The sequence below is a fragment of the Arthrobacter sp. OAP107 genome (assembly GCF_040546765.1).
GTDB lineage: Bacteria > Actinomycetota > Actinomycetes > Actinomycetales > Micrococcaceae > Arthrobacter.
Genome location: NZ_JBEPOK010000001.1, coordinates 626,605 through 739,333, shown reverse-complemented (window position 1 = coordinate 739,333; position 112,729 = coordinate 626,605). Strand labels below are relative to the sequence as shown.

Sequence of the window (112,729 nt, the reverse complement as noted above, 5' to 3'; positions counted from 1 at the left end):
CGCGGAGGTACGCCTGGTAAAGCTGCTGGACGCTCGCGGCACGAAGGTCCTTTACGGTTTGCCCGGCCGCGGCGTTCCCGGCCGCCGGCTCCGGGGCAGCGAGCACGAACTCTTCGCGGCCCGCGGAGCCGGCCGCGTTGAGTGCATCCACAGCCTTGGCCAGGGCGGGGCCGGTACCTGAAACCACGATCCTGCCGCCGTGCAGCCCAATTCCGTCGAAGCCAGCGACCTTGCGGAGTGTGTCCAGGGCCGCTGCCGCACGCTTGCCCTGCTCCCCTGCGGCGTTGAACTCCTGGAGAGTCATGCCCAGATCGCGCGCAACGGCCTCGGCAAGGCCCGCCGCCGATGCGCCGGCGGCCGCTGTGCCAGACGCCGCCGTGCCAGACGCCGCTGTGCCGGCCGCCGCTGTGCCAGACGCCCCTGTGCCCGTCGCCGATGTGCCCGTGGCCGGCTCTGCCGGATCCGCAGCCGGGGACGGCACCGCCGGCGAGGCGACAGCATCGCCGGCCTCCGCCGTCGTCGTGCTTTCCAAGGCAGCGTAAGCGGGCCCTGACGCGAGCGGGACGCCCAGCGCCACCGCGGCCGACAGGGCGAGTGCGCGCCGGAGTGCCCGGACGGGTGCCGGAGAAGTCACAGGGCAACCCTGGCGCCGAGCGCGGCCAGCACCGCTTCCAGCTCCGGCTCGGTGACGCCGTTGCGCAGCAGGAATTCGTGGGTGTTGAGCTCCCGCACGAAGTCCAGGACCTTGGCGCCGCGGGTCTCCAGGAGCGGGGCAAGGGTTTCTTCGTCGAGGTAGCGTTCGTGCGGATGGGGCGGCCACATGGTCCGGTGGCGTTCGTTGATGCTGCGCATGGCGGCCTGGTAGCTTGCCACGATCTCGGCATCGCTGGCCCCGGCGAGGTCCTGGAGCATGGCCGCGATCATGCCGCTGCGGTCCCTGCCGGCCGAGCAGTGGATCACCACGCCGCCCGGCGCGGCGGCGATGGCCTTGAACACGGCGGCGAGCCTGTCAGGAAAGAGTCGTGCGTTGGCGGCATAGTGTGCGGGATCGTTCAGGTAGGGGTCGCACAGGGCCTTGAACTCAGGGTGCTCCGGATCCTCGGTGGGTGCCAGGACGACGTCGAACACGTCGAGTGCCGCGCCCACGTCCGGATCGCTAGGCCGGCGCTGCCGTTCGCCGGGGTTCCGGAGGTCAATGATCGTGCGGATGCCGTCGCGGTAGGCTTCCTTCCAGCCTGCCTCGGTGAGCCATTCCCGCCGACCCATCCGGTACACGGAGCCAGCCACGAGCCAGGCATTCACCGCCCCGTCCCAGCTGATCTGTCCCCTCGCGTTCACGGAGCCAGCTAACCACACCTGCCCCGGCAGCCGCACGGGTTTCGTCTCAAGTTGCGGCGGATAGCGGACTCCCGGGCGCCTGGACTGCCGGACTCCTGCCTGCCGGGCCCGATTGCCGGGTTGGCATTGACGGGTTGGCATTGACGGCGGGCGTACCCTTGGACAATACCTTTGGACACCAGGGGCGCCGCTCCACGGCCTGAGCGAATATGGGGATTCAGATGACAGCCAAAAAGCCTTTGCCACGGCGGATTGCCCGCCTCACCGGCGTCCTCGCGGCGCTGGCCATCGCCGGCCTGACCGCCGCGCCGGCATCTGCGGACCGGTTCGATTCCTATGTGGCGCTGGGCGACTCCTACGCCGCCGGCCAGGGCGCCGGGCCGTACACGGACGCTTGCCTGCGGAGCAACCATAGCTATCCGGTGCTGCTGGACGCGGCGCGCAAGATCGGCCTGACCGGGAATGCGGCGTGCAGCGGAGCCACCACCGGCACCGTCCGGGCAACCCAGATCCCCTCGCTGAACAGGAAGGTGGACCTGGTGACCGTCACCGCCGGCGGCAACGACCTGGACTCCATCGGCGCGCTGGTGATCTGTTCCAAGGACTCCGGTGCGGCGTGCACCGCCGCCCTGGCACAGCGGGCGTCGGTGCTGCAGACCGCCCTGACCAACCCGGCGGGGAGCCCGTTCTTCCAGGATCTTCTGGCCATGCTGAACGACGTCAAGGCCAAGGCACCGCGTGCCGACATCTATGTGACCGGATACCCGCTGCTGTTCGAGCCGGGCGCCGGCCCCGCTGCCGATCCGATCAACGGACTGACGCAGCAGCTGAACGCGGTCATTGCCAAGGCGGCCCGCCAGGCGGACGGCGGCCGCGCGAAGGTTGAATACGTGGATGTGGCGCGCGCGTTCTCCGGGCACGGAATCGGATCCGAGCAGCCGTGGATCGTGGGGCTGCCGCCACTCTGCACCGCCTCTTCCACCTGCGGCAGCCAGACCGCCGATATCTTCCATCCGACTGCTGACGGCTATGCCAAGGGGTACGCCACCTCCATCCGGGCGGCGGTCGACTAGGCGCCTGCCCAACACCGTGTGCCCGGCGCCGCGCGTGGCTAGGCTGGTGTCATGATCACCGTCTCGGGCACTGTCGCTTCGTCCCTGCCGGCACGGACTGCGTTCGCCTACCTGTCCGCCTTCGAGCACACCAGCGACTGGGACCCCGGCACAGCGGTCATGGACAAGCTGACCGAGGGACCCGTCGCCGTCGGCCACCGCTACCATGCCGAGGCCGTGTTCCGCGGCAAGCGCCAGCCCATCGAGTACGAGGTCATCGAACTGTTCGACAACCACATCAAGCTCCGGGGTGAACACCGGAACCTCGTCGCATTCGATTCGATCGACGTGCGGTCGCTCAGCTCCGGTTCCGAGATCCTGTACACGGCCCAGTTCAGCATCAACTGGCCCTACAAGCTGCTGCAGCCGTTCCTCAGGCCGCAGTTCATGAAGCTGCGCGACCCAGCCTTGAACGGGCTGCGCCAGAAACTCGAGTCGCTGTAGCCGGCCGGCCGCAAATCCAGCAAAGGAGGACCCCATGAGCAGCCAGAACCCCGACCCCCTGGAAGACCACCTCACCGGGCTGGAACCAGGCGGCGGAGTGCCGCCCGGGGAAACGCCGCCCGCTGAAAGCTCCACCGGAGGGCCGCAGGGGCACGACGAGGGAGGACCACCGCGTGGAACGCAGGTGGCGGTGCTGGTCCTCATCGGGCTCGTGGTGCTGCTGTGCCTGCTGTTCTTCGTCGGCTACATCGTCGGCCTGCTGTAAGGCGCCGGTCAGTCAGCCCAGTCGAAGAACCCCTTGCCGGTCTTGCGTCCCAGTTCGCCGCGAGCCACCTTGTCCCGCAGGATCTGCGGCGGCGCGAAGCGCTCCCCCAGCGTCGAGTGCAGGTATTCGGCGATGCCCAGGCGGACGTCCAGGCCCACAATGTCGGTGGTCTTCAGCGGACCGGTGGGGTGCTTGTAACCCAGCACCATGGCGGCATCGATGTCCTCAGCGGAGGCCACTCCCTCCTCCACCATGCGCATCGCCTCCAGCGCAATCGCCACGCCCAGCCGCGAGGACGCGAACCCCGGGGCATCATTGACGACGACGGCGGTCTTGCCGAGCGCTTCCGTCCAGCCTTTCGCCCGGGCCGCCAGCCCGGGCGACGTCTCCTTGGCCACCACCACCTCGATCAGGGTGGAAGCGGGCACGGGGTTGAAGAAGTGCAGCCCCACGAAGCTGCCCGGCCGCTGCAGCTGGGCGGCGAGGTCGGTGACCGAGAGCGAGGACGTGTTCGAGGCCAGGAACGCGTCAGGCGCCAGCTGTTCCTCGACCGCCTTCAGGGCACTGACCTTCAGCTCGAAGTCCTCCGGGACCGCCTCCACTACGAGGCCGCAGCCGGCGAAGGCCGAGTAGTCGGTGGACGTGCTGAACCGGGCCAGGACTTCCTCCGGGGTTCCGTCCAGGGCGCCGCGGGATGCGGACTTGGCCACGGCGTCGGTGACCCGGGTGCGGGCGCCGGCGGCAGCATCGTCGTCGCGCTCCACTACCACCACGGTGGCGCCCTTGATGAGGAAGGCGTGGGCGATTCCTGCGCCCATCCGGCCGCCGCCGAGGACTCCGACGTGCTGGGGAATGGCGGTCATGGCTTGGTCCCGTCTGTGTTCGTTGTGGTGTTCTTCTTGTCTGAGTTCTTTCTGTCCAGGAAGGCCTGCATCCGGTCGAACTTGGCCTGCGACTCGAACAGGATTCCCTGCGCCAGCTGGTCGATCAGCGGGTGCGCCTCCGCCGGGGCGTGGAACACCGACTTGGTGATCCGGACGGCCAGCGGGTCCTGCCGGGCGATGCGGTCGGCCAGCCTGTGGGCGGCGTCCATGAGCTCTGCAGGCTCGTGGAGTTCGGTGACCAGATTGACGGCGAGGGCCTCCTCGGCCTTCAGCACCCGGCCGGCCAGCAGGATTTCCTTGGCCACGGGCTCCCCCACGAGTTCCTTCAGCCGCCAGCTGGCACCGGCAGCGGCGAGGATGCCGAGGCCGGTTTCCGGGTTGCCGATCCGAATGGCCGGGGTGCCGATCCGAAAATCAGCAGCGTACGCCAGCTCGGCGCCCCCGCCCAGGCAGTAGCCGTCCAGCGCGGCGATCACCGGCATGGGCAGCTTGGCGATCCGGACAAAGATGGTGGAGTTGATGCCCTGCAGTGCGTCGTCGCGGCGCCGTTCCCGGAGCTGGGTGATGTCCGCGCCCGAAGCAAAAACTCCCTCCGTGCCGGCAATGATCAGGACCTTCGGGTTCTTCTCCAGCTCGGCGCAAACGGCATGGAGCTCGTCCACCATCTGCTGGTCGATCGCGTTCCGGACGTCCGGGCGGTTGAGCAGCACCACCACCCTGTCCCCGCGCTCCTCGACCAGGAGGGTGCTGAACTCCAGGGTGCCCAAGTGTCCGTTCGCACTGTCCTGGCCCGCGATGTCCTGCTTCGTACTGTCCTGGTTCGCGTTGTCCTGGCCCGGCACTAGACGCGCTCCAGCAGCATGGCCGTGCCCTGGCCCACGCCGATGCACATGGTGGCCAGGCCGATCCGGGCGTCTTCGCGCTCCATCCGGCCCAGCAGGGTGATGGCAATCCGGGAGCCGCTGGAACCCAGCGGATGCCCCAAAGCGATGGCACCGCCGTCGTTGTTCACAATGTCCGGGTCCAGCCCGAGGCGCCGAACGCTCGCCAGGGATTGGGTGGCAAACGCCTCATTAAGTTCGACGGCGCCGAGGTCACCGACGCTGAGCCCGCTCCGTTTGAGGACCTTCTGGGTTGCCGGAACCGGGCCGATGCCCATGATTTCGGGCTCACAGCCGGCGGAGGCGCCGTCGATGATGCGGGCACGCGGCGTCAGGCCCAGCCGCTGGATTGCGGCCTCGGAGGCCACGATGACGGCGGAAGCGCCGTCGTTGAGGGAGGACGAGTTACCGGCTGTGACCACCGAGCCGCCGGGGACGACGGGGCGGAGGCCCGCCAGCACGTCCATGGACGTTCCCGCGCGGGGCCCCTCATCGGTGTCCACCACGGTCTCGGATTTGCGGGTCTTGACCGTCACCGGGACGATCTCGTCCTTGAAGCGGCCTGCCTCGATGGCTGCGAGGGCCCGTTCGTGGGAGCGGACGGCGAAGGCGTCGGCGTCCTCGCGGGAGATGTTGTCCACGCGGCCTACTTCCTCGGCGGTTTCCGGCATGGAGAACGTCATTTTGCCGCCGCGGGACAGCTCTCCCTTCGTGAACAGCGGGTTCACGAAGCGCCAGCCGATGGAGGTGTCGAAGATGTCGCCGGGCTTAGCGAAAACTGCCTGCGGCTTCTCCTGGACCCAGGGCGCGCGGCTCATCGACTCCACACCGCCGGCCACCACGATGTCCGCGGCACCGGACTTGATCATCTGGCTGGCCATGATGATGGCGCTCAGGCCCGAGGAGCAAAGCCGGTTCACGGTAATACCCGGGATGTGCAGCGGGAGGCCGGCGAGGATGGTGGCCATGCGCGCCACATTGCGGTTCTCCTCACCGGCGCCGTTGGCGTTGCCCAGGATGACCTCGTCGATCGCGTCCGGATCCACGCCGGCCCGGGCCACGGCCTCGCGGACCACCAGCGCGGCCAGATCATCGGGCCGGACCGCCGAGAGCGCTCCGCCGTATCGTCCTACCGGGGTGCGGGCACCGCCGACCAGAAAAGCCTCGACCATGAGAACATCCTTTTCGCAGAAGCAGGGCGGTCGGAAGCGAATAAATTACCGACCGTTCGTTCTATAAAGATTACACGGTGCGGGCAACCGGTCAACGGGACGGGAGTTTTTGTCCGTGTGCCGCGAGTTAGCGAGCCGCGAAGTCGCGACACGTGGACAAAACTCCAGGCCTCCAAATCTCAGGCGACGACTACACCCAGGTGGGCGGCCAGCAGCGGGGCCAGGAGCCCCAGTTGGTACTCGTCGATCACCACGCCGGCCAGGCTGCCCAGGCCGCTGATGCTCCGGAAGTCCGTGCCGCGCAGGTCGAAGTCCTTCAGCTTGGCGCCGGCGAGGTCCAGGCTGCCGATGGTGCAGTTTTTCAGTGCCACGCGCGCCGCGGTGGCCGAGCCGAGGTCCAGTTCGCTGATGATGCAGTCGCTGATCTGCACGTCTGCCAACCGCGATCCCCGCAGGTTCAGGTAGTCGATTTTGCCGCCATCGATCCGGACCGACTGCCAGCCGCCCTCGTACAGCTCCGCCGACCCCCACCGCGGGTTGCTGAAGACGACGTCATGCATGGTGGACCGGGCCGCGTTCAGGACGGGGGCAAAGGCCTCCGCCACAACGCAGTCCCGGAACGTGGCCCCGCGCAGCTGGGCGTCATGGAAGGAGACGCCGTCGAATTCACACTCGGCGAAGGTGATGCCGCTGAGCTCCAGCCCGTCGGCGTCCGCGCGGCTGTACCGCATTCCGTCATACCGGTCGGCACGCCTGAAGTCCGGCGCGTCGTCATCCCGGAGTCCTTCCAGGGTGACCGGCGCCAGCCTCGGCGGCGTGACCTTCGATGCCGCACCCTGCCGGGGCCGGCCCGCAAACCGCCCCGCCACTAGAGCTGCTCCGCTTTCGCGGCGATATCGGCGAGGTCCTTGGCCAGGGCCTTCCGCGTCATGCTCATGCCCAACCGCCCGAACACGGCGAGCATCAGCCGGCTGAGTACGGTCGGCCTGAGGACCTCCGCACCGAAGGTCAGGGTCAGGTCGGTCCCGCCGCCCCGCTCCTCCAGCGTGAACCGGGACGTGTAGTCGGCCCCGCCCTGCAGCGCCTTGACCGTGGTGCTGCGCGGCGGATCCGCCTGGGACACCCACATTTCCACGGTTTCGCGCCGGCCCATCATGGACCGCGTTTCCTTCCAGCGGGTGCCCTCGCCATACGGTCCCTCGCTGACCATCTGGATGGACTCGACCCCGGACAGCGTGGCGGCGGACCCCGGAACATCCGAGATCACCTGCCAGACTTTCTCCGGGCTGGCGTTGACATGCTGACTCAGGGTGAGGCTGTGATTCATCCTTCGAGCCTAGCCGCGGCACCGACATTTTGGGCCAGCAGAGAACCCGCCCCAAGCCCGGGGGCATTCCCGCCGGTAACCGCGGGCCGCTACACGAAATATCCACATCCGGCTTGAAATAGTAAGCATGCTTCGTGTTAGCCTGAAATGGCTTTGTCAGATCAACCGGCAACGGAAGGTGGTGCCCCTCATGGGTATCGGAGACAAAATCCAGAACGCTGCAGAGGACTTCGGCGGCAAGGCCAAGGAAGCCGCAGGCAACGCAACGGACAATGACCGCCTGAAGGCAGAGGGCCAGAAGGACCAGGTGGTCGCCGACGCCAAGAAGGTCGGCGAAGACGTCAAGGACGGATTCAAGCGGGATTAGTACACCACCGCCAAACGGCGACGCCGGACTCCCTTGGGGGGAGCCCGGCGTCGCCGTTTTTGTGGGCCGGAACTGCCGCCCCGCAAAGACGGCGGCCCATCCAAGGCCACAAAGCAGGCCGTGCGAGACTGGGGCCATGACGCACGTAGACCTGGGCGGGACAGGCGCAGACGCCGGCGGATCCAGGAACCTTCGGGGCTACCTCGCCGCACCGGCGGGAACGGGCCCCTTTCCCGGTGTCGTGATGATCCACGAGGCGTTCGGCCTCAACGACCAGATCCGCCGCCACGCCGACAGGCTGGCCGCTGCCGGCTACCTCACCCTCGCCGTGGATCTCTACAGCGACGGCGGCCCCCGCCGCTGCCTGGTCGGTACCATGCAGTCCATGATCACCGGCGAAGGGCGCGTCTTCGCCGACATCGCCGCGGCGCGGAGCTGGCTGAAGGCATCGCCCCTCTGCACAGGCCGGACGGGCGTCATCGGCTTCTGCATGGGCGGAGGGTTCGCGCTGCTGGCGGCCCGCGACGGCTTCGACGCGGCGTCCGTGAACTACGGCAGGCTCCCCCGCGACCTCGAGCCGACGCTCCGCGGCTCCTGCCCGCTGGTCGCGAACTACGGCGCCCGGGACCGTACCCTGCGGGGCACCGCCGCGAGGCTGGAATCCGCGCTGGACGCCGTGGGCGTCGAACACGACGTCAAGGAGTTCCCGACGGCGGGGCACTCCTTCCTGAACGACCAGGAGGAAGGCCCGCGGGCGCTGCGCCCGCTGACGCGCGTGTTGGGCATAGGCCCGGATCCGGCCGCCGCCCCGGAAGCGTGGCGCCGGATCGAGGACCACTTCGCGCGGCATCTCAAGGACTAGCGTTCCCCTGGAAACGCCGACGGCGGGCGCCTCCGGAAAGGAGGCGCCCGCCGTCGTGATCAAAACAGGAAGCTAGCTGAAAAGTTCGCTCTTCGGCTCGTTGTTCTTGACCTTCTGCCAGCCCAGCCACAGCACCAGCGCGAAGAACGGGATGCTGGCCAGGGTCCAGAGGCCGAGCAGGAACACCTCGCCCGTGGCCTTGTCCGTCATGGTGTCGAAGCCGATCAGCACCGTGATGGCCAGCAGCGCCACGAGCCCGGCCCAGCTGGTCCAGGGCGAACCCGGCATCGGCAGGCTGGAGACACCGCCCTTCTTCTTGCGCAGCGCGATCTGGCTGGCAAAGATGGAGCCCCAGGTGAAGATGACGCCGATTGAGGCGGTGTTTAGCGCGAGGTCGAACGCGTGCGAGCCGCCCAGCCAGATGTTCAGCAGGATGCCCACGAGGTACACGGCCGCGATGGCCAGGATGGCGGCATACGGCACGTGGCGGCTGGACATCTTCGTCAGCCACTGCGGCGCATGCCCGTTGTTGGCCATGGTGCGGAAGATCCGGCCGATCGAGTACAGGCCGGAGTTAGAGGAGGACAGCGCGGCGGTGATCACGATCATGTTCATGACGTCGCCCATCCACGGCAGCCCCATCTGGCCGAAGACGGTGACGAAGGGCGAGGTGCCGGCCTTGTACTGGTCCGAAGGCAACAGCATGGCCAGCAGGGTCACGGAACCGACGTAGAAGACAACGATGCGGATTACGACGGCGCGGATCGCCTTGGGCACTTCGCGTTCCGGATTTTCCATCTCGCCGGCCGTGATGCCCACGAGTTCGATGGCGTTGTAAGCGAAGATGACGGCGTTGAGCACCAGGATCATCACCAGCGCGCCCTTGGGGAACATGCCGCCGTCGCCGGCGAAGAGGTTGGCTGCAGATGCATGGCCGGCGCCCACCTTGGCGTTGGTGACCACCATGAAGGTGCCCACGGCCAGGAAGATCACGATGGCGCCGACCTTGAGGCAGGACGCCCAGAATTCGAATTCGCCGAACGCCTTGACGCTGAGCAGGTTCACGGCCACCAGCAGCACCAGCGCTGCGATGGCGGAGAGCTCCACGGGGACGTTGGGGAAGAAGAACTGGAAGTAGAGGCCGATCGCGATCAGTTCAGCGATGCCGGTCATGGCCCAGTTGATGAAGTACATCCAGCCGGACAGGTAGGCGCCCTTCTTTCCGAACAGCTCACCCGCGTAGCTCACAAAGGAGCCGGAGGTCTGGCGGTACATGATGAGCTCGCCGAGCGCGCGCATCAGCAGGTAAGCGATGACGCCGGCGATGGCGTAGGAGAAGATCAGCGCGGGACCGGTGGAGGCCAGCCGGCCGCCGGCTCCCATGAACAGGCCCACGCCAATGGCGCCGCCCATCGCGATCATGGTGACGTGGCGCCGGCTCAGGGTCTTCTTGTAGCCCTCGGCGCTGAGGGTCGGGTCGACGGCGGCGGATGGAGCCGTCGGGCTCATAAGTTCTGTGGGGGTACTTTGAGGCACAACTGTTCCTTGTAGGTCGGGGGTTGCCTTGGGTAGGGCACTGCCGGTTCCGGAACCTGGAGTTCTTGTACAGATAATTCGACTTCAGGCCCCTCCTGAGGACCTATGTGCACAAAAACTCGTGGAGCATCGAAGGTTCGCACGGCCCATCCATCGTACAAGATTTCCGGACTGCCCGTGACGCGGGCAACATTCCGCAGGCCAGGGCCGGTTTTGGACACCCTCCGGCGTCGCGTTGCAAAACAGTAACTCGAATGGAGAAAAGGCTCCCTCTGGTGCCCTGATTGCGGCTACTCTGAGCACCATGGCCGGGGATTCGTTCCCGTCCATGGCATCCGCACCGTCTCATGCGGAGGCCGGCACTCGCGCCATTTTTCAGGGGGGACTATGAGAAAGAGAGCACTACTGCTGCCGGCGGCCCTGCTGCTGGCAGCCTCGGGGTGTTCCGGCGGGGGCCCAGCCCCTTCCGGATCCGGCACCAGCGCCCCACCATCGGCAGCCAGTACGACGGCGGTGTCCCAGCCGCCGTCGGAATCCTCACCACCCACTACGGCACCTTCCCTGCCCACCGATGTGTCCACATCGCTGAACGCGATCGACGCCCTGCAGGAGCACACCTGCACGGCCGGGGCGGACGGCCAGTGGACGTTCAAGGGCACCCTCGTCAACTCATCGGACAAAGCCAAGAAGTACACGGTGGCCATCGCGGTCACCGTCGGCGCGGCGGTCCAGGGCCACACCCTGATCACGGAAACGGTCCAGGCAGGGAAATCGGCTGTAGTTTCTGCCGAGAACTTCGCCAAAACCACGGGCCAGGCCGGCACGTGCGAACCGGTCGTGTCGGTGGAGGATGCTTCGTGAAAAAACCAATACTTGCGGCTGCCCTGCTCCTGAGCCTGGCGGCCGGACCACTCGCGTCCTCCCCCGCCCTCGCGGTCGGTTCCGGGACACCGCCCAGCCAGGCGACTGACTCTTCCACCCCCGCTGCCGACACCACGGTCGCCACAGCGGCGACCACCGACCCGGCCGCTCCCCCCGCAACCGACCCGGTTCCCGACCCGGCCACGGACCCGGCGACTGACCCGGCGGCCGATCCGGCCACGGACCCGGCGGTCCCGGAGACGCCGTCGGACCCGTCTGTAACTGGACCGGCAGCGGACCCTGCCATCACAGATCCGGCCATCACAGATCCGGCACCGGCCCCCGACCCCGAATTTGCCACCGCCGGCGGCATCGGTGCCAAGTGGCGAAGCCTTGGCGGAGCGGGCGGCGCGCTCGGCGAGCCGACGTCGAACGAGCAATGTTCGGCCGGGCTCTGCGTGCAGAACTTCACCGGCGGTTCGATCTACTGGACGTCCAGGTCCGGCGCCCATCCGGTCCTGCTGTCCTCCGGGCGCACCGGTCCGCAGTGGACAGCGGGCGGCGGCCTCGCGGCCTTCGGCTATCCCATCGGCGACGAAATCGTCCTGGGATCACGGTCCCTGCAGAAGTTCTCCACCGGCAAGGTGATCATCTGGACCGGAACCCGGTTCCTCAATTTCTCCACCGGGACGGGGATCGGCAGCCGCTGGGCAGCCGCAGGCGCCGAGACGGTGCTTGGCCTGCCGTCGGCCAGTGAAACCTGCGGCCTGAAAAACGGGGGCTGCTCCCAGGTCTTCGACAACGGCACCATCTACTGGTCGCCGCAGACCGGAGGCCAGGTGATCCGGGGCGGCATCGGCTCGCGCTGGCGCGCAGCCGGCGCGCAGAACGGCGTCCTGGGCTACCCCACCACCACGGAAGCCTGCGGCCAGGTGGCGGGCGGCTGCCTCCAGCGGTTCCAGGGCGGCAGCATCTACTGGTCGCCCGCCACCGGCGCCTGGATCACACGCGGCGGCATCGGCACCCGCTACATCCTCACCGGCGGTAACCGGAGCTCCCTGGGCTACCCACTGGCCAACGAGGCCTGCGGACAGGTCGCCGGCGGGTGCATCCAGCGGTTCCAGGGCGGCACCATCTACTGGTCTCCGCTGACCCCGGCCTGGATCGTCCGGGCCGGCATCGCCCAGCGGTTTGCCACCAACGGCGGAGCGGGCGGCTGGCTGGGCTACCCGACGTCGAACGAACGGTGCGCCGGCGACCAGTGCATCCAGTCGTTCCAGCGCGGCTTCATCGGCTACACCAAGGCCGGCGGAACCCGGGCATACGGCATCACCGAGTGCCAGAAGCTGAATAACGGGCGGTCCCGGTACTCCACCTATGGCGCCAACCGGGTGCTGCTCACGTTCACCCAGGGCTACGGCCAGTCGTACGCCACCAACGTCTACTGCGTCCGGATGGCCGGAACATACGTGCAGGACTGGCGGACCGACGGCTACGTGGGCGCCTCCGGGTTCAAGGCGCCGGGCGTCCCCTCGGGCCCGACCCGGTACCTGTACTCGCCCACAGGTTCGTACTCGGTGACGGAGGCCTTCGGGCTGGGAAACCCGGGAACGGCGCTCCCCTACCGGACACTGAACCCCGGGTCACGTTGGGGCGGCAACCCGTGGACCGCGACGTACAACAAGTACTTCGAGTCCTCGTCGTGGGTGGGCTGGGACGAGAACATGTGGTACTTCGCCACCCGCGCCACGCATGACTACCGGCAGGGCGTGGTGATCAATTACAACCGGCCCAACATCATTCAGGACGCCGGCTTCGCCATCTTCCTGCACATGAACAAGGTCCCGACGGCGGGCTGCATTTCGCTGGACGACTGGGCCGTGGTGGATTACATCAGGAAGTCCAGGCCCGGCGACCGGATCATCATGGGAACGTACAGCGCCCTGTTCCGGTAGCTTTCCAAATCGAAAATCCCGGGCCCGGCAAACCGCCGGGCCCGGGATTTCTCGTTTCCCGGACGGGCTGGGGCACTTCGCCGGCTCAGGCCGGCTGCGCCACCTTCTCGAGCATGCCCTCCGCCATGGTGTACCTGACCCATCTCCCGGAAGCACCTTCGCCGGCCCGGCCACGGGACCGGCCCGCGCACGCATCGAACCACTCACCAAGCGCCCGGTCGTGGCTGACCATCACCACCGTTCCGTCGAACTCCGCGAGCGCCGATTCCAGCTCCTCCACGAGCGCGGGGGCCAGATGGTTGCTGGGTTCGTCGAGGAGCATGATGTCCTTGTGGCCGAGCAGCAGCCGTGCGAGTGCCAGCCTGCGCTGCTGTCCTGCCGAGAGTGCACCCACCGGAACATGGAATTCGCTGGTGCGGAAGAGGCCCAGCCGCAGCAGCGCCTCGGCATGGTCGTCGATGTTCCCGCCGAGCCCGGCGGCGAAGGCCGGCAGCAGCCGCAGATTTGGATACGGGGGCAACTCCAGCTCCTGCTGCAGATAGCCGATCCGGCCGTTTCGCACCACCTGGCCCGCAGCCGGCTCGAGCGTTCCCGCCAGGACCGAGAGCAGTGTGGACTTCCCGGCCCCGTTGGGACCGGTGATGAGGATTTTCTGCCCGTGGTCCACGCGGAACTCCGGGACGGCCAGCCGGCCAGGCACCCGGGTGTTGCGGGCGCACAGGACCCCATCGAACGCTTCCTGGTGTCCGTTCCCGGAAGGTCCGCCGGCACTGCCGGCAGCGCTACCGCGGGAACCAGCGGCCGACCCCGGCCCGCGGTCGAGCCCGGCCTCGAGCTTCAGGCGTTCCGGCGGGCGCTCCACCGGGTTGTCCTCCAGGCGGCGCAGCCGCTCCTGCGCGTTGCGGATCTTGCTTGCGGCGGCGCGCTCCCAGGTCCCGGTCTTGAAGTCGAAGGCCGCCTTGTCGTTGTCCCGCCGGCGGGCATAACCCATCCGGCCGGCCACGGTGTCTGCCTGCCGCCGCTCGGCCGCCATGGCATCGAGCCAGCCGTGATACTGCTGAACCCAGCGCTGGCGTTCTGCCCGCTTCTCCTTCAGGTAGCCGTCGTAGCCGTTGCCATAGCGGTTCACCGAGCGGCGCTCGGCGTCAACCTCGATAACGGTGGCAGCGACCTTCCGCAGCAGCACGCGGTCGTGCGAGACCACCACCACGGCTCCCCGGTGCGCTGCGAGGCGGCCTTCGAGCCAGGCAGTGCCGCTGGCGTCCAGGTGGTTCGTGGGCTCGTCCAGCAGCAGGATGTCCGCGGGATCGGCCAGCAGGCAGGCAAGCGCGACGCGCTCCTGCTCCCCGCCGGACAGCGATCCCAGCGTCCGGCCGCGGTCCACGCCGCCCAGGCCCAGCCGGTCCAGCGCCGCCTCGACACGGGATTCCGCGGCATAGCCCTCGCGGAGCTGGTATTCGGTCTGCAGGTTCCCGTAGGTCTCTAGCTCGGCCGGCCCGGCCGATGCCAGGCCGGCCTCCAGCCGCTCCAGCCCGGCTTCCATCTCCCGGAGTGTGCGAAGCGCATCGTCGATGGCGTCGGCCACGGTCAGCCGGGCGGAGAGTCCGGAGGTCTGCGCCAGGTAGCCCACCCGGCCATGCCGCCGGGCCGTGCCTTCCACGGGTGCCTCGATGCCCGCCAGGATCCGGAGCAGGGTGGATTTGCCGGCACCGTTCTCACCCACGACGGCGGCGTGTTCCCCCGCGCCGATCACCAGTTCGACGCCGTTGAAGAGTTCGCGGTCTCCGTAACCGTGGGTAACGCCGGACAGGTGCAGCTGTTCGGTGCGGAAATGTGGTTCAGTCATGGGAAGTCCTCGCAGTCCAGTTGGCGGCCCCGGAGCCCGATACATAACTCTCGGTGCATACGCTCAACGGGCCCTTGGTCGACAGATCCAGGTGATTGGATACAGGCCGGAACATGGTCGACGCCGGTCGATGCCGGCGTCGTGGTTAGGACTTCATGGGTCAAGCCTGCCCGCCGACGGGCGGCCCCGTCAAGGTTCGCACCCCTGTCGGGCAAGCGCGAACGGACAGTTACGGCCCCAATTGACCCCTCCTGCGGGGCCACAAGTGTCCGTTCGCGCGGGGCTTGGCGCACTACGCTGGAGGCATGGTGAATACCAGACGCATGCTCCCTGCTCCGCGGCCGGATCTCTACCGGTTTTCGCCGCTGGACCTCACCGCCGTGGGGCTTTACGTGGCCGTCGCCGCCTTCTTCGCGCTGGCCGGGGAACTGATCCTGCCGCTGCTCCGGGCACTGGCCCCGACGCCGGCCGTCGCCTCCTACGGCGTGAACCTCCTGTTCTACGGCTGCGTCGGCGCCCTGGCCCTGTTTGCCGCCCGCCGCGTGGTGGCCCGGGACCTCAAAGTCCTTGCTACGCGGCCCTGGTTCACGCTCGCGATGGTGCCGCTGGCCGTCGTCGCGATGATGATTGTCACCGCCATCCTGGTGGTCGTGGGCGGGACCACCGAGACGTCCGCCAACCAGGCCGGGCTGCAGGCGCTCATGCGGCAGGTGCCGGCCTGGCTGATGGTGCCGCTGATTGTCGTGGTGGGCCCGTTCGTGGAGGAGTATGTGTTCCGGCACCTCCTGATCGGCAAGCTGAGCCGGCGTGTCAACATCTGGATCTGCTGCGGACTGTCCGTGGTCCTCTTCGCTGCGCTGCACATCGTGGGCCAGGAAGCCCTCACCGTCCCCGCGCTCATGCCATACCTGGCCATGGGCGGCACCCTGGTGTTTGTGTACGTGTGGACGGGGCGGAACCTGATGTTCTCCTACTTCGTCCATGCCACCAAGAACCTGGTGGCCGCGGTCTTCCTGTACACCATCCCGCCGGAGTTGCTGGACCAGTTGCAAGGGGCCCAGACCTAGAGTCACGCTCCCGGCCCTATCCGAGGCGGCGCCGGCGTCGTAGCTTGGTGCCATGGGACTCAACATTCAGATCGCCATCGATTGCCACCACCCGCACGACCTCGCCGACTGGTGGGCCGAAACGCTGGACTGGTCCGTGGAGCCGCAGGACGAGGGCTTCATCCGGTCCATGATCAGCCAGGGCTTCGCCACCGAAGACCAGACCATGACGCACAACGGCAGGCTCGTGTGGAAGGACGGTGCGGCGATCCGGCCCACTGAGGAAATCGACGCCAAGGCACCCGCCCGGCGTCTGCTGTTCCAGACCGTGCCGGAGCAGAAGACCATCAAGAACCGGGTGCATTGGGACGTCCGGCTGGATGGCCGGGACAAGGATGACGTCCGCGCCGAACTGGAAGCCCGCGGCGCCACCTTTCTCTGGACGGCCAGCCAGGGCCCGCACGAATGGCACACCATGGCGGACCCCGAGGGCAATGAGTTCTGCATCAGCTGAGCCGATTACTAGACTTGGACGGTGAGCAACGATTTCCCCGCCAAGGTTTCCGACGTCTTTGACCCCTCCCGCTGGCGCACCGTGTCCGGCTTCGACGACTTCCAGGACCTGACGTACCACCGGCAGGTGGAGCGGTCCGACGACGGTACCGTGACCCGGGACCTGCCCACCGTCCGCATCGCGTTCAACCGTCCGGAGGTCCGCAACGCCTTCCGCCCGGGGACCGTGGACGAGCTCTACCGCGCCATGGACCACGCCCGGATGACGCCGGACGTGGCCACCGTGCTGCTGACCGGCAACGGCCCCTCCCCCAAGGACGGCGGCCATTCGTTCTGCTCCGGCGGGGACCAGCGGATCCGCGGCCGGGACGGGTACCGCTACGCTGATGGCGAGACGCAGGAGACCATCGACCCCGCCCGTGCCGGCCGGCTCCACATTTTGGAGGTCCAGCGGCTCATGCGGACCATGCCCAAGGTGGTCATCGCCGTCGTCAACGGCTGGGCGGCCGGCGGCGGGCACTCCCTGCACGTGGTCTCCGACCTGACCATCGCCTCGCGCCAGTTCGGAAAGTTCAAGCAGACGGACGCCACTGTTGGCAGTTTCGACGCCGGCTACGGCTCAGCGCTGCTGGCCCGGCAGATCGGCCAGAAGGCCGCCCGGGAGATCTTCTTCCTCGCACGCGAATATTCCGCGGAGGACATGGTTCGGATGGGAGCCGTGAACGAGGCCGTGGACCACGAGCGCCTCGAGGAAGTGGCGCTGGAATACGCCGCGGACATTGCCCGGCAGTCCCCGCAGGCCGTCAGGATGCTCAAGTTCGCGTTCAACCTCGCCGACGACGGGCTGGCCGGCCAGCAGGTGTTCGCCGGCGAAGCGACCCGTTTGGCATATATGACCGACGAGGCCGTGGAGGGCAAGGAGGCCTTCCTGCAGAAACGCGACCCCGACTGGTCGAAGTTCCCGTACTACTTCTAAGCCCGCACTCGTCGGAAGGCACCCCATGCTCCCCAGGTCCGCACCCCTTACGTCCGCACAACGCAGGCGCACGCAGTGAATATCGAGCCGGCACTCAAGGCGTTGGCGGCCGCCCTCCACGGCGAGGGTTCGGCCGTCGAACTTTCCGCCGGCCCCGACGGCGATCCGGTGGTGACGCCGGTTCCGACTCCCGGGTTCGAAGATGCCGTCGTGGTGGTCCGCACGTCCGGGTCCACCGGGACGCCCAAGGCGACGGTCCTGACGGTGGACGCCCTGGCGGCGTCGTCGATGGCCACCGCCTTCGCGCTCAAGGGTGAGGGCCAATGGCTGCTGGCCCTGCCGCTGCAGTACGTGGCGGGTGTCCAGGTCCTGATCCGCTCGCTGTTCGCCGGCACCCGGCCCTGGGCGATGGACCTGTCCGGGGGCTTCACCGCCGATGCCTTCACCGCGGCCGCGCTGGAGCTGACGGACAAGATCCGCTTCACGTCGCTGGTGCCCGCGCAGCTGCAGCGCCTGCTCGCTGAACCGTCGGCGGACACACTCGCCGTGCTGCGCCGCTTCAACGGCATCCTGCTCGGCGGCGCCCCGGCCTCTGCCGAGCTCCTCGGGTCCGCGCGCGACGCCGGCCTACGGGTGGTTACTACCTACGGCGCGGCGGAAACCTGCGGCGGCTGCGTGTACGACGGCTATCCGCTCGAGGGCGTGGCCCTGCGGCTCGCCGACGACGGCCGGATCCACCTGGGCGGTTCCACGCTCGCCGCCGGCTACCTGGGGGCACCGCGGCAGACCGCCGAGGCCTTCGTCGAAGAGGATGGCAGCCGCTGGTACCGGACCAACGACCTCGGCACCCTCGACGCCGACGGCCGGCTCACCGTGCTGGGCCGCGCCGACGACGTCATCATCACCGGCGGCGTCAAAGTCTCCGCCGCGCACGTGCAGGCTGAGCTGGAAAAGTCCGACGGCGTGACCGCAGCTTTCGTGGCCGGTGTCGAGTCCGCGAAATGGGGCCAGGCCGTGGCCGCCTATGTGGCAGTGGCCGGGACCGCTTCCGGACCCGACGGCGCTGCACGGGACGGGGCCGCGTGGGCCGAGGAATGGCACCGGACGCTGGGGCTGCTGGCCCCCAAGACCGTCCTTCCGGCCGGTGAGCTGATCATGCTGCCTAACGGCAAGCCGGACCGCCTGGCCATGATTGAACGGCTCAACGCGCTCCATCAGGGAAAATAGAGTAGTCCTGCCGCGCTGCTGCGGCGCGTGCCCAGCGCACGCCAAGGTTTTTGAACGTATCACCGACCCAACACGAGGTACTTACCGTGGCAACAGCCGCTCAATGGATCCAAGGCGCCCGGCTCCGCACCCTGCCGGCCGCGATCGCCCCTGTCCTGATCGGCTCGGCAGCGGCCTACGAGATGGGTTCCTTCCTCCCGCTCAATGCGGTCCTGGCAGCCCTCGTGGCGCTGCTGCTGCAGGTCGGCGTCAACTACGCCAACGACTACTCGGACGGGATCCGCGGGACGGACGAGAACCGGGTCGGGCCGCTGCGGCTGGTCGGTTCCGGTGCAGCCCGCCCCGCACACGTGAAGTATGCCGCGTTCGGTGCCTTCGGCCTGGCCATGCTCGTGGGGCTGGTCCTGGTCCTCATCACCCAGACGTGGTGGCTGCTGCTGGTGGGCGTGGGCTGCGTGATGGCGGCCTGGGGTTACACCGGTGGAAAGAACCCGTACGGCTACATGGGCCTGGGAGACGTTTTCGTGTTCGTGTTCTTCGGGCTGGTGGCCACGCTCGGCACCACGTATACCCAAGCGGGGCAGATCGGCCTGCCTGCCGTGATCGGCGCCATCGGTACCGGCCTGATCGCGTGCGCCCTGCTGATGGCCAACAACGTCCGGGACATCCCGTCGGACATTCAGGCCGGAAAGAAAACCCTGGCGGTGCGGCTGGGCGACAAGCACGCCCGCGAGAGCTACGTGCTGATGCTGGCGGTGGCCATTCTGCTCGTGGTGATTTTGGCCCCCACGCGGCCGTGGATGCTGATCGTGCTGCTGCTGATCCCGGCCTGTCTGATGCCGGCCTGGCTCATGATCAACGGACGGAAGCGCAAGAGCCTCATCCCGGTGCTAAAGCAGACGGGCCTGATCAACCTAGGCTATGCCGTGCTGTTCTCGCTGGGGCTGGTGCTGAGCACCGGGCTGTAAGCCTAAGCTTCCCCGCCGCGGGGTTCGCGCTTCTTGACGTCGTTGCGGATGGTGATGTCCGGGTTCGTGTCGACGAGGTGGTCCTCGGCCTCGGCATCATCGATCTCCCCGGCGGTGCGGATGGGCTTGGCGCGGCCGGAGAAGCGGGCATGCAGTGACGCCGTCGCGGCATCACGCTGCTTCTGGAAGAAGAGGTAGCTGATGGCGAAGGAAATCAGCCCCGCACAGATGACGGCCAGGAACCACCCCAGCTGCAGGAAGACGAACAGCACAAACAGGGGCAGGAAGATCGCAAACCGGATCAGGGAGTATTTCAGAAAAGCCACTATCCAAGTTTAGCCGTCCTGCCTGAACGTATCCTGCGACATCTGCGGCTCCCGTTCGGCGTTTTGCTGGCGCATGACTGTGGGCATACTGTAATCTCCGCCGGGGCGCGCGACGGCTAGACTGATTGCATGCCTCGTGTTGTACTCGCAGTCGCCATTCTCGCCATCTACGTCTACGGACTGGTGGACGTTATCCGGACCGACAAGCGTTCCACCCGCGGCTTTTCCAAAACAACGTGGCTCATCATGGTGATCCTCCTGCCGCTCATCGGCGCCGCACTGTGGTTCCTGATCGGCCGCCCCCGCGCCACGGTTGTGGCCCAGCCCGTTTACCCGCAGCACCCTACGGCCCCCGACGACGACCCCGACTTCCTGCGCAACCTCGAGCAGCGCCGCCGCCAGGCCGAGGCGGAGCGCCTCCGCAAGCTGCGGGACGACGCGGCACGGAAGAACCAGGCCGACGGCGGCACCCGCCGCACGGGCACAACGGGCACAGGCAACACGGGCGCAGCACCGGGCACCAACAGCGGCAGTTCAAATGCCAGCGGCCCGGCCGCGGGTGAGCCTGGTCCACGCAAGCCGGGAGCCTCAGGCGAGGCCAACGCCGAAGGCAACCCCGAGGCAAAGTAGCCTTCACGGCCATCCGATTTACCCGCCACCCCGCGCCGATTTACCAAAAACGGCGCAGCAGGACTATGCCTACACGGCGGAGCGGTCACCCGCCCACTATTCCTCCACACCGGCCCTGAACTGTGGATAACGGCATGCAGACCCACTTCGGGCAGCAGAATGCTCGTATGCCGCGCCCACGCTCTCTTCCTCCCGCCCTGCAGGGACAGCCGTTCACCATCCGCCAGGCCAGGGCTGCCGGCCTAACGCGCAGGCGTGCCCGAGCTCTCGATCTGGCCAGCCCCTGCCACGAAAAAGGCCGCCCAGCAAGCAAGCTGAACGGCCCTTTTGGGTAAATCGGCAGGCGCCCGAGTGAAGCCCCCGGAACCCCTACAGCCCCGAGTACGAGTGCAGGCCGTTGAAGAACTGGTTAACGATGGTGAAGTTGAAGACCACGCACAGGTAGCCCACGATCGACAGCCAGGCCGCGCGGGTTCCCGTCCAGCCGCGCGTGGCGCGGGCGTGCAGGTAGCCGGCGTAGACCACCCAGATGACGAAGGTCCACACTTCCTTGGTGTCCCAGCCCCAGAACCGGCCCCAGGCCTTCTCCGCCCAGATCGCACCGAACATGAGGGTGAAGGTCCAGCCGATGAAGGCGATCGCGTTGATCCGGTAGGACAGGTTCTCCAGGCTCAGCGCGGACGGCACCAGGCGCATGAACCCCAGCTTGTCCGCACCGCCGGCCGCAATGGTCTTCTGCCGGTGCGACTGCACCAGCTGCAGCGCGGACATGGCGAACGTCAGCGTGAACAGCGCCGAGGACAGGACCGCGATGGAGACGTGGATGATCAGCCAGTAGCTCTGCAGCGCGGGCACCAGGTGGCCGACGGGCGTCCAGAACGCCACGGACGCGGCCACCAGCATGATGATCACCAGGCCCACCACGAACGTGCCGAGGAAGCGCAGGTCGCGGCGGACCAGCGCAACGAGGAACACAGCCGCCACCAGGAACGCGCCGGTGGTGAGGAACTCGTACATGTTGCCCCACGGCACACGGCCGGCGCCCACCGCGCGGGTCAGCACGGCGGCGGCGTGGATCGCCGCGCCCAGTACGGTCAGTGCCACGGCGACGCGTGCCGGTGCACGGCGTTCGCCGTAGCGCATGCTGTCGTCCGCGGTCTGGCCGGCGGCGCCGTCCGCGGTGCCGGAGGAGTACGACGACGGCCGCTCTGCACGGTCTGCCGGTCCGGCCAGGCGGTCGTCACCGCTGCCCGCGGTCCGCGGCGAGGCGGACCCCACCGATGCGCCGGCGCCCACCGGAACCTTGGCGGACGTACCCGCGGACGTGTCTGCGGCTGCGGCCTTGAGGTCAATCGACTTCAGGGCCTTGCTGCTCCTGGCCAGGTCCCACGCGAACGCGATGAAGGCGATGGTGTAGGTGCCGGCGGCAAGCAGCATGAAGAGCTCGCTGTACTGGCCCATGGTCTCGTTGATGGGAAACATTACTGGTCCTTCTTCGGCTCGGGCGAGCCTGCTGGTGAGGAGTTGGAAGGTGCTGTTTCGGGGTTGTCGGCGTCGAGCTCCCACTTGCGGAGCAGGAGGCCGCGCAGCGTGGCCGCCTCGCCGGCCAGGCGGTGGTCCTCGCCGCGGGCCAGGAGGCCGTACTCCACCATGGTCCGGCCGTCTTCGTGGGTGCCTGTGCGGACCCAGACGCGGCGCCGGTTCACGTACAGCGAGACGATCAGCCCGGCCACCGCCAGCAGCGCGAAGATCAGTGCGGAGAGCTGCCCGGGGTTGTGGTGGATGTCCACACCCACGTACTTCTTCACGCCGTCGAACGTGATGGAGCCCTTGCCCTCGGGCAGCGTGTAGGTGTTGCCCGGCGCGAGCGTGATGCCGCCCGCTTTGAGGTTCCGGCTGTTGAGTTCCTTGAGGTTCTTCACGTCGAGCTCAAAGACATTCTGCGGAGTGCCCTTGTCCAGGCCGAGATCGCCGTAGAAGGAGTTCAGGCTCAGCTGCGGGTTGATGAGGTCAGGGTCGCCGCTGAAGGAGATGCCCTTGTCGGTTACCAGCGCCGTGGGCAGGAAGAAGCCGACGAACCCCAGCTGGTCGGGCTTCGCGTCGGGCACCTTGATCACGACGGAGGAGTAGTAGTTCTGCCCCTGCAGTTTGGCCACCACAGGACCCTGCATGGCAATGTTGCCTTTCCCGTCGCGGACCGTGACCACCGGGGCGTAGCCGTTGCCCGTCAGGTAGATGCTGGTGCCGCCGAGGTTGACGGGGTCGTTGACCTTGAGGACTTCCTTCTTGGCCGGCGCCCCGGGGTTTTCCCTGGTGGTGACGTCCGCCGTGAAGTCGATGGGCTGGCCGTACTTGCCCTGGGATTCACGGTCGAAGGTGGCCTGGAACTTGTCCAGCTGGATCGAGTAGGGCTGCAGCTGGCTGCTCTGGAAGTTGGTGCCGGGGTTGAACTGGTCGTAGCCCACGAGGGTGTTCACGAACGTGTCGCCCTCCACCAGGATCCGCTGGCCGCTGTACCCGAACAGGCCGCCGATGGCCACGGACACCAGCACGCCGATCAGCGACGTGTGGAAGACAAGGTTTCCCACTTCCTTCAGGAAGCCGCGTTCGGCACCCAAAGACGGCCGCGCGCCGTCGTCGTGCCTTACCTCAACGCGGTACCCGCGTTTCTTCAGCAGCGCCGCAGCGTCCTCAATAGCGTCCGACGCCGAGATGCCGGCGTCCGCGGGCACCACCAGGGTGCCGTATTCGGGCAGGCGGGACAGCCGCTTCGGGGTGCGCGGCGGCTGCGAACGCATGGCCTTGTAGTGGGCGATGGCGCGGGGCACCACGCAGCCGATCAGGGAGATGAACAGAAGGATGTAGATGGCCGAGAACCAGGCCGAGGAGTAGACGTCGTACAACTGCAGCGAATCCAGCAGCTTGCCGTAATCCGGGTGGTCCTTGATGTACTGCGTGACCACGGAAGGGTTGGCCGGCCGCTGCGGGAACAGCGATCCGGGCACCGCGGCCACCGCCAGGAGCAGCAGGAGGAACAGTGCCGTGCGCATGCTGGTCAGCTGGGTCCAGGCCCAGCGGAGCATGCCCACGAAGCCCAGGGACGGGAGTGCGGCCCCGGACTTGGCGGCTTTCATGGCGTCGTTGGCTTTCCGGGCCTCGGGCGCAGCGGCGTCATGCTGGGCGGACCCGGGCTGCGGGGCGTCCTCGGCCGGGGTTTTCTCGGTTGACTTCACACGCTCGCTCATCAGATCGGCAACTTCACGTCGGTTTGGAACCAGTACTGCAATTCGGTGACCCAGGTTCCCCACAGACCCGTGGCCATCAGGATGCCCAGGGCAATCAGGACTCCGCCGCCGGTGCGCTGGATGGCCAGCCGGTGTTTGCGGAAGAAGGACATCACTCCCGCGCCGCGCCGAACTGCCAGGGCGATCAGCAGGAACGGGATGCCCAGCCCCAGGCTGTAGACGAAGGCCAGGAACGCGCCCTTCGCTGCGGACGAGCCGCCTGAGAGGCTCAGGAGCTGGACGGCGGAGTAGGTGGGGCCGATGCAGGGCGCCCAGCCAAGGCCGAACGTGATGCCCAGCAGCGGCGCGCCCCAGAGGCCCGCCGGCGGTTTCGCGTGGATCTTGGCGTCCCGCTGGAACCAGGAGAACCCGCCCATGAACACCACGCCCATCAGGATCACCAGGACACCCAGGACCTGTGTGATCCAGGCGTTCTGGCCGCCCGAAATCAGCGACCCGAGCTGCCCGAACGCGCCGCCGAGCAGCACGAAGATCACGGAGAAGCCGAGCACAAACAGGCCAATGCCCGCCAGCATGCGGCCGCGCTTCTGCTTCTGCAGGTCCACGCCCGTGAGCCCCGTGACGTAGCCCAGGTATCCGGGCACCAGCGGGAGCACGCAGGGCGAGAGGAAGGATACGAGTCCGGCCAGCAGCGCCACCGGGATGGCGAGCAGCAGCGAACCGTTCAGGATGGCTTCGGCGAAGGGGCTGTTCACGGGAGGTTACTCTGCCACGGCAGACTGAATGAGAGCTTTGAGTGTGCCCTTCTCGATTTCACCCAGCACACGCGATGCAACCCGGCCCTGCTTGTCCATGACGAGCGTCGTGGGGACGGCGCCCGGGGGCACCAGGCCGGAGACGGCCAGCAGTACGCTGCCGTCCTTGTCGTCGAAGCTCTGGTACGTGAGGCCGAAGGTCTTGTCGAAGGCGTCAGCCGTGGCCTTCTCATCGCGCAGGTTCACACCGAAGAACTGCACGCCCTTGGTCTTGAACTCCTGGTGCAGTGCTTCGAGGGACGGCGCCTCCACCCGGCAGGGTGCGCAGGCGGCGAACCAGAAGTTCAGCACGGTGACCTTGCCCAGGAAGTCCTTGGGCGTCACGGCGGTCCCGTCAAACAGGGTGCCCTGGATCTGGATGGCGGACTTGCGCTCAGCCGCGGCGAATTCGGTGACCGAACCGTCGCCGGCCACGTAGTTTTTGTTGTCCCCGGCCTTGGCCTGCTTGGCCAGGGCGTCCTCCTGGGCACAGGCGGACAGGCCCAGCGTGATCGCCGTAAGGGCCAGGCCGCCGGCGGCAAGGACGCTGCGGCGGGAACTCTTGGGTGTTTCAGTCATGACTTAGGCTCCGGGGGTGCTCGAGGCACCGGGAAGAAGGGCGGCGGCGGGCTCGCTGTACTCCACGCGCAGCAGGGTGCCGTCGTCGCCGAAAACCAGGGAGGTGAGGGAGGTCAGGGTGCACTCGCGTTTCCGCGGATCGTGCCACAGCGGCTTGCCCTCGGCACTGAGCCGGGTGGCCCAGATGGGCAGCTGGTGGCAGACCAGGACGGCCTCGGCGCCGTCGCCGCCCAGTTCGATGGCCTTCGCGCGGGCTTCCTGGACGGCCTCGGTCACGCGGGCTGCCTGCTGCTTGTAGGGCTCGCCCCAGGAGGGTCGGAACGGATTGATCAGGTGCGGCCAGTGCTTGGGTTTGCGCAGCTCGGCCTTGGTGACCTTCAGCCCTTCGAAGTGGTTTTCCGCCTCGATGATGCGGCTGTCGGTGTGGATGTCCAGGCCCAGCGCTTCCGCGGTGGGCTGCGCGGTTTCCTGGGCACGGGTGAGCGGCGACGCCACCAGGTAGACGATCTTGGCGCCCTGGGCTGCGCGGTCGCGGAAGTGCTCGGCGAGCGTCTGCGCCATCTGCCGGCCAAGTTCGGAGAGGTGGAATTCAGGCAGCCTGCCGTACAGGACACCTTCGGGGTTGTGGACCTCGCCGTGGCGGAGCAAATGGACAGTGGCTTGGGGCATGTCTACCAGTTTCTCAAAGGGCAGGGGTAATGACGAAATCTTCTACATCAAGTAGAACTCAAAAATTTTTTGAAAAGTTCCCGGCCGGTGGAATAAAAGATGCAAATGCATGTTTATACTGGATGCAGCAGTTAGTTGAGACTTCAACAAAAGCTTCAACGATCCCGAATTGACCTACTGATACAAGGAGAACCACCATGGCACTTTCCACCGAGCTCACCCGCGGCACCTGGACCCTCGACAACTCCCACAGCGAAATCGCGTTCACCGTCCGCCACGCCGGCATCAGCAAGGTCCGCGGCCAGTTCAAGGAGGCCGCCGCCACTCTGGACCTCGCCGACGACGTGACGGCCACCAAGGTCGAGGCCACTATCCAGACCGCCAGCTTCGACTCCGGCGACGCCAACCGCGACGGCCACGTCCGCGGCGAGGACTTCTTCGATGTGGAGAAGTTCCCTGAGATCTCCTTCGTCTCCAACGGCCTCGTGGCCAGCGGCGACAGCTACGAGCTCAAGGGCGACCTGACCATCAAGGGTGTCACCCGCCCCGTCTCGCTCGAGACCGAGTTCAACGGCGTGGCAGTTGACCCCTTCGGCAACACCCGCGCCGGTGTTTCCGCCGAGACCACCATCAGCCGCAAGGACTTCGGCCTCACCTGGAACGCCGTGCTGGAAGCCGGCGGCGTGCTGGTCAGCGACAAGGTGGCCATCAACCTGGAACTGGCCTTCATCGCACCTGCAGCCTAGGTTTCACGGCTGGTTTCCCAGCCACCGTTGCTCACACCGAAACGCCCCGTCAGCGGACTCTCCGCGGACGGGGCGTTTCGGCGTTTCCGGCTTCTGGAATTGGCAAAATCCCGGGTTTAAGGTGATTGCCATGAGCACCCCCAGCGATGAACCGGAGCCGCGCGATCCCGGGGACGTGCCGTCCGGCAGCGAACGTCCGACGCCGGGACAGCCCTCCCGGGGGCAGGAACCGGGACAGCCGTTCCCGGCCCACCCGCCCGCCGGTGGTTCCCGGTTCGCCTTCGGAATGCCGGCAGACCGGCCCCGGAACTTCAGCGAGGCCCTGCCGCGTGGCGGCTTCTCCGGCATCTTCGACGTAACGGGCCTGCCGACGGAGCTCAAGGTGTCCTACTGGATCTGGGTGGTCGGCGGCCTCTTGGGGCTGCTGGGCGGCGTGATCGGCCTTTTTGGGGTGCTGGTCCTACTCGCGATCATTCCCGGCGTGGCCATCCTGGTGTTCCTGCTCGTTCTGGTGGCTCTGGCCCTGGCCGCCGCAGAGATTGTGCTGGCCATGAAGCTGAAGGAGGGCAAGGAATGGGCACGGCTGGCCCTGAGCATTGCAGCCGGGGTGTCGCTGCTGCTGGCCATCGCCAGCTCGGGTTTCCGCCCAGGCCAGGACGGGAACTGGCTGGGCTTCCTGCTCAGTCTCGTGGCCACGGTACTGATGCGGGTGCCCAGCTCGCAGAACTGGCTCGCTGCGGCACGTGGCCGCCCCTGACCACGGGGTCCGGTAACTCTGATTTCTTAGCCGGGCAGTTCCCTGCTGGCAGCGTTTCCGCAGGTTGGCCCGGCTTTGGAATACCTCTCCGGAATGATCCACCGCACACCCGCTGAGGGGTACGGTGGGAAGTGAACCATGCTGGGGAGGGCAGGCGTCTGAACCGGTAGCCGATCCAGACGTCACTACGCAAAGGACCGCTCATGAGCAATCCTCCAGTCCCGCATTCCAATGACCCCGGCCCCGACGAGCCGGACAACGGTTCCCAGCCGAGCAATGGGCAGCCCCAGTATGGACAGAACGCCCCCCAGTACGGGCAGAACGCACCCCAGTACGGCCAGGGCGCACCCCAGTACGGGCAGGGCGAACAGGGCACCCCGCAGTACGGCCAGGGCGCACCCCAGTATGGCCAGAACCCACCGCAGTACGGACAGCCCCCGTACGGTCAGAACGCACCCCAGTATGGGCAGGCACAGTCCGGGCAGCCGCAGTATGGTCAATCCCAGCCCGGCCATCCGCCCTACGGCCAGAGCCCGTATGGCCAATCGCCCTACGGGCAGTACCCGTCCGAACAGGTCCAGGCAACAACGGGCGGCGGCGTTCCGAAGCTCGTGAACTATTCCTTCTGGATGATCATCGCCGCAGGCGTCCTGTCCATCCTGGCCGTCCTGATCGCCATTCCCACGCTCGACGACCCGGCCATGCGGAGCACGTTCGAGGAGCAGCTGCGCGGCAGCGGCCAGAACATCGCGTTCGAGGACGTGAAGGGCTTCATCATCGGAACCATGGTGGTCTTTGCGCTGATCGGCGCCGGCCTCTACGCGCTGGTGGCCTTCAACGTCCGGAAGGGCAAGAACTGGGCCCGCATCCTGGGCACCGTCTTCGCAGCGCTTTCCGTGTTCAGCCTCTTCCCGCTGGGCCTGAACACCCTGGTGGGCCTGCTCGGCATCGCCGCGATCGTGATGCTGTACCTGCCGGGATCGGCGCAGTACTTCCAGAAGCCGCAGCCGTTCGCCAACCCGTACTCGCAGCCGGGCCCGTACGGCCGCTAGCAGGAAGTCCTAAACCGCCAGCGGGCGTGGATTCCCGGAAACGCCGGAGTTATTCCGGCTGACCGGGGGTCTGCGCCCGTTGCGCGTGGTACGCGAGGATCTGCAGCTCGGTGGCCATGTCCACCTTCCTCAGCGTGACGCCGTCGGGCACCTGGAGCATCACCGGAGCAAAACTGAGGATGCTGCGCACTCCGGCGCTCACCACCCGGTCACAGACGCTTTGGGCCACGGCGGCCGGCAGCGCCAGAACCACCATGTTGGTGCCGGTCCGCTCCAGGACCGTCTCCAGGTCCGCAACGTCGCTGACCCGCAGCCACCCCACCTCGTTGCCCACCACCATCTGGTCGGCGTCGAAGATGGCCACCACGTCAAAGCCCCTGGATTCGAAGCCCCCGTAGCGGGCCAGCGCCTTGCCCAGGTTGCCGGCGCCGACAATTGCGACTTTCCAGTCGTGCGTCAGCCCCAGCGCGGCGGCGATGTGGCGGCTCAGGTACTGCACCTCGTAGCCCACCCCGCGCGTGCCATACGAGCCCACGTGGGACAGGTCCTTGCGGAGGGTTGAGGAGCTGACCCCGGAAAGTTCAGCCAGTGATTCGGAGGAGACCCGCTCGGTGCCTTCGGCCAGCAGGGAGTTCAGGGCGCGCAGGTAGATCGTCAGCCGGGCCACGGCCGCGGGCGGGATCTGCTTGCCGGCAGCCCCGGTGGGTCCGGGCAGGGCCTGGGGTGGTGAATCGAGCGAAGTCACTATCTGCTCCGTTGTGTCGCGGTGTGAGTCCACTCTAGATCCCCATCAGTTATGCCAACAAAGCCAATGCCGTTGTTCGAAATCGCCTAGGCCCCCGCGATGGCACGGCGAAGCACGCGCTCCAGGCGTGCCTCGTCGATCTTCCAGAAGTCGCGCTGGATGCCGTCCACCAGCACGACCGGGATCTCCTCGGCATAGCGGTCGCAGCAGCTCGTCGTCGGCGTCCAGCTGCCGCTCCGACCACGAAAGTCCCAGCCCGGCAGTAACCCGCGCGACGGCGTCGCGCGCCGCGGCGCAGAGGTGACAGTCAGCTTTGGTGAGGAGAACGACGTCGGGGTTTGCCATGCTTCAACCGTATCGCCGTTCCCGGCGCCGGGCGACGCGGCGGCCGTCAGGTGAGGCGTACTGCATTGACTAGACTCAGTGGCATGCCCGAGGAGAAGTACGTCGCTGTGGCCCACCGTCCGGTTGCAAAACAGCAACACGGCGAGGCAGCCTTCTTCGACGTCGACAACACTCTCATGCGCGGCGCGAGCCTGTTCCATGTGGCCAGGAAAATGCACCAGCGCGGAGCCTTCACGATTGGGCAGGCGGCGGGCATGGCGTGGAAGCAGCTCAAGTTCGTGCTCCGGGGCGAGAACCTCAACGACGTCCACGCCGTCCGGGATTCGGCGCTGAGGCTCGCGGCCGGCATCACGGAGGAGGACATCAAGGCGCTGGGCGAAGAGGTCTACGACGAGATGATCGCCTCGCGGATCTGGCCCGGCGCGAAAGCCCTGGCCGAGCAGCACCTGCGCGTGGGCCGGAAGGTCTGGCTCGTCACGGCGACGCCGATCGAGGTGGCCACGGTGATTTCCACGCGGCTGGGGCTCACCGGCGCCCTCGGCACGGTGGGCGAGACCAGGGACGGTTTCTACACCGGCAGGCTCGTCGGGGACATCCTGCACGGCGCCGCCAAGGCCGTGGCGGTCCAGGGCATCGCGGACCAGCACGGGCTGGACCTGAAGCGCTGCTGGGCGTACAGCGACTCCTACAACGACATCCCCCTGCTGACGATGGTGGGCCACCCGGTGGCGATCAACCCGGACGCCCGCCTGCGCAAGCACGCCCGCGAACACAACTGGCCGGTCTACGACTTCCGCTCAGGACGGCGGGCCGCCACTCTGGGCCTCAAGGCAGCCACGGCGGGCGGCGCAGTCTACGGCCTCTGGCGGGGCTACACCCGTTTCCGCGGCCCCCGCGCCTGACGCGCTGCTTTCCCCGCGGGCGGTTTTCCTGTCGAGGACGCAAAAATGCCCGCACCCTCGAAAGGGAACGGGCATTGAAGCGTAGAGCGGACTCTACTTCTTATTGCGGCGCTGGTGGCGGGTCTTACGAAGCAACTTGCGGTGCTTCTTCTTGGCCATACGCTTGCGACGCTTCTTAATAACTGAACCCACGAAAGTTCCTTACAAACTAGATGCAGTACCTGTCTGATGGAGAAGGTCCGTGGACTGAGCAACAGACTGACAACTGACAGATTCTTACAATGACGTAAAACGTTCCTTAACAGGGTACCGCTTATCCGGGGCGTCCCCTGACCAGCACAGCCCCGTGGCGTGCAACGGCCCCCAAGGCGGCTGCAGCAACCACGGGATCGGTGCGGTCAATGTTGTCCCGTTATGCGGTGCCCGTATGACCGTCAACGACAGCACCCTTGAGGTACTGTTCGACGGCGGTCTCCGGGACGCGGTAGGAGCGGCCGAACCTGACGGCGGGCATCTCCCCCGAATGGACAAGGCGGTATACGGTCATTTTGGAGACACGCATTACCTCAGCCACCTCGGCCACGGTCAAGAACTTGGCGTTCGAGAAGTTCGACTCTGCGGACATTACCCATATTCCTTTGCTCTCAGCAACGACGCCGGTCTTTCTGCGGTGCGCCGATGCTGAGCCATCGAACAACCGTGTTCTAGTTACTCTAGATGCTCACGTGGCCATTGTGAAAGCCCGCCGCTTCCGGGAGGATGCGGCCAACTGCTCGAGGACCGACGCCGTCACATCCCACTCCATGCAGGCATCTGTGACGCTCTGTCCGTAGACCAGCTCGGAGCGGCCGGCGGCGTGTTCGGCCACGTCGAGGTTCTGCGCGCCGCCCACCAGGAAGCTCTCCAGCATGACGCCGGCGATCGCTCCGGCGGCCGTTCCCGCGTCCTCGAGCTGGGCGCCGATTTCCAGCGCCACCTCGGCCTGGCGGTGGTGGCTCTTGCCGCTGTTGGCGTGGCTGGCGTCCACGATCAGACGCGGGTTGAGGTTCTTGGCGGCGAGCTTGGCGGAGGCCGCCTCGACGTCGGCGGCGGAGTAGTTGGGGCCCTTGCGGCCGCCGCGCAGGATTACGTGGGTGTCGGGGTTGCCTGCAGTGGACACCAGCGCGGCCCGGCCGTCGCTGTCGATCCCGAGGAAAGCCTGGGCTGCTGCCGCGGCGCCGCAGGCGTCGACCGCCACCTGGAGGTCGCCGTCGGTCCCGTTCTTGAAGCCGATGGGCATGGAGAGGCCGGAGGCAAGCTGGCGGTGAATCTGGCTTTCGGTGGTCCGCGCCCCAATGGCTCCCCAGGAAATGAGGTCCGCCATGTACTGCGGACTGATGGGCTCAAGGAATTCCGTGGCGGTGGGGAGCCCCAGGGCGGTGACCTGCTGCAGGAAGCTACGGGCCGCACGCAGGCCGCCGGCGATGTCGTGGCTGCCGTCCAGGTGCGGATCGTTGATGAGGCCCTTCCAGCCCACGGTGGTCCGCGGCTTTTCGAAGTAGGCCCGCAGCACGATGAGCAGGTCTTCCTTGTGCTTCTCGGCCTGGCTGACCAGCCGGCGGGCGTACTCCAGGCCTGCCTTGGGGTCATGGATGGAGCACGGTCCCACGATCACCAGCAGGCGGTCGTCCACGCCGTCCATGATGGCCCGGACTTCGTCCCGGCCGCGTTCGACGACGTCGGCCGCCTTGGCGTCCAGCGGCAGTTCCGCCATCATCTCCTGCGGCGTGGGAAGGGCGGTGATCTCGCTGACCCGCAGGTCCGACGTGGACTGGCGTTTCGACGCCGGCTGCTGGGTTTCGGTGGCTGTTGCGCTCATGTTCGGGGTCCTGTTCCGGGTGGGAGCGGGCCCCTGATCAGAACCCGCCGTGGAAATGGCGAAGGGCAGAGAATGATCTCTGCCCTGTTGGCTCTGAAGGAAAGTTGGATGCGTGTCAGTTAGACGCGGGCCCCTCCAGAGCCAACGAAAAATACGCATACCAACGGTTAGTCATGGGAACGACCATAAACCCGCGCCGGCGGATCGCCAAATCGGCAGCGTCACAGTCGGCCCGCGCGGCACCGCAGCCCCGCGGAAGCGCGAACGTACAGTTGTGGCCCCCGGAAAGCGTTTCCCAAGGGCCACAAGTGTACGTTCGCGCTGGTCGGGGCGGCCTAGGCTATGGGCTGCTCCACCGGCTGCTTGGCCGGCCCGCCGTAGCGTTCCTGCTCAATCTGTTCCAGGCTCTTGCCCCGGGTGTCCGGCGCCCAGACGATCCCAATGACCATTGCGGCCACCAGCGCCCCGATCATGATGGCGCCGACAAAGGGCACGCCGTGCTCGGCCAGCAGCGTCGGAAACCAATAGCTCAGCAGGCCGACGACGATGCGGGCCACGAAGAAGAGCACACCCTGCGCGCTGGCCCGGTAGCGCGTGGCGAACATTTCGGCTGCCCACAGGGCGTAGAAGGCCTGGGCGCCGATGCCGGCCGAGATGCCCCAGAGTGCCGCGAAGAGAATCAGCACCGGCATGGTCACATGGACAAAGACCAGCAGGACCCAGGCGGCAAGTCCCAGCACGGCGCCGATACCGTAGAGCAGGCGGCGGTCAACGCGGTCGCCGTACTTCATGAAGCCGAAGTAGGTGGCAACCACGGTCAGCGTCCACAGCAGCACCTGCAGCAGGTTCTGCTCAGCGGACGATTCGACCCCGGAGGACTCGTAGACCCGCGGCATGAAGATGCCCATCTGCCCGGCAACGAGGTTCCACAGCGCGTAAACGCCCACGAGGAAAAGGATGGCTTTGAGGTTGGTGGCGCTGGTCAGCAACTCGCGGTAGTTGCGCCGCTTGACGCCGGATGCTTCCTCCAGCAGGCGCGCTTCGTTCGACTTCTTCCAGGTGTGGGACTCGGACAGCCGGCGGCGGATCCACCAGGTGACGAAGGCGATGACGAACAGATGCGCGAAGACCAGGCGGCTTCCCAGCAGCCCCAGCGGAACGACCACGGTGGCAAGGAGGAAGACCAGCGCCGGAGCGAGTGACCACGCAAACTGCGCGGTGCCCACATGCCGGGCCCGCTGTTCGGAGGGTGCCTCCTCCGCGATGTAGGTCCAGGCGACGGGCACGCCGGCTCCGACGGCAATCCCCGTAAGGATCACGCCCACGACGAGCATCCACGGAGCCACGGCAAAGATCACCAGGGCCGTGCCGATCATGTACAGGATGAGGTCGTAGGTGTAGATGAACTTGCGGCCGTAGCGGTCCCCCAGCGGCCCGCCGATCATCGCACCGACCGCGGCGCCGAACGCGTTGGCGCTGAGGGCGGCGATGAGGCCGACGACGAGGTTGCTGAAGCCGAAATACTCCTGCCACAGCGTCAGGCTCGTTGCCAGGGCGATGATGGATCCGGCTTCGATGTAGTTGGACATGGACACAGCGACAGTGGCCTTCCAGCCGCCGATCTGCGGGGTGTTGGTCATACTGATTCCTTCTCTGGCGACGCCGTCGGCGCCGGGCAGGCCGGTAGCCGCCCTGCTTTGATACGTTTCAAGAACTCCGGAGCGCCGTCACTTCGACGGGGCCTTCACGGTGAGGGGTTCGTAGCGGCTCAGATGCGTTCCGGCACCGACGATCCTCCGGAGTTCCGCCAGGCCGCCTGTGGCCACGCCGGCTGCCCGTGCCTGGACAAGCACGTTGCCGAGGGCTGTCGCCTCGACCGGGCCGGCGATGACGCTTTTGCCGGTGGCCTGCGCGGTGAGCTGGCACAGCAGCGCGTTCTGCGAGCCGCCGCCGACGATGTGCACCACGTCGGCGGAAACACCGGCGAGTCGTTCGGCGTCGGCGATGGTGCGCGCATAGCCGGCGGCGAGACTGTCCAGGATGCAGCGGACAATCGCTGCCGGATCGTCGGGAAGGACGGTTCCGGTGTTCCGCACTGCTGCGCGGATGCGGTCCGGCATGTTGTCCGGGGCGATGAAGGCGGGATCGTCCGGGTTGATCAGGGGCCCGCCGGGCGGAAGCGCCGCGGCCGCGTCGAGGAGTTCGCCGATCGCCGGACGGTAGCCGCCTTCGGCCCAGGTGCGCTGGCATTCGCTGAGCAGCCAGAGGCCGCCGACGTTGCGCAGGTACCGGGTAGTGCAGTCCACGCCGCGCTCGTTGGTGAAGTTCGCCGCGCGGCTGGCTTCGGTGAGCACCGGGTGGTGCAGTTCCAGCCCCACGAGGGACCAGGTGCCGGAGGAAATGTAGGCGAAGTTCTCCTGCTCCGCGGGAACGGCGGCGACGGCGGACGCAGTGTCGTGCGAGCCTACGGCCACCACCTTGGTGTCCTGGGGCAGCCCGGTCCGCTCGGCGATTCCGGGCAGCAGGGTGCCCAGGGTTTCGCCGGGCTGGATCAGGCGCGGGAACAGATCCCTGGGAAGACCCAGGGGGCCGAACAGCTCACTGGCCCACTCCCCCGCGACTGCGTCGAACAGTCCCGTGGTGGAGGCGTTGGTGGCCTCGGTCCGGCGGACCCCGGTGAGGAGGAACGCGATCAGGTCCGGGATCAGCAGGGCCTGCAGCCCGTCCAGGTCCTTTTCGGTGGCGAGCTGGTAGAGCGTGTTGAACTGCAGGAACTGCAGCCCGGTGGTGGCGTAGAGCCGTGCCGGGTCCAGCTTCCCGTGCACCAGTGCGACGGCGGCGCGGCTGCGTTCGTCCCGGTAGCTGTAAGGCTGCGCGGTGAGCTCGCCTGCTTTGTTGACCAGGCCGTAGTCCACCGCCCAGGTGTCGATGCCTATGCTGGTGATCGTTTCCCCCCGCTCGGCTGCCTCTTTGCCGGCGGCAGCGAGGCCGGTGAGCACCTCGGCGAAGAGGGCGTCGAAGTCCCAGCGGAGGCCGCCGTCGGACTGCACCACGGCGTTGGGGAACCGGTGCACGACGTCGAGCCGTACGGCACCCTCAGCGACCCGTCCCAGAATGACCCGGCCCGAGGAGGCGCCGATGTCGACGGCGGCGAACAGGCCGCCGTCGACATTGCGGGTGGATGCGGTGCTCACCGGAGGAAGGCTGCCGCGACGCCGGCGTCGACGGGGATGTGGAGGCCGGTGGTGTGCGAGAGTTCGTTGCTGGTGAGCACGGCCGCGGCGTTGGCGACGTGTTCGGGCAGGACCTCGCGTTTGAGCAGGGTGCGCTGGGCGTAGTACTCGCCCAGTTTTTCCTCGTCCACGCCGTAGACCGCGGCGCGCTTGGCGCCCCAGCCGCCGGCGAAGATCCCGGAGCCGCGGACCACGCCGTCGGGGTTGATGCCGTTGACGCGGATCCCGTACTCGCCCAGTTCCGCCGCGAGGAGCCGGACCTGGTGGGCCTGGTCGGCCTTGGTGGCGGAGTAGGCGATGTTGTTCGGGCCGGCGAACACGGAGTTCTTCGAGGAGATGTAGATGATGTCCCCGCCCAGGCCCTGGCCGATCATGACCTTCGCGGCGGCCTTGGCCACCAGGAAGGATCCCTTGGCCATGACGTTGTGCTGGAGGTCCCAGTCCTTCTCGGTGGTTTCCAGCAACGGCTTGGAGATCGACAGGCCGGCGTTGTTGACCACCAGGTCCACCCCGCCGAAGGCCAGCACCGCCTCATCGATCGCGGCGGCGACCTGGGCCTCGTTGGTGACGTCGGCCTGGACGCCGACGGCCACGTCCGGGCCGCCGAGCTCGGCCGCGACGGCCCGGGCGTTGTCCAGGTTCAGGTCCGCGATCACCACGCAGGCGCCCTCGGCGGCGAGGCGGGTGGCGATGGCCTTGCCAATGCCGGACGCGGCACCGGTGACCAGCGCGATGCGGGTCGCGTGGGACTTGGGCTCGGGCATCCGGGCGAGCTTGGCTTCCTCCAGGGCCCAGTACTCGATCCGGAACTTCTCGGCCTCATCGATCGGAGCGTAGGTGGAGATCGCCTCGGCGCCGCGCATCACGTTGATCGCGTTCAGGTAGAACTCCCCGGCGACCCGGGCGGTCTGCTTGTTGGCACCGTAGGAGAACATGCCCACCCCGGGAACCAGCACGATCGCCGGATCCGCCCCGCGCAGGGCCGGTGAGTCCGCGTCGGCGTGGCGGTCGTAGTAGGCCTGGTAGTCCTGCCGGTAGGCGGTGTGGAGTTCCTTCAGCCGGTTGACGGAGTCCTCGATCGAGGCGTCCGCGGGCAGGTCCAGGATGAGCGGCTTGACCTTGGTGCGCAGGAAGTGGTCCGGGCAGGAGGTGCCCAGCCCGCCCAGGCGCGGGTGCTCGCCACCTTCCAGGAACTCCAGCACGGCCGGGTCGTCGCTGAAGTGGCCCACCACCGGCTTGTCCGCCGAGGCCAGGCCGCGGATCACCGGCGCCAGCGCGGCGGCCTTCGCACGCCTTTCCGTCTCAGGCAGCGGCGCGTAGCCCGGCAGCTTGGGGCCGAAGGGTTCGGCCTTGCCGTTCCGGGCGATATACTGCTCGGCCTGGTCAATGATCCACAGCGAGTTGGCTTCTGCTTCCTCGCTGGTGGCGCCCCAGGCAGTGATGCCGTGCCCGCCCAGGATGGTGCCGACGGCCTGCGGGTTGGCGTCCTTAATCGCGGCGATGTCCAGGCCCAGCTGGAACCCCGGCCGGCGCCACGGCACCCAGACCACCCTGTCACCGAAGATCTTCGCGGTCAGCGCCTCACCATCAGCCGCGGTCGCGACCGCGATCCCCGAATCCGGGTGCAGGTGGTCCACGTGCGCGGCGTCCACAAGCCCGTGCATCGCCGTATCGATCGAGGGGGCAGCCCCGCCCTTGCCGTGCAGACAGTAATCGAACGCGGCGACCATCTCGTCCTCGCGCTCCACGCCCGGATAAACGTTCTTCAGCCCCTGCAGCCGGTCCAGACGCAACACCGCAAGATTCTGCGCCTGCAGCGTGCCCAGGTCACCGCCCGAGCCCTTCACCCACAGCAGCCGGACGTCCTCTCCCGTAACCGGATCCTTCTCAAAACCCTTCGCCGACGTGTTGCCGCCGGCGAAGTTCGTATTCCGCTTGTCCGCACCCAGACGGTTGGAACGGGCGATCAGGTCTTCAACCGTATTATTGCCTGCGGTGTTGTTGGTTGCTGTGTTCTGCATGTTCATTCCCTTTACGCGCCCCATCCGGATTGCCGGCCGCCCACGCGGTCCTCGTTGATTTTCTTCTGGTAGCCGCTGGCCTTGAAGGCGGCCAGCGGGTCCGCAGGCAGCCCGCGGGATTCACGCCACTCGGCCAGGACCGGCCGGACATCGGTGTAGAAGGCGTCGTTGAACACGGCATTTGCGGCCAGGACATCCCCGGCGCCCTGCGCCTCGGCCAGTGCGGCGGTGTCGATGAGCAGCGCGCGGGCAGTCATCTCCTGCACGTTCAGGACCGAGCGGATCTGACCCGGGATCTTCTCCTCCAGGTTGTGGCACTGGTCCAGCATGAGCGCCACGCCTGCATTGTCTCCTGCGGACTTGCCGAAGCCGCCGCCGCGGATCACCTCGTGCATGATGCGGAACAGCTGGAATGGGTCCGCGGCGCCCACGATCAGGTCATCGTCGGCGTAGAAGCGCGAGTTGAAGTCGAACGAGCCCAGCTTGCCCAGGCGCAGCAGCTGCATGACGATGAACTCGATATTGGTGCCGGGCGCGTGGTGGCCGGTGTCCAGGCAGACAAAGGCCTTCTCCCCCAGCGCCAGGGTCTGTGCGTACGAGGTGCCCCAGTCCGGAACGTCCGTGTGGTAGAAAGCCGGCTCGAAGAACTTGTACTCCAGCACCAGGCGGTGGTCCTGGCCCAGCCGGGCGTAGATCTCCTGCAGGGACTCCGCCAGCCGGTCCTGGCGGCCGCGCATGTCGTCCTGGCCCGGGTAGTTCGTGCCGTCCGCGAGCCAGACCTTCAGGTCACGTGAGCCGGTGGCGTGCATGATGTCGATGCACTCGAAGTGGTGGTCGATCGCGCGGCGCCGGACAGCGTTGTCCGAGGACGTCAGCGAGCCGAACTTGTACTCATCATCCTGGAAGGTGTTCGAGTTGATCGTGCCCAGCCCCACACCGAGGCCGGCCGCGTACTCCTTCAGGGCCGCGTAGTCATCCACCTTGTCCCACGGGATGTGCAGCGCCACGCTGGGCGCCAGGCCGGTGAGCTCATGGACCTTGGCGGCATCCGCCAGTTTCTCCTGCACGGTGCGCGGGGTACCGGGGGTGCCGAACACCTTGAACCTGGTGCCCGAGTTGCCGTAAGCCCATGACGGAACCTCAATCGCAAGCTCCGAAAGCCGGCTCAGCGCCGATGCTGTGTTGTTCATGATCTTTCTTTCGTCAGTGTTTGGCAGTGAAAGTTGTTTGGAAGATTCAGTGCTCGGAAGATTCAGTGCTCGGCGGCTGTGCCGCCGCCAAGGGCCGCGGCCAGCTGCTCCTCGAGGTTGAACACCTCATCGAGGACCCGGAAGCCCTCGTCGGGCGGAACATCGCTGTCCCGGAAGAGCGTGGCCATTTCCGCCTGCCAGCGGGCGTTGACATCCGTGACGGCCATCCGGGCCCGCACGGCGTCAAAGTCGTCACATTCCAGGTAGCCGACCAGGAGCCCGTCGTTGTCCAGGAACAGCGAGTAGTTGTTCCAGCCCGCTTCCTTGAGCGCGGCCAGCATTTCCGGCCACACGGCAGCGTGCCGTTGACGGTACTCCGCCAGCAGCTCCGGCTGGACGGAGGATCGGAAGCAAACCCTCATGTTGTACTCCTGTGGACGTTGCGGTTGCGGCGGAAGAAGCGGAAACCAATTCCTTCGGCTCTGAACTTGCTGCATCTTTGAATCGTTTCATTGTTACGATTCAAAGTACGCTGGGTTCAAGAAGGGTGTCAAGCGTTTTCACCCGGACGGGCAAATCGATCTTCGGAGGACCACCAGAATGTCGCGGGCAGCCAGCATCAAGGACGTCGCCAACCACGCGCAGGTTGCGGTGGGTACTGTCTCCAACGTCCTCAACAATCCCGACCGCGTCTCCAAGCGCACCAAGGACAGGGTGCTGCAGGCCATCGACGAGCTTGGCTTCGTCCGCAACGACGCCGCCCGGCAGCTACGGGCAGGGCACAGCCGGACCATCGGCGTCGTGGTCCTGGACGTCGGCAACCCGTTCTTCACCTCGCTGGTCCGGGCCGCAGAGGACGCCGCGGCAGTAAACGGCAGCGCCGTGCTGTTGGGCGACAGCGGCCACGACGCTAACCGCGAATCGCACTACATCGACCTGTTCCAGGAACAGCGGGTCCAGGGCCTGCTGATCTCCCCGGTGGGGGACGTGGCCGACAGGCTGGATGCGCTGCGGCAGCGCGGCGTTCCCACGGTCCTGGTGGACCGGCTGGCCGACGAGGACCGCTTCAGCTCCGTCTCGGTGGATGACGACGCCGGCGGCTACCTTGCCGCCCGGCACCTCCTCGATCTCGGGCGCCGGAAACTGGCCTTCGTGGGCGGCCCACTGTCCATCCGCCAGGTCTCAGACCGCCTGCTCGGAGCCCGCCGCGCCGTGGACGAGGTTGACGGCGCAACGCTGGAGGTGCTCGATTCCGACGGCCAGACCGTGCTCGCCGGACGCGGCGTGGGCAACAGCCTCGTGGACCGCGGCGGCGAGGACATGCCGGACGGCATCTTCTGCGCCAACGACCTGCTGGCCCTCGGAGTCATGCAGTCCCTGACCATGATGAACGGCGTGCGCATTCCGGAGGACGTGGCCCTGATTGGCTACGACGACATCGATTTTGCCGCGTCTGCCGTCGTGCCGCTCTCCTCCATCCGCCAGCCCACCGACGCCATCGGCAGGACTGCCATTGAACTCCTGACAGAGGAACTGGACGCGCAGCACCCGCGGCACCGCGCAGTCGTGTTCACACCCGAGCTCGTGGTCCGGCAAAGCACCGCGGGCGCCGAGGCGCCGCACTGACAGCCCCGGCTAGAAGACCACCAGCAGGTCCGGTTCCATCATTTTTGAAACGTTACATGTCGCCCTCAATGGAGTACGCTAAGCAACAAACAGTTTTGGGAAAGCGCTTGCCAACACGAGCGCAGCCAAACCCCGGCAACGGTTGACGATGGCGTCGAGCAGCACCGCGGCGCCGGACAGGAGCACTATGGATACCCCGCCCACCCAGCCCGCGGCACGCACCACGGCGCCTGCGACGGTGCACCGCACGGGCCCGGCCCGGATAGCCCTGATCGGCGTCCACGGCTTCGGCGCCCACCACTTGAAGAATCTGGACCGGCTGACCCGGGCCGGCGCGGTGGAACTCGTGGCCGTGGCGGACCCGAATCCATCGTCCCCGGGCGCGTTGCCGGACTCCACGGCGGTCCACCCCGATCTGCAGTCCCTCCTGGCCGGCAACCACAGCCCCGACGTGGTCGTCGTGGCCACCCCCATCCAGACCCACGCGCCGCTGGCCCTGGCCACCCTGGCCTCCGGCGCTGACCTCTACCTGGAGAAACCCCCGGTGGCATCGCTGGCCGACTTCCGGCAGCTGCAGGAGGCCGCCGCGGCATCCGGCCGCAGCGTGCAGATCGGGTTCCAGAGCCTCGGATCGCAGGCGCTGGCCGCCATCGACAAGCTCCTTCGGGACGGCACCATCGGCACCCTGCAGGGAATCGGCGCGACAGGACGCTGGGTGCGGGACCGGGCCTACTACAAGCGCTCCCGGTGGGCCGGCAAGCGGAGCCTGGACGGCGTGGACGTGGTGGACGGCGTGGCCACCAATCCCCTGGCACACGCGATCGCCACCGCCCTGCGCATCGCGGGCGCCCGCACTGTGGACGACGTGGCCTCCGTGGAGACGGACCTCTACCGCGCGAACGACATCGAGTCCGATGACACGTCCGTCATCCGGATCCGCACCGCCGCCGGACTGCCCGTTACGTGCGCCCTGACGCTCTGCGCCGCGGAGTCCGTGGAACCGTACATCACTCTTCAGGGCTCCGAGGGAACGGCCGTTTTCCACTACACGGAGGACCGGCTGCAGGTCAGCAATGCGGACGGTGAACACTCCCAGGAGTTCGGCCGCGACGACCTCATGGAAAACCTGCTGGAGCACCTGGCCACGGGCACGGAACTCACCAGCGCCCTCAACGACTCCGGCGCGTTCATGCTCGTCCTCGAGGCTGTCCGCACGGCCGAACCGCCGGCACCCATCGGTGCGGGGCACGTGCTCTGGGAGGGGGACGGCGATGCGGCCCACGCCGTCGTTGCGGGCATTGAGGACGCCTTGGAGCGGGCCATCAGGGCCCATGCCACCTTCAGCGAGCTGGCCCTGCCGTGGGCGCGCCCGGCGGGTCCGTCCGAGGCCAGCCCCCTGCTCCACGCCGGCGGCAGGCCGCTGGCGGTGCAGCGCACGGGCGCCGGGCTCAACGCGGGGTTGTCGCCGCGCCCGTACCTGCACCCCGTCACTACCCTCGGCGGAACCGTGGTGACGGACCACCTCCCGGCCGACCACCCGTGGCATCTGGGCGCCGGCTTCGCTCTACAGGACGTCAACGGCACCAACTTCTGGGGCGGCAGGACCTACCTGGGGGACGCGGGCGCGTACGTGTCCCGGCAGGACCACGGCCGGATCGAACCACTCTCCGCCAATGCGGACGAACCGGACACCCGGCAGCTCCGGTGGCTCGGAGCGGACGGACAGCCCCTGCTGACCGAGCAGCGGACCCTCAGCCACGAGATCCTGGGCGAACGTGTGTGGCGCCTGGACCTGGGGCCGGAGCTGACCGCCGTCGTCGATGTTTCACTGGGCAGCCCCGGCTCCAACGGCGCCGCGGGCAGCGGCTACGGGGGCTTCTTCTGGCGGCTTCCGGCCTGCAGCGGCGCCCGCATCTTCACATCCGACGCCGAGGGGGAACCGGCCGTCCACGGTTCCGTTGCGCCGTGGCTGGCGTGGACCGCCTCCTTCGGCGAGGTGCCCGGCATCCGGTCCGGGCAGCCCGCGACGCTCGTTTTCAGCGCGCCGGCCGAGGACGCCGATCCGTGGTTTGTCCGCTGCTCCGGCTACCCCGCCGTCGGGTCCGCCCTGGCGTGGGACCGGCCGGTGACGCTGGCCGCCGGGGAATCGCTGCGGCGGAGCCTGAGCGTGTGGGTGTGCGACGGCGAGCTGTCGCCGGCCGCCGTCGCATCACTGGTGGCTTCGGCGTAAGGTCGGAACACGATCGCTGAGCCGCATCCTCCGCCCACTAAGGGAGTCCCATGCCACCGCAAAACCCTGCTTCGCCAATCCCGGCCTGGAACAGCGGCCCCGGCCTGGCGTTCGGCGGTGACTACAACCCCGAGCAGTGGCCTGTGGATGTACGGCTGGAGGACATTGGCCTCATGAAGGAGGCCGGCGTGACCCTCCTCAGCGTCGCGATCTTTTCCTGGGCACTCCTGGAGCCGCGCGAAGGGGAATACGACTTTGGCTGGCTGGACGAGGTGCTGGACAGCCTGGACGGCGCGGGCATCAAGGTGGCCCTTGCCACCGCCACGGCCGCTCCCCCGGCCTGGCTGGTGCGGAAGCATCCGGAAGTCCTGCCGGTCACCGCGGAGGGCACCGTCCTGGAACGCGGCTCCCGGCGGCACTACTCGCCGTCGTCCGCTGTTTACCGCCGGTATGCCGCGGGCATTACCGGGAAGCTGGCCGAACGGTACAGGGACCACCCGGCGCTGGCGCTGTGGCACGTGGACAACGAGCTGGGCTGCCACGTTTCGGAGTTTTACGGCGATGAGGACGCCGCGGCGTTCCGGCACTGGCTGGGGCGTCGCTACGGCAGCATCGGGGCGCTGAACGAGGCCTGGGGCACGGCCTTCTGGTCGCAGCACTATGCCACGTTTGAGGAGATCATTCCGCCGCGGGCGGCCCCCACCACCCTCAACCCGACGCAGCGGCTGGACTTCCAGCGGTTCAGCTCCTGGGCGCTCATGGACTACTACCGGAGCCTGCTGGCGGTGATCCGCGAGGTAACCCCCGGCATTCCGGCCACCACCAACCTCATGGTGTCCAGCGCCACGAAGTCCCTGGACTATTTCGAGTGGGCAAAGGACCTGGACGTCGTGGCGAACGACCACTACCTGGTAGCCGCGGACCCGGAGCGGGAGATCGAACTGGCGTTCAGCGCGGACCTCACGCGCGGCGTCGCGGGCAACGGGCCGTGGATCCTGATGGAACACTCGACGTCGGCCGTGAACTGGCAGCCGCGGAACCAGCCCAAGATGCCGGGTGAAATGCTGCGGAACTCGCTGGCGCACGTGGCCCGGGGCGCCGACGCCGTCATGTTCTTCCAGTGGCGGCAGAGCGCTGCCGGCGCCGAGAAGTTCCACTCGGCGATGGTGCCGCACGGCGGCCGCGACACCCGGGTGTGGCGCGAGGTGGTGGCCCTGGGCGAAGCGCTGAAGCGGCTCGGCCCCGTCAAGGGTTCCTCGGTGGAATCCCGGGTGGCCATCGTGTTCGACTACGAGGCCTGGTGGGCCAGCGAACTGGACTCGCACCCGAGCGAGGATGTGAAGTACCTCGACCTGATCCGGGCGTTCCACCGCTCGCTCTTCCTGCGCGGCGTGGGCGTGGACTTCGTCCATCCGACGTCGGACCTCACTGGCTATGACCTGGTCCTGGTGTGCACGCTTTACTGCGTCACCGGTGCCGCCGCCGCCAACATCGCCGGCGCGGCCGAGGCCGGCGCCACGGTGCTGGTCAGCTACTTCAGCGGCATTGTCGATGAACGGGACCACATCAGGCTTGGCGGTTATCCGGGCGCCTTCCGGGAACTGCTGGGGATCCGGACCGAGGAGTTCCACCCGCTGCTTGAGGGCGGAGAGGTGACCCTGAGCGACGGCACCGTCGGCCGGGTCTGGAGCGAGCACGTCCACCTTGCGGGGGCGGAGGCGGTGGCAACCTTCACGGACTACCCGTTGGAGGGGGTCCCGGCCCTGACCCGGAGGACCGCCGGCCGTGGCGCCGCCTGGTACCTGGCCACGCTGCCGGACAGCGACGGCATCGGGCGGCTTCTGGACAGGCTCTTGGCCGAAGCGGGAGTGGGGGCCGCCGCGGAAGCCGCTGCCGGCGTCGAACTGACCCGGCGGGTCACGGCGGACGGGCGCCGCTTCCTCTTCGCCATCAACCACGGCCGGGAGGACGCGGCGGTGAAGGCCGACGGCGAGGAACTGCTGGGCGGCGGACGTTTCGGCGGACTCGTTCCCGGCGGAGCGGTGGCCGTGATCGCCGAGGACTGAGTCTTCATCCGGGAACGGAAAACCCCGGGCACTCTCCGGTGGGAGACTGCTCGGGGTATTCCGCGCCAGGGGAGCTAGCCGCTGATCGCCGACTTCATCTCGTCCACTGCTTTCTTGCCTGCTTCATCCGGGGAGAGCCTGTTGAACAGCACCTCCGAGGTGTAGCGCTTGATGATTTCCTGGATGGCACCCGCGCCCTTCGGCGGCGGGGCAGGAGCCTCACCGAGTTCGTTCTTGATCTGGTCGATGAACTTCACAACCTTGACGTCTGCAGGGGTCAGCTTGGCGGAAATCGCCTTGCGCACATCGGTGTTCGGGTAGACACCGCGGTCGGCCAGGAGTGCCTCACCGGCCTTGGCGTCGTTCGCCAGGAAGTTGATGAACTTGGCGACCTCCTCAGGGTGCTTGGTCCGCGAGGATGCCGACCAGAACTGTGACGCCTTGTACCAGAGCTGGGCATCAGCAGCGGAGCCGGTCTTTGTGGGGAACCTCAGAACCTTCAGTTCTGAGCCTGCGGCCTTTTCAAGGGCGGGAAGCTGGTTGGACCACCAGAAGGCGAGGCCGTTCTTACCCCTTGCGAGACCGCTCTGGTCCAGGGGCGCGGCGTCAGCTTCAACAACCTCCGACGCGGAGGGAACTGCCTTGGCCTCACTCATCTGCTTGAGGAACGCCCACCAGGCGGCGATGTCCGCCGGCTCAAAGCCGAGCTTGCCATCTTCCGTGTAGAGGGACTTTCCGTTCTGCCTCAGCCATACTCCGAGGGATGCCTCATCGGTCCCGTACGCGGCCGCCCCGTAGGTGCCCTTCGGGGACTTCGCCGTTACCTCGGCGGAGATCCGTTCGAAGTCATCCCACGTCCAGGTCGCGTCGTCGGGCAATGCCACGCCTGCAGCCTTGAACACAGCCGGGTTTGCAAGGATGGTGGCTGCATTGATGCCGGCCGGGATACCCCTCAGGCCGTCGTCGCTCTGACCTGCCTTCAGGGTGGCCTCGTCGAGCTTGGAGGTGTCGATGCCGTACTTCGACAGGTCAAGCAGGGCTCCGCGGCTGGAGTACTCGGTGATGTACTTCTCGTCCATCTGGATGATGTCTGGAGCGTCGTTCGCAGCCACCTGCGTGGCCAGCTTGTCCCAGTAACCGCTCCAGTCGCCGTACTCCGGCTTGATCTTGATGTTCGGGTTCTCGGCTTCGAAGGCCTTGATGGCTTCCTGGGTTACCTGCGCCCTCTTGTCGCTGCCCCACCAGGAGAAGCGGAGTTCTACCTTTCCGTCGGGGCTCTGGGCGGCAGATCCTCCGCCGCAGGCACTGAGTGCAAGGACGACGGCGGCTGCGGCAGCAACCGCTGCCCCCTTTCGCAGCCTTCGCGGGGTCTTGGCTACCTGGCGCCGCCCGGCCTCGGCATCAGTGGATGGCTTGAAGAACAGTTGCACAGTTCACTCCGATCTTCTTTGATCTTGAAGGATGAGGAAAACGCTTTCCAACTAATATTTTAAGTAGTTATCTTGTATCACAAGCATCCGGGTGCACAGCGGTCCCTTAGCACGTGGACCGGGCCCGGTGTTCGGTCGCGCCTACTTGATGCCGGTCGTGGCGATTCCCTTGATGAGGAATCTTTGCCCGAAGAGGAAAACCAGGAACACGGGCAGCAGGGAAACGATGGACATGGCGAAGAGCGAGCCCCAGCTGGTGGCCGACTGCGAATCCACAAAGGCCCGCAGCGCAACGGGAACAGTGAACATGTCCGGGTCCGTCAGGTAGATGAGGGCGCCGAAGAAGTCATTCCAGGTCCAGATGAAGGTAAAGATGGTGGTGGTTGCCAGCGCGGGGACCATGAGCGGCAGAATCACGCGCAGGAAAATCCGCGGATGGCCGGCGCCGTCAATCCTCGCCGCTTCATCAAGCTCCTTGGGGATGCCCCGGATGAACTGGACCATAAGGAACACGAAGAATGCATCTGTTGCCAGGAGCTTCGGAACGATAAGCGGCCAGAAGGTGTTCACCCAGCCAATCTGCGAGAACAGGATGTACTGCGGGACAATCACCACGTGGAACGGCAGCATGATGGTGAGCAGCATGATGCCGAAGAAGATCTTCTGCCCCGTGAACTGGAGCCTGGCGAAGGCGTAGGCGGCCATGGAGCACGAGATCAGGTTGCCCAGGATTGATCCCAGCACAACCACCGCGGAATTGATCATGTAGTGGCCGAACGGGTGGGTCAGCGCCGACCATCCGTCCGTGTAGTTGCCCATTTCCAGGGTGTTGAGCCAAAGGCCGGGGTCGCGGAAGATGAGCTCATTGGCGCGCAGCGAGGAAACGACCATCCACAGCAGCGGGTAGATCATGACTCCGCCGGTGACGATCAGGATCGCATGTTTGATCAGCGCCTTGGTCCGTGCACTCCGGCTAAAGGCAAGGCTGCCTCGTGATTCGCGCCTTTTGCGTGGCCCTCGGGAGTTCGTTGGCTTGCCGGCCGGAGCTTTCTTGCTCGGGGCGGGCAGCGTCTCCAGCTTAGTCGTCATAGAAAACCCAATACTTTGCAGCGATGAAGTTGATGGCGGTGAATGCGCCGATAATGACCAGCAGGAACCAGGCCATGGCGGAGGCGTAGCCCATATCGAAGTGGCCGAAGCCCTTTTGGTACAGGTAGAGCGTGAAGAACATCGTCGAATCCGAAGGGCCGCCGTTGCCGCCGGAGACGATGAACGCTTGGGTGAACGACTGGAATGACCCGATGATCTGCAGCACCAGGTTGAAGAAGATGATGGGGCTCAGGAGCGGCAGGGTGATGCGCCAGAACTGCTGGAACTTGGTGGCCCCGTCCACCTCGGCGGCTTCGTAGTACATGTTGGGTATCTGGCGCAGGCCGGCGAGGAAGATGATCATTGGAGCGCCGAAGGTCCACACATGGAGCAGGATGATCGATCCCAGCGCCGTACCCGGGTCAGAGATCCACCCCGGACCCTCGATGCCGGCAAGGGCAAGCACCTGGTTCACGAGGCCGGTGGTGCCGAAGATCTGCTTCCACAGGATCGCGATGGCCACCGAGCCGCCGAGCAGCGAGGGCAAGTAGAAGACAGAGCGGTAGAACGGCAGGCCCCGCAGGCCCTTGTCCAGCACCAGCGCGATCAGCAGGGCAACCGCCAGCTGCAGCGGAACGCCGACGAGTATACGTGAACGTCACCCCGAGCGAATTGTGCAGCCTCGCGTCGGTGAACATCCGCTGAAAGTTCTCCAGGCCCACCCACTCCGGGGCCTGAATCAGGTTGTAGTCGGTGAACGAGAGGTACAGCGACATGAGCATGGGACCGACGGTGATGGCCACCAGTCCCACCAGCCACGGCAGCAGGAAGATGTAGGCGGCCTTATTGTCCCGCCCGCTGGCCTTCTTTTCTTCGGCAGTCTTCGGCCCCTTGCGGCGTGAGAGGGACGTGAGTTCGGTGATGGCACTCACTTCGCGCACCTCGCTCGCTGCGGCTTAGGTATGTGTTGAGCGGCCATGCGGTCTCCTTTGGTCATCGTGGCCATTCCCGCGCGGGCGGTCCGCCCCAGGTTGTCCCAGGGCCGCCCCGTGCCGCGGATTAATGCTTCGTTCAGGGGAAGTGCGTTGTGCCCTTCGTCACTTTCGGGAAGCGGTCGGTACAACGGTAAACGCTTTCCAAGGTGATGTACAGACTATTTCGGAAATTGAGGAAACCGCTTTCCATGCCAGGTTAAACCGGTAAAGGCTCACACTACGGCAGATGCCAGAAAGCGTTTTCTCAGGTACGGTGTTAATGCCTGCGTTGTCCTCCCTGTCCAGCAGTTACTTACTTTCCCGCAAGGATCAATTCGCATGTCGCAATCTTCTGCCTTCGCTCCCTCCCCTGCCGCCGCTCCCCAACGGGCACAGAACCCGGTGCCCCGGATAGCCCTCGTCGGCGTACACGGTTTCGGTGCGCGGCACCTGGCCAACCTTGCCCGACTGCAGGCCTCCGGAGTGCTCGATTTCGTGGCTGTGGCGGACCCCCGCCCTCCCGCAGACGGAGTCCTCAAGGACTCCGTAGCCGTCTTCGAAACGCTCGATCATCTCCTTCAGGCGGGGACCGCTCCAGATATAGTCATCCTGGCTACCCCCATCCAGACGCATGTTCCCCTCGCCATGGCTGCCCTATCCGCGGGCGCGGACGTTTATGTAGAGAAGCCGCCGGCAGCGTCCCTGCAGCAGTTCCAGGAACTGGTGCAGGCCGCCGAGTCTGCAGGCCGGCTCGTCCAGGTTGGCTTCCAGAGCCTGGGGTCTGACGCGCTGCCCGCCATCCGGCGGCTTATCGCGGACGGGGAAATCGGTGACGTGCTCGGACTGGGCGCCACGGGAACCTGGCTCAGGACCCGCGGCTACTTCAAGCGCTCGCGCTGGGCCGGGAAGCGGGCAATCAACGGAACCGATGTTGTTGACGGCGTTGCCACCAACGCGCTGGCACACGCCGTGGTGACGGGTCTCAGCATCGCCGCGGCCCGCACCCTTGATGACGTGGCCAGCGTGGAAACTGATCTCTACCGCGCCCACCATACTGAGAGCGACGACACGTCCGTGATTCGGGTGCGCACCTCCGGCGGAGAGATTCTCACCTGCGCACTTACCCTTTGCGCCGCCCGGCAGACACGTCCGTCCATTACTGTTTTCGGCACGGCAGGCAAGGCTGTGCTCTTTTACACGGAGGATGAACTGGTGGTGAGCACTGACAACGGCGAGCGCCGGGAAGTGTTCCTCCGCACGGATCTGCTGGAGAATCTGCTGGAGGTACGTGCCTCCGGCGGAGAGCTGCTCAGCCCGCTGTCAGGTTCTGGAGCCTTTATGGCGGTGCTCGAAGCAATCCGCACGGCACCGGCCCCGCAGCAGATCGAGGACAGGTACATCAAGTGGGAGGGCAGCGGCGATGAGGCCCACCCCGTCGTGGCGGGAATCGCGGAACTGATCGAACGGGCCACCCTCGCCCAGGCAACGTTCGCCGAGCTGGGCGCGCGGTGGGCCAGACCGCTGGAGCCAGCCGCCACTCTCACCCTCGACGGACGCGAACTGGCAAGCCATCAGGACGGTGGCCGCATTCAGCCCATCTCATCCCCGCGGCCTTACCTGCATCCGGTTCGTACTCTGGCCGGCACGGTTGTCACCGACCACCTGCCCGCTGACCACGTCTGGCACCTGGGGGCCGGAGTCGCCCTCCAGGACGTTGCCGGCGTGAACTTCTGGGGCGGGCGCACGTATACTCGCCAGGCGGGCGGCTACGTGTGGCGGGACGACCACGGCCGCATCGAAATAGAGGACACGGCCCGGACCCCCTGCTCCCTGCGCCAGACTCTGCGCTGGGTCGGCCCCGACGGGGTGGCTGTCTTGTCCGAGCAGCGGCACTGGCGGTATGACGCCGTCAGCCCGTCCGTGTGGAAGCTGACGCTGGACTTCGAACTTGCGCCTGCCGGACCTGAGCCGGTGGCTCTCGGCAGCCCGGGCTCCAACGGCCGGGAAAACGGCGGATACGGCGGCTTTTTCTGGCGGCTGCCGCCCACCCATGGCTCGCAGGTCCGGACCGCCGGCGCCGAAGGCGAGGACGCCGTGCACGGAACGGTTGCCCCGTGGCTGGCTTGGAGCGGAGTGTTCGGGACAGATGGAACACCCGGGAGTGGCGACGAGGCCACCCTGGTGTTTCTCACATCACCGCAGGCACCGGATCCATGGTTCGTCCGGCTGGCCGGCTACCCGGGGGTCGGGCTCTCGCTAGCCTGGGACAGTCCGGTCCTCGCCACCCGGGAAAACCCCGTCCGGCGCACCGTCACGGTACTGGTCGCCGACGGAATCCTGAGCACCACAGACATTGCACGACTCACCGAATCTTTGGGGGGAAACCACATGAACGTTTCCGCAACCGCTACGGCCGGAACAGGACCGGCTCCAACCCACGTGGCAGGCATCCCCCTGGCCGGCAACCCCAACGACAGGGCCGCCAAACGGCAACGGGTCCTGGACATTCTGGACGCCAAGGGACACGACGCCCTGCTCCTGACCAGCCACACCGCCCTCACGTGGTACCTGGACGGCAGCCGCATGCACATCAGCCTGGCGGGCGACCCGATCGCGGCGCTCCTCGTGGACCGTGGCGGCGACCACCTCATCACCTTCAATAACGAGGCGGAACGCCTCGCCGCCGAAGAGCTGCCACCCGGCGTCGAGCTTCACCCGGTTCCCTGGCACGGTCAGCTCACCCGACGCCATCGGTGCACTGGCCGGACCGGGCGAGCCGCTGACAGAGAAGGCCGTGGCAGTGGAACTGCGGGCGGCGCGGCAGCCGATGCTGCCCGGTGAAAGCGCCCGCTACGCGCAACTGTGCGCCGACGCCGCCCGCGCCATGACCGACGTCCTGTCCCGGACGACGCCGGAGACCACCGAGTTCGAAGTTGCATCCGCCCTGGCCGCCCGGATCGTCGCGGCCGGCGCCGAGCCCCTGGTCCTGCTCTGCAACGGCAGCTCCCGCAGCGCGTTCCGGCATCCGCTCCCCACCCACGCTCCCTTGGGCCGGCGCGCGATGGCCGTGGTCTGCGCGCGGCGGCACGGCCTGGTGGCCAACCTGACCAGATGGGTGCGGTTCGACGGCGGGACGCCAGCGGAGCGGGACGCCGAGGAGCGCATCACGGCGGTCGAGGCGGACATTTTTGAAGCCACGGTTCCCGGTGCCAGGCTCGGCGGCATCTTCGCCAAGATCCAGGCCGCGTACGCCCGGCACGGTTTCGGCGCCGACCAGTGGACACTGCACCACCAGGGCGGACCCGCAGGCTACGCCGGCCGCGACCCGCGTGCCACAGCCGCCACTGACGACGTCGTGGTGCCCAACCAGACCTTCACCTGGAATCCGTCCGGCCCGGGCGTCAAGATCGAGGACACTGTGCAGCTGACGGCGGCAGGAACCGGCGTCCTGACGCTCGATCAGAGGTGGCCGGCATCGAACGTCAACGGACTCCCCCGGCCGCTGACCCTCCAGCTTTAGCTGACCCAACTAATAAGCAGCTCAGGGCGTTCCCAGGTCTGGGAACGCCCTGAGCTGCTACTCGGTTGGGTGGCGGGAACCTACGAGAGCCGGAACGCAGGGTCCGCCGGCAGGTCCAGGGTGCGGTCGCGCGGCTCGGGCAGGAGCGCGGCGGTGAAGCTGAACCCGAGGCCCGGCAGTCCGGTGCCGTAGAGGCGGCTGTCGCGGATCCGGACCGGCGACTGGCCGGCCAGGATCCCCAGCTTTTCGAAGGAAGCGTCCTCCACGTCCTCCACGCTGACCGCCTCGGCGAGGGTCAGGGCGAGCTGGCCGGACAGCTCGGGCAGCAGGTGCGGCGCCACCCGGATGCTGTTGGCCCGGGCCAGCTCAACGATGCGGCGGAACGGCGTGATGCCGCCCACCCGGATGATGTTGGGCTGGATGATGTCCACCGCCTCGGCCTCGATGAAGTCCCGGAAACGGTAGATGGTGTGGACGTTCTCGCCGAGGGCGATGGGTACCGGCGACTGTTTCCGCAGGCGGCGGTAGGCTGAGAGGTCGTCGGCGCGCAGGGGTTCCTCCAGCCAGTCCAGGCCGTATTGGCCCAGCACGTCCAGGGCACGGAGGGCAGCGGGGAGGTCCCAGCGCTGGTTCGCGTCGACCATGAGCCGGCGGTCGGGGCCGAGCACCGAGCGGACCGCGGCCACGCGTTCGGCGTCCTCGGCGAGGTCCGGCTTGCCCACCTTGATCTTCACGGCCTGGTGTCCGGCGGCCACCCACCGTTCGGTCTGGGCCACGAGTTCTTCGAGGGTGTAGTGCAGGTTCACGCCCGAGCCGTAGACCTCCACCGATTCCTGCCGCTGGCCCAGCAGCGCGGCGACCGGCACGCCGGCGGTCCGGGCAGCGAGGTCCCAGAGGGCGAGGTCGACGCCGGCCATCGCGATGGTGGTGAGCCCGCCGCCGCCGGCCTCGTGCAGCCGCTTCCAGAGCTGGTCCCAGACCGCCTCCGGGTTCGCGTCCAGCCCCGTAATGAAGGGGGCGATGTCGTGGTCAAGGAGAGCCTTGACCGCCTGCGGCCCGATGGTGGGCGTCCACGAAAAACCGTGCCCCGCACCGCCGTCGTCCGTAAAAAGGCTGGTGGCGATGATGTGGTTCTCGGGTGCATCAGCACCCCAGCTGCGGCGCAGCGGTACAGTAATCAGGCGCGTGTGCAGCCCCGTGATCCTGGCCGGCATCAGCGGCCGGCCAGCTCGTGGCCCTTGGCCAGGATCGCCTTGAGCTCCACGAGCTGGTCCTCGTCGGGGTCAACCAGCGGGGGCCGGACCGGTCCGACGGCCAGGCCGTTGAGGCGCAGGCCCGCCTTGATCAGGGAGACGCCGAAGCCCGGCGTCTGGTCGCGCAGGCGCACGAGGGGCGTGTAGAAGCCCTCGAGCAGGGCCTGTCGGCGCTCCTCATCGCCGCTCGTGTAGGCGTCATAGTAGGCGGTGGCGATTTCCGGGGCCATGGCGAAGGCCGCCGAGGAGTACAGCGGGATGCCCAGCCCGCGGTACGCTCCCTGGGTCAGTTCGGCGGTCAGGAGGCCGTTGAAGAGCATGAAGTCGTCGCGGCCGCTGGCTTTGACGGCGGAGACGATCTCCTGGGCCAGGCCAACGTCCCCGATGCCGTCCTTGAAGCCGATGACCTTGGGGTTGCCCGTGAGCTGCGTAATGGCCTTTGCCGTGAACCTGGCCGTGCCGCGGTGGTACACGATGACCGGCAGGCTGCTCGCGCCGGCCACCGCCTCGACGTAGGCCGCCACGCCGTCGGCTGGGCCGGTGACCAGGTACGGCGGCAGGACCAGCAGGGCGTCGGCGCCCGCCTCCTCGGCCGCCCGGGCGGCGGCGAGCGCGTGCCCCAGGGGGCCGCCGGCGCCGGCGATGACGGGCACCTGGCCGTTGACGGTTTCGACGGCGGCAGTCACCACGGTGCGCACCTCGTCGATGCTCAGGGCATGGAATTCGCCGGTACCGCACGCCGGGAATACCCCGCCGGGGCGGTGCGCCAGGCGCGAGGCGATGTGTTCCTTCAGGACCTCAACGTCCACTGCGCCGTCGGCGCCGAAGGGGGTGACGGGAAAGAAGAGCACGCCGTCGAGTTTCATTTGGTCTCCTGTGATCCGGGTGTGGCAGGTGCTGTGGTGGTGAATCCCGTGGCGGCGCCAACGAGATCCGCCTGGCCGAGTTCGGTGCGCCAGGTGCGTTGGGGTTCCCAGCCGAGCAGCCGCTTGGCTTTGTCGATGGAAAAGGCGGGGCTGCTGTCCGTGAGCCCGGCGGCGAGCGCTTCGCTGCCGGGAACGAACCTGGGCAGAAGCGCGGCCAGCGGTTCGGTGGCCAGCGCATCCGCGGCGCCCACGAAGAACGTCTCGCCGTTGGGGATGGAGTCCATGTTCCGCAGCAACACGTCCAGGAAGTCGGCCACGTCCCGGGCGTCCACGTAGTTGAAGAGTGCCGCCGCGGACAGGGCAGGGTCGGCGAGCCGCTCGCGAACGGTGTGCCCCTGCTGGGTGGGAGCGCCCGCCCATTCCTCCGGCGAGATCACGTAGCAGGGCCGGAAGGCCGCATAGCGGATACGGTCCCCCTGCGCTGCGGCGAACATCTGCACCGTCTGCTCGGCAATCAGTTTGGACAGCGCATACGCGTTCCACGGGCGGGGCGTGGTGGCTTCGTCCACCGGGAAGCACTCCGGCAGCCAGCCGGCGGGCGAGCCGTAACCCAGGACGGTGGGGCTGCTGGCCGTGATGATCTTCCCGATCCCGAGTTCGCTGGCCGCACTGACCACCGCGAAGGCGAGCCGCGTGTTGGTGCTGAAAATAACGTCCTCAGGCGCGCTGAAAGGCACGGCGATAGCAGCGAGGTGGATGACGGCGTCGGGCGCTGTGCGTTCCAGGAGGCGCAACGCCTCGCCGGGGCCCAGCAGGTCCGCCGTCTCCTGTTCGACGCCGGCCGGGAACGTGCCGTCCGGGACGGCGTCCCGGTCCGCCGAGACCACGTCGTGGCCCGCCTTGGCGAGGCCGGCGACCACGCTGCGCCCCAGGCGTCCGGCGCCGCCGGTGACAAGAATTCTGCTCATGGTGTTGTTTCCTGTTCCTGCTGCGTTCAGGCCCGGCCGCGGCGCAGTTCCACGCCCAGGCCAAGCTCGCTGATGTGGACCGGGAGCTCGGTTTCCAGCGACAGGTTGCCCGCGATGCCCACGGACACGGAGCGCAGCCCGTCGAGGTAGCCGGAGGGGCGGCCGAGGGGGTCCTCGCCCGGGCCGTTGAAGAGGTCGGAGAGCAGGAGGTTGTCGCCACCGCCGTGGCCGCCCTCGCCGTTGACGATGGGCACCTCGTAGGCGGGCTCCCAGTGGCGCTGGACCAGGAGGCGCTCACCGTTGCGGCGTACGGCGTCGTCCTCCTCCACGGGCGTGGCGGACGGGTCCACCACGGTCTTCTTGTCGGTGCTGTGGACGACGGCGGCACGCTCCACCACCTCCAGCTCCGCCCGGCCTTCGGTGCCGTTGACGGCCACCCGGTAGCCTTCCCACGGGCTGTGGGCGTTCAGGGAGTAGCTGAGCGTGGGCCCGCCGTCGTAATCCACCGTCAGCGCCAGGTTGTCCTCGATGGTGATGCCCCCGGTGAAGACGTCCTGGTCCCGGCGGTAGCCGTCGAACTTCTCATTGTCGTAGTACAGCCCGCGCAGCCGCTCGTCCTCGCGGAGGTCCAGGGCGAAGGGGTCTTTGCCTGTGGTGCCCGCGGTGGTGCCCCGCTCGGGCCGGGCGCCCAGGCCGCGCTCCGCGGCATTTTTGGCGCCGTAGAACCGCAGCCCGCCGGACGCGTACACCCGCTCGGGAACGTCGTCGATCCACCAGTTCACCAGGTCGAAGTGGTGGGATGCCTTGTGGATGAGCAGGCCGCCGGAGTTCTGCTTGTCGCGGTGCCAGCGGCGAAAGTAGTCCGCGCCGTGGACCGTGTCGAGGACCCAGCTGAAGTCGATGGACGTGACCTTGCCGATCACGCCGTCCTGGATGACCTGCTTGAGCGCGCTGTTCCGCGGGGAGTAGCGGTAGTTGAACGTGACCACCACGTTGCGACCGGTGGCCGCCACGGCCGAGGTGATGCGGCGGCAGCCCTCGGCATCGATGGTCAGCGGCTTCTCAACCACGACGTCGGCCCCCGCCTCCAGTGCCTCGACAATGTAGTCCGCGTGGGTGTAGTCGGGGGTGGTGACGATGACGCGGTCGATCGCATTGGCCCTGATGTATTCGGTCAGGTTGCCGGGTTCAAACGAGTCAGCGGCTCCCTCCGCCCCGAGTTCCCGAATGAGCCGCTGGTAGTACTCCACGCGGCCGGGATTGGCGTCGGAGAGGGCCACCAGCTCGGCCACATCCGCGTGCTGGCCGAAGATGGCGCGGATGTACATTTCCGAGCGGCCGCCGGTGCCGATCAGGGCGATGCGGGACCGCGTGGTCCGCGTTTTGGTTTCCGGCTGTGGCTGCTGGGAGGTGTCGACATTGACCATGGGTGGTCCCTTTCCAAAGGCGGTTGGCGGGCCGCTTGACGCCCTGCCCACAATGAAGGAAGAATCCTGAGAAAGCGTTTTCTCGAAACGTTATAAGCTTTGTATCAAGTCACCGGCGAGCGCGTCAACCATCTGCCGCAGGACCCCCACTGGCGGACGGCGGTGGAGATAGGAAGGAAGCACATGGGCAGGAAAACCGGCCCCCGCCGGATCGGCATCGCGGACGTCGCCATCAAGGCCGGCGTCTCGCACGCCACCGTTTCCCGCGTAATGAACGGCAACTTCACCGTGGATCCCGCCATTGCCCAGCGCGTGCGGGACGCAGCGGCCGAACTGAATTACCAGCCGAATCCCGTGGGCCGCAGCCTGGCCCTGGGCAAGACCGACACCATCGGCATCGTGGTGCCGGATCTCGCCAACCCCACGTTCCAAGGCATCCTGCGCGGGCTGAGTATGGCCGCAGCCCAGGACGGCTACCGGGTACTCATCGCCGACTCCTCGGAAGTCTCCAGCGAGGAGGCGATCCTGGCGGGGGAAGCCCGGCGGCGCTGCGACGGGCTGGTGCTGTGTGCGCCTCGCATGGGCGACGCCGAACTCGAGGAACTGGCGCCGTCACTGCACCCCATGGTCCTGATCAACCGCAGCACCACGGAAGCGCGCGTGCCGAGCCTCGAGGTGGACTACAGCCAGGGGGTGCAGGAACTCGCGGCACACCTGGTGGGGCTGGGGCACACCAGCATCGCCTTCCTCGCGGGCCCTGCCCGAAGCGCCTCCAACCGGGCACGTATGGACGGCCTGGACAAGTTCCGGGCCGCATATCCCGGCGTCGAACTCCGGATGCTCGAGGGCGGCTCCAGCTTCGAGACCGGCCACGAAGCGGTGGATGAGGTGCTGGCCAGCGGGGCTACGGGCGTGCTGGCGTTCAACGACCTCGTGGCCATGGGGCTGCTCAGCGGACTGCACGAACGCGCGGTCCGTGTTCCCGAGGACATCTCCATCACCGGTTTCGACGACATCCCGTTCGCCCGGTACACCACCCCGCCGCTCACCACCGCCGCGGTCCCCATCACGGAACTCGGCGAACACGCGTGGCACAGCCTGCGGGCGTTGATCCGCAACGCCGGGGCACCGGACGAGGAGACCACCTTCCAGCCGCGCCTGGAGATCCGGGGAAGCACGGGTCCCGCCGGCAACCGGGGTTAGGGCTTGGCCGGATCCAGGAGCACGTCGACGAGCTCCGTCAGGCCTCCGGCCATGTCAACTTTCTTGTCATACAGCCACTGCAGCTGGAGTCCGTCGAAGGCGGCGATCACCAGCCGCGCGAGTGACTCCGCCTCGACGTCAGACCGGACCTCCCCCGCCTCCTGGCGCCGGCCGATGTCGAGCGCCAGCTCCTCGACGAGCCGGGAGTACCGGTCCTGGAAGTAGCCGTGGGAAGCGTGCCCGGGGTCATTGGCCGTCGCCGACGCCACGGCGTAGAGCGTGGTCAGGCCGGGTTCCTTCTTGTTCCGCTCCGCCACGTTCGCCAGAACGGGCAGGCCAAACTCAGCCAGCCCGCCGATTTCCCTGCTGCGGCGGTCACGCTCGGCAAGCACTGCCGTCAGCAGCTCCTGCTTGCCAGTGAAGTAGTGGAAGAGCGTGGCTTCCTTGACTCCAACAAGCTCGGCCACGCGCTTGAGCGCCGTTCCTTCGAAGCCTTCGGTGGCAAAGACATCGGTGGCGGTTTGGATGATCTGCTCGCGGCGTTCGGCGCCTTTGGCGTACTGCCCGCGGGGCTTGGTGGGAGACATTGCGCCAGTTTATTTCACGGCCCCGGCCTTGCCAGGCACCGCGCCTTTGGCCACTACGACGGCGGCTGGCAGGTTGAGCGTGGCACCACCAGTCAGCTACGGCCGGGCCGGGTCCGAATCCTTCGGGCCCAGCCCGGCTTCTTTGTAGTACCCCCGGATGTGGCCGGCCACCAGCTCAGCCGCCCGGCCGCCGTCGTCCTTCCGGATGGCGGCCAAAATCTCCCGGTGCTCGGCCCGCAGGCGTGAGGCCGTGGCGTCCCAGTCCGGCAGGTTCGCTGTCAGCTGCCCCGCGTAGCCCTGGATGGCCTCCCGCAGCGACCCCATCATGGCGCTGACCACGGCGTTGCCGGCAGCGTCTGCCAGGGCCAGGTGGAAGCGGACGTCCAGGGCCAGGAAGTCATCGACGGCGTGGCCCTCGTCCATGTCGTCGAGCAGGGCCCCGGCAAGGTCCAGCTCGGGGGCATCCGGCCTGACCCGGGCGGCCGCCCAGGATTCGAGCAGCACGCGCGTTTCCACCACGTCCTCCACCGGCAGGTGCTGCGTCGCGACGTGCAGCCGCAGCGCGGAGCCGAGTGCCGCCGTCGGGTCCGAGATCACTACCGTCCCAGCCTCCGGGCCTGAACCCACGCCGGCGCGGACCACGCCCATGGCCTCGAGCACGCGGATGGCCTCACGGACGGAAGTACGGGAGACGCCAAGCTGCTCGGCCAGGCTCCGCTCGGCCGGGAGGCGGCCGCCCACGGCGAGCTGGCCGCCGGAGAGCTGGTCCTCGATCCACCGCAGGACAAGTTGGTGCGTTCGCATGAGCCCATGGTACTTGATGTGGTTGGACCATATGATTTAGAGTGTGGTTAGACCACAGCGGGAAGGCTTCACTTCCCCCGGCACGCCCACGGAGGAAAGCCATGACCCACACCATCCAGCCGAGCAACCCGGAAACCACTCCGGCCCCGGACATCACGGATGTTCCGGCCACCCAGCCCACCGCCGCTGCCGCAGCGGCCGCCGTTCCAGCCGCGCTGAAGCGCCGCATCCCGAAGTACTCGGACCTCGCCCCGCTGATGCAGTTCAAGAAGCCCGAGTTCAGCAAGGAAGCGCGGCTCAAGCGCGCCAGCACAGTCTGGGAACTGCGCGACATCGCGAAGCGCCGCACGCCCCGGGCTCCCTTTGACTACACTGACGGCGCGGCGGAATCCGAGATCACCCTGCGCCGTGCCCGCGAGGCGTTCCTGGACATCGAATTCCGTCCCGGCATCCTGCGGAACGTGTCCAGCATCGACCTGAGCACCGACATTCTGGGCAAGTCCTCCCGGCTTCCCGTCGGCATCGCGCCCACAGGCTTTACCCGCATGATGCAGTCCGAGGGCGAGTACGCCGGTTCGCAGGCCGCCGAGACCGCGGGCATTCCCTACACGCTCTCCACCATGGGCACCGCCTCGATCGAGGACGTGGCGGCGGCGGCGCCGAACGGCCGCAACTGGTTCCAGCTGTACCTCTGGACGGACCGCGACCGCTCCCACGAACTGATCGAGCGTGCGGCGAAGGCCGGGAACGACACCCTCATGGTCACCGTGGACACCGCCGTTGCCGGCGCACGGCTGCGCGATGTCCGCAACGGCATGACCATTCCGCCGGCGCTCACGCTGAAGACCGTCCTGGATGCGTCCTACCGCCCGGCCTGGTGGTTCAACTTCCTGACCCACGAGCCGCTCACCTTCGCCTCGCTCTCGCGGTACACGGGCACGGTGGCCGACCTCATCAACTCGATGTTCGACCCCACCCTCACCTTCGAGGACCTGGACTGGCTGCGCGAAACCTGGAAGGGCAAGCTGGTGGTCAAGGGCATCCAGACCGTGGACGACGCCCGCAAAGTGGTGGACCACGGCGCCGACGGCATCGTGCTCTCCAACCACGGCGGCCGCCAGCTGGACCGTGCCCCCATCCCCTTCCACCTGCTGCCGGAAGTATCGAAGGCGCTCAAGGCGGACAACAGCAACGCCGCGATCATGCTGGACACGGGCATCATGAGCGGCGCGGACATCATCGCCGCCCTGGCCCTCGGCGCCGACTTCACGCTCATCGGCCGCGCCTACCTGTACGGGCTCATGGCCGGCGGCCGGGCCGGCGTCGACCGCGTCCTGCAGATCCTGGAAAAGGACATGGCCCGCACCATGGCGCTGCTGGGCGCCAGCAAGATCTCCGAGCTGACCCCGGACCACGTGCGGATCCTCGGCAAGTAGCCTTTCGCACCCGGCTATTTTTTGCGGCCGAATTTGGGCAGGTTAGCCAGCAGGTCCGCGGCCTTCGTCGCGGCGCGGCCCACGGTGCGGCCGATCTGCTGGGGGACGGTGTCGTCCTGGCCGGCGCTGCCGGGCACCTGACCGCCGGGAACCACGACGGCGGGACTCAGCTGGCCGCTGGCCGGTCGCCCGGGTGTGTGGGTGGCGTCGTCCGCGGCGCTGCCGGCATGTGCCGCGGCTGATTGGGCCCCCGCTGCCGCGAACGTGTCCGGGACCTCTGCGGTCTGGCCGCCTGCCGCCGGGCTGGCCGTGGCTGCCGCCCGTCCAGTACCGGTCTGCGCTTCCTCAGCCTGCTGGGTTGGTGCATCCGGTGAGGCTGCGGTGGAAGCCGTGCGTTCGACGTCGAACGTCTCCAGCCAGCTTGCGACGCCGGCCAGCGGCTTGGGATTGAGCGCGTAGTAGCGCTTCTGGCCCTGCGCGCGCATGCTGACGAGGTCTGCTTCGCGCAGCACCTTGAGGTGCTTGGAGATGGTGGGCTGGCTGGCGGCGAGCTCCTCGACCAGCTCCCCCACAGCTTTGTCCCCCGACTGGAGAGACACGAGAATGTCGCGCCGCGTTGCCTCAGCAATGACGGCAAATACGTCGTCTGTCACCATGAGACCCACCCTAGCGACATATACGCCGAATGGCATCTACTATTTCGCCGGTGGTTGGCCCCGTGAAGTGCTAGTCGAACCAGGGGTCCAGGCCGTACAGCGGGAAGACTTCCTTGCGCGTGGCCATCACGGTGCGGTCGATGTCGTCGTTGGGATCAAAGCCCACCTCCCAGGAGCGCCACCAGACGTCGGCGTCGTCGCCCATGGTCTCCGGCGTGTCCACGCCGTAGCGCGCCTGCACATACGTCCGCCACGCCTCCGGCACCGGGGTGCGGAGCGGCACCGGGCGGTTCGCGGCGATGCCGATCAGGTGGCTCCACGTCCGCGGCACCACGCCCGTAATGTGGTACCCGCCGCCGCCGGTGGCAACCCAGCGGTCCCCGCAGTACCGGGCGGCGAGGTTCGCGATGGCAGTGGCGGCCTCGCGCTGCCCGTCCACGCTGACGTTGAGATGCGTCAGGGGGTCGAGCCGGTGCGAGTCGCAGCCGTGCTGGCTGACGATGACCTCGGGCGCGAAGGCCCCCACCAGCTGCGGAACCACGGCGTGGAACGCCCGCAGCCAGCCCGCGTCCCCCGTCCCCGCCGGCAGAGCCACGTTCACTGCGCTGCCCCGGGCCTCGGGGCCGCCGATCTCATTGGCGAAGCCGGTACCGGGGAACAGCGACATGCCGGTTTCGTGCAGCGAGATGGTGAGGACGCGGGGGTCGTCCCAGAAGATGCTCTGCGTCCCGTCCCCGTGGTGGGCGTCGACGTCGATATATGCCACCCGCTGCACGCCGCCGTCGAGCAGTTTCCGGACTGCCAAAGCCGCATCGTTGTAGACGCAAAAGCCGCTGGCGCGGTCCCGGGACGCGTGGTGCAGCCCGCCGCCGAAGTTCACGGCCCGGACCGCAGAACCGTCCAGGATCGAGGCAGCCGCAAGGAGGGAGCCGCCCGCCAGACGCGCCGCGGCCTCGTGCATCCCGGCAAAGGCGGGGTCGTCCTCGGTACCCAGCCCGTAGGACGCGTCCGCGGCGGCCGGGTTATCGCTGGCCTGCCGTACGGCGGCGACGAAATCCGGGCTGTGCACGGTGGTGAGCTCACCGTCGTCGGCCACGTCCGGGGCCGCCAGCGTGACGTGGGCGAGGTCCAGCAGGCCCAGGCTCCCGGCCAGCCGGGCGGTGAGGTCCAGGCGTTCGGGTGCCATGGGGTGGCCCGGACCGAAGTTGTACGCCGTCATGGCGGCGTCCCACACCACCGTCGTTGGCAGTGCGGGGAGGCTGAGTCCCGGCTGGAATGTCATCACTGACAGGCTACCGGAGCCCGGTCTGTTCCTTGGCCCGGCCACGGCGCGGGGTTTAGTGGTTTACTACTGGAGGAAGCAGAGTCAATCGAGGAACAGCCGCACATGACCCAAAGCCAGTCGAGGTCCAAGAGCCCGGCCAACTGGCAACCCGCAACGCCGGAGCGTGAGGGCCTGTGGATATTCACGGGCATCCGTGACTTCATCGATGACATTGCCAACACGTCGCCGGCCCGCCTTGCCCTGAGCGCCTTCGTGGTGGTCATCGTCCTCTTCACCGCCCTCCTGTCGCTGCCGGCGTCCTCGGCGACGGGCGACTTCACTCCGCTGCACCAGGCACTCTTCACCGCGGTCTCTGCCGTCTGCGTCACGGGCCTGACGGTGGTGTCCACCGCCGTGCACTGGTCCTTCTTCGGGCAGCTGATCATCCTCGTCGGCATTTTCGTCGGCGGCCTCGGCACGCTGACGCTGGCCTCGCTGCTGGCCCTGATGGTGAGCAAGAAGCTTGGCGTCAGGGGCAAGCTCATCGCCCAGGAAGCCATGAACAACGCGGGCCGTCTCGGTGAAGTGGGTACCCTGCTGCGGATCGTCATCACCACATCGGTGGTCATCGAGGCCGCCCTCGCGATCGCCCTGGTCCCCCGCTTCATGGTCCTCGGCGAACCCTTCTGGCAGTCCGTCTGGCACGGCGTCTTCTACTCGATCTCGTCCTTCAACAACGCCGGCTTCACCCCGCACTCGGACGGCATCGTCCCCTACGAGACCGACCTCTGGATCCTCATTCCGCTCATGCTCGGCGTGTTCCTGGGCAGCCTGGGCTTCCCCGTCGTCATGGTGCTGCAGCAAAACGGGCTCAACTGGAAAAAGTGGAACCTGCACACCAAGCTCACCATCCAGGTCTCCTTCATCCTGCTAGCGGCCGGCACCGTCCTGTGGGCGCTCATGGAGTGGGACAACACCCGCACCATCGGGAACATGAGCCTGGGCGACAAGATTACGCACTCGCTCTTCGCCTCCGTCATGACGCGCTCCGGCGGCTTCAACCTAGTTGACCAGAACCAGATGGAATCCACCACCAAGCTGCTCACGGACGCCCTGATGTTCGCCGGCGGCGGCTCCGCTTCAACGGCCGGCGGCATCAAGGTCACCACCATTGCTGTCATGTTCCTGGCCATCATCGCCGAAGCCCGCGGCGACGCCGACGTCAAGGTCTACGGCCGCACCATCCCCGAGGGCACCATGCGCGTGGCCATTTCGGTGATCGTCGCCGGCGCCACCTGGGTGTCCGCGTCCGCCTTCCTGCTCCTGCACATCAGCGGGGCTTCCCTGGACCGGGTGCTGTTCGAAACCATCTCGGCGTTCGCCACCGTCGGCCTGAGCACGAACCTCAGTGCCGAGCTGCCGCCGGAGGGCGTTTATGTGCTGGCCGTCCTGATGTTCGCCGGCCGCGTCGGCACCGTCACGCTTGCCGCCGGCCTGGCCCTTCGCCAGCGCAGCCAGCTGTACCACTACCCGGAAGAGAGGCCCATCATTGGCTAATTCGTCAGGCGCCCCCAACCGCCCCGCCCACAACGCACCGGTTCTGGTGATCGGGCTGGGTCGCTTCGGTTCCTCCACCGCCGAGCAGCTGGTGAAGCAGGGCCGCGAGGTGCTGGCCATCGAGCGTGACAGGTCCCTGGTCCAGAAGTGGTCACCCGTCCTGACCCACGTGGTGGAGGCCGACGCCACCAACATCGACGCGCTGCGGCAGCTGGGCGCGCAGGAGTTCAGCTCAGCAGTGGTGGGCGTGGGCACGTCCATCGAGTCCTCGGTGCTCATCACGGTGAACCTGGTGGACCTCGGCATCGAGCACCTGTGGGTCAAGGCCATCACGCCCTCCCACGGCAAGATCCTCACCCGCATCGGCGCCAACCACGTCATCTATCCCGAGGCCGACGCCGGCGTCCGCGCCGCGCACCTGGTCTCCGGGCGCATGCTGGACTTCATCGAGTTCGACGACGACTTCGCCATCGTCAAAATGTATCCGCCGCGTGAAACGGTCGGTTTCACGCTGGACGAGTCCAAGGTGCGGTCCAAGTACGGCGTGACCATCGTCGGCGTGAAATCCCCGGGCGAGGACTTCACCTACGCCCGGCCTGAGACCAAGGTGTCCGCCCGAGACATGCTGATCGTCTCCGGCCACGTGGACCTCCTGGAGCGGTTCGCCGCCAGGCCGTAACGGGTGGTAAGAAGCCCGACGACGGCGCGACCCGCCGTCGTCCGCAACGCACCGCCGGTCGTCGTGCCTAACTTTTCCAACCGACGTCTGGGGGCTGTGGGTCAGCCGAGCTGCTTGGTGATCTCGGCGGAGCGGTCGGCCGCTGCGCGGGCGCCCGCGGCGATGATTGCCGGCAACCCGCGGTCATCGAACGTTGCGATGGCCCGCTCGGTGGTGCCGTTGGGGCTGGTCACGGCTTTGCGCAGGGCCGCCGGTTCGGCTCCGGGTTCCGCCAGCATGAGGCCGGCTCCCGCCACGGTTTCGCGGGCCAGCAGGAGCGCCAGTTCCTCGTCCAGGCCCAGTTCGACGGCGGCGGCGGCCATGGCCTCGGCCAGGTAGAACGCGTAGGCCGGACCGGATCCGCTGATGGCACCGAGTGCGTCCACCTGCTCCTCCGGGATTTCGACGACGGTCCCCACCGCGCCAAGAATGTCTTTGGCCCGCTGGAGCTGCTCGGGCGAGCAGTTGGTACCGGCAGACACCGAGACCACGCCGCGGCCCAGCTTCGCCGGGGTGTTGGGCATCGTCCGGATCACCGGCTGGCCGGCGGGAAGGGCAGCTTCGAGCTGGGCGATGGAAACGGCGGCGGCAACGCTGATGACGATCGCATCCGGGGAAAGTGAGCCGCTGATTTCCCGGGCCAGCTCCGCGATGCCCACGGGCTTCACGCCGAGAATCACTATGCCGGCACCCTTCGCCGCCTGCTTGTTGTTGTCAGGTTCTTCGCTGCCCGCGATGGCCGTGATGCCGGCGTGCCGTTCGGCCAGCTCCGCAGCCCGCTCCGCGCGGCGGACGGTGGCCACGACCTCCATGGGATCCGTGCCGCCCTCCAGCAGGCCGCCCAGAATGGCCTCGTTCATTGATCCACAGCCAAGGAATGCGATTCGGTTACTCATTGCTCCATCATTGCAGTTCAGTGCGCCGGATGCAGGCCGTGACCATTCACAGGAAGCTCACATGCTGATCGAAGCCTCCACACACCTTCGGCGCCTAACTTAGTTATTACCTCATTGAGGGTGCGAGTGATGAAGCAAGCATGGGGATGCTTGTCAGGCACCGACGGTCTGCAGTGGTTTTGCCCATTTTTCTGCAGCAGACCGTCGGTGCCTTTGCTTTTAACCTCCCCCTGGCCTCGGCAAACAAATTCCCAGCCCGCTTTCAGGTAAATCCAGCAGAACGCCCATACTCCCCCGCTAGAGTCGTAGACGCCTCACAGGTGCGAGTGATGGAGCCGGTCCTTCGGGGCTGGCAAGGCGCCGGTCGGTTGCAGAAGTGTTCCCCCCAGCTTCTTCTGCGTAACCGGCCGGCGCTTACTCGTTTAAGAAGGCTCGTTTAGGTCGGCTCGGCTAGGACGGCAGCCAGATCGCGCGGCCATCAGCCGGCCGGTAACCCCCTACAGGGCGGGCAGCGCCGGGACCTGCGGGACGCCCACATGCGGCGCGGGTTCCAGCGGACCGTCAAAGACCAGCTGGTCGAGCCGCCGGAGGATCAGGCCCTCACGCAGCGCCCACGGGCAGATCTTGATCTTCTTGTACTCAAAGAGCTCCAGGGCTGCTTCAGCCACCAGCGCGCCGGCGAGGAGCTGGTTGGCCCGTGCCTCGGAAACGCCCGGCAGGTGGAGCCGGTCTTCGGACTTCATGGCGGAGATCCGCTGGGCCCAGATGCCGAGGTCCGTGCGGTTGAGGTCGCGCTTCACGTACGGGCCTGCGGCGCTGGGGGCTGCCCCGGCGATGCGGGCCAGGGAGCGGAAGGTCTTGGAGGTGCCGGCCACGACGTTTGCCCTGCCCACCTCGTTGAAGCTGCGGACCACCGACTTGAGGGTGGTCCGGATGTACCGGCGGAGTTCCTTGACGCTCTTCGCGGACGGCGGATCCTCGTGCAGCCAGTCACGGGTCAGCCGGCTCGCGCCCAGGGGCACGGAGGTTGCAAGTTCCGGCAGTTCGTCCTGCCCCAGCGCCATTTCGAAGGAACCGCCGCCGATGTCGAAGTTCAGGACGGTGCCGGCGCCCCAGCCATACCAGCGGCGGACGGCGAAGAACGTCATGGACGCTTCCTCACTGCCGGTCAGCTCCTGCAGCGTGACGGTGGTTTCGTGCTTCACCCGGGCCAGCACCCCGGCCCCGTTGGTGGCCTCGCGGATGGCTGATGTACAGAAGGCCAGCAGGTCGTCGGCCTTGTGCCGGGCCGCGAACTCCCAGGCTTCGAGCACGAACTCCGTGAGCTCGTGCTGGCCGGCGTCGGTGATGTTGCCGTCCTCATCGAGGTACTGCACCAGCGAGAGGGGTCGTTTGTGCGACGCGAAAGGCACCGGCCGCGCGCCGGGGTGGGCATCCACCAGCAGGAGGTGGACAGTGTTTGAACCGATGTCGAGGACGCCTAGCCGCATCCTGCCATTATTCCTCCCGCCGGCGCAGCAGACGCAACCCGTCGCTTACATTGCGGGCTTTAGTCTGCGGCCAGCCGCGGGGGGTTACTCGCCTTCGAGGCCGGCGGGGTTGGGGTCCACTTCATCGGCGCGCTTGAAGTCGCGCTTGATGTTGGCGATGCCCTCAGGGTTGATCTCGAAGCCGTAGGCCGCGCCCGGGTTGATGACCATTCCCAGCTCATCGCCGATGTTGGCGATGATCGCCGCGCCCTGGGTGCCCAGCACGTTCGGGGCCGCCTCCAGGTACTCGGCGTCCACCCGGCTGGGGTGCGAGAACACGGCAAGGACCGGCTGGCCGTCCGCGTTGCCCAGCACCAGCGGTTCCACCTGCGAGTCCTCGCCCTCGAGCGCGTCGGAACTGATGATGTAGACCTCGTTGTTCAGGAACGACAGGATGACGTCCACCGGATCGGCGTCCGGCTGGCCGCCCCGGGCCAGCTTCTCCTCAAGGTCGTTCAGCGGCGTGGTGTCTGCGGGTTCCGGCTGTTCAGTCATGCATCTACTCGACCACGTCACAGGGCACGAAGCAATTCCATGACCCTGCTGGTTGAGCCTGGAAAATCCGGGCTCAACCGGCGGGCCCTACTTCTTCGCAGCAGCCTTCTTGGCCGGGGCCTTGCGTGTGGTGGTGCGCTTGACCGGGCCCTTGGCCCGCTTTTCGGCCAGAAGTTCGACGGCGCGTTCCCGGGTCAGTTCCTCCAGCGAGGTGCTGCGGGGCACGGTGATGTTGGTGATGCCGTCGGTGATGTACGGACCGAAGCGGCCCTCCTTCACCACGATGTTCTTCTCCGACACCGGGTCCGGACCGAACTCGGCCAGCGGCGGCACCGCGGCACGGGCACCGCGCTGCTTGGGCTGGGAGTAGATCTCCAGCGCCTGCTCCAGGGTGATGGTGAAGATTTCCTCTTCCGAACCGATGGACCGCGAGTCCGTGCCCTTCTTCAGGTATGGGCCGAAGCGGCCGTTCTGCACCGTGATCGGGTTGCCTTCGGCATCTTCACCGAGCACGCGCGGCAGGCTCATGAGCTGCAGCGCCTCGTCCAGGGTGACCGATTCCACGGTCATGGATTTGAACAGCGAACCGGTGCGCGGCTTGGCCTTGACCGGCTTCTTCGGCGGCTTGGGCTTGCCGTTCTTGTAGTACTCCACGGGCAGGTTGGCCAGTTGCTCCTCGGTCATCTCCGGGATGATCTCCGTGACGTAGGCGCCGTACCGGCCGTTCTTGGCAACAACCGTGTGTCCGGTGTGCGGATCGGTTCCCAGGACCCGCTCCTCCGGAGCGGCGGTTTCCATGAGCTCCACGGCCTTCGCGGCGGTGAGCTCATCGGGGGCAAGGTCCTCCGGGACGTTGGCGCGGGCTGACTCCACCACCTCGCCGGTCTTTGGATCCACCGTGGGCAGCGAGCTCTCCAGATAGGGGCCGAATTTGCCGACGCGCAGCGTGATGCCGTCCGCGATGGGCACGGAGTTGATCTCCCGGGCATCGATCTCACCCAGGTTGTTCACGATGCTCAGCAGGCCCGGATCGGCCTCTTCACCGTAGTAGAAGTGCTTGAGCCACGCGGCGCCCACGGCCTGGCCGTTGGCGATCTTGTCCAGGTCGCCTTCCATGTCGGCCGTGAACTCGTAGTCCACATAGTCCGTGAAGTGCTGTTCGAGCAGGCGCACCACGGAGAACGCGATCCAGCTCGGCACCAGGGCGGAACCCTGCTTCCGGACATATCCGCGGTCCTGGATGGTGGAGATCGTGGACGCGTAGGTGGACGGGCGTCCGATGCCCTTCTTTTCCAGCTCAGCGGTCAGCGAAGCTTCCGTGTACCGCGGCGGCGGCGAGGTCTCGTGGCCGACGGCGATGATCTCCGAGGCGCTCAGCCCGTCACCCTTCGCGACGTTCGGCAGGCGTCGGGCCTCGTCGGAGTCGTCGTCGCCGCGGCTTTCGTCCTTGCCTTCCTCGTACGCTGCCAGGAAGCCGGGGAACGTGATGACCGTGCCGGAAGCCGAGAATTCCGCGTCGCGTCCGTCGGACGCCACCGCACCCAGGCGGATGGTGGCCGTGGAGCCCTTGGCATCGCCCATCTGCGAGGCGACGGTGCGCTTCCAGATCAGTTCGTACAGCCGGAACTCGTCGCCGCTGAGCTGCTTGGCGACCTGTGCCGGGGTCCGGAAGGAGTCACCGGCGGGGCGGATGGCCTCGTGGGCTTCCTGCGCGTTCGCGGCCTTGCTGGTGTAGACGCGGGGCGACTGCGGAACGTACTCGGGTCCGTACAGCTCGGCGGCCTGGCGGCGGGCGGCCGTGACGGCCTCGTCACTCAGCGCGGAGGAGTCCGTACGCATATAGGTGATGTAGCCGTTTTCGTACAGCCGCTGGGCGATCTGCATGGTGCTCTTGGACGAGAACCGCAGCTTGCGGCCGGCCTCCTGCTGCAGCGTGGAGGTGGTGAAGGGCGCGGCCGGGCGGCGGGTGTACGGCTTGGTGTCCACCGAGCGGACGCGGAAGTCAGCGTCCTGCAGGGCAGCAGCCAGCGAGGTGGCGAGTTCCTCGTTGAGGTGCGCCACGTTGCGCGAGGTGAGTTCGCCGTCGTCGTTAAAATCCCGGCCGGTGGCGACCTTGGCGCCGTCAACGGCGGCGAGCTTGGCCTTGAACGAGCCGGCATCGGCACCGAACTGGCCGGTCAGGTCCCAGTAGGAAGCAGCCTTGAACGCCATGCGCTCCCGTTCACGGTCCACCACCATGCGCGTGACCACGGACTGCACGCGGCCGGCGGACAGACCGCGCGCCACCTTGCGCCACAGCACCGGGGAGATCTCGTAGCCGTAGAGGCGGTCCAGGATGCGCCGGGTTTCCTGCGCATCCACCAGGGCGGCATCGACGTCGCGCAGGTTGTCCATGGCGCGGTGGATGGCTTCCTTGGTGATTTCGCCGAAGGTCATCCGGTACACGGGGACCTTGGGCTTCAGGACCTCCAGGAGGTGCCACGCGATGGCTTCGCCCTCGCGGTCCCCATCGGTTGCGAGATAGAGCGCGTCGGCGTCTTTGAGCTGGGCCTTGAGCTCTGCCACCTTTTTCTTCTTATCCGGGGAGACGACGTAGTAGGGCTTGAAGTCGTTTTCGACGTCGACGGCGAACTTGCCCAGGGAGGTTTTCTTCAGGTCCGCGGGGAGCTCGGACGGCTGCGGCAGGTCGCGGATGTGACCGATGGAGGCCTCGACAATGAAGCCCTCGCCCAGGTACTTGGCGATGGTCTTGCTCTTGGCCGGAGACTCCACGATCACGAGTTTCTTGCCGGTTTTGGCCTTGCTTGGCACAGTGCTCCTACAGAAAAAGGTTGCTCGGGCAGATCAGCCCATATTGGCCTAGTTCACCATATTTTGCAGAATTCTGCGCTGTCATGTGGAAAACGGTGGCCCCCGTCACGGGCCGGGCTGCCGGCTACCCGGCCGGGTCCCCGGGGCCCGGCGCAGGCCTGTTCCCCGCGCCCGTCAGGCGCCGTCGTGGCCGCCCGTGGGCCCCGGCGGGGTGCGGTCGTCCGGAATCATGGACCACATGGTGGCGATCCGCTCGGCGCCGGGCGGAATGCGGCTGGGATCCTCCAGCTCGTAGTCCCGGAGCAGGTCAAAAACCCTTTCCGTCAGTTCGCCGCGCTGCTCGGCCGTCAGGTAGAGGAGGTTGCTGGCGAGCAGAACCGCCGACGCCGGCTCCCCGGACTCACCGCGCCGGCGCTGTTCATCCCGGGCCCGGGCATAGGCGCTGGCGCGCCGGCGGAACGCATCCAGTTCGAGGTCGATCACCGCAAAGTCCGGGCCTGCCACCGAGCCGCCCGAGTTGATCGCAAAGTCAGTGCCCGCGGCCTTCCACCGGCGTTCGCGCGCGTCGGCGGACGCCTCGGCCGGAACCACGATGCCCCACTTCTGCAGTGCCCGCAGGTGGTAGCTCATCGCGCTCGGGGTGAGCCCGGTCTGCTGGGCCAGTTCCGTGGCCGTGCGGCTGGACTGCGTGGAGTACAGCTCCGAGATGACCTCCAGGCGCGCGGCATGGGCCAGGGCCCGGATCGCTTTGGGGTCGGTGATTTCCACCTTCTTTTCCGGCCTGGTTTTCCGGCGCGGCGCGGCGTCCGCCGGCGGTGTGCCCGCCGGTCCCGAAGACGGCCTGTCAGTACTCACTCCTTCAGTTTACGCAGCACGCCGGGGCTCTGAAAGAAATGCTTGATAACCACGGTTTCGGACAGGCCGGCTTGCCCCGGAAATACTAAGCATGCTTTGCTTATATGCGTAAACAGACCTCCCGCAAGCAGTTCGCGGCGGGGCCGCCAGCGTTGGCAGCCCCGTGAGAAGCCCAAAGGATGACCATGATTACCCTCGACGAAGACGCATTGACACCGGCAGCCCTGCCCGCCCATGAACTGGCCGGCTCAGGCCTGGCGACCGGCGCAGCCGCCGACGGCTCCCTCCTGGCGCAAACGGGCACCCCGCAGCACTGCCGGCGGCCGATGAAGCGTCTGGATCAGGAGTTCTCCCTGGAAATGGCGATCCGGGTGGACGGCCAGCGCCTGATCCGCTCGGTGAAGGCCGTGGGTGCAGCCGACGCCGTGACCTACCGCTGCATGTGCGGCTTCACCATGGACGTCCCCGCTCCGGGGATGGACCGCGCGCTGATTAACTGACGGCTCCTGCTGCGCCCCCGGCGCGAACGGACACTTGTGGCCCCTCATCCGCTGGGATTTGGGGCCACAACTGTCCGTTCGCGCTGTGGGACCGCTGTCAGCCGGGGTCTGCGGGGAGCAGGAATCCGTCCCGGACCAGGTTGGCCACCTCGGTGAGCAGACCGGTCCGGAAGGCGTCGCCGTCGAACTCCTCCGTCCCGCCCAGCAGCGCCTCAAGGGCACCGATGATCTGTCCGGCGGTCAGGTCGCCGTCGCACGTTGAGACAAAGCCCGCCAGTTCGGTGCTGAGCAGGTTGGTGCGGCGGAGCCCGGCTCCCTGGCGCAGCAGGATGACGCCAGGGTGTTCGGCGCCGGGGCGCTGGTGGCGCTCCTCGGTGACGTCTTCGGCCACGAGCAGGTGGGCCGCCGCGACGTCGTGGTCCGCCAGCCAGTCAGCCCTTTCGACCGCTGCCCCCAGGTGCGGCCCGACGGGTTGTTCAATCGGGTAGGTAATCTCCTCGAAGCGATGGATCCGCCGCGCACCGGCAGGCCGGCGCAGGAAGATCATCCCGAAGCCGATCCCGGCGACATTCCGTGAGGCGAAGTCCGCCAGATACGCGGCGTAGGCCTCCTGGTAGTGCCGGCGGTCCCGGGCTTCGGAGGCATCCTGCAGCCAGGTCTCGGCGTACTGCTCCGGCCCCACCTGTTCGCGCTGGATGAACCACGCGTCCGTGTCCGGACCGGCCCAACCTCGCGGCCGCTCATCCCATGCAGAGCCTTCCGGGATCTCCCAGTTGCCCAAAAGCTGGGCCGTTCCGCCCGGAGCGAGCACATCAGGCAGGGAGCGGATGAGCGACGCGACGATCTCGTCTCCCGGCAGGCCTCCGTCGCGGTAGGTGAACTGGTCGGCCGCGGCCTCGCCCGCCGTGCGGGGCGTGATGACAAAGGGCGGATTGGACACGACGAGGTCGAACGCCTCGCCGGCAACGGGCTCGAGGAGCGATCCGAGGCGCAGGCTCACCCGCTCGTCCGGCTGCGCCGGATCGATGTCCAGTGCTTCGGCATTGAGCAGGAGGTTGAAGCGCGTGAAGGCGAGGGCGCGCTCGGAAATGTCCGTGGCGGTGACGTGCCCGCTGTGCTGCAGCAGGTGGAAGCTCTGGATGCCGCAGCCGGTGCCCAGATCCAGCGCCCTTCCGGCGGGCCGGCGGATGGTGGACTGGACCAGGGTGGTGGAGGCCTGGCCGATGCCCAGGACGTGGTCGTGCCTGAGGACGCCGGGCCGCTGGTGTGCGGCGAGGTCGCTTGCCACCCAGATTTCGACGGCGCCGTCGCCGGAGTCCCAGCCGTAGGGGCGCAGGTCCGCTTCGGCGGCTACCCCGGTCCCCGTGATTTTCGCCAGCCCCAGCGCAACGAGGCCTTCGGCGCGGGTCCGCGGCAGCGCGCCGTCGAGCACCGCAGCTTCCTGCGGAACGGCCAGAAGCCATAAACGCACGACGGCGGCCAGAGCCGTGGTGCGCGGCTCGCCGGCGGCTGCTGGTTCCGTCGCGATCAGTGCCGGGATGAGCTGGTCACGGTTGAGGGCCGCATACGCCGGCTCCCCCAGCATGTCCGCCACGCCCGTCAGGGTGTAGCCCACCTCGCGGAGGTCCGCGGCCAGCGCCTTCAGGAGGTCGGGCAGGTCGCTGCGCGGTGCGTCGGGAGTGTTGCCGGCGGTGAAGTGCGTTGGTTCGGTCACCGGCCAAGTCTATTTCCCGGCCAGGCCTGCGTGCCGGTCGTGACCGCGCGCCGGCCGTGATCCTTTGGGGCGCCTCAGGCCGGGGACCTGTGGCTGTGGTGCCTGAATATTGTCGGCGGCTGAAGCTACAGTGGGGCCATGCTCGGAACCCAGGCAGTGGCGGCCGATCCTGATTGGCTGCGGTACGCGGTGGCATTCGCACCGCTGCTGGCCGCCGTCATTGCTGCCTGGATCGCGTGGCGCACGCTCGCCCAGCGGCGCGTGGCTGACCGGCGGGACCAATGGTGGAAACGGACGCAGTGGGCCATCGACCTTGCCATGGACCGCGACTTCAGCAGGGCCGTCGTTGGCCTGGTGGCACTGAAGCACCTTGCGGCCAGCGATCTGTGCACCGAGGAGGACTACGAGTTGCTGGACAAGATCGGCGGCGCCAAGATCGATGCCCTGACCCTGTCCGAGGAAAGCGCCCGGCGGGAGGACGTGGAGAAACACCTTTCGAATCATGAGGCCCCGGATCGGGAAGCTGTGGAACCGCAACCGCCACATCGGGAAACCGCCGTTCCGCCGCGCACCGCGGAGCGGGCAAGTGTCATCCCCGTGACCTTGGAGTCCCGGGACGAACGAATTCTGGCGGACTCCGCGGGTATGGCCAAAGTACTGGTCGAGGCAGACAGACTTGTCTCTTTTGTGGCCGCGCGGCGAAGCGGGAGGAGGCGAAAGGAATCCGAGGGCAGCTCCAACGGGTAAGTTTGAAGTCATGCCTGAACGCTCACCCCTGTTTTCCCGTGCCCTGGGCGGGGCGGCCGCATCCGCCGCCATCCTGCTTGCCACTACTGCGTGCTCCCCCGTGGTGTCCGTCGAAAACGCCGATGTTCCGCGGTGGCGGGCCACCGCCCTGCCCTCCGACAGCCAGGCAGTGCTGGAGGATTCCGGCAAGATCCTCAACCGGAACAGGATCGTCCAGGAGGCGGCCAGCGTTCCGGCCGGTGACTACACGCTGACCATCACGTGCGACGGCGGCGGCAAGGCGTTCTTCGCCGTGACGCTGGCCGGCAAGGAACTGACGGAAGCCGGGGCAGCCTGCAACGGCAGCCGGGAAACCGCGAGAATCACTGTGCCGAAGACGGGGCGGATGGAGATCAGCGCCTCCAGCGTGGACGCACCGCTGCTGTACGCCTACCACCTGATTCCTGCGCGGTAATCCGGTACAGGTCTGGCGACGGAGCCGTACGGATCCCGCAGATCGGGGACGGCCCGGGAGAATTTTTTCGTCCGGTGGATTCCCATCTGTACCGGCGCCTCCGGGAGGCCTAAAGTCGGGGTATGCCCGCGGTACGGATGGCCTCCGCGCATCGTTTCCTGGGGCGGGTGCAACGCAAGCGTTGGCTGCGGGCGCCGGCAGCCGCCGTCGTGCTTTTCTTTGTTCTGGTGGCGGCCTTCCTGGGCGGCTGTGAATACAGCTACGACGACGGCCGGGGCGAACTTCCGGATGCAGCCCCCGTGGTGACGGATCCGGTGCTTCCGCGTGATCCGCTGGAGGACGAGCCCGTCTCGGGTCAGGAACTCACCGAATGGGCGAAGGAAGTCCTGCCCGACGCCGAGGGACAGGTGTTCCACACTAGCTACGGGAGCGTCGCCAGGGGCCGCAGCAAGACCGAATCCACCAAGCAGCTGCCGGGCGGCACGTACTCCCTCACCCTCGCGTGCCGGAGCGAGCGGCGGGTTTCTTTCACCATCCGCGACGCGGAGTTCGCCCTGGTGGACCTGAGCCTCCGGTGCGGCACATCGCGAGTCAATGTGGTGCACCTGTCCGAGGACTCCGTGCTTCGGGTGACGGTGGAGGCGCGCTCGGACGCCAACTTCGCCTACCGCATCAGCCGGATCTGAGGCTGGAGCTCACACGCGTCCGCAGCCGGGACTACTGTCAGGTGCGCCCGCAGGCGGCGGCGTCGCCGTACAACTCATGCGGCGGCGCTGCAGTCCAGCTTAGGCGGCGGCGCAGCCGTCCGGGCAGCGCAGGGTCTCCGGGTTGGCGGCGCACCCGGCGCAGTAAAGGGTGAGTGTGCGGCAGCTGGGATTCGAGCAGTTCTCGAACTTGCTCGTGGGCGCCTGGCACCGGACGCACTCGCCGATGGTCTTGGCGTCCCCACTGAATTCGAGGTGCATGCGCTTGTCGAAGACGTAGAGGGAGCCTTCCCAGAGGCCCTGATCCTTGAATTTTTCGCCGTAGCGCACGATGCCGCCGTCCAGCTGGTACACCTCTTTGAACCCGCGGTTCACCATGAGGCTGGACAGCACCTCGCAGCGGATGCCTCCGGTGCAGTAGGTGACGACCGGCTGGTCCTTGAGGTGGTCGTATTTGCCGGAGTCGAGTTCGGTGATGAAGTCATGGGTGGTTGCGACGTCAGGGACGATGGCGTCCTTGAACTTGCCGATCTGTGCCTCGAACGCGTTGCGCCCGTCGAAGAACACGACGTCCTGGCCGCTGGCCTTCTTCACATCGACGAGTTCGTGGAGTTCCTCGGGCAACAGATGCGTCCCGCCTCCCACGACGCCGTTCTCGTCCACCTTCAGCTCGCCGGGCGCTCCGAAGGACACGATCTCGTCGCGCACCTTGACGCTCAGACGGGGGAAGTCCTCCGCCCCGCCGTCGGACCACTTGACGTCGATGCCGTGGAAGCCCTTGTATTCACGGGTGGTTTTCACGTACTGCTTGACGGCCCCGATCTCCCCGCCGACGGTGGCGTTGATGCCGTCCTTGGAGATGAGGATCCGTCCGGTCAGGCCGAGCTTTTCGCACAGGGCACGCTGCCAGAGCCGAACAGCGTCCGGGTCTGCGATGGGGGTAAAGCCATAAAAGAGTACGATTCGGTTCAAAGCCACGTATTTAAGGGTACTTGGTGGCCGCCGGGGACGGATTCGGCCCGGGCAAGAGCCTCCTATCACAATTGCATAAGCAAGCGCCAAAGCCCTGTTGCTTATGACAGCGCTGGAATACTCTCATCACATGACGCCAGAAGCCATGGTTGGAGACATCACTCATCTGCTTGAAGTCTGGGTAGCCGGTTGGGCTGCTTGCCGGGGCTACGAGACGCGCACCGAGGGACGGTTCCCCGCCGCCTTGCGTGCGGACACGACCGGGGACTGGGAGTACTTCGCTTCTGACCCCACGGACGCCGAGTTCGCGGACCTGGCCGCAAAGACGGCAGAGGCCCCCAAGCGGGTCCTGACCATCCTGACCAACGATGTGGGGCGCTACAAGCTCCTGGCTGAGCAACACAACCTCAACGCCACCTCAGCGTCCCAGACCATGATGGTGGTGGACATGGAAACCCAGGACTCCGAGGACCCGTGGCTCTCGGACGACGACCTGGCCCTGAGAACGTGGGAGTCCAACGGTGTCCACTTCGCCGAAGTGCGCTCGGGCGACGCCCTTGCGGTGAGCGGCCGCGTGGTAGTCATCAACGGCACCGCTGTGTTCGACAAGATAGTCACCGAACCCTCTTTCCAGCGCCGGGGCCTGGGCAGCTTCATCATGAAGGCACTGGCGGCGCAGGCGTTCTCCCATGATGTGGAGGACGGACTCCTGCTGGCGTCCCTGGACGGACAGAAGCTGTATTCGCATCTGGGCTGGTCCTCGGTGTGCCATGTGCTGATGCTCTCGGCCTCCGATGAGGGCTCCGACCTCTCCGTGGTCTGATCCGTTCCCGCACGCGCCCTCTTTGGTTTTGTCTCGGGGATTTTTGCCTGGATGAAAGAATGTTGGGGTGAACCCCCATGACTCGCTGATTCCGTTGCTGGGCCGTGGCCCGGACCCGGAGCAGCTCCGGCATGTGCGGACCATTCCATCGCGAGCCGCCGTGCACGAACCGTGGCCGGACTGGGCGCACCCCGACCTGGTCGCGGCCTACGGCAACCTCGGCATCCACCAGCCGTACCGGCATCAGATCCGGGCGGCGGACATCGCCCACGGTGGCGATCACGTGGTGATCGCCACCGGGACTGCTTCGGGGAAATCCCTGGCCTACCAACTGCCCGCACTGGACGCAATACACCGGTCCGAGCTCCGCGTCCTGTCCGACCCCGGAAAAATCCACGACGACGGCGCCGTGACGCTCTACCTCTCCCCCACTAAGGCGCTGGCGGCAGACCAGCTTGCCGCGATCCGGTCCCTGAACCTCCCAACTGTCAGGGCCGAAACCTACGACGGCGACACCGACCAGGCCTCGCGCCGCTGGATCCGCGACCACGCGAACTTCATTCTGGCCAACCCGGACATGCTGCACTTTGGCATCCTGCCCAACCATGCCTGGTGGGCGGGGTTCTTCAGGCGCCTGCGGTACGTGATCGTGGACGAGGCACACAGCTACCGCGGCGTTTTCGGTTCCCATGTGGCCAACCTGATGCGCCGGCTGCGGCGCATCTGTGCCTACTACGCGACCGATGGCAGCTCCCCCGGACCGGTGTTCATTGCGGCGTCCGCCACCGCCTCTGAGCCAGAGAAGTCCTTCGGCCGGCTCATTGGCGCCCCGGTCCGTGGAGTCTCGGAAGACTCTTCGCCCCACGGATCCACGACAGTGGCGTTCTGGGAGCCTGCACTCACCGAGGTCCGCGGCGAGAACGGGGCCAAGGAGCGCAGGACGGCGGTGGCGGAGACCGCTGATCTTCTGGCAAACCTTGTCTCCTCACGGGTCAGGACCATCGCGTTTATCAAATCCAGGCGCGGTGCAGAAACCATCTCCTCCATCACCAAACGGCTTCTGGACGAGGTCGACCCGAGCCTGCCGCAACGGGTGGCGGCCTACCGTTCCGGGTACCTCCCGGAGGAACGCCGTGCCCTGGAAAGGGCGCTGCGGACCGGCCAGCTGCTTGGCATTTCCAGCACTTCGGCCCTGGAGTTGGGCATCGACATCTCCGGGCTCGACGCGGTGCTGGTGGCTGGCTGGCCTGGCACAAGGGCCTCCCTCTTCCAGCAGATCGGCCGGGCGGGCCGCGCCGGGCAGGACGCCATCGCCGCCTTCGTGGCCAGCGACGATCCCCTGGACACCTACCTGGTCAACCATCCCGAAGCCATCTTCGATGTGTCCGTCGAGGCCACAGTCTTTGATCCGTCCAATCCCTATGTCCTGGGCCCGCACCTCTGTGCTGCTGCCGCCGAGCTCCCGATCGGCGTGGCGGAGCTGCCGTTGTTCGGCGCAACTGCAGAGAAACTCCTCGGGCAGCTGGTGGCACAGGGTTACCTGCGGCGGCGCCCGGCCGGCTGGTTCTGGACCCACCCGCAGAGCGCGGCCGCCATGGTGAACCTCCGGGCCGACGGCGGCGGCCCGGTGAGCATAGTGGACGCGGACACCGGTTCGCTGCTGGGGACCATGGATTCGCCGCAGACGCACTACCAGGCCCATACCGGGGCCGTGTACGTCCATCAGGGTGACAGCTACGTGGTGGAGGACCTGAACGAGGACGATCATTGCGTGGTGGTACGCCGGGCCAACTCCGACTATTACACGACAGCGCGGGACGTCACGCAGATCGAGGTCCTCGAGACCCAGCGGACGGCGCAGTGGGGCGACGTGGCCGTGCACTTCGGCGACGTCAAGGTCACAACGCAAGTGATCTCCTTTCAGCGGAAGGCCCTGATTTCCAATGAAGTCCTGGGCGAGGAACCCCTCGATCTGGGAGCCCGCGACCTGTTCACCAAGGCCGTGTGGTTTGTGGTGGAAAACCGGTCACTCACGGGCGCCGGACTCATCGAAGCGCAGTTTCCCGGCGCCCTCCATGCGGCCGAGCACGCCGCCATCGGCCTGCTGCCCCTGGTCGCTTCGAGTGACCGCTGGGACATCGGCGGGGTTTCAACCGCAATCCATGCCGACACAGGGGTGCCGACGATTTTCGTGTATGACGGGCATCCTGGTGGCGCCGGTTTTGCCGAGCGGGGCTTCGAGAAAGCCAAGGTGTGGCTGAAGGCCACGAGGGACGCGATTGAAGCGTGCGAGTGTGAATCCGGTTGCCCCTCCTGCGTCCAGTCGCCCAAGTGCGGCAACAAGAACAACCCGCTGGACAAGGATGCGGCAGTCACCCTGATCGATGTCCTGCTGAAGGACGCACGGGACGCTGCAGCCCCGGAAGATTCCAAGGCGGGCGCGCAGGCGTAGGACGCGGTGTAGGTGGGAACATGGTGCTTTAGGGCGGCGGTCCCGCCCTGGCACGGCCGGTGGCGAGGCCCAGGAGGGGACTGGCAGGCAGCCCGGTACTTACTTCGACGGACTGGTCGCCTCCCAGGGTGCAGCTGACGAGCGTTGCTTTGTGGCGGGCAGCCACCGCCGCGGCCACAGCGCACGGCTCACCCGCCGAGACACCGCGGAGCGCGTCAGCCGCGGCCAAGGCGGCGAGGTCGGCTGCGGCGGCGGCCCTGGACGCCGACGCCGACGCCTGCGCCAGCAGGAGGAGCAGGGACATGACCATGACAACCACCATGCCCAGCCCCGCGGCCAGCACAGTGCCCGACCCGCGTTCGGATTCGATACCGGATAGGGGATTCCTGCGCTGGCCGAGGGACTGTTGGCGTCGCAGGCTCACAGTGACCGTCCGGCAGCAATGCCGTGTGCAGGAGGCGGTGCCGATGACGGCGTTTCGCTTCGTGCCTCGGCCCTGGCAGTCAGCGTCCACGGCACCAGGCTCCCGAGGGGCCCGGCCGCCCGGTCTGACACCGTGACGCTCATCCATTCGCCGCCGGGCACCACTGCCGACGAGGCCGAAGGGCCGGCCAGCTTCCGGACGATACCGTCGACCGCGGCGGGGTCTTCACCCCTGGCGAGCGCCCTGGCACCTGCCCGTGCAGCGTCCAGCAGCCGCAACTGGGTGATCCCCGCCGCAGACCCTGCCAGCAGCATCGCCAGAAGCAGCAGGACCGCCGGAAGAGCGACCGCCAATTCAGCGGTCACTGCGCCACGGCTCTGCCCGCGTTGGCTCTCGGTGCCGCGGGCCTTCCCCTGACCGCGGCTGCCGGCCTCTTCTCCGGATGGGCTCCTGTGCTGCCGGCAGGACTCAAGTCCGGCCGCCGTTAGGGTCTGCGGAGCGGGTTTCACGGCAGGGCCAGCGCCGTACGGATCAGGTTGAGCAGGAAGCCGCGGACTTCGTCGCTTCGCAGGATGAACACCAGGAGCCCGGCAAAGCCCACCGCCGCCAGGGTGGCGATGGCGTACTCGGCGGTCGCCATGCCTGCTTCCGAGGCCATGAGGCGCCTGCGTGGCCATGGCCTCACCCGCGGCGCGTTGCTGGCGCCAGGGTAGATCTCCAGCACGTCGGCTTCTTCAGAGTCCTGGCGCAAGGGCCGGGCGGTTTCACCCGGGGATTGGTAGTTGAGGGACATGAATTTTCCTTTCTGGAGTTCCGGCGGGTTGCCGGTGCTTCGACTCTCCCGTCCGCCGGCGGGACGGGTAAGGCCTGAACCTCGCTAAGTGGAAAAGCAGCCCGTCCGGCCTCCTGTGGAGGGAAGGTGCTGGTGTGCCACCGACGGCCCCTGCGGACAGTGCGGTCGTCAGTGGTACGCCCGCCCGGGGGGCAGGAAAAAGCGGAAGAAATGAGCAGGGGTGGCCGTTCAGGCAACAGGAAACGGACAGGGGTCAGCTAATAAGGCTCCAGCGCATCGGGCCTTGCGGTGCAGGAGGTCGCGGCGCAGTCTCCCGCAGCGACGGGGGACGTCGGGGCGAGGTCTCAGTGGCGAGGGGTCTCAGCCGCCTGACCGGCCTCAGCGAGCCGAACGAACTCAGCCGCCCGAAGGAACCAGGGCGAGCAGCACGGGAACGACTCCCAGGCAGATGAAGGCGGGCAGTGAGCACAGCCCCAGCGGAACGACCAGCTTGACCCCGAGGGAGGCCGCGCGCTTCTCCGCGGCCCGGAAGCGTTCCCGCCTCATTCTGGCGGCCTGGGCATAGAGGATGGACGAAGACGGCGCGCCAGTGAGCGCAGCGAAGCCCAGGGCATCCCGGAGACCCAGAATTTCCGGCGAGCGCACGTCTGAACTCCGCCAGGCCGTCTCCCAGTCGGCACCGATGGCCATGGCTCCGACGACGGGCCGCAGGGCGCGGCCGTACTCGGGTGAGGCCGCGGCAGCCACCAGTTCCAGGGCCCGTCCGATACCCGCACCTGCTTGCAGCATGGCAGCTATCAGCTCAAGCATCATGGCAGTATCCCGCAACCCCGGTGGCTGCCCTGCACCGGTCTGAGAGCCATCTCCACCATCGGCAATGCTATTGCCCGCCCCCAGGCCGCTCCGGCGGAGAAGCCCGGATCTCGCGTGAGCGGTTCCGCTAAAGGCGAGGCCTGCGGCGGCCGTGAGCGCCAGGAAGATGAGGGAAGCAGCCAGAACCGAACCGCTCATTGGCCTGATCCCGTCATGCCCTCGCAACCCGACCGGCCAGTTTTCATGGTGCAGCCGCTCCGGCCGCTGCCCGCACAAGCCTTGCGGACCAGATGCGGCCAGCGACTGTCAGTCCGATGCCCGCGACCAGCGCAGCCACCCCCAACGGTGTACCAAGCAACATTGCCAGCGGGTCCACGCCGAGGCAGACACCCAGTCCGAGTCCCAGCAGGGGGAGCCAGGTCAGCAAGGCGACGGTTGCCTTCGGTCCGGCGAGCGCCGTTTGCCGGGCCGCTTCGGCATCATCTTCAACCTCCAGCTGGGCCGCGAAGCGCGTCAGGACGTCAGCCAGAGGACAGCCGCTGGCTTCCGCTATTTCGAAGCAGGCCGCCAGTTCCGCCCAGATCCGCAGCTCCCGGCCGCTGGCACCCTGGCGCGAAGACGAGCATGCGGACCGGATCGCCTCGGCTACCGGCGCTCCCCGCAGGGCGGCTCCCCTGGCGAGTGACAGAACTGCCGCCGACCCCGGGCTGAGCCGCGGCCGGCGGGGGTCGTCATCTGCGCAGCCCTGCTCCACGTAGAGCTGCCACAGTTCGTCCCACAGCCGCGAAGGAGACCGGCCGCCCTTCAACAGGGCGGCCAGTTGCTGAACCACAACCGTCAGGGACACGAAGGTTGCCTTGCGGCGACCCCGGCCGAGGCCAAACCGGTCTCCGCCCGGAACGGCCGGCCGGCCGTTCCCGCGAACACGGCCACCCGCTAAACGGCTGAGTCCGAAGGCACTGCGTGCTCGCCGAAGGGGCCCAAATGCAGGACTCAGGATCAGCCACGCGGCAAGAGCCAGTGCACTAACAAAGACTGCTGTCATGCTGCTGCCCCGCGGGCGCCGCGTTTGTGGCTCATCCCCGGACCTTCCTGTCCTGTTGGCCCGGTGAGCGCGCCCGGGTGCGACTGCTCCGGCCCTCCAGCCGCTGGCCCGTCCAGCCCAGAGTCGCGAACGGGACCGGAGTCGCGGGCGGGACCTGAAGTGCGGGCTGACCCGACCAGGCCCGGATCGAGGGCCAACCGCTGGGCAAGGACCTCCCACACCGGCCCGGGGACCGGCCTGCCGCCTGAAACGTCCAGCGCAACGGCGACGTCGAGGCCACCGTGCCGCTCGGTCAGGATGCCGATACACGCGACGTGGCGTCCGTGCCTCGACCGTGCCACGTGCACCACCACATCAAGGGCGCTGGCCACCTGCAGGCGGACCGCGTCCTGTCCAAGCCCTGCCAAGGCTCCGAGGGCGGTGAGCCTGGCCGGGACAGCGCCGGCGGCGTTGGCGTGGATGGTCCCGCCGCCCCCGGTGTGGCCAGTATTCATGGCCGTCAGGAGTTCGCGCACTTCTGAGCCGCGGCACTCCCCCACAATCAGCCGGTCCGGCCGCATCCGCAGGGCCTGGCGGACAAGTTCCCCGAGATCCACGGAGCCGCCTCCCTCGAGGTTCCCGTGCCGCGATTCCAGCGAGACCACGTGCGGGTGTACCGGGTTTAGCTCCGAGGCATCCTCGATCAGGACCAGCCGCTCCCCCGGGTGGCACAGCCCCAACAGGGTGGACAGCAGCGTCGTCTTTCCGGAGCCGGTGGCCCCGCTGACCAGGAAACTCAGCCGCCGCTCCACCATGCGCTCCAGAACGCACTGAACCAGTGGCCCGAACATGCCCCCATCGCGGAGCTCGTCCATGGTGAAGACCTGTTCCCGCCGGATCCTGATACTGAGCAGCGTGCCCGACGCCGAGATAGGCGGCAGGACGGCATGGACCCGGTAGCCGCCCTCGAGCCGCACGTCCACGCATGGCGATCCGTCGTCCAGACGCCTGCCGCCGGAGGCGACCAGCCGGGCGGCAAGGGCCCTGAGCTGGGCCTCCCCGGCGAAGGCCACGGATGTCCGTTCGATGCCGCGGCCCCTGTCCAGCCACACGGAATCCGGGGCGTTCACGAAGATATCCGTGACGGACGGATCCCGGACCAGGTGCTGCAGCGGCCCAAGTCCGTTGAGCTCGGCACTGATGCGTTCAGCGGCGGCGAGGGAACCCGCTGTGCCCAGCAGCTTACCGGTGGCCTGCACGGCGGCCGCCACCCGCGACGGGGTCACCGGCCCGGCATCCGCCATGACCGACTCGCGCACGGTCTCAAGAAGCCCCGCGTCCAGGACCCGGGCCGCGCGCCTGCGGCCGGCGGTCTCCGCGAGCGCGGCACGGGAAGCGGGTGCACCAGGGACCGGGAACCCTGCTGCGGCGCGGCCGCCAGTATCGGCACCGGCCCCGGGCACTCCCAGATGAGCACTCACCGGAAGTCTCCCACCTGCAGATCGCCGGCGAGGAGGCCAAGCACCGAGGAAGCGAAGTGCCGGACACTCTTCCGCCTGCCCTGGTCAAGCAGGCGCCCCAGCTCGGTGGCCGAGGCTGTGCCGCGCACCTCGGGCATCACACCGAGCAGCGGGAGTCCTACGGATTCTGCGACGAGCGCGGCGTCCAGCGCCACGCCGGCCTTTCCCCTGATGACCAGGGCAGATTCAACGGGCGGAAGCTCCTGCAGCAGCCGGGCGGCGGCAACTGCAGCCTTTAGTTGGGCGGGGACGACAACCAGGAGGCGGTCGCAGTCCCATGCGAACGTGCGCAGCGGTTCGGCGCTGCGGCCAATATCGACGATCACCACTTCGTAACCCCGTCGAGCGGCGTCGAGGACGCCTCCCACGGTGACCGGGTCCACGAGGGGCGGCCGCTCCCTGCCCCCGGGCCAGGACAGAAACGAGAACCCGCCAGCGACGGGCAAGGCGTCCGTGAGCTGCTGCGGGTCGATGCTGCCACTGGCGTCGGCGAGGTCCGGCCAGCGAAGGCCTGGGGATTCCTCCGCCGCCAAGGCCAGCTCCAGCCCGCCGCCCCAGGGATCGGCATCCACGAGCAGAACCCGTGCACCGAGTTCAGCTGCTGCCTGCGCGAGCCACGCCGCCGCGGTGGTGGCACCTGCCCCTCCGCAGCCGCCGGTAACGCCGAGCACCAGGCCTCCGGCCTCCGGTGAACGTGACCGGCTGAGGTACTCGGCAAGCCACGCGGCAGCGTCGGGAAGAACCGCGACGCGTTGGGCACCCAGGGCTGCGCCCAGGTGCCAGAGCGTATCCCCTTCCCCGCTCAGTCCCACCAGCACGGCTGGCGCGCGGCGCCGGGGCGGCAGTTCGCGGACATCGCTGCCGACCAGGACGTCGGCTGCGGAATCCCAGAATGGCGCGGCCTCCGCCACGTCGTCCACCACCCGGAGCCGTCCGCCGGCCGCCGCGACAATCCGTTCAACCTCGCCACGCAGATATTCGAAGCCCGTGACGAGCAGTACGTCGCCGCCGTCGGCGGGAAGCCAGGTCCCCGGTTCCGAACCGGTCCACGGCCCGGCCGGAGCTGGCCTGCGCGGCGCACCGGGCCCCTCATCCTCCGGCAGCGCACTGGCGGGGTCTGATGGGAGTCGCCGGTTCCGGGCGTGGTGCCTGCTCATGCAGCAACTGTGCCCAAAAAGACCTGCCGCGCGTCAGGGGCGAATGGGCGTATGTGGAAAAGCCATTGGCACAAGGTACTCACTGCGACGCCGATGAGCACGGCGGCAGGGCAGAATTGGACATATGTATCTGTTGCTCGCCGCCCACCCCGACGGCGCAGCCATACAGCAACTCACGGCGGAGGGCCTCCCCCACCCGGACTATCCCGAACCCCGGATCGTCGGCACGGCACTGGACGAAGCGTTATTACCGGCCGCCCACACAACCCCGCCCAACAACGGGACCGGACTGGCCGCCGTCGTCCGCGAACTCGAGAAGCGGCGCCCGCGCTGGATCTGGCACCGCACCCAGGACTGGTACCCGTCCCTGCTGGCGGCCGGCGTCGACGTGGAACGCTGCTACGACCTTTCCTTGTGCGGCGCCATCCTGGTCCATTCCGAGTTCACTGCCCACACCGCGTATGCCCGAAACGCCGAGAAGCTCACGCAGGACGACGATCTGCAGCCGGCGAGGCTGCTCCAGCCGCCCCCTCCGCCTGCGGACCAGGGCGCGCTCTTCGACGACCCGGGCGCTGCCACCGAACCGCGGCAGACCCTGGCCGAACTGCGCGCCGAATACGCCGCCCAGCAGGAGGCCCTGAAAGCCGCTGGAACAGCGACCGCGGGACCAGCCGGAGCGGGACCAGCCGGAGCACCCGCGGCAGGTGACAACCGGCGGCAGCGGCTCCAGCTCCTCCTCGCCGCCGAATCGGCCAGCGCCCTGGTCGCGGCCGAGATGCAGCATGCCGGCGTTCCGTGGCGCGAGGAACTGCACGAACACATCCTGGCCGAGCACCTGGGACCGCGTCCGCCGGTGGGGCACCGCCCCGCCAAGCTCGAGGCCCTCAACACCGAACTCAGGGGCCTGCTGAACGCCCCGGCACTGAATCCGGACTCGCCGCAGGAACTGATGCGCGCCCTGCACCGCAACGGCATCGAGGTGAAGTCCACCCGGCAATGGGAGCTGAAGGGGTCCAGCCATCCGGCCATCGCGCCCCTGCTGGCCTACAAGAAACTGTCGCGGCTGCACACCGCCAACGGCTGGGCGTGGCTGGACGCCTGGGTGCGCGACGGGCGGTTCCGGCCCGAATACGTGGTGGGCGGAGTGGTCTCTGGCCGCTGGGCGTCACGCGGCGGCGGGGCGCTGCAGATCCCCCGCCAGGTCCGCGGCGCCGTGCATGCAGACCCGGGGCACAAGCTCATTGTCGCCGACGCGTCCCAGCTGGAACCGCGTGTCCTCGCCGCCCTGGCGCAGGATTCGACCATGGCCGAGGCCGCCCGGGACCAGGATCTCTATGCGGGGATCGCGGCCAAGGGGTTCGGCGGCGACAGGAGCAAGGCGAAAATGGCCCTGCTCGGAGCCATGTACGGTGCCACGTCCGGCGAAGCTGGCCGCCTGATGCCGCAGCTGGCCAGGACCTACCCGCGAGCCGTGGGCTTCGTCGAGCGCGCCGCCCGGGACGGCGAAGCCGGCAGGACTGTCACGTCGCGCCTGGGACGCAGCAGCCCGCCACCCTCGGAACGCTGGTTCCTCAGCCAGCGGTCCACGTCCGCGGAGGAGCAGCGCCGCGCGGACGCCATCGCCCGCTCCCGCGGACGTTTCACGCGGAACTTCGTCGTGCAGGGTTCCGCTGCGGACTGGGCCGCCTGCTGGCTGGCGGAATTACGACGGCGGCTGCGCACCATGCGGGCCGACGGTTCAGCCGCCGGGGAACTCGTGTTCTTCCTGCATGACGAGGTCATGGTCCACGCCCCTGACAGTGCCGTGGACGCCTGCATCCGCGCCATCGAGGAAGCCGCCAACGCCGCCAAGGAGCTGCTCTTCGGGCGAATTCCGGTCGAGTTTCCGGTGAGCGTCGCCGTCGTCGATTCCTACGACAACGCGAAGTAGCCGCCGTCCCTCAAAGCCGGCCGGACCGAAACGGGGCGCACTGGGGCAGGACAATAGCCGCTGCCGGGTGGAAACAAAAGTCACACGGAATACACGGTTGTACCGAGTAATGTACCGGCGAGTAGTTGGATTCGTGTGGCGTGGGCCACTAAGGTCGTTGGTGGCCGGGCAGTGGCAATAAGTTGGCCTGGCACGTGCGACGAAGCATCAGCAGGGGGTTTCCACGCCAATGGCGGGCAAGTTTGAAGTTCACCAGGATAGCGATCAGTCCTACAAATTCCGTCTCATGGATGGGGACGGAAATATCGTGGCAGAGTCGCCGCGGTTCAAGAGCGTTTCGGGAGTAGTGGCCGGCATCAACGCACTGCGCGAAAACGCCGCCACCGGCCTGGTGGTGGATCTGCGGAAGTCACAGCACTAAAAAGCCGGCAGACAGCCTAGAGCTCCAGCGGGTGAAGCCTGGTCCGGTCCCACGGAACGGCCCAGGCCAGCTGGTCGAACAGCTCGTTCAGGATCATGCCTGTAAAACCCCAGACCACCAGGCTGTTTACGGTGAATGCCGGGCTTTGAAACGTCTGGTCCAGGCGGGTCACGGCCGCCATGGTGCGGTTCTCGGGGTCCAGCAGGTCCCGGACCGGCACCCGGAAGACCTGGGCGGACTCGCCGTAGTCCACCACCCGGACCGGCGACGGTGAAGCCCACCAGGCCAGGACAGGGGTCACCAGGAAGTTGCCGCGCGGCAGGGCCAGTTCCGGCAGGGCACCCAGCACCTCGACGCCGGACGGGTCCAGGCCGGTTTCCTCCTCGGCTTCCCGGAGCGCAGCCTCCACCGGGCTCTCACCCGCGTGGATGCCGCCGCCTGGAAAGGCCACCTGTCCGGGATGGTCATCGAGGGTGTGGGCGCGTTCCAGGAGCAGGACGTCCAGGTCGGCAGCCACGAGCGGTTTGTCGGATTCGGCGGGCACATCGTCCAGGGCTCCGAAGAGGATCAGGACGGCAGCCTTGCGCGCGACGGACTCATCCACGGTGAGCTTGCGCCAGTATGGATTCCGGGCAGGACCGGTTCCCGCCCGGATTGAATCGACGAGGTCCACCAGGTCCTGGCGGGCTGTCATTGCGGCCTCCGCTGCGATTCCATCCGGATCTCGGCGGCGCGGTGCGTTTCGGCCAGCAGCCTGGACAGGAGCTCCTCGTTTCCGGGCGCCAGTTCGTACTTCAGCAGCTTCGCGGCCTTGGCGGGATTCGTCTCGCCGGCACCGAAGCTGGGGCACCAGTTGGCCACGGCGCAGGCCCCGCAGGCAGGCTTGCGTGAATGGCACACCCGCCGGCCGTGAAACACCACCCGATGGGACAGCATGGTCCAGTCCCGGGGTTCAAACAGCTCCGCCACATCGGACTCGATCCGGACGGGGTCGTCGGACTCCGTCCAGCCGAAGCGCCGCGCCAGGCGGCCGAAGTGGGTGTCCACCGTGATACCGGGGATGCCGAACGCATTTCCCAGCACCACGTTTGCGGTTTTTCGTCCGACGCCGGGAAGCGTCACCAGGTCTTCCAGCCGCCCGGGCACCACGCCGTCGAACTCGTCCACCACGCGGTTTGCCAGTGCGAGGAGGTTCCGCGTCTTGGCGCGGAAGAACCCCGTTGGCTTGATGATGGCTTCAAGCTCCTCTGTGTCCGCTTCCGCCATGGCGTGGGCGTCCGGGTAGCGGGAGAAGAGCAGCGGCGTGATCAGGTTGACCGTCACGTCGGTGGTCTGCGCGGAGAGCACCGTCGCCACGAGGAGTTCGAAGGGGTTCCGGAAGTCGAGCTCGGCGTGGGCGTACGGGTACTGCTCGGCCAGGGCGCGGTTGATTCTGCGCGCCCGGCGCTTCAGGGCCAGGGGCGACTCGCCGGAACGGGCCGGCGGGCTGGCCGCCGGCCCGTTTTCGGCGGGGGTTTCTGTAGGGACGGCGCCGCCGTCGAGGGTCTCTGCGGAAACCCCGGCGTGGATGGCCTCTCCGGCGATCTCCGTGGAAATCTCCGTGGAAATCCCGTCCCCGGAAACACCCGCCGGAGCGGGGGTCACCGGGACTCCCGGCGTGCCGCGCCGGCGCGAAGCTGACTCGGCCACGGCGGCCGGCTAGCCGCGCTCGATGTTGCTGAGGTCGCGCAGGACGCCCACCCGGCCGTCCGTGTGCTGGACCAGGAACTCGTCCCCGCGGTCCTCGAGGGCCAGGACCCAGCCACCGGGCTCGATGCCGAACAGCGGTGCCCCCGTGCGCTCGTCGACGGCGGTGCGGTGCTGCGCCACGGCGAACCAGAAGGCCTCGTGGACCTGCTCCTGCTCGGATTCCTCCGGCCGGCTCGCGGGGTCGACGGTGGCACCGATCGGTTCCTGCGACCGCGCCTGCTCCGGCAGGTCCACCCTCGGATGGACGGCTGTGGCAGGCGTGGCCGAGGCCGCGCGCGCCGCCTCAGCTTCACGGGCAGCCGCGTCGGACTGGCCCTCCGCGACGGGCGCTTCCGCCGCTGGCGCCTCCGTCCCCGCCGATGCTGGCGCCGGGGCTTCGGTTGCCGGGGCTTTGACGCCGGCCGTTCCTGTACCGGCCGGGGTTGCGGCGGTGGCGGCGCTGGCTGCTCGCGGGCTGGCCGCGGGGGCGACGGTGGCTGCGTCCGGCTGGGTCTGCTCCGCTTCGGTTACCGGCGGCAGGGATGTATGCGCCTGGGTGGTGGAGTCTGCGGCTTGCGCGGAAGGCTCTGCGGCTGCCGCAGGCACGACGGCGGCCTGTCCCGTTTCCGGGGAGGCTGCGGCGCTGCTGGCCGCGTTTGCGGCGGGCCAAATGCCGGTCGCCGGTGCTGCACCGGCGGCACCGGCAATGGGAGCTGTAGCGCCGGGAATTACGGCGCCGGAGGCCCCGGTTTGGGCTGCTTCGCGCCCCGCCTGGCCGACCGCCGTCGCACCGTGGGAAACATGACCAGGGGACACAGTGCCGCGGGCTTCAGAACCAGCAGGGGCCGCGCCGGAGGAAGAATTGCCCGGCTTGGCCGCGGCAGGCTTCGGCTCCTTGGGTGCTTTGGGCTTGCGGAGCGGAACGGCCGAGTCACGCGCCATGACGTGGGCCGGCACCTCGGCGCGGTCCAGGAAGTCGCCGGCGAAGAACGGGATGTAACGCGCCAGCACCGTGGCGGCCAGCAGCACGAGCGAACCGATCAGCGCCACGAGCAGGCTGGGCGTGTAGGCGCCGGCGACGGACAGGAAGAAGAAGCCGACCGCAAACGAGGCCACCACGGAACCGAACTGGTCCACGGAGAGGGATCCGATGCGGACCCTCGTGTCGGGGGCGAGCCGGCGGGCGGCGAACAGTGCGGCAACGATAAGCGGCAGCACCACGCCTAGTCCCAGGAAGAAGAGGCTTCCAAGGTTCCATAGGTTGTAGCGCACGGCGAACATCGGGATCAGCGATGCAATGAAGAGAACCAGGGTGGCCGCGAACACGGTCAGGTCACGGACGGTGAAAGGTCCAGCAACGGCCTCATTCCGCACACCCTGCTGCTTCATGAAGGTCGGCGCAGCAGCGTGCGTCTCCGACCGCCCGGACGGTCCCGCCCCCTGCGGTGCCTGGCCGGCGCCCTGCTGGGCCGTGCCCTGCTGGCCCGGCTGGCCCTGGCTTTGCTGATTCATTCTGTTCTCCTTAGCGTGGCGGCGCCCGGACTGGCGTCCGCAGCGTGATTCCGCCCTACGGCCGGAGCCCGACCACAAGCGGTCTGGCTGCCTCCGGCCACTGTCACGAGTCCATCTCAGCCTAGCCAAGTGGCGGGTGCTTCACTAGCTGACTGGCCGTGGTGCGGCGCGCTCACAGAAGCCACGCAGCTCCCCCAAAGAACCGTTCACCGCTAAATGGGCACCGTTCACGGCCCGCCATGTGACGCGGCCCACGCGCCGATGCCGGAGGCGCTAGTCTGGTTTCGGAACAGCTCTTTGCGGTTTGTCCGCGACGGGCCGTTGCCCGACGCCGTGCCACGGCCGGGCAACGGCACGGACCGGCGCACCGCGCAGCAAAGATCGATGAATGATGAGGTTCACCATGTCCCAGGACACCCCCGGCTCGACGGCCACCGCTGCCACCCCCAGCCAGCAGGGCGATGCTCTTGAAAACCTGCTGCATGAGAACCGCAAGTTTGCCCCTTCCGAGGATTTCGCCGCCAACGCTGTGGTGGGCGCCGAGGTCTACGCCGAGGCCGCAGCCGACCGCCCGGCGTTCTGGGCGAAGCAGGCCCGCGAGCTACTGACCTGGAGCAAGGACTTCACCGAGGCCCTTGACTGGTCCAACCCGCCGTTCGCCAAGTGGTTCGTGGGCGGCAAGGTCAACGCCGCGTACAACGCCCTGGACCGGCACGTGGAAAACGGCCTCGGTGACCGCGTGGCCATATATTTCGAGGGCGAACCGGGCGATTCCCGCGCCTACACCTACGCGGAACTGACCGAGGAGGTGAAGAAGGCCGCCAACGCGTTCGAGTCCCTCGGCGTGGCCAAGGGCGACCGCGTCGCCGTGTACCTGCCGATGATCCCCGAGGCCGTGATCACCCTGCTGGCCTGCGCCCGGATCGGCGCCGTGCACTCGGTGGTATTCGGCGGCTTCTCCGCCGACGCGCTCCGCTCCCGGATCGAGGACGCCGAAGCCAAGCTCGTTGTCACCGCGGACGGCACCTACCGGCGCGGCAAGCCCAGCGCCCTGAAGTCCGCGGTCGATGCCGCCCTCGAACAGGACGGCCACACCGTGCAGAACGTCGTGGTGGTCAAGCGCAACGGCCAGGACGTGGACTGGCACGAGGGCCGGGACCACTGGTGGGCGGATACCGTCGGGACGGCGTCAGCCCAGCACACCGCCGTCGGGCATGACTCCGAACACCCTCTCTTCATCCTCTACACCTCCGGCACCACCGGAAAGCCCAAGGGCATCCTGCACACCACCGGCGGCTACCTCACCCAGACCGCCTACACCCACAAGGCCGTCTTCGACCTGCACCCCGAAACGGACGTGTACTGGTGCACGGCCGACGTCGGATGGGTCACCGGACACTCGTACGTCGCCTACGCCCCGCTCATCAACGGCGCCACCCAGGTCATGTACGAAGGCACCCCGGACTCCCCACACCAGGGCCGCTGGTGGGAGATCGTGGAAAAGTACAAGGTCTCCATCCTCTACACCGCCCCCACCGCGATCCGCACCTTCATGAAGTGGGGCCGGGACATCCCGGACAAGTACGACCTCTCCTCCATCCGGGTCCTGGGCTCCGTGGGCGAACCCATCAACCCCGAAGCCTGGATGTGGTACCGCGACGTCATCGGCGGCAACAAAGCACCCATCGTGGACACCTGGTGGCAGACCGAAACCGGCGCCCAGATGATCGCCCCGCTGCCCGGCGTGACCGCCACCAAGCCCGGCTCCGCCCAGGTGCCGCTGCCCGGCATCGCCGTTGACGTCGTGGACGAGAACGGCAACTCCGTCCCGGACGGGCACGGCGGGTTCCTGGTGATCCGCGAACCCTGGCCGGCCATGCTCCGCGGCATCTGGGGCGACCCGGAACGGTTCAAGGACACCTACTGGTCCCGCTTCGAAACCATGTACTTCGCCGGCGACGGCGCCAAGAAGGACGAAGACGGCGACATCTGGCTCCTGGGCCGGGTCGATGACGTCATGAACGTCTCCGGCCACCGGCTCTCCACCACCGAAATCGAATCCGCCCTCGTCTCACACCCCGCAGTGGCGGAGGCCGCCGTCGTCGGGGCTACCGACGAAACCACCGGCCAGGCCGTCGTCGCGTTCGTCATTCTCCGCGGCGACGCCGTGGACTCCGGGGACGAGATCGTCCAGGACCTCCGCAACCATGTCGGCAAGGAAATCGGCCCGATCGCCAAACCCAAGACCATCCTCGTGGTCCCCGAACTGCCCAAGACCCGCTCGGGCAAGATCATGCGCCGCCTTCTCAAGGACGTCGCCGAAGGCCGCGACGTCGGAGACGCCACCACCCTCGCCGACAACACCGTTATGCAGCAGATCGCCGCATCACTGAAGAAGTAGGCGGCTCACCCCCAAAGCAGGGCCCGCCCGGAACCCGGGTGGGCCCTGCTGTGTCGGCCCTGGGGAGGTACCGCCGTCGGAAGCCCCGCGTGTTGTTTTGCGATCTTTCCTGTTCCCTTTTGCGAGGTTATAGTCAGTGATATGTGACAGATGTCACAAGACTCCATTCCCCGGGAGAGATCATGGCACCACATCCGGAAGCGTCCACCAGCGCCGGGCCAGCCCGGCGGACATTCCTCAAAACAATGGGCGTCAGCGCTGCCGGCCTGGCCGGTGTGCCGCTGTTGGCGGCGTGCACCGGAGGCAGCGGACCGTCCGCAGGTGGCTCGGAATCCTCCGGCCTGACCTTCGGCTCCGGCTCCTCCGATGAAGTTCCCAAGAAGGCGTACCAGGCAGTCACCGACGCGTTCACCCGGAAGACGGGCAAGACGGTCCGCACCAACGTGGTGCCGCACAACGACTTCCAGAACAAAATCAACTCCTACCTGCAGGGCTCACCGGACGACGCCTTCACCTGGTTCGCCGGCTACAGGATGCAGTTCTATGCGGGCAAGGGGCTCCTGGCCCCGGTCGATGACGTCTGGGCCAAGATCGGCGGCAACTTCTCCGACGCCCTGAAGAAGGCCTCCACCGGTCCGGACGGGAAGATGTACTTCGTCCCCAACTACAACTATCCGTGGGGCTTTTTCTACCGGAAGAGCGTATGGGCCGACAAGGGCTACGAGGTGCCGGAAACCTTCGATGCCCTCAAGACCCTGGCGGCCAAGATGAAGGCCGACGGCATCATCCCGATCGGGTTCGCGGACAAGGACGGCTGGCCCGCCATGGGCACGTTCGACTACATCAACATGCGCCTCAACGGTTACCAGTTTCACGTGGACCTGTGTGCCCACAAGGAGTCCTGGGACCAGAAAAAGGTGACCGACGTCTTCGACACCTGGTCGGCCCTGCTGCCCTTCCAGGATCCTGCGGCGCTCGGCCAGACCTGGCAGGACGCGGCGCGGGCGCTGGCGGCCAAGAAGACAGGCATGTATCTGCTCGGCTCGTTCGTCACCCAGCAGTTCACCGATCCCGCCGTGCTGAAGGACATCGATTTCTTCGCCTTCCCCGAGATCGCGGCCGAGGGGCGCGATGCGGTGGAGGCACCCATCGACGGACTGCTGCTGTCCACCAAGGGCGGCGGGAACGCGGCCGCGCACCAGTTCATGGAATTCATCGGCACCCCCGAGGGACAGGACATCTACGCCTCGGTGGACGCCTCCAACATCGCCACGGCCAAGGGTGCGGACACCTCCAAGTTCACGCCGCTGAACAAGAAATGTGCGGACACCATCGCGCAGGCGAAGTCCATCAGCCAGTTCTTTGACCGCGATGCCCTGCCCGCCATGGCCAACAACGTCATGATCCCGGCCCTGCAGACCTTCCTCAAGAACGGCAAGATGGACGTCAAGAACCTTGAGGCGCAGGCCAAGTCACTGTACGCGGCCCAATAGCGGCCGGGCACCTCCCATGAGCACAACAGCACGAGACCTCGTCCCGCCGGAGTCCCGGGAACCCTCCGGGGCCCCGGCGAAGCGGGTCCGCAGCGGAAAGGTCCGCCGGCTCTCCACCCGGGACAAGGCCGTCCTGTCCCTCATGGTGGGCATTCCCACCCTCATCCAGCTGGTGTTCGTGTGGCTGCCCACGGTCATGTCCATCGGGCTCAGCTTTACGCGCTGGAACGGACTGGCCCTCACTGACATCCGGCCGGCGGGCGGGGACAACTACCAGTACATCTCGCAGGATTACCCGCCGTTCTGGCCGGCCATCCAGCACAACCTGCTGTGGCTTGCCTTCCTGGCCCTGGTGGCCACCCCGCTGGGCCTGCTGCTGGCGGTGCTTCTCGACCAGCAGATCCGCGGCAGCAGGATCTACCAGAGTATTTTCTTCACGCCCGTCATGTTGTCGCTGGCACTGATCGGCATCATCTGGCAGCTGTTCTACCAGCGGGACAACGGCCTGCTGAACTTCCTGCTCGGAACATCAGGGACACCGCAGGCCGTCGACTGGTTCGGCGACTCCTCGGTGAACATATGGGCGGCCATGATCGCCGCCACGTGGCGGCACGCCGGCTACGTCATGCTGCTGTACCTGGCCGGCCTCAAGGGCGTGGACCCCAGCCTGAAGGAGGCCGCCGCGATCGACGGGGCCAACGCGGCGCAGACCTTCTTCCGCGTGGTGTTCCCGGCCATGCGGCCCATCAACATCGTCATCGTCGTCATCACCATCATCGAGTCGCTGCGGGCGTTCGACGTCGTGTATGTCATCAACCGCGGCACCAACGGCCTGGAGCTCCTCAGCGCCCTGGTGATCCAGAACCTCGTGGGCGAAGGCCAGGTGATCGGCGTCGGCTCCGCCCTTGCAGTGGTCCTGCTGGTCATCTCCCTCGTGCCCATCGTGTTCTACCTCAGCCGCACCTTCGGACGGGAGAACAGGGCATGAGCGCCGCCGTCTCCCCCGGCATGGCCACGACCGGGCAATCCGGACGCTCCGGCAGCAGACCGAAGCGGCATTACGGCACGCATATTTTCCTGACTGCCATGGCGGTTATGTGGCTGATCCCCCTGCTCTGGGCGGTGTTCACCGCGCTGCGGCCGATCGCATCGACCAACGAGCACGGCTACTTCAGCGTGGCCGGCGACTTCAACTTCGACAACTTCATCCAGGCCTGGACGCAGGGCGGCTTCGCCAAATACCTCTGGAACTCGGTGATCATCTGCGTTCCGGCGGTCCTGCTGGTGCTCTTCTTCGCGTCCATGATGGCGTTCGCCGTCAGCCGGGTGAACTGGAAGTTCAACATCACGCTGCTGATCATGTTCACGGCGGGAAACCTGCTGCCGCCCCAGGTGCTGGCGGCGCCGCTGTTTGAGATGGCCAAGCACTTCCAGGTGCCCTACTCCTTCAGCGATTCGGGCAACATGCTGAACACGTACATCATCGTGATCGCGGTGAACATGGCGTTCCAGATGGGGTTCTGCACCTTCGTGCTGTCCAACTACATGAAGGCGCTCTCCGCGGACCTGACCGAGGCCGCGCTGGTGGACGGTGCCGGCATCTGGCGCCAGTACCGGGAAATCATCATGCCGCTGTGCCGGCCGGCCTTCGCGGCGCTGGCAACGCTGGAGGTCATCTTCATCTACAACGACTTCTTCTGGCCCCTGCTGTTCATCCAGAGCGGCGACCGGCTGCCCGTCACCACCGCGATCAACAACCTTCAGGGCGAGTTCCTGAACAACTACAACCTGCTGGCGGCCGGCGCGGTCATCACCGTCATCCCCACCCTCATTGTCTACCTGCTCCTGCAGCGGCAGTTTGTTGCGGGCCTGACTCTTGGTTCCAGCAAGGGCTAGGCGATGATGGGCAGTACGAGGTTTCATCCAGCGAAAGGATCCCGATGCTTCCCGCGGCCCGCCACCAGTCCATAGTGGACGCCGTCCGGCGCGAGCGCGTGGTCCGCGTGTCGGACCTCGCGCAGCAGCTGGGCGTCTCCCTGATGACGGTCCGCCGCGACATCGAGATGCTGGAGGAAAGCGGCCAGGTGGAGCGGATCCACGGCGGCGCCAAGCTGCCCGGGGATGCCAGCACGCATGAGCCCGGGTTCGAGCTGAAGTCGACCCAGCTCACCGCGCAGAAACGCGCCATCGCGCTGGAGGCCGCCTCCCTGGTCCACGAGGGCATGGCGGTGGCCCTCAGCGCGGGCACCACCACCTGGGCGCTGGCCAAGGAACTCGCCAACGGCCCCCGGATCACCGCGGTGACCAACTCGGTGAAGATCGCCGATCTCTTCCACCATGCCTCCGCGTCGGGCTCCGGACGCCACGTCTCAACGGTGATTCTCATCGGCGGCGAGCGCACGCCGTCGGACGCCCTGGTGGGGCCGATCGCGACGGCGGCGCTCAGCCAGCTGCACCTGGACCTGCTGTTCCTCGGCGTGCACGGCATGGATGCTGACGCCGGCTACACGACGCCGAACCTGCTGGAGGCCGAAACCAACCGCGCGTTCATCGCGGCTTCGCGGAAGGTGGTGGTCCTGGCGGACCACACCAAGTGGGGCACCCAGGGCATCAGCACCATCGCCAAACTGGAGGAAGCCGACGAGGTGATCTGCGATTCCGGGTTGTCCCCCGACGCCCAGCGGATCCTCCGCGACCGGGTGGGCCGGCTTCGGCTCGTTTAGCTTTTGGCGCCCCTACGGGCAGCCACAGGACTGCCTGACCAGGAGCTTCGTCGGGAAGACGCGGTGCCGGGCCGGCTCGCCGCGGTCCGCACCGACGAGCGCCCGGACGGCGGCCTCCGCCATGTCCCGCACAGGCTGCTCCACGGTGGTCAGCATCGGCCAGGCGTACTCGGCGTCCTCCGACCCGTCGAAGGAGACCAGCGCAATGTCCTCAGGGACGGACAGGCCGGCCTCGTGGAACGCGCGGAGGATGCCGATGGCCTGCATGTCGGAGCTGGCGAAGACGGCGGTGGGCCGGTGTCCCGACGCCAGGAACCGCTTCCCTGCGGCGTAGCCGCCAACCCGGGTGAAGGCGCTGCGGGCAATGGGGCCTTCCGGCAGGCCGGCGTCCCTGAGCGCCTGCACCCAGCCCTCCTCGCGGGCATCCGCTTCGTTGCCCGTTGTGGTGCCCATGGCCAGGCCGATATTGGTGTGGCCATGGCCGATCAAATGCTCGACGGCGGTGCGCGCCCCCTTGGCCAGGTCCACACCCACCGTAGTGACCCCCGCCGAACTCCCGCTGTGGCTCAGGAGCACTGAGGGGATCTCGGCGGTCTCCAGATCGGCCAGGTCCGGCTCGAACAGGACGCTGGCCAGTACCACCCCGTCCACCTGCCGGGCGGCCAGGTTCCGGATGTTCCGGCGCTCTTTGGCCAGGTCGCCGTCCGAGTTGGTCAGCACCAGGGCGTATCCGAGCGCCCCTGCCGCGTCCTCCACGGCGTGGGCCAGCATCGAGAAGAACGGGTTGCTGTTGTCCGGAATGACCAAACCGATCGTTTCGCTGGACCCCAGTTTCAGGGCCCGCGCAGCCGCGTTGGGGCGGTAGCCCAGCTGCCGGATGGCCTCCTGGACCTTCGCCTGGGTGGCGGGCGCCACCTTCTTGGGCCCGCCATTCACCACGTAGCTGACGACGGCGGTGCTCACCCCGGCGTACCGGGCAACGTCCTTGCGGGTCACCTGGGTCCGCGGGGCGGGCACTGCCGGAATGGTCATAGTGTCCATGCTAGCTACAGCACGGCCTAGAGCGCGGCCGGAGCATCGCCGAAGTCGCGGATGGGAAGGCGTTCGCCGTTGCGCCGGGCGGATTCGTGGGCCACGATGCCAGGCAGGGTGTAGCGCGCGGCCGTCCATGCATTGACCGGCGGCAGCGAGCCCGTATTCACGGCCGTGACGAAGTCGTCCACAAGGAACTGGTGGCTGCCTTCATGGCCGTTGGGGGCGCCGCGGAACTCATCGGGCAGCCTACCGCTGTCATGCACCGGCGCCAGTCCGGACACGAAGGCGTCCCGGAGTTCCGGCGCCACATTGGCGAGCGACGGATCGTCCAGCGGCACGCTGGGCCGGGACTCCATCTGCTCCGAGATGTCGTGGACGTTGGTCTTGTCCTGCCACACCGTCACCTTGGCCAGCTGCTCGAAGCTGGCTTCGGTACCGAAGAACCGGAAGCGGGACTCCCGGATGTGCGAGGGGTAGCCCACCCGGCGCATCTCGTTGGTCCGCATGGCACCGCCGTCGTTCAGCTCAAAAAGGGCCGTGGCGTTGGAGAAGTCGTTCCCGAACATGCTGATGTCCTTGTCGAACACCCCGTCCTGGCGGTCATCTTTCACACCGACGCAGCTGACGCTGACGGCGTGCGCCGGCAGGGCGCCGAGGACGCCGCCGATCGCGTGGGTCGGGTACAGCATGGGCGGGTAGCTGGCGGTTTCCTTCCAGCGCTCCCCGCCGCTGTACTGGTAGGCGTCGTAGAAGCCCAGGTCCATGTCGTGGACATAGTCGCCTTCCGCGTAGAACACCCGCCCGAACCGGCCGGCTGCGTGCTGCTCGCGCGCATAGACCGTGGCCGGGTTGTAATAGCTGGTTTCACCCATCATGTAGACGTTGCGGGTCTCGCGGACGGCGTCGATGATCTTTGCAATCTCGTCCTCGGTGACGGCCATGGGAACGGCCGAGTAGACGTGCTTTCCGGCCCGGAGCGCCCGTTCCACCAGCGGTCCGTGTGTCCACCGCTGCGTGAAGATGGCGACGGCGTCGATGTCGGACGCCAGCAGCTCATCGAAGGTGCCGATGGAGCCCGCAAGGTCGTACTGGGCAACCGCCCCGGCCGCACGGCCGGCCCGCTCGTCCACGACGAAGACCTCACTGACCCCGGGGTGGAGGTTGAAGAGATGGGCAAACTGGCCACCGAACTGCCCTACGCCGACTACTCCGATTGAAAACGCCATTGTTCCTGCCTTTCAGGATCCCGGGCGGCACCGATTTTCCGGCACCCGCACATGTCTGCGCCACAGTCTCGCATCGAAATCTACTCGAGTCAACGATTGCAGCGCTGGAAAGAAACGGGCAACCAGCGGCAAGGAAATATTGCTTGCGCCACTTTATCTACTCGTGTAGATTCAGGGACGATTGTTAGTTCCATCACACACCCAGGAAGGGTCGATGATGACCACCCTTACCCAGCAGCAACAGGAGACGGCGGCGCGGGCCGGCCGTCCCAAGACAGCGAAACCCGCCCGGAAGAGCTTCATCCGCCGCCTCGGCGACCTGAGGGTGGCGATGCTCTTCATCTTCCCGGCGATGATCGGCTTTGTTCTCTTTTATCTGGTCCCCACCATCAGGGGTTTCTACCTGAGCTTCACCGAGTACAGCATCCTGGGCGACCCCGCCTGGATCGGCATCAAGAACTACACCGCCATGCTGGGCGACGAACTGTTCTGGAACGCCATGTGGGTCACCGTCCAGTACGTGGCGCTGAACATCGGCTTCCAGACCGTCATCGCCCTGGGCCTGGCCCTGCTGATGCATCGCGTCGCGAAGTCCACCTTCATCCGCGGTGCACTGCTGCTGCCCTTCCTGGTGGCCAACGTCATCGTCGCGCTGCTGTGGTTCTGGATGCTCGACTACCAGATCGGCATCGTCAACGAAATCATCAGCTGGATGGGCCTGCCGCGCATCGCTTTCTTTGGAAGCGAGCAGTGGGCCATTCCCACCGTCGCCGCCGTCAACGTCTGGCGGCACATGGGTTACACGGCCCTGCTGATCTTCGCCGGGCTCCAGTCGATCCCGAACCACGTCTACGAGGTTGCTTCACTGGACGGCTCCTCCCCCACGCGGACGTTCTGGAGCATCACCATGCCGCTCCTTCGCCCCGTCCTGGTACTGGTCCTGGTGGTAACCGTGATCGGGTCCTTCCAGGTGTTCGACACCGTGGCAGTGACCACCGCAGGCGGCCCCATCAACGCGTCCCGCGTCATCCAGATGTACATCTACCAGAAGGCCTTCAGCGAATCGGACTTCGGCTACGCATCGGCGCTGTCCGTCATTCTCTTCCTCATTCTCGCCCTGGTGGCCTTCGTGCAAATGAAGTTCCTCAAGGGCAACGAATCGGATCTGGACTAAGGAACCCCAGCCATGAGCACCTCGATACTTTCCCGCAAGAAGCCCGCCAGCAACATCGCCGTTAGGAAGAAGCCGGTCAACTGGCGGCGCGTCGGTGCCTGGGCGCTGGTGACCCTTGCAGTGGCCGTCACGGTGGCACCCTTCCTGTGGATGCTTCGCACCGCGCTGTCCAGCAACGCCTCGTTGGCCTCCAACGCCAGCAACCTGCTGCCCGCAGACTTCAGCCTCGGCGCCTTCAAGCGGGTCCTCGGAATGCAGAGCCCGGAAGAGGCCATCGCCGAAGGCGGATCGGGAGCCGCGATCAACTTCTGGCTCTACCTTCGGAACTCCGTCATCTTCGCCACCGTCACCACTGCAGGGCAGGTCTTCTTCAGTGCGATGGCAGCATACGCTTTCTCCCGCCTCCGCTGGCCCGGCCGGAATGCGGTGTTCGGCCTGTTCCTGGCAACCATGATGGTCCCGCCGATCTTCACCGCGCTGCCCAACTTCCTGATGATCAAGAACCTGGGCCTGCTCAACACCTTCGCCGGCATGACGCTGCCCTTCCTGTTCATGACACCGTTCGCCATCTTCTTCCTGCGCCAGTTCTTCCTTGGCATGTCCAGGGAAGTGGAGGAAGCCGCCATGCTCGACGGCGCCAAGCACCTGAGGATCTTTTTCCAGATCGTCCTGCCCAACGCCGCAGCACCCCTGGCAACGCTGGCCCTGCTGACCTTCATCGGCCAGTGGAACGAATACTTCTGGCCGCTGCTCGTAGGCCAGGACGAAAGCGTCCGTGTACTCACCGTGGGCCTGGGCGTCTTCAAGTCCCAGTCCCCGCAGGGCGCCCCCGACTGGACCGGGTTGATGGCCGCCACCCTCGTGGCCGCGCTCCCCGTGCTCCTGCTGTTCATCGCCTTCGGCAAGAAGGTAGTCAACTCCATCGGCTTCTCCGGAATCAAGTAACCCCCTCCCGTTCGGCCCCCTGCACTGCCACCGGCATGCATCCCCAAGAAAGGTCCATCATGAAGAAAACCATCGGCGTCGCAGCTGCCGCCGCGGCAATCGCCCTCTCGCTCTCCGCCTGCGGCGGGGGCAGTCCCGCCTCCAGCGAAGCCAAGGGCGAGATCAACTACTGGCTCTGGGACGCCAACCAGCTCCCGGCCTACCAGCAGTGCGCCAACGATTTCACCAAGGCCAACCCGGACATCAAGGTCAAGATCACCCAGCGCGGCTGGGACGACTACTGGACCACGCTGACCAACGGCTTCGTCGCCGGCACGGCCCCTGACGTCTTCACCGACCACCTGTCGAAGTACCCCGAGTACGCCGCCAAAAAGCAGCTGCTCCCCCTCGACGACGCCGTTGCCAAGGATAGCGTCAAGCTGGACAGCTTTACCAACGGCCTGCCCGAACTCTGGGTCGGCCAGGACGGCAAGCGTTACGGCCTGCCAAAGGACTGGGACACCGTGGGCCTGTTCTACAACAAGGCCATGACGGACGCTGCCGGCATCAGCGCCGAACAGATGGCCAACCTTGACTGGAACCCGACAGACGGCGGCAGCTACGAGAAGGCCATTGCCCACCTGACGGTGGACAAGAACGGCAAGCGCGGCGACGAAGCCGGCTTCGACAAGAACAACGTCGCCGTCTACGGGCTCGGGCTGGCGGGCAGCGGCTCCGGCCAGGGCCAGACGGAATGGAGCTTCCTGAGCGCCACCACGGGCTGGACCCACACGGACAAGAACCCCTGGGGCACCAAGTTCAACTATGACGACCCCAAATTCCAGGAAACCATCGCCTGGTGGGCCGGCCTGATCGAGAAGGGCTACATGCCTAAGCTGGAAACCACTGTGGGCGCCAGCCTCGCGGACAACTTCGGCGCCGGCAAGGCGGCGATCAACACCACTGGTGACTGGCTGATCGGCCAGTACAAGAGCTACAAGGGCGTGGAAACGGCGTTCGCCCCCACCCCCAAGGGTCCCAACGGCAAGCGTGCCAGCATGTTCAACGGCCTGGCGGACTCTGTCTGGGCGGGCACCAAGAACCCTGCAGCGTCCGTCAAGTGGGTTGAATACCTCGGTTCCGCCGCCTGCCAGGACGTCGTCGCATCCAAGGCCGTGGTCTTCCCGGCCATCACCAGTTCCTCCGAAAAAGCGGCCAAGGCTTTCAAGGCCAAGGGCACCGATGTTTCCGCTTTCACCACCCACGTCAAGGACGGCACCACGTTCCTGTTCCCCATCGCGGACAAAGCCGCGAAGGTGGACGGCATCATGAAGCCTGCAATGGACGCCGTGCTCTCCGGCAAGAAGCCCGCCAGCTCCTTGACCGAAGCCAACAACCAGGTGAACGACCTCTTCAAGTAGGGGCGCAACTGGGCGAGAATCAAAGTCCAGGCATCCACACAGCACCATCCTGCGGGGCCGGAACAGCGCACACCGCTCCCGGCCCCGCAGCACCCCACATACCTATCTGCTTTTCACGAAAGAGACCTACCTATGGATCCCCTGCACCTCCGTTCCACCGGCACCAGCCTGGTGATCAGCTTCAACAGCGGGGAGGCCGAGGTCATCCACTGGGGTGCCGACCTTGGCGATGAACTCCCGGACCTGTCCATCCTCACGCCGGCCATCCCCAACTCCGCAGTTGACGTCACCGTCCCGGCCGGGCTGCTCCCCCAGGCGTCCTCAAGCTGGCGCGGACGGCCGGCCCTGCGTGGCCACCGGATTGCCGACGGCGTCTCCGGACTCGATTTCTCCGTTCGCCTGCGCGCCGTGCGCGCCACAGTCAACGGCAACTCCGCCGCCGTCGTCCAGCAGGATGCCGACGCCGGCATCACCGTCGAATCCACGCTCACCCTCCACGGCGGAGGCCTGCTGGAACTGCAGCACACCGTCACGAACACCGGGACCACGCCGTTCCAGCTCGACGAACTGGCCGCTGTCCTCCCGGTGTCTCCCGACGCCGTCGAACTTTTGGACCTGACCGGGCGCTGGTGCCGGGAACGGCACCCGCAGCGCCGCCCCATCCAGCAGGGCACCTGGGTCCGCAGCGGCCGGCACGGCCGCACCGGGCACGACTCCTCGCTGCTGTTCGCGGCCGGCACCGCAGGTTTCGGCAACCGCCACGGCCAGGTCTGGGCCACGCACCTTGCCTGGAGCGGCAACCACGAACAGTTCGCCGACACCCTCGCCGACGGGCGTACGATGATCGGCGGCTCCGAGCTGCTGGGCCCGGCCGAGGTCATTCTTGGGCCGGGCGCACGCTACGCCACGCCCAAGCTCTTCGCCGCATATTCGGACCGCGGCCTGGACGGCATCAGCGAGGCGTTTTACAGCTGGTTCCGTGCGCGCCCGCACCACGTTCTCCCGGCCGCCGGCGGCGGAAAGCCGCGCCCCGTGGTGCTCAACACCTGGGAGGCCGTCTACTTCGACCACAACCTGGACACCCTGATCGAACTCGCGGACTCGGCCGCCGACCTTGGCGTGGAGCGATTCGTCCTCGACGACGGCTGGTTCCGCGGCCGCCGCGACGACACCGCCGGCCTGGGCGACTGGTTCGTCGACGAGACACTGTGGCCGGACGGGCTGACGCCGCTTATCAAGGCCGTCACGTCCCGGGGCATGGAGTTCGGCCTGTGGGTGGAACCCGAGATGATCAACCTCAACTCGGACGTTGCCCGGGCGCACCCGGACTGGATCGTGGGGCCGGCCGCCGCCTCGCACAAGGACGGCGGACGGCTGCCGCTGGCCTGGCGCAACCAGCACGTCATCGACCTTGTGAACCCTGAGGCGTGGCAGTACATCTTCGGCCGGATCGACACCCTCCTGCGCGAGAACAACATCAGCTACCTCAAGTGGGACCAGAACCGGGACCTCACCGAGCACGGACACGCCGGACGCTCCTCCGTACACGAGCAGACCCTCGCCGCCTACCGCCTGTTCGAGGAGCTCAGGAAGGCCCATCCCGGCGTCGAAATTGAGAGCTGTTCCTCCGGCGGGGCGCGCGTGGACCTCGGCATCCTCGACCGCACGGACAGGCTCTGGGCTTCGGACTGCAACGACGCCCTGGAGCGGCAGACCATCCAGCGGTGGACCGGCGTCGTGGTTCCGCCCGAACTGGTGGGCGGCCACATCGGCCCCACCACCTCGCACACCACCGCCCGCACCCACGACCTGTCCTTCCGCGCCATCACTGCGCTGTTCGGCCACTTCGGCATGGAATGGGACGTGCGGGAGGTGCAGGGCCGTCAGCGCGAGGAGCTCAAGCGTTTCATCGCGCTGTACAAGGAGCACCGCGGGCTGATCCACAGTGGCCGCATGGTCCGGGCCGACGTCCCCGACGACTCGCTGATGCTCCACGGCGTGGTGGCTGGTTCTGCCGGTTCCGGTTCCGTAATTCCAGGCTCGACGGCGGCGCTGTTCGCCCTGGTGAGCACGCGCACCTCGTTCGCCGAGCTGCTGGGGCGGGTGGCCCTGCCGGGGCTGGACGCGGCACGCCGCTACCGGGTGGAGGCCATCTTCCCGGCCCCGGTGGACGCCGACTACGGCCACACCTTCACCCAGATCCAGCCGCCGGCCTGGCTGGCGTCCGGGGCGGAAGCCAGCGGCCGCTTCCTGGCGGCGGTGGGCCTCCCGATGCCCAACATCAACCCGGAGCATGCGCTGGTGCTGAAGGTCACGGCCCTCTAGAAGCGCTCGCAGACAGCTACCCGCACCGCCGGCCCTCCAGCCGGCGGTGCGGGACGCCACGTTTTCCGTAACGAATGCCCTTGCCCTCAATAGAGCCGCACGGGGACGCGATAGATTGGCAGTCATGACTGAAGCCCCCACCGCCACCGAAGCCGGCCGCGGCACCATCCTCGTCCTCAACGGCCCCAACCTGAACCTCCTCGGCACCCGCGAGCCGGAAAAGTACGGCACGGCCACGCTGGCCGACGTCGAACAGCTCGCAAAGGACGCCGCCGCCGCACGCGGGCTCGACGTCGAGTGCTTCCAGTCCAACCATGAGGGCGCACTGGTGGACGCCATCCACGCCGCCCGCGGCAAGGCCATCGGCATCGTGCTGAACGCGGGCGCGTACACCCACACCTCGGTGGCCATCCGCGACGCCATCTCAGCGGTGCAGCTCCCCGCGGTGGAAGTCCACATCACCAACGTGCACGCCCGTGAGGAATTCCGCCACCACTCCTACCTCTCGGACATCAGCAAGGCCGTGATCGCCGGAGCCGGGATTTTGGGATACCGGTTCGCCGTGGAGTACCTCGCCGACCTGAATGCAGGCAAGTCCTGACCATGCCGGCGGCGGGGGCTGCTGGCTCCGGCACCGCAGAGTGGTACCGGCACTTCGGCACGGTTGATGCTCCCGGTTCCTCGCCCTGCTACGCCGACTGGTCGCTGCACATCGCCGACGATACCGGGCTGATTGCCCGGATCGACGAGTGGCCGTACACCAAGCGCCAGCCGCTGCTGATGCTCGCTGCCGCCCGTTTCCTGGGCGCCAGGGTTTCCCCGTACCCCGAGTTCCGGAAGTTCCTGGACAGGCACTGGGACGAGGTCGCGCGCATCGTACTGTCCCGTGCCACCCAGACCAACGAGGTGGGCCGCTGCGCCACCCTGCTTCCCTCGCTTGCGGCCATCGCGGCCGCCGAGGGCCGGCCGCTGGCACTGATCGAGGTGGGCGCCTCCGCCGGACTCGCCCTGTTCCCGGACCGCTACGGCTACGAGTTCGACGACGGCTCGTCAGTTACGCGCTTGGGTCCCGTCCCGTTCGGCGAACTGCCGGACGGGTCCGGGGAGACTCCGAGCGGGGCCCGGGGACTGCCGGAGCCTCCCGTCCTGCGCTGCCGGACAGCCGGCCCGGTTCCCCTGCCCGGCAGCTTGCCTGAGGTGGTGTGGCGGGCCGGGATCGACCTGAATCCGTTGGACGTTCGGAATCCCGACGACGTCGCCTGGCTTGAGGCGCTGATCTGGCCGGAGCAGGAATTCCGGCGCGAGCGGCTGCGCCGGGCCATCGCGGTTGCGCGCGAAGATCCGCCTCTGCTGGTGGCCGGCGACCTGAACGATCAGTTGCTGTCACTGGCCGGCCAGGCGCCGGCCGATGCCGCGCTGGTGGTGTTCCACAGCGCAGTCATGGGTTACCTCAGCGCCGACGGGCGCGCCAGATTCCGGGCAGCCATGCAGGCTCTGGCACAGGACCGTGGTTGCCACTGGCTGTCCAACGAGGGCGAGACGGTGATCATCCAGGAGGACGGCTCTGCCGTTGTCCCGGAGATGGACCCCGGCCGGCTCCGCGGCAACTTCCTGCTGCTGCACAACGGCCGGCCGGTGGCCATCACCGGCCCGCACGGCCAGAGCCTGGACTGGCTGTAACCGGCTGATCCGGGTGCCGGCTGTCAGCATCGCCTGAACTGCTGAACGCTACTTCACCGGCCGGGCTACCGTCTTCTCTTTGGTGACCACGGAGCCGACCGTCGCGGAGATCGACGAAATATCCGGCGAAACGACATTTTGAGTGCCAAGGGTTATCGTGCCGGTGGCAGAGACAGGCCGGCTCTTCGTACCCGTCGACGATACAAAGCGGACGCCCTCGGAAAAAGACTTGGACTTTTCAGAAGTCGAGGTCGCCCGAGCCGTAGCCCGGAAGGACACGTCTGCCGTCATCGGCGAAGTTACTGGGTTCTCGGGGTCGGCAAAGTTCGTGAATTCAATGGACATCCTCAGCCGCCCTCCGGACAACCCGTTCGGGACGGCCAGGTTCAGGGTACTCGCCTCCCCGGACCCGTTAATCAGTGTCGTGAGTGTGCATGTGTTCACCTGCGTGACAGAGACAACGCCCAGCTTGTCCGGAGTAGTGGATCCGCGGACCGTGAAGACGCTGCCGAACATACTGACCGTTGTCTGTATGCACCCGTCCGTGCGGTCGAATTCTGCAGTTATGCCCTCGCCTCTCGTCATTGTTTTCGTAGTGACGGGCCGTTTCGCAGTGGCGGGCCGCTCCGCCGCGGTGCTCGGTCCGGCCCCAGCGAGTTGAACGACGAGTGTTCCGGCCAGTGCCAGTACTCCGAGTGCAGTCTTTTTCATGGCGCCTCTCTTCAGTAGAGCCGCGAGTCCTCGTTATCCAGATCGTATGGGCGCGAGGTTGGAAAACAGTGGAACGGCCCGGGGGGACACAGACCACCGCCGGCGACCGTTTCCCGGTCATCCGATGTTGGAGCAGAAAGCCCTACTGCTGGATGCCCTACTGCTGGATGCACTGTCCCGACGACACGGCGCTGGACAGGCTCGGCGCCTCTGCTGCCACGGGGCGGAGGTCGATCATCGGAATCGCGTAACCCAGGGCCGCACTGGACGTTGTCTTCGCGAAGATGACACCCGCCACCTGCCCGTTGGTCGTCAGCAGCGGGCCGCCCGAGTTGCCGGGCTGGACGTCGCCGGCAAGCTTGTACACCTCATCGGGAACGGGGTTGTTGCCATAGATGTCCGGCACCAGCACCGTGGAAATTCCCTGCACGGTAGCCGGCTTGGACTGGTAGGGGCCGCCGTGCGGGTAGCCGGCAAAGGCCGCAGCAGTACCCGCGGGCAGGTCGGAGCTCATCGGCAGTGCCGCGGTGGGCAGTCCGTCCACGGCCAGGACGGCGAGGTCGCGCTTGCTGTCGAAATACACCACCCGGCCGGGGCATGGCTCCTCCGCCGGGGACTTCCACCACCGGCTGCGAGACACCTGCCACAACGTGCGCGTTGGTCACCACACGGCCGGGCGATACAACAAAGCCGGTGCCGGTCTGGTTCTGCCCGCACTGGAACGCGGTGCCGGCAATCTTCAGAACCGAGCCGGCTGCCCTGTTCAGCGCCGGAGTATCCGTGCTGGCGTTGGGAACCGGAACCTGCTGGTCCTGCCCGATGCCCTCGATGAGCGTGGGGATGCCGTCGCCGATAACCGCCGAACGCAGCTGCGCCATGGCGGATTTGACCGGGTTGGGCGTCAGTCCGTCTATGAAACGGATCACCTTTGACTCAGCCAGCTGCTGCGAAACGAAGGGCACGCCAAGGGCGCTGATGCTGAACGCCAGCATGGACATGACCAGCGCTGACACGGCCAGGTTCACGGCCCCGCCGATGATTCTGTCCATGGCGCGGAGCGGCTGCATGCGGACAGCACTGCGGATGCTGCGCCCGATCATGGTGCCGAGCGCATTGCCCAGCACCACCAGCAGGACTGCGGTGCCGATGATGGCGGTCAGGCGCCACCCGCTGTCCTCCACAAAGTCGCTGACCAGCGGAACCGAGAGGAAAGCGGCCACGGCGCCAGCCGCGAATCCGGCAAGGCCGCCCACGGTCACCAGGAAGCCGTTGCGCAGGCCGTAGATCAGATAGGACAAAAGCGTGAGAATCAACGCAAGGTCCAGAACGGTCAGGCCAAACACCGGGTCTCCTCAAAAGCAGCTAAGCCCCGATTCTACTGGCCAAGTCTGACAATTTGCCGTGCATGCGCGGAGCCTACGCTGGTCGCACGGCGTCTTTTAGGGCGTTTCAGCTGCCAAGTACGTCACAGAACGTTGAAAATTCTGAAACAATGGCACAAGCGCCCCAGACGACACTTTTACTCAGGAGAATTCATGGACATCGAGGTATTGCGCCGCGCACCCCTTTTCGCCACGCTGGACGACGACGCGTTCCGCCTGCTGACGGACGAGCTGACCGAGGTCGACCTGTCCCGCGGTGCATCCGTCTTCCGCGAAGGCGACCAGGGTGACCAGCTTTACTTCATCGTCTCCGGCAAGGTAAAGCTCGGCCGCACCTCCCCCGACGGCCGCGAATCCCTGCTGGCCATCCTCGGCCCGGGTGAGCTCTTCGGCGAGATGGCCCTGTTCGACCCCAGCCCCCGCACCGCCACGGCCACCGCCGTCTCGGAGACCCGCCTGGCCGGGCTCAAGAACGAGAGCCTGAACTCCCTGCTGCGGACCCGCCCCGAGGTTTCCGCCCAGCTGCTGCAGGCACTGGCCCGCCGTCTCCGCCGCACCAACGACTCCCTCTCCGATCTGGTCTTCTCCGACGTGCCCGGCCGCGTGGCCAAGGCCCTCCTGGACCTCGCCGACCGCTTCGGCCGTCCCGCCACCGACGGCGTTCTCGTCGCACACGAACTCACCCAGGAGGAACTGGCCCAGCTGGTCGGCGCCTCCCGCGAAACCGTCAATAAGGCTCTCGCCGAGTTCGTCCAGCGCGGCTGGCTGCGCCTCGAGGCACGCGCCGTCGTGATCCTGGACATGCAGCGCCTCCGCCAGCGCTCCCGCTAACTCACACGCTAAAGGCCGCCCCTGCTCGTCCGGGGCGGCCTTCGCTTTTAACTCGCCGTCCGGCTACTCACCACCCACTGTTGGTTACAACGGCGGGACCGGAGGAGCGTTCGGGGAAACAAGGGGCGGCTTAGCGCTCGCGCTGGGGTTCTCCGGCTACTGTCTTGGCTGCCTCGACTTCGAGCATGAGAGTCCCGTTTTCGTCGACGAGCCGGGGCTGGTAGACGTGCGGGGTGCGCTTATAGCTGAGGTAGGCGATGCAGCCGTTGGCCTTGGCCATTTTCTCGAGCATGATCTCCGCGCCGGGAACCATAAGCTGGCCAAGGGTGAGGCCGACGGTGTTCTCCTGGCCCACCTCGTCACCGAGGAGGGTCGTGTCGCGTTCGGCGATCGCCTTCGTGGCGCACACCCACCGGCCCCAGACCCCCTTGCTCTCCAGGATGGAGGGCTGCTGGTTCATGGGGACGGTGGCGGCGAAGTACCGGGTGTTGAAGCGCCGGTGCGCGAAGTCCGGGCTGAGCCAGTTCACGAGCGGCTTGAGCAGGTCGGTGCGCAGGGACAGGCCGCGCTTGGCCAGCTCCTCGGTGAACGACTTTTCCTGCGACGCCACGGCCTCCCGGGCCTTCATCCACTCGGCAGTGGACGTCGCCTCCACGGTGGAGGACAGGTCCGGGCCGGCCAGCAGCACGCCGGTCTCCTCGAACAGTTCGCGGACTGCGCCCACCACGTGGCGGCGGGCCAGCCCGACGTCGTCCGTTCCCATCTGCTCAGCCCAATGCTGGGGCGAGGGGCCCAGCCAGCCGACGGCGTCGTCGTCGGACGCGTCCAGGGAACCGCCCGGAAAGGCGACGACGCCCAGCGGCGATTCTCCCGGACGGTAACCGAGCCAGGTTTCCAGGCCCGTGGGCGAATCCCGGAGGAGTACCACGGAAGACGCGAAACGGGGCTTGCGGGGAGTCCGCTCGCCGTGTTCGAGCCAGCTTCTTGCCGCCCCTTCAAGATCGGGAGGGAGGACAAAGAGCCGGCGTGCTAGGTGGGGCAAAGGAACCTACTGCTCCCTAACTGAATTCGGCGATCAGTTCGACTTCCACCGGAGAGTCGAGCGGCAGGACTGAAACGCCGACGGCGGAACGGGCGTGCTGGCCCGCGTCACCGAAGACCCGGCCCAGGAGCTCGGACGCACCGTTGATGACGCCGGGCTGGCCGGTAAAGGAAGGATCGGAGGAGACGAAGCCCACTACCTTGACGATGCGCGTGACGCGGTCGAGGTCACCGATGACGCTCTTCACGGCGGCCAGGGCGTTCACGGCACATACGGCGGCGTACGCCTTCGCGTCTTCCGGAGACACAGTCGGCTCATCCGAGGCCCCCGCGGTGCCGGCGGACACTTTGCCGGTAGCTTCCAGTTTGCCGTTAATAAACGGCAGCTGCCCCGAGGTGTAAACGTGGTTGCCGGACACGACGGCCGGTACGTAGGCGGCCACGGGGGCGGCAACTTCCGGGAGGGTCAGTCCCAGCTCGGCGAGACGCTGCTCGACGGCGGACGATGGCGCCAGATCAGCGCTGGAAGCGGTTTCCTGGGGGGTGGTCATGCTACTGCTTCTCCCTCTTAAGGTAGGCGACAAGGCCGTTGCCGTCGGGTCCGGGGACTACCTGAACAAGCTCCCAACCGTCGTCTCCCCACTGGTCCAAAATCTGCTTCGTGGCGTGGATGATGAGCGGAATCGTGGCGTACTCCCATTTGGTCATGAAATAAAGCCTAATCGTTGCCGGTAAACTGGAGAACATGGCGACTCGTAAGAACCCCATATTCGACACGGCCACCACCCTCGGAAAAATTTTTGGCTTCCTTGGCGTGAGCGCTATTTGTGGCGTCCTCGTGGCCGGCCTGCTGGTTCCTGCAGCCGCGGTTTCGGGCAGCACAGCCAGCGGCTCGATCGAATTCTTTGACACCCTGCCCGCTGAACTCCAGGTGGACCCGCCCAGCCAGTCCACCAAGGTCCTGGCCGCGGACGGGAGCGTGATCGCCAACCTGTACGCGGAGAACCGAACCCGCGTTCCGCTGGACCAGATCTCCCCGTTTATGAAGGACGCGGTGATCTCCATTGAGGACAGCCGGTTCTACGAGCACGGCGGCGTAGACACCACCGGCATCCTGCGCGCCCTGGTCGCCACGGCGCGCGGCAACAAGCAGGGCGCGTCCACCATCACGCAGCAGTACGTCAACAACGTCCTGAACGCCAACCTTGAAGCGGAGGGCAACTCCGACGAGATCAAGCTCAACGGCGTCAACAAGGGCGTCGGCGACAAGCTCCGCGAAATGAAGCTCGCGATCGCCCTGGAGAAGAAATTCACCAAGGAGCAGATCCTTGAGGGCTACCTGAACATCGTCTTCTTCAACCGTGACGCGTACGGTATTGAGGCCGCCTCCAAGTTCTTCTTTAGCACCACCGCGAAGGATTTGACGCTCCCCCAGGCCGCGCTGCTCGCCGGCCTCGTGAACAGCCCGTCCGCCTTCGATCCGATCACCAACCCGGACAACGCCAAGAAGCGCCGGGACCTGGTGCTCAGTGCAATGCTCACCCACGGCAAGATCACCAAGGCCCAGTACACCGCGGCCGTGGCAACTCCGGTCAAGCCGAAGGTGACCCCGGCACGGCAGGGCTGCGCCTACTCGCCCACCGCGCCGTACTTCTGTGACTACGTCCTGCACCTTCTGCTGAACAACCCGGCGTACGGTGCGGATGCCACCGAACGTGAGAAGAAGGTGTTCCGTGGCGGCC

At 67.2% G+C, this 112,729-nt stretch carries 103 protein-coding genes and 4 pseudogenes (2 of these 107 running past the window's edge); 47 read left to right on the top strand and 60 right to left on the bottom strand.

Annotated features, from left to right (window positions below):
• Positions 1 to 634 carry the 5' portion of a S1 family peptidase gene (locus tag ABIE00_RS03395; RefSeq protein WP_354256723.1) on the bottom strand. Its footprint begins 1,550 nt before the window's first position, so the window shows 634 of its 2,184 coding nt (coding positions 1–634); it begins with the start codon at positions 632 to 634; its stop codon lies beyond the left edge, outside the window.
• A complete protein-coding gene (locus ABIE00_RS03390; protein WP_354256720.1) occupies positions 631 to 1,338 on the bottom strand; it encodes a tyrosine-protein phosphatase in 708 nt (235 codons plus the stop codon). The genes ABIE00_RS03395 and ABIE00_RS03390 overlap by 4 nt, the downstream gene beginning before the upstream one ends.
• Positions 1,339 to 1,559: 221 nt before the next feature.
• Here ABIE00_RS03390 and ABIE00_RS03385 point away from each other — a divergent pair, with 221 nt between their 5' ends.
• The 3 genes from ABIE00_RS03385 to ABIE00_RS03375 are packed head-to-tail and all read left to right on the top strand — an operon-like array spanning position 1,560 to position 3,159.
• Complete coding sequence (locus ABIE00_RS03385; RefSeq protein ID WP_354256717.1) at positions 1,560 to 2,411, top strand: SGNH/GDSL hydrolase family protein; 852 nt, start codon at positions 1,560 to 1,562, stop codon at positions 2,409 to 2,411.
• A 51-nt stretch (positions 2,412 to 2,462) separates the two neighbouring features.
• Complete coding sequence (locus ABIE00_RS03380) at positions 2,463 to 2,894, top strand: SRPBCC family protein (RefSeq protein WP_354256714.1); 432 nt, start codon at positions 2,463 to 2,465, stop codon at positions 2,892 to 2,894.
• A 34-nt stretch (positions 2,895 to 2,928) separates the two neighbouring features.
• A complete protein-coding gene (locus ABIE00_RS03375) occupies positions 2,929 to 3,159 on the top strand; it encodes a DUF6480 family protein (RefSeq protein WP_306925546.1) in 231 nt (76 codons plus the stop codon).
• An 8-nt stretch (positions 3,160 to 3,167) separates the two neighbouring features.
• On the opposite strand, the gene ABIE00_RS03370 is transcribed toward ABIE00_RS03375, so the two are convergent.
• From ABIE00_RS03370 to ABIE00_RS03350, 5 genes are all read right to left on the bottom strand, one after another.
• Positions 3,168 to 4,022 carry a 3-hydroxyacyl-CoA dehydrogenase family protein gene (locus ABIE00_RS03370; protein ID WP_354256710.1) on the bottom strand — a complete coding sequence of 285 codons (855 nt, stop codon included), beginning with the start codon at positions 4,020 to 4,022 and terminating at the stop codon, positions 3,168 to 3,170.
• Entirely contained in the window at positions 4,019 to 4,840 is an 822-nt protein-coding gene (locus ABIE00_RS03365) for an enoyl-CoA hydratase/isomerase family protein (RefSeq protein ID WP_354263256.1), read from the bottom strand. Before ABIE00_RS03365 ends, ABIE00_RS03370 begins: the two co-directional genes overlap by 4 nt.
• A gap of 44 nt (positions 4,841 to 4,884) precedes the next feature.
• The gene (locus tag ABIE00_RS03360) at positions 4,885 to 6,096 is read right to left on the bottom strand and encodes a thiolase family protein (protein ID WP_354256707.1); all 1,212 of its coding nucleotides are present in this window, start codon (positions 6,094 to 6,096) and stop codon (positions 4,885 to 4,887) included.
• A gap of 179 nt (positions 6,097 to 6,275) precedes the next feature.
• Positions 6,276 to 6,965, bottom strand: coding sequence for a pentapeptide repeat-containing protein (locus ABIE00_RS03355; RefSeq protein WP_354256704.1), 690 nt, complete (start codon positions 6,963 to 6,965; stop codon positions 6,276 to 6,278).
• Positions 6,965 to 7,423 carry an SRPBCC family protein gene (locus tag ABIE00_RS03350; RefSeq protein ID WP_354256701.1) on the bottom strand — a complete coding sequence of 153 codons (459 nt, stop codon included), beginning with the start codon at positions 7,421 to 7,423 and terminating at the stop codon, positions 6,965 to 6,967. The genes ABIE00_RS03355 and ABIE00_RS03350 overlap by 1 nt, the downstream gene beginning before the upstream one ends.
• Positions 7,424 to 7,613: 190 nt before the next feature.
• Here ABIE00_RS03350 and ABIE00_RS03345 point away from each other — a divergent pair, with 190 nt between their 5' ends.
• Together ABIE00_RS03345 and ABIE00_RS03340 are read left to right on the top strand one after the other, a co-directional pair.
• Positions 7,614 to 7,790 (top strand): CsbD family protein, encoded by a 177-nt coding sequence (locus ABIE00_RS03345; protein WP_354256698.1) that lies wholly within the window; start codon positions 7,614 to 7,616, stop codon positions 7,788 to 7,790.
• Between the two features lie 136 nt (positions 7,791 to 7,926).
• Complete coding sequence (locus tag ABIE00_RS03340; protein ID WP_354256695.1) at positions 7,927 to 8,652, top strand: dienelactone hydrolase family protein; 726 nt, start codon at positions 7,927 to 7,929, stop codon at positions 8,650 to 8,652.
• 72 nt (positions 8,653 to 8,724) lie between these two features.
• Here ABIE00_RS03340 and ABIE00_RS03335 read toward each other — a convergent pair whose 3' ends face one another.
• A complete protein-coding gene (locus tag ABIE00_RS03335; RefSeq protein ID WP_354256692.1) occupies positions 8,725 to 10,188 on the bottom strand; it encodes an amino acid permease in 1,464 nt (487 codons plus the stop codon).
• Positions 10,189 to 10,575: 387 nt separating this feature from the next.
• Here ABIE00_RS03335 and ABIE00_RS03330 point away from each other — a divergent pair, with 387 nt between their 5' ends.
• Positions 10,576 to 11,049, top strand: coding sequence for a hypothetical protein (locus ABIE00_RS03330; RefSeq protein WP_354256689.1), 474 nt, complete (start codon positions 10,576 to 10,578; stop codon positions 11,047 to 11,049).
• Complete coding sequence (locus tag ABIE00_RS03325) at positions 11,046 to 13,004, top strand: hypothetical protein (protein WP_354256686.1); 1,959 nt, start codon at positions 11,046 to 11,048, stop codon at positions 13,002 to 13,004. Before ABIE00_RS03330 ends, ABIE00_RS03325 begins: the two co-directional genes overlap by 4 nt.
• Before the next feature lie 85 nt (positions 13,005 to 13,089).
• On the opposite strand, the gene ABIE00_RS03320 is transcribed toward ABIE00_RS03325, so the two are convergent.
• Entirely contained in the window at positions 13,090 to 14,850 is a 1,761-nt protein-coding gene (locus ABIE00_RS03320; protein ID WP_354256683.1) for an ABC-F family ATP-binding cassette domain-containing protein, read from the bottom strand.
• A gap of 305 nt (positions 14,851 to 15,155) precedes the next feature.
• Between ABIE00_RS03320 and ABIE00_RS03315 the strand changes: the two genes are divergently transcribed.
• The 5 genes from ABIE00_RS03315 to ABIE00_RS03295 all read left to right on the top strand — a co-directional run bounded on the left by ABIE00_RS03315 (position 15,156) and on the right by ABIE00_RS03295 (position 19,580).
• Positions 15,156 to 15,917, top strand: a complete 762-nt coding sequence (locus ABIE00_RS03315) for a CPBP family intramembrane glutamic endopeptidase (protein WP_354256680.1) — start codon at positions 15,156 to 15,158, stop codon at positions 15,915 to 15,917.
• Positions 15,918 to 15,969: 52 nt separating this feature from the next.
• Positions 15,970 to 16,410, top strand: a complete 441-nt coding sequence (locus ABIE00_RS03310) for a VOC family protein (RefSeq protein ID WP_354256677.1) — start codon at positions 15,970 to 15,972, stop codon at positions 16,408 to 16,410.
• A gap of 21 nt (positions 16,411 to 16,431) precedes the next feature.
• Entirely contained in the window at positions 16,432 to 17,385 is a 954-nt protein-coding gene (locus ABIE00_RS03305; RefSeq protein WP_354256674.1) for a 1,4-dihydroxy-2-naphthoyl-CoA synthase, read from the top strand.
• 75 nt (positions 17,386 to 17,460) lie between these two features.
• Positions 17,461 to 18,612, top strand: a complete 1,152-nt coding sequence (locus ABIE00_RS03300; protein WP_354256671.1) for an AMP-binding protein — start codon at positions 17,461 to 17,463, stop codon at positions 18,610 to 18,612.
• Between the two features lie 86 nt (positions 18,613 to 18,698).
• Positions 18,699 to 19,580: a 1,4-dihydroxy-2-naphthoate polyprenyltransferase gene (locus ABIE00_RS03295; RefSeq protein WP_354256668.1), complete on the top strand. Its 882-nt coding sequence runs from the start codon at positions 18,699 to 18,701 to the stop codon at positions 19,578 to 19,580.
• A 2-nt stretch (positions 19,581 to 19,582) separates the two neighbouring features.
• Here ABIE00_RS03295 and ABIE00_RS03290 read toward each other — a convergent pair whose 3' ends face one another.
• Entirely contained in the window at positions 19,583 to 19,906 is a 324-nt protein-coding gene (locus tag ABIE00_RS03290) for a DUF4229 domain-containing protein (protein WP_354256665.1), read from the bottom strand.
• 129 nt (positions 19,907 to 20,035) lie between these two features.
• Here ABIE00_RS03290 and ABIE00_RS03285 point away from each other — a divergent pair, with 129 nt between their 5' ends.
• The gene (locus ABIE00_RS03285; protein ID WP_354256662.1) at positions 20,036 to 20,536 is read left to right on the top strand and encodes a PLD nuclease N-terminal domain-containing protein; all 501 of its coding nucleotides are present in this window, start codon (positions 20,036 to 20,038) and stop codon (positions 20,534 to 20,536) included.
• A 369-nt stretch (positions 20,537 to 20,905) separates the two neighbouring features.
• Here ABIE00_RS03285 and ccsB read toward each other — a convergent pair whose 3' ends face one another.
• The 5 genes from ccsB to ABIE00_RS03260 all read right to left on the bottom strand — a co-directional run bounded on the left by ccsB (position 20,906) and on the right by ABIE00_RS03260 (position 25,823).
• On the bottom strand, positions 20,906 to 22,018 hold the full coding sequence (gene ccsB, locus ABIE00_RS03280) for a c-type cytochrome biogenesis protein CcsB (RefSeq protein WP_354256660.1): 1,113 nt from the start codon (positions 22,016 to 22,018) through the stop codon (positions 20,906 to 20,908).
• Positions 22,018 to 23,670 carry a cytochrome c biogenesis protein ResB gene (gene resB / locus ABIE00_RS03275; protein WP_502914268.1) on the bottom strand — a complete coding sequence of 551 codons (1,653 nt, stop codon included), beginning with the start codon at positions 23,668 to 23,670 and terminating at the stop codon, positions 22,018 to 22,020. The genes ccsB and resB overlap by 1 nt, the downstream gene beginning before the upstream one ends.
• 110 nt (positions 23,671 to 23,780) lie before the next feature.
• Complete coding sequence (locus ABIE00_RS03270; RefSeq protein ID WP_003797737.1) at positions 23,781 to 24,536, bottom strand: cytochrome c biogenesis CcdA family protein; 756 nt, start codon at positions 24,534 to 24,536, stop codon at positions 23,781 to 23,783.
• Between the two features lie 6 nt (positions 24,537 to 24,542).
• A complete protein-coding gene (locus tag ABIE00_RS03265; RefSeq protein ID WP_331572194.1) occupies positions 24,543 to 25,154 on the bottom strand; it encodes a TlpA family protein disulfide reductase in 612 nt (203 codons plus the stop codon).
• A 3-nt stretch (positions 25,155 to 25,157) separates the two neighbouring features.
• Complete coding sequence (locus tag ABIE00_RS03260) at positions 25,158 to 25,823, bottom strand: histidine phosphatase family protein (protein ID WP_354256653.1); 666 nt, start codon at positions 25,821 to 25,823, stop codon at positions 25,158 to 25,160.
• 197 nt (positions 25,824 to 26,020) lie between these two features.
• Here ABIE00_RS03260 and ABIE00_RS03255 point away from each other — a divergent pair, with 197 nt between their 5' ends.
• The 3 genes from ABIE00_RS03255 to ABIE00_RS03245 all read left to right on the top strand — a co-directional run bounded on the left by ABIE00_RS03255 (position 26,021) and on the right by ABIE00_RS03245 (position 28,378).
• A complete protein-coding gene (locus tag ABIE00_RS03255; RefSeq protein ID WP_354256650.1) occupies positions 26,021 to 26,569 on the top strand; it encodes a YceI family protein in 549 nt (182 codons plus the stop codon).
• A gap of 130 nt (positions 26,570 to 26,699) precedes the next feature.
• Positions 26,700 to 27,326, top strand: a complete 627-nt coding sequence (locus ABIE00_RS03250; protein ID WP_354256647.1) for a hypothetical protein — start codon at positions 26,700 to 26,702, stop codon at positions 27,324 to 27,326.
• 203 nt (positions 27,327 to 27,529) lie between these two features.
• Complete coding sequence (locus ABIE00_RS03245) at positions 27,530 to 28,378, top strand: MFS transporter (protein WP_354256644.1); 849 nt, start codon at positions 27,530 to 27,532, stop codon at positions 28,376 to 28,378.
• Between the two features lie 49 nt (positions 28,379 to 28,427).
• Here the strand turns inward: ABIE00_RS03245 and ABIE00_RS03240 are convergent, their stop codons facing one another.
• Together ABIE00_RS03240 and ABIE00_RS03235 are read right to left on the bottom strand one after the other, a co-directional pair.
• Positions 28,428 to 29,123 (bottom strand): redox-sensing transcriptional repressor Rex, encoded by a 696-nt coding sequence (locus tag ABIE00_RS03240; protein ID WP_354256641.1) that lies wholly within the window; start codon positions 29,121 to 29,123, stop codon positions 28,428 to 28,430.
• Between the two features lie 86 nt (positions 29,124 to 29,209).
• Positions 29,210 to 29,468, bottom strand: a pseudogene (locus tag ABIE00_RS03235) (glutaredoxin family protein).
• Between the two features lie 83 nt (positions 29,469 to 29,551).
• On the opposite strand from ABIE00_RS03235, the gene ABIE00_RS03230 reads away from it, so the two are divergent.
• Positions 29,552 to 30,370, top strand: a complete 819-nt coding sequence (locus ABIE00_RS03230; protein ID WP_354256638.1) for an HAD family hydrolase — start codon at positions 29,552 to 29,554, stop codon at positions 30,368 to 30,370.
• A 93-nt stretch (positions 30,371 to 30,463) separates the two neighbouring features.
• Here the strand turns inward: ABIE00_RS03230 and ABIE00_RS03225 are convergent, their stop codons facing one another.
• The 8 genes from ABIE00_RS03225 to ABIE00_RS03190 all read right to left on the bottom strand — a co-directional run bounded on the left by ABIE00_RS03225 (position 30,464) and on the right by ABIE00_RS03190 (position 39,094).
• On the bottom strand, positions 30,464 to 30,562 hold the full coding sequence (locus ABIE00_RS03225) for a 30S ribosomal protein bS22 (RefSeq protein ID WP_003792170.1): 99 nt from the start codon (positions 30,560 to 30,562) through the stop codon (positions 30,464 to 30,466).
• 220 nt (positions 30,563 to 30,782) lie between these two features.
• Positions 30,783 to 30,995, bottom strand: coding sequence for a helix-turn-helix domain-containing protein (locus ABIE00_RS03220; RefSeq protein WP_003797758.1), 213 nt, complete (start codon positions 30,993 to 30,995; stop codon positions 30,783 to 30,785).
• A gap of 96 nt (positions 30,996 to 31,091) precedes the next feature.
• Positions 31,092 to 32,228 (bottom strand): 3-deoxy-7-phosphoheptulonate synthase, encoded by a 1,137-nt coding sequence (locus ABIE00_RS03215; protein ID WP_354256635.1) that lies wholly within the window; start codon positions 32,226 to 32,228, stop codon positions 31,092 to 31,094.
• A gap of 335 nt (positions 32,229 to 32,563) precedes the next feature.
• Positions 32,564 to 33,868 (bottom strand): MFS transporter, encoded by a 1,305-nt coding sequence (locus tag ABIE00_RS03210; protein WP_354256632.1) that lies wholly within the window; start codon positions 33,866 to 33,868, stop codon positions 32,564 to 32,566.
• Between the two features lie 87 nt (positions 33,869 to 33,955).
• Complete coding sequence (locus ABIE00_RS03205) at positions 33,956 to 35,422, bottom strand: rhamnulokinase (protein ID WP_354256629.1); 1,467 nt, start codon at positions 35,420 to 35,422, stop codon at positions 33,956 to 33,958.
• A complete protein-coding gene (locus ABIE00_RS03200; RefSeq protein ID WP_354256626.1) occupies positions 35,419 to 37,488 on the bottom strand; it encodes a bifunctional aldolase/short-chain dehydrogenase in 2,070 nt (689 codons plus the stop codon). Before ABIE00_RS03200 ends, ABIE00_RS03205 begins: the two co-directional genes overlap by 4 nt.
• A gap of 5 nt (positions 37,489 to 37,493) precedes the next feature.
• On the bottom strand, positions 37,494 to 38,672 hold the full coding sequence (gene rhaI / locus ABIE00_RS03195; protein WP_354256623.1) for an L-rhamnose isomerase: 1,179 nt from the start codon (positions 38,670 to 38,672) through the stop codon (positions 37,494 to 37,496).
• Between the two features lie 62 nt (positions 38,673 to 38,734).
• Positions 38,735 to 39,094, bottom strand: coding sequence for an L-rhamnose mutarotase (locus ABIE00_RS03190; protein WP_354256620.1), 360 nt, complete (start codon positions 39,092 to 39,094; stop codon positions 38,735 to 38,737).
• Positions 39,095 to 39,272: 178 nt separating this feature from the next.
• Here ABIE00_RS03190 and ABIE00_RS03185 point away from each other — a divergent pair, with 178 nt between their 5' ends.
• From ABIE00_RS03185 to ABIE00_RS03175, 3 genes are all read left to right on the top strand, one after another.
• Positions 39,273 to 40,298, top strand: coding sequence for a LacI family DNA-binding transcriptional regulator (locus ABIE00_RS03185; RefSeq protein WP_354256617.1), 1,026 nt, complete (start codon positions 39,273 to 39,275; stop codon positions 40,296 to 40,298).
• A gap of 187 nt (positions 40,299 to 40,485) precedes the next feature.
• Positions 40,486 to 42,528: a DUF6807 family protein gene (locus tag ABIE00_RS03180; protein WP_354256614.1), complete on the top strand. Its 2,043-nt coding sequence runs from the start codon at positions 40,486 to 40,488 to the stop codon at positions 42,526 to 42,528.
• 50 nt (positions 42,529 to 42,578) lie between these two features.
• Positions 42,579 to 44,594 carry a beta-galactosidase gene (locus ABIE00_RS03175; RefSeq protein ID WP_354256610.1) on the top strand — a complete coding sequence of 672 codons (2,016 nt, stop codon included), beginning with the start codon at positions 42,579 to 42,581 and terminating at the stop codon, positions 44,592 to 44,594.
• A gap of 74 nt (positions 44,595 to 44,668) precedes the next feature.
• Here the strand turns inward: ABIE00_RS03175 and ABIE00_RS03170 are convergent, their stop codons facing one another.
• The 3 genes and pseudogenes from ABIE00_RS03170 to ABIE00_RS03160 form a co-directional block, all read right to left on the bottom strand.
• Positions 44,669 to 46,024 (bottom strand): ABC transporter substrate-binding protein, encoded by a 1,356-nt coding sequence (locus ABIE00_RS03170; protein ID WP_502914193.1) that lies wholly within the window; start codon positions 46,022 to 46,024, stop codon positions 44,669 to 44,671.
• 141 nt (positions 46,025 to 46,165) lie between these two features.
• On the bottom strand, positions 46,166 to 47,113 hold the full coding sequence (locus ABIE00_RS03165; protein ID WP_354256607.1) for a carbohydrate ABC transporter permease: 948 nt from the start codon (positions 47,111 to 47,113) through the stop codon (positions 46,166 to 46,168).
• A pseudogene (locus tag ABIE00_RS03160) lies at positions 47,103 to 48,045 on the bottom strand (carbohydrate ABC transporter permease). Before ABIE00_RS03160 ends, ABIE00_RS03165 begins: the two are co-directional and overlap by 11 nt.
• A gap of 381 nt (positions 48,046 to 48,426) precedes the next feature.
• On the opposite strand from ABIE00_RS03160, the pseudogene ABIE00_RS03155 reads away from it, so the two are divergent.
• Both ABIE00_RS03155 and ABIE00_RS03150 read left to right on the top strand, forming a co-directional pair.
• Positions 48,427 to 50,466: pseudogene (locus ABIE00_RS03155) on the top strand (DUF6807 family protein); the annotation flags it as partial.
• Positions 50,467 to 50,881: 415 nt separating this feature from the next.
• Entirely contained in the window at positions 50,882 to 51,607 is a 726-nt protein-coding gene (locus tag ABIE00_RS03150) for a M24 family metallopeptidase (protein ID WP_502914192.1), read from the top strand.
• 80 nt (positions 51,608 to 51,687) lie between these two features.
• Here ABIE00_RS03150 and ABIE00_RS03145 read toward each other — a convergent pair whose 3' ends face one another.
• From ABIE00_RS03145 to ABIE00_RS03130, 4 genes are read right to left on the bottom strand one after another with little or no spacing between them, the layout of a single operon-like run.
• A complete protein-coding gene (locus tag ABIE00_RS03145; RefSeq protein ID WP_354256604.1) occupies positions 51,688 to 52,821 on the bottom strand; it encodes a mandelate racemase/muconate lactonizing enzyme family protein in 1,134 nt (377 codons plus the stop codon).
• Entirely contained in the window at positions 52,821 to 53,726 is a 906-nt protein-coding gene (locus ABIE00_RS03140; RefSeq protein WP_354256601.1) for a 5-dehydro-4-deoxyglucarate dehydratase, read from the bottom strand. Before ABIE00_RS03140 ends, ABIE00_RS03145 begins: the two co-directional genes overlap by 1 nt.
• Positions 53,723 to 54,694 carry an NAD-dependent epimerase/dehydratase family protein gene (locus ABIE00_RS03135; RefSeq protein WP_354256598.1) on the bottom strand — a complete coding sequence of 324 codons (972 nt, stop codon included), beginning with the start codon at positions 54,692 to 54,694 and terminating at the stop codon, positions 53,723 to 53,725. The genes ABIE00_RS03140 and ABIE00_RS03135 overlap by 4 nt, the downstream gene beginning before the upstream one ends.
• Before the next feature lie 26 nt (positions 54,695 to 54,720).
• A complete protein-coding gene (locus tag ABIE00_RS03130) occupies positions 54,721 to 56,121 on the bottom strand; it encodes a Gfo/Idh/MocA family protein (protein ID WP_354256595.1) in 1,401 nt (466 codons plus the stop codon).
• Positions 56,122 to 56,304: 183 nt separating this feature from the next.
• On the opposite strand from ABIE00_RS03130, the gene ABIE00_RS03125 reads away from it, so the two are divergent.
• Complete coding sequence (locus ABIE00_RS03125; protein WP_354256592.1) at positions 56,305 to 57,324, top strand: LacI family DNA-binding transcriptional regulator; 1,020 nt, start codon at positions 56,305 to 56,307, stop codon at positions 57,322 to 57,324.
• On the opposite strand, the gene ABIE00_RS03120 is transcribed toward ABIE00_RS03125, so the two are convergent.
• Together ABIE00_RS03120 and ABIE00_RS03115 are read right to left on the bottom strand one after the other, a co-directional pair.
• Positions 57,321 to 57,911, bottom strand: a complete 591-nt coding sequence (locus ABIE00_RS03120; protein ID WP_354256590.1) for a TetR/AcrR family transcriptional regulator — start codon at positions 57,909 to 57,911, stop codon at positions 57,321 to 57,323. The two genes, ABIE00_RS03125 and ABIE00_RS03120, sit on opposite strands and share 4 nt — an antisense overlap.
• A gap of 96 nt (positions 57,912 to 58,007) precedes the next feature.
• Complete coding sequence (locus ABIE00_RS03115; RefSeq protein WP_354256587.1) at positions 58,008 to 58,715, bottom strand: FadR/GntR family transcriptional regulator; 708 nt, start codon at positions 58,713 to 58,715, stop codon at positions 58,008 to 58,010.
• A 101-nt stretch (positions 58,716 to 58,816) separates the two neighbouring features.
• Between ABIE00_RS03115 and ABIE00_RS03110 the strand changes: the two genes are divergently transcribed.
• Positions 58,817 to 60,151 (top strand): alpha-hydroxy acid oxidase, encoded by a 1,335-nt coding sequence (locus ABIE00_RS03110; RefSeq protein ID WP_354256585.1) that lies wholly within the window; start codon positions 58,817 to 58,819, stop codon positions 60,149 to 60,151.
• A gap of 14 nt (positions 60,152 to 60,165) precedes the next feature.
• Here ABIE00_RS03110 and ABIE00_RS03105 read toward each other — a convergent pair whose 3' ends face one another.
• Positions 60,166 to 60,807 (bottom strand): ArsR/SmtB family transcription factor, encoded by a 642-nt coding sequence (locus ABIE00_RS03105; RefSeq protein WP_354256582.1) that lies wholly within the window; start codon positions 60,805 to 60,807, stop codon positions 60,166 to 60,168.
• Positions 60,808 to 60,877: 70 nt separating this feature from the next.
• Positions 60,878 to 62,089 (bottom strand): acetoin utilization protein AcuC, encoded by a 1,212-nt coding sequence (locus tag ABIE00_RS03100; protein WP_354256579.1) that lies wholly within the window; start codon positions 62,087 to 62,089, stop codon positions 60,878 to 60,880.
• A 105-nt stretch (positions 62,090 to 62,194) separates the two neighbouring features.
• Here ABIE00_RS03100 and ABIE00_RS03095 point away from each other — a divergent pair, with 105 nt between their 5' ends.
• Positions 62,195 to 63,628, top strand: coding sequence for a TrkH family potassium uptake protein (locus ABIE00_RS03095; RefSeq protein ID WP_354256576.1), 1,434 nt, complete (start codon positions 62,195 to 62,197; stop codon positions 63,626 to 63,628).
• The gene (locus ABIE00_RS03090) at positions 63,621 to 64,307 is read left to right on the top strand and encodes a potassium channel family protein (protein WP_003797805.1); all 687 of its coding nucleotides are present in this window, start codon (positions 63,621 to 63,623) and stop codon (positions 64,305 to 64,307) included. The genes ABIE00_RS03095 and ABIE00_RS03090 overlap by 8 nt, the downstream gene beginning before the upstream one ends.
• 101 nt (positions 64,308 to 64,408) lie before the next feature.
• Here the strand turns inward: ABIE00_RS03090 and proC are convergent, their stop codons facing one another.
• The 5 genes from proC to ABIE00_RS03065 all read right to left on the bottom strand — a co-directional run bounded on the left by proC (position 64,409) and on the right by ABIE00_RS03065 (position 70,932).
• A complete protein-coding gene (gene proC / locus ABIE00_RS03085; RefSeq protein WP_354256571.1) occupies positions 64,409 to 65,242 on the bottom strand; it encodes a pyrroline-5-carboxylate reductase in 834 nt (277 codons plus the stop codon).
• A 497-nt stretch (positions 65,243 to 65,739) separates the two neighbouring features.
• A complete protein-coding gene (locus ABIE00_RS03080; RefSeq protein ID WP_354256568.1) occupies positions 65,740 to 66,732 on the bottom strand; it encodes a Ppx/GppA phosphatase family protein in 993 nt (330 codons plus the stop codon).
• Between the two features lie 84 nt (positions 66,733 to 66,816).
• Positions 66,817 to 67,266 carry an SseB family protein gene (locus tag ABIE00_RS03075; RefSeq protein ID WP_354256565.1) on the bottom strand — a complete coding sequence of 150 codons (450 nt, stop codon included), beginning with the start codon at positions 67,264 to 67,266 and terminating at the stop codon, positions 66,817 to 66,819.
• A gap of 87 nt (positions 67,267 to 67,353) precedes the next feature.
• Positions 67,354 to 70,077: a type I DNA topoisomerase gene (gene topA, locus ABIE00_RS03070; protein WP_354256562.1), complete on the bottom strand. Its 2,724-nt coding sequence runs from the start codon at positions 70,075 to 70,077 to the stop codon at positions 67,354 to 67,356.
• A 174-nt stretch (positions 70,078 to 70,251) separates the two neighbouring features.
• Positions 70,252 to 70,932 carry an ArsR/SmtB family transcription factor gene (locus ABIE00_RS03065; RefSeq protein ID WP_354256559.1) on the bottom strand — a complete coding sequence of 227 codons (681 nt, stop codon included), beginning with the start codon at positions 70,930 to 70,932 and terminating at the stop codon, positions 70,252 to 70,254.
• A gap of 185 nt (positions 70,933 to 71,117) precedes the next feature.
• Here ABIE00_RS03065 and ABIE00_RS03060 point away from each other — a divergent pair, with 185 nt between their 5' ends.
• On the top strand, positions 71,118 to 71,432 hold the full coding sequence (locus ABIE00_RS03060; protein WP_354256556.1) for a hypothetical protein: 315 nt from the start codon (positions 71,118 to 71,120) through the stop codon (positions 71,430 to 71,432).
• A gap of 97 nt (positions 71,433 to 71,529) precedes the next feature.
• Here the strand turns inward: ABIE00_RS03060 and ABIE00_RS03055 are convergent, their stop codons facing one another.
• Complete coding sequence (locus ABIE00_RS03055; RefSeq protein WP_354256553.1) at positions 71,530 to 73,146, bottom strand: DUF7059 domain-containing protein; 1,617 nt, start codon at positions 73,144 to 73,146, stop codon at positions 71,530 to 71,532.
• 138 nt (positions 73,147 to 73,284) lie between these two features.
• Between ABIE00_RS03055 and ABIE00_RS03050 the strand changes: the two genes are divergently transcribed.
• The 3 genes from ABIE00_RS03050 to ABIE00_RS03040 all read left to right on the top strand — a co-directional run bounded on the left by ABIE00_RS03050 (position 73,285) and on the right by ABIE00_RS03040 (position 75,033).
• The gene (locus tag ABIE00_RS03050; RefSeq protein ID WP_354256550.1) at positions 73,285 to 73,893 is read left to right on the top strand and encodes a hypothetical protein; all 609 of its coding nucleotides are present in this window, start codon (positions 73,285 to 73,287) and stop codon (positions 73,891 to 73,893) included.
• Between the two features lie 10 nt (positions 73,894 to 73,903).
• Positions 73,904 to 74,347 carry a DUF6023 family protein gene (locus ABIE00_RS03045; RefSeq protein WP_354256547.1) on the top strand — a complete coding sequence of 148 codons (444 nt, stop codon included), beginning with the start codon at positions 73,904 to 73,906 and terminating at the stop codon, positions 74,345 to 74,347.
• A gap of 122 nt (positions 74,348 to 74,469) precedes the next feature.
• A complete protein-coding gene (locus tag ABIE00_RS03040; RefSeq protein ID WP_354256544.1) occupies positions 74,470 to 75,033 on the top strand; it encodes a DUF6023 family protein in 564 nt (187 codons plus the stop codon).
• 99 nt (positions 75,034 to 75,132) lie between these two features.
• Here ABIE00_RS03040 and trhO read toward each other — a convergent pair whose 3' ends face one another.
• Positions 75,133 to 76,029, bottom strand: coding sequence for an oxygen-dependent tRNA uridine(34) hydroxylase TrhO (gene trhO / locus ABIE00_RS03035; RefSeq protein WP_354256541.1), 897 nt, complete (start codon positions 76,027 to 76,029; stop codon positions 75,133 to 75,135).
• Between the two features lie 124 nt (positions 76,030 to 76,153).
• Between trhO and ABIE00_RS03030 the strand changes: the two genes are divergently transcribed.
• Together ABIE00_RS03030 and ABIE00_RS03025 are read left to right on the top strand one after the other, a co-directional pair.
• A complete protein-coding gene (locus ABIE00_RS03030; protein ID WP_354256539.1) occupies positions 76,154 to 76,846 on the top strand; it encodes a GNAT family N-acetyltransferase in 693 nt (230 codons plus the stop codon).
• A 67-nt stretch (positions 76,847 to 76,913) separates the two neighbouring features.
• A complete protein-coding gene (locus ABIE00_RS03025; protein WP_354256536.1) occupies positions 76,914 to 79,298 on the top strand; it encodes a DEAD/DEAH box helicase in 2,385 nt (794 codons plus the stop codon).
• Positions 79,299 to 79,326: 28 nt separating this feature from the next.
• On the opposite strand, the gene ABIE00_RS03020 is transcribed toward ABIE00_RS03025, so the two are convergent.
• The 7 genes from ABIE00_RS03020 to ssd all read right to left on the bottom strand — a co-directional run bounded on the left by ABIE00_RS03020 (position 79,327) and on the right by ssd (position 85,029).
• Positions 79,327 to 79,722 (bottom strand): Rv3654c family TadE-like protein, encoded by a 396-nt coding sequence (locus ABIE00_RS03020; protein WP_354256533.1) that lies wholly within the window; start codon positions 79,720 to 79,722, stop codon positions 79,327 to 79,329.
• Complete coding sequence (locus ABIE00_RS03015; protein WP_354256530.1) at positions 79,719 to 80,087, bottom strand: TadE family type IV pilus minor pilin; 369 nt, start codon at positions 80,085 to 80,087, stop codon at positions 79,719 to 79,721. The genes ABIE00_RS03020 and ABIE00_RS03015 overlap by 4 nt, the downstream gene beginning before the upstream one ends.
• 140 nt (positions 80,088 to 80,227) lie before the next feature.
• Positions 80,228 to 80,515, bottom strand: coding sequence for a DUF4244 domain-containing protein (locus tag ABIE00_RS03010; RefSeq protein ID WP_354256527.1), 288 nt, complete (start codon positions 80,513 to 80,515; stop codon positions 80,228 to 80,230).
• 396 nt (positions 80,516 to 80,911) lie between these two features.
• The gene (locus ABIE00_RS03005) at positions 80,912 to 81,526 is read right to left on the bottom strand and encodes a type II secretion system F family protein (RefSeq protein WP_354256524.1); all 615 of its coding nucleotides are present in this window, start codon (positions 81,524 to 81,526) and stop codon (positions 80,912 to 80,914) included.
• A 43-nt stretch (positions 81,527 to 81,569) separates the two neighbouring features.
• The gene (locus tag ABIE00_RS03000; protein WP_354256521.1) at positions 81,570 to 82,373 is read right to left on the bottom strand and encodes a hypothetical protein; all 804 of its coding nucleotides are present in this window, start codon (positions 82,371 to 82,373) and stop codon (positions 81,570 to 81,572) included.
• Positions 82,370 to 83,833 carry a TadA family conjugal transfer-associated ATPase gene (locus ABIE00_RS02995; RefSeq protein WP_502914191.1) on the bottom strand — a complete coding sequence of 488 codons (1,464 nt, stop codon included), beginning with the start codon at positions 83,831 to 83,833 and terminating at the stop codon, positions 82,370 to 82,372. The genes ABIE00_RS03000 and ABIE00_RS02995 overlap by 4 nt, the downstream gene beginning before the upstream one ends.
• Positions 83,830 to 85,029, bottom strand: coding sequence for a septum site-determining protein Ssd (ssd, locus tag ABIE00_RS02990; protein ID WP_354256518.1), 1,200 nt, complete (start codon positions 85,027 to 85,029; stop codon positions 83,830 to 83,832). The genes ABIE00_RS02995 and ssd overlap by 4 nt, the downstream gene beginning before the upstream one ends.
• A gap of 124 nt (positions 85,030 to 85,153) precedes the next feature.
• Here ssd and ABIE00_RS02985 point away from each other — a divergent pair, with 124 nt between their 5' ends.
• Both ABIE00_RS02985 and ABIE00_RS02980 read left to right on the top strand, forming a co-directional pair.
• Positions 85,154 to 86,959 (top strand): bifunctional 3'-5' exonuclease/DNA polymerase, encoded by a 1,806-nt coding sequence (locus ABIE00_RS02985; protein WP_354256515.1) that lies wholly within the window; start codon positions 85,154 to 85,156, stop codon positions 86,957 to 86,959.
• 229 nt (positions 86,960 to 87,188) lie between these two features.
• Positions 87,189 to 87,380, top strand: coding sequence for a YegP family protein (locus tag ABIE00_RS02980; protein WP_043417572.1), 192 nt, complete (start codon positions 87,189 to 87,191; stop codon positions 87,378 to 87,380).
• A 16-nt stretch (positions 87,381 to 87,396) separates the two neighbouring features.
• On the opposite strand, the gene ABIE00_RS02975 is transcribed toward ABIE00_RS02980, so the two are convergent.
• The 3 genes from ABIE00_RS02975 to ABIE00_RS02965 all read right to left on the bottom strand — a co-directional run bounded on the left by ABIE00_RS02975 (position 87,397) and on the right by ABIE00_RS02965 (position 90,620).
• Entirely contained in the window at positions 87,397 to 88,074 is a 678-nt protein-coding gene (locus tag ABIE00_RS02975; protein WP_354256512.1) for an NUDIX hydrolase, read from the bottom strand.
• Positions 88,071 to 88,838, bottom strand: a complete 768-nt coding sequence (nth, locus tag ABIE00_RS02970; protein ID WP_354263253.1) for an endonuclease III — start codon at positions 88,836 to 88,838, stop codon at positions 88,071 to 88,073. The genes ABIE00_RS02975 and nth overlap by 4 nt, the downstream gene beginning before the upstream one ends.
• Before the next feature lie 240 nt (positions 88,839 to 89,078).
• Positions 89,079 to 90,620: a hypothetical protein gene (locus ABIE00_RS02965; protein WP_354256509.1), complete on the bottom strand. Its 1,542-nt coding sequence runs from the start codon at positions 90,618 to 90,620 to the stop codon at positions 89,079 to 89,081.
• Positions 90,621 to 91,023: 403 nt separating this feature from the next.
• Between ABIE00_RS02965 and acs the strand changes: the two genes are divergently transcribed.
• The 5 genes from acs to ABIE00_RS02940 all read left to right on the top strand — a co-directional run bounded on the left by acs (position 91,024) and on the right by ABIE00_RS02940 (position 97,237).
• Entirely contained in the window at positions 91,024 to 93,021 is a 1,998-nt protein-coding gene (acs, locus tag ABIE00_RS02960) for an acetate--CoA ligase (RefSeq protein WP_354263252.1), read from the top strand.
• 182 nt (positions 93,022 to 93,203) lie between these two features.
• On the top strand, positions 93,204 to 94,514 hold the full coding sequence (locus ABIE00_RS02955; protein ID WP_354256506.1) for an ABC transporter substrate-binding protein: 1,311 nt from the start codon (positions 93,204 to 93,206) through the stop codon (positions 94,512 to 94,514).
• A 16-nt stretch (positions 94,515 to 94,530) separates the two neighbouring features.
• Positions 94,531 to 95,502, top strand: coding sequence for a carbohydrate ABC transporter permease (locus tag ABIE00_RS02950; RefSeq protein WP_354256503.1), 972 nt, complete (start codon positions 94,531 to 94,533; stop codon positions 95,500 to 95,502).
• Positions 95,499 to 96,410: a carbohydrate ABC transporter permease gene (locus ABIE00_RS02945; RefSeq protein WP_354256500.1), complete on the top strand. Its 912-nt coding sequence runs from the start codon at positions 95,499 to 95,501 to the stop codon at positions 96,408 to 96,410. Before ABIE00_RS02950 ends, ABIE00_RS02945 begins: the two co-directional genes overlap by 4 nt.
• 44 nt (positions 96,411 to 96,454) lie before the next feature.
• Positions 96,455 to 97,237, top strand: coding sequence for a DeoR/GlpR family DNA-binding transcription regulator (locus ABIE00_RS02940; RefSeq protein WP_354256497.1), 783 nt, complete (start codon positions 96,455 to 96,457; stop codon positions 97,235 to 97,237).
• A 12-nt stretch (positions 97,238 to 97,249) separates the two neighbouring features.
• Here the strand turns inward: ABIE00_RS02940 and ABIE00_RS02935 are convergent, their stop codons facing one another.
• Entirely contained in the window at positions 97,250 to 98,269 is a 1,020-nt protein-coding gene (locus ABIE00_RS02935; RefSeq protein ID WP_502914190.1) for a LacI family DNA-binding transcriptional regulator, read from the bottom strand.
• Between the two features lie 26 nt (positions 98,270 to 98,295).
• Positions 98,296 to 99,498, bottom strand: a complete 1,203-nt coding sequence (locus ABIE00_RS02930; RefSeq protein WP_354256491.1) for a Gfo/Idh/MocA family protein — start codon at positions 99,496 to 99,498, stop codon at positions 98,296 to 98,298.
• A gap of 217 nt (positions 99,499 to 99,715) precedes the next feature.
• Between ABIE00_RS02930 and ABIE00_RS02925 the strand changes: the two genes are divergently transcribed.
• From ABIE00_RS02925 to ABIE00_RS02900, 6 genes are all read left to right on the top strand, one after another.
• Positions 99,716 to 100,672, top strand: a complete 957-nt coding sequence (locus tag ABIE00_RS02925) for a carbohydrate ABC transporter permease (RefSeq protein ID WP_502914267.1) — start codon at positions 99,716 to 99,718, stop codon at positions 100,670 to 100,672.
• 12 nt (positions 100,673 to 100,684) lie between these two features.
• Complete coding sequence (locus ABIE00_RS02920) at positions 100,685 to 101,617, top strand: carbohydrate ABC transporter permease (protein ID WP_354256488.1); 933 nt, start codon at positions 100,685 to 100,687, stop codon at positions 101,615 to 101,617.
• Between the two features lie 59 nt (positions 101,618 to 101,676).
• Entirely contained in the window at positions 101,677 to 103,017 is a 1,341-nt protein-coding gene (locus tag ABIE00_RS02915; RefSeq protein WP_354256486.1) for an ABC transporter substrate-binding protein, read from the top strand.
• A 132-nt stretch (positions 103,018 to 103,149) separates the two neighbouring features.
• A complete protein-coding gene (locus ABIE00_RS02910) occupies positions 103,150 to 105,342 on the top strand; it encodes an alpha-galactosidase (RefSeq protein ID WP_354256484.1) in 2,193 nt (730 codons plus the stop codon).
• 124 nt (positions 105,343 to 105,466) lie between these two features.
• Positions 105,467 to 105,943: a type II 3-dehydroquinate dehydratase gene (gene aroQ, locus ABIE00_RS02905; RefSeq protein ID WP_331572058.1), complete on the top strand. Its 477-nt coding sequence runs from the start codon at positions 105,467 to 105,469 to the stop codon at positions 105,941 to 105,943.
• 2 nt (positions 105,944 to 105,945) lie between these two features.
• The gene (locus ABIE00_RS02900; protein WP_354256482.1) at positions 105,946 to 107,022 is read left to right on the top strand and encodes a DUF2332 domain-containing protein; all 1,077 of its coding nucleotides are present in this window, start codon (positions 105,946 to 105,948) and stop codon (positions 107,020 to 107,022) included.
• A 48-nt stretch (positions 107,023 to 107,070) separates the two neighbouring features.
• Here ABIE00_RS02900 and ABIE00_RS02895 read toward each other — a convergent pair whose 3' ends face one another.
• Positions 107,071 to 107,733 (bottom strand): hypothetical protein, encoded by a 663-nt coding sequence (locus ABIE00_RS02895; RefSeq protein WP_354256480.1) that lies wholly within the window; start codon positions 107,731 to 107,733, stop codon positions 107,071 to 107,073.
• Between the two features lie 157 nt (positions 107,734 to 107,890).
• Positions 107,891 to 109,076, bottom strand: a pseudogene (locus tag ABIE00_RS02890) (MarP family serine protease).
• Between the two features lie 192 nt (positions 109,077 to 109,268).
• On the opposite strand from ABIE00_RS02890, the gene ABIE00_RS02885 reads away from it, so the two are divergent.
• Complete coding sequence (locus ABIE00_RS02885; protein ID WP_003797871.1) at positions 109,269 to 109,946, top strand: Crp/Fnr family transcriptional regulator; 678 nt, start codon at positions 109,269 to 109,271, stop codon at positions 109,944 to 109,946.
• 130 nt (positions 109,947 to 110,076) lie between these two features.
• Here ABIE00_RS02885 and ABIE00_RS02880 read toward each other — a convergent pair whose 3' ends face one another.
• From ABIE00_RS02880 to sp36, 3 genes are read right to left on the bottom strand one after another with little or no spacing between them, the layout of a single operon-like run.
• Entirely contained in the window at positions 110,077 to 110,988 is a 912-nt protein-coding gene (locus ABIE00_RS02880) for an NUDIX hydrolase (protein ID WP_354256477.1), read from the bottom strand.
• A gap of 16 nt (positions 110,989 to 111,004) precedes the next feature.
• Positions 111,005 to 111,538: a RidA family protein gene (locus ABIE00_RS02875; protein ID WP_354256475.1), complete on the bottom strand. Its 534-nt coding sequence runs from the start codon at positions 111,536 to 111,538 to the stop codon at positions 111,005 to 111,007.
• Between the two features lies 1 nt (position 111,539).
• A complete protein-coding gene (gene sp36 / locus ABIE00_RS02870) occupies positions 111,540 to 111,695 on the bottom strand; it encodes a Sp36 family protein (RefSeq protein ID WP_003797879.1) in 156 nt (51 codons plus the stop codon).
• Positions 111,696 to 111,732: 37 nt separating this feature from the next.
• Between sp36 and ABIE00_RS02865 the strand changes: the two genes are divergently transcribed.
• On the top strand, positions 111,733 to 112,729 hold the 5' end (the start) of the coding sequence (locus tag ABIE00_RS02865) for a transglycosylase domain-containing protein (protein ID WP_354256472.1). The gene runs 1,355 nt beyond the window's last position; only the first 997 of its 2,352 coding nucleotides appear in the window; the start codon lies at positions 111,733 to 111,735; the stop codon falls past the right edge of the window.

Excerpts from the sequence above, each read along its gene's own strand:
- ABIE00_RS03105 (WP_354256582.1), bottom strand. The coding sequence starts at position 60,807 with ATGGTGACAGACGACGTATTTGCCGTCATTGCTGAGGCAACGCGGCGC.
- ABIE00_RS02955 (WP_354256506.1), top strand. The coding sequence starts at position 93,204 with ATGGCACCACATCCGGAAGCGTCCACCAGCGCCGGGCCAGCCCGGCGG.
- ABIE00_RS03255 (WP_354256650.1), top strand. The coding sequence starts at position 26,021 with ATGGCACTTTCCACCGAGCTCACCCGCGGCACCTGGACCCTCGACAAC.
- ABIE00_RS03030 (WP_354256539.1), top strand. The coding sequence starts at position 76,154 with ATGACGCCAGAAGCCATGGTTGGAGACATCACTCATCTGCTTGAAGTC.
- ABIE00_RS03265 (WP_331572194.1), bottom strand. The coding sequence starts at position 25,154 with ATGACTGAAACACCCAAGAGTTCCCGCCGCAGCGTCCTTGCCGCCGGC.
- ABIE00_RS02920 (WP_354256488.1), top strand. The coding sequence starts at position 100,685 with ATGAGCACCTCGATACTTTCCCGCAAGAAGCCCGCCAGCAACATCGCC.
- ABIE00_RS03145 (WP_354256604.1), bottom strand. The coding sequence starts at position 52,821 with ATGCCGGCCAGGATCACGGGGCTGCACACGCGCCTGATTACTGTACCG.
- ABIE00_RS03130 (WP_354256595.1), bottom strand. The coding sequence starts at position 56,121 with ATGGTCAATGTCGACACCTCCCAGCAGCCACAGCCGGAAACCAAAACG.
- ABIE00_RS03100 (WP_354256579.1), bottom strand. The coding sequence starts at position 62,089 with ATGACATTCCAGCCGGGACTCAGCCTCCCCGCACTGCCAACGACGGTG.
- ABIE00_RS02915 (WP_354256486.1), top strand. The coding sequence starts at position 101,677 with ATGAAGAAAACCATCGGCGTCGCAGCTGCCGCCGCGGCAATCGCCCTC.
- ABIE00_RS03165 (WP_354256607.1), bottom strand. The coding sequence starts at position 47,113 with ATGACGACTAAGCTGGAGACGCTGCCCGCCCCGAGCAAGAAAGCTCCG.
- ABIE00_RS03370 (WP_354256710.1), bottom strand. The coding sequence starts at position 4,022 with ATGACCGCCATTCCCCAGCACGTCGGAGTCCTCGGCGGCGGCCGGATG.
- ABIE00_RS03040 (WP_354256544.1), top strand. The coding sequence starts at position 74,470 with ATGCCCGCGGTACGGATGGCCTCCGCGCATCGTTTCCTGGGGCGGGTG.
- ABIE00_RS02980 (WP_043417572.1), top strand. The coding sequence starts at position 87,189 with ATGGCGGGCAAGTTTGAAGTTCACCAGGATAGCGATCAGTCCTACAAA.
- ABIE00_RS03095 (WP_354256576.1), top strand. The coding sequence starts at position 62,195 with ATGACCCAAAGCCAGTCGAGGTCCAAGAGCCCGGCCAACTGGCAACCC.
- ABIE00_RS03345 (WP_354256698.1), top strand. The coding sequence starts at position 7,614 with ATGGGTATCGGAGACAAAATCCAGAACGCTGCAGAGGACTTCGGCGGC.
- ABIE00_RS03245 (WP_354256644.1), top strand. The coding sequence starts at position 27,530 with ATGAGCAATCCTCCAGTCCCGCATTCCAATGACCCCGGCCCCGACGAG.
- ABIE00_RS03330 (WP_354256689.1), top strand. The coding sequence starts at position 10,576 with ATGAGAAAGAGAGCACTACTGCTGCCGGCGGCCCTGCTGCTGGCAGCC.
- ABIE00_RS02925 (WP_502914267.1), top strand. The coding sequence starts at position 99,716 with ATGACCACCCTTACCCAGCAGCAACAGGAGACGGCGGCGCGGGCCGGC.
- ABIE00_RS03315 (WP_354256680.1), top strand. The coding sequence starts at position 15,156 with ATGGTGAATACCAGACGCATGCTCCCTGCTCCGCGGCCGGATCTCTAC.
- ABIE00_RS03250 (WP_354256647.1), top strand. The coding sequence starts at position 26,700 with ATGAGCACCCCCAGCGATGAACCGGAGCCGCGCGATCCCGGGGACGTG.
- rhaI (WP_354256623.1), bottom strand. The coding sequence starts at position 38,672 with ATGAACAACACAGCATCGGCGCTGAGCCGGCTTTCGGAGCTTGCGATT.
- ccsB (WP_354256660.1), bottom strand. The coding sequence starts at position 22,018 with ATGTTTCCCATCAACGAGACCATGGGCCAGTACAGCGAGCTCTTCATG.
- ABIE00_RS03340 (WP_354256695.1), top strand. The coding sequence starts at position 7,927 with ATGACGCACGTAGACCTGGGCGGGACAGGCGCAGACGCCGGCGGATCC.
- ABIE00_RS03215 (WP_354256635.1), bottom strand. The coding sequence starts at position 32,228 with ATGAGCGCAACAGCCACCGAAACCCAGCAGCCGGCGTCGAAACGCCAG.
- ABIE00_RS03135 (WP_354256598.1), bottom strand. The coding sequence starts at position 54,694 with ATGAGCAGAATTCTTGTCACCGGCGGCGCCGGACGCCTGGGGCGCAGC.
- ABIE00_RS03050 (WP_354256550.1), top strand. The coding sequence starts at position 73,285 with ATGCTCGGAACCCAGGCAGTGGCGGCCGATCCTGATTGGCTGCGGTAC.
- ABIE00_RS03320 (WP_354256683.1), bottom strand. The coding sequence starts at position 14,850 with ATGACTGAACCACATTTCCGCACCGAACAGCTGCACCTGTCCGGCGTT.
- ABIE00_RS03115 (WP_354256587.1), bottom strand. The coding sequence starts at position 58,715 with ATGCGAACGCACCAACTTGTCCTGCGGTGGATCGAGGACCAGCTCTCC.
- ABIE00_RS02885 (WP_003797871.1), top strand. The coding sequence starts at position 109,269 with ATGGACATCGAGGTATTGCGCCGCGCACCCCTTTTCGCCACGCTGGAC.
- ABIE00_RS03140 (WP_354256601.1), bottom strand. The coding sequence starts at position 53,726 with ATGAAACTCGACGGCGTGCTCTTCTTTCCCGTCACCCCCTTCGGCGCC.
- acs (WP_354263252.1), top strand. The coding sequence starts at position 91,024 with ATGTCCCAGGACACCCCCGGCTCGACGGCCACCGCTGCCACCCCCAGC.
- aroQ (WP_331572058.1), top strand. The coding sequence starts at position 105,467 with ATGACTGAAGCCCCCACCGCCACCGAAGCCGGCCGCGGCACCATCCTC.
- ABIE00_RS03045 (WP_354256547.1), top strand. The coding sequence starts at position 73,904 with ATGCCTGAACGCTCACCCCTGTTTTCCCGTGCCCTGGGCGGGGCGGCC.
- ABIE00_RS03380 (WP_354256714.1), top strand. The coding sequence starts at position 2,463 with ATGATCACCGTCTCGGGCACTGTCGCTTCGTCCCTGCCGGCACGGACT.
- ABIE00_RS03125 (WP_354256592.1), top strand. The coding sequence starts at position 56,305 with ATGGGCAGGAAAACCGGCCCCCGCCGGATCGGCATCGCGGACGTCGCC.
- ABIE00_RS02930 (WP_354256491.1), bottom strand. The coding sequence starts at position 99,498 with ATGGCGTTTTCAATCGGAGTAGTCGGCGTAGGGCAGTTCGGTGGCCAG.
- ABIE00_RS03220 (WP_003797758.1), bottom strand. The coding sequence starts at position 30,995 with ATGTCCGCAGAGTCGAACTTCTCGAACGCCAAGTTCTTGACCGTGGCC.
- ABIE00_RS02940 (WP_354256497.1), top strand. The coding sequence starts at position 96,455 with ATGCTTCCCGCGGCCCGCCACCAGTCCATAGTGGACGCCGTCCGGCGC.
- ABIE00_RS03190 (WP_354256620.1), bottom strand. The coding sequence starts at position 39,094 with ATGAGGGTTTGCTTCCGATCCTCCGTCCAGCCGGAGCTGCTGGCGGAG.
- ABIE00_RS03175 (WP_354256610.1), top strand. The coding sequence starts at position 42,579 with ATGCCACCGCAAAACCCTGCTTCGCCAATCCCGGCCTGGAACAGCGGC.
- ABIE00_RS03350 (WP_354256701.1), bottom strand. The coding sequence starts at position 7,423 with ATGAATCACAGCCTCACCCTGAGTCAGCATGTCAACGCCAGCCCGGAG.
- ABIE00_RS03285 (WP_354256662.1), top strand. The coding sequence starts at position 20,036 with ATGCCTCGTGTTGTACTCGCAGTCGCCATTCTCGCCATCTACGTCTAC.
- ABIE00_RS02910 (WP_354256484.1), top strand. The coding sequence starts at position 103,150 with ATGGATCCCCTGCACCTCCGTTCCACCGGCACCAGCCTGGTGATCAGC.
- ABIE00_RS02965 (WP_354256509.1), bottom strand. The coding sequence starts at position 90,620 with ATGAATCAGCAAAGCCAGGGCCAGCCGGGCCAGCAGGGCACGGCCCAG.
- ABIE00_RS03200 (WP_354256626.1), bottom strand. The coding sequence starts at position 37,488 with ATGAACATGCAGAACACAGCAACCAACAACACCGCAGGCAATAATACG.
- ABIE00_RS02875 (WP_354256475.1), bottom strand. The coding sequence starts at position 111,538 with ATGACCACCCCCCAGGAAACCGCTTCCAGCGCTGATCTGGCGCCATCG.
- ABIE00_RS02945 (WP_354256500.1), top strand. The coding sequence starts at position 95,499 with ATGAGCGCCGCCGTCTCCCCCGGCATGGCCACGACCGGGCAATCCGGA.
- resB (WP_502914268.1), bottom strand. The coding sequence starts at position 23,670 with ATGAAAGCCGCCAAGTCCGGGGCCGCACTCCCGTCCCTGGGCTTCGTG.
- proC (WP_354256571.1), bottom strand. The coding sequence starts at position 65,242 with ATGAGTAACCGAATCGCATTCCTTGGCTGTGGATCAATGAACGAGGCC.
- ABIE00_RS02900 (WP_354256482.1), top strand. The coding sequence starts at position 105,946 with ATGCCGGCGGCGGGGGCTGCTGGCTCCGGCACCGCAGAGTGGTACCGG.
- ABIE00_RS03185 (WP_354256617.1), top strand. The coding sequence starts at position 39,273 with ATGTCGCGGGCAGCCAGCATCAAGGACGTCGCCAACCACGCGCAGGTT.
- ABIE00_RS03060 (WP_354256556.1), top strand. The coding sequence starts at position 71,118 with ATGATTACCCTCGACGAAGACGCATTGACACCGGCAGCCCTGCCCGCC.
- ABIE00_RS02975 (WP_354256512.1), bottom strand. The coding sequence starts at position 88,074 with ATGACAGCCCGCCAGGACCTGGTGGACCTCGTCGATTCAATCCGGGCG.
- ABIE00_RS03120 (WP_354256590.1), bottom strand. The coding sequence starts at position 57,911 with ATGTCTCCCACCAAGCCCCGCGGGCAGTACGCCAAAGGCGCCGAACGC.
- ssd (WP_354256518.1), bottom strand. The coding sequence starts at position 85,029 with ATGAGCAGGCACCACGCCCGGAACCGGCGACTCCCATCAGACCCCGCC.
- ABIE00_RS02935 (WP_502914190.1), bottom strand. The coding sequence starts at position 98,269 with ATGACCATTCCGGCAGTGCCCGCCCCGCGGACCCAGGTGACCCGCAAG.
- ABIE00_RS03260 (WP_354256653.1), bottom strand. The coding sequence starts at position 25,823 with ATGCCCCAAGCCACTGTCCATTTGCTCCGCCACGGCGAGGTCCACAAC.
- ABIE00_RS03000 (WP_354256521.1), bottom strand. The coding sequence starts at position 82,373 with ATGACAGCAGTCTTTGTTAGTGCACTGGCTCTTGCCGCGTGGCTGATC.
- ABIE00_RS03230 (WP_354256638.1), top strand. The coding sequence starts at position 29,552 with ATGCCCGAGGAGAAGTACGTCGCTGTGGCCCACCGTCCGGTTGCAAAA.
- sp36 (WP_003797879.1), bottom strand. The coding sequence starts at position 111,695 with ATGACCAAATGGGAGTACGCCACGATTCCGCTCATCATCCACGCCACG.
- ABIE00_RS03110 (WP_354256585.1), top strand. The coding sequence starts at position 58,817 with ATGACCCACACCATCCAGCCGAGCAACCCGGAAACCACTCCGGCCCCG.
- ABIE00_RS03385 (WP_354256717.1), top strand. The coding sequence starts at position 1,560 with ATGACAGCCAAAAAGCCTTTGCCACGGCGGATTGCCCGCCTCACCGGC.
- ABIE00_RS03360 (WP_354256707.1), bottom strand. The coding sequence starts at position 6,096 with ATGGTCGAGGCTTTTCTGGTCGGCGGTGCCCGCACCCCGGTAGGACGA.
- ABIE00_RS03080 (WP_354256568.1), bottom strand. The coding sequence starts at position 66,732 with ATGCGGCTAGGCGTCCTCGACATCGGTTCAAACACTGTCCACCTCCTG.
- ABIE00_RS03210 (WP_354256632.1), bottom strand. The coding sequence starts at position 33,868 with ATGACCAACACCCCGCAGATCGGCGGCTGGAAGGCCACTGTCGCTGTG.
- ABIE00_RS03005 (WP_354256524.1), bottom strand. The coding sequence starts at position 81,526 with ATGAGCGGTTCGGTTCTGGCTGCTTCCCTCATCTTCCTGGCGCTCACG.
- ABIE00_RS02895 (WP_354256480.1), bottom strand. The coding sequence starts at position 107,733 with ATGAAAAAGACTGCACTCGGAGTACTGGCACTGGCCGGAACACTCGTC.
- ABIE00_RS03375 (WP_306925546.1), top strand. The coding sequence starts at position 2,929 with ATGAGCAGCCAGAACCCCGACCCCCTGGAAGACCACCTCACCGGGCTG.
- ABIE00_RS03180 (WP_354256614.1), top strand. The coding sequence starts at position 40,486 with ATGGATACCCCGCCCACCCAGCCCGCGGCACGCACCACGGCGCCTGCG.
- ABIE00_RS03075 (WP_354256565.1), bottom strand. The coding sequence starts at position 67,266 with ATGACTGAACAGCCGGAACCCGCAGACACCACGCCGCTGAACGACCTT.
- ABIE00_RS03010 (WP_354256527.1), bottom strand. The coding sequence starts at position 80,515 with ATGTCCCTCAACTACCAATCCCCGGGTGAAACCGCCCGGCCCTTGCGC.
- ABIE00_RS02950 (WP_354256503.1), top strand. The coding sequence starts at position 94,531 with ATGAGCACAACAGCACGAGACCTCGTCCCGCCGGAGTCCCGGGAACCC.
- ABIE00_RS03310 (WP_354256677.1), top strand. The coding sequence starts at position 15,970 with ATGGGACTCAACATTCAGATCGCCATCGATTGCCACCACCCGCACGAC.
- ABIE00_RS02985 (WP_354256515.1), top strand. The coding sequence starts at position 85,154 with ATGTATCTGTTGCTCGCCGCCCACCCCGACGGCGCAGCCATACAGCAA.